Source organism: Mycobacterium riyadhense, from assembly GCF_963853645.1.
GTDB lineage: Bacteria > Actinomycetota > Actinomycetes > Mycobacteriales > Mycobacteriaceae > Mycobacterium > Mycobacterium riyadhense.
In genome coordinates, this window is sequence record NZ_OY970456.1 from 1,612,321 (window position 1) to 1,726,187 (window position 113,867).

109 protein-coding genes, 1 tRNA gene and 7 pseudogenes (2 of these 117 only partly in view) are annotated in these 113,867 nt (G+C 64.4%); 67 read left to right on the forward strand and 50 right to left on the reverse strand.

The annotated features are described in order from the left end of the window. A protein-coding gene (locus AADZ78_RS07300) for an SDR family oxidoreductase (RefSeq protein ID WP_204803814.1) crosses the window boundary here: on the reverse strand, positions 1–687 show its 5' portion. Its footprint begins 435 nt before the window's first position; only the first 687 of its 1,122 coding nucleotides appear in the window; the start codon lies at positions 685–687; its stop codon lies off the left edge, out of view. Between the two features lie 386 nt (positions 688–1,073). Here AADZ78_RS07300 and AADZ78_RS07305 point away from each other — a divergent pair, with 386 nt between their 5' ends. Next, a complete protein-coding gene (locus AADZ78_RS07305) occupies positions 1,074–2,414 on the forward strand; it encodes a PE domain-containing protein (protein WP_085249231.1) in 1,341 nt (446 codons plus the stop codon). A gap of 309 nt (positions 2,415–2,723) precedes the next feature. On the opposite strand, the gene pemK is transcribed toward AADZ78_RS07305, so the two are convergent. Then, positions 2,724–3,044, reverse strand: a complete 321-nt coding sequence (gene pemK / locus AADZ78_RS07310; RefSeq protein WP_083077301.1) for a type II toxin-antitoxin system toxin endoribonuclease PemK — start codon at positions 3,042–3,044, stop codon at positions 2,724–2,726. Between pemK and AADZ78_RS07315 the strand changes: the two are divergent. The 8 genes and pseudogenes from AADZ78_RS07315 to AADZ78_RS07350 all read left to right on the forward strand — a co-directional run. Beyond that, positions 2,988–3,368, forward strand: a pseudogene (locus tag AADZ78_RS07315) (hypothetical protein); the annotation flags it as partial. The gene pemK and the pseudogene AADZ78_RS07315 overlap by 57 nt on opposite strands. Positions 3,369–3,495: 127 nt before the next feature. Next, positions 3,496–3,804, forward strand: a complete 309-nt coding sequence (locus AADZ78_RS07320) for an RNA 2'-phosphotransferase (protein ID WP_239655231.1) — start codon at positions 3,496–3,498, stop codon at positions 3,802–3,804. 9 nt (positions 3,805–3,813) lie between these two features. Next, a complete protein-coding gene (locus AADZ78_RS07325) occupies positions 3,814–5,586 on the forward strand; it encodes a TNT domain-containing protein (RefSeq protein WP_239656776.1) in 1,773 nt (590 codons plus the stop codon). A 58-nt stretch (positions 5,587–5,644) separates the two neighbouring features. Then, a complete protein-coding gene (locus AADZ78_RS07330; RefSeq protein ID WP_139828540.1) occupies positions 5,645–5,980 on the forward strand; it encodes a hypothetical protein in 336 nt (111 codons plus the stop codon). A 157-nt stretch (positions 5,981–6,137) separates the two neighbouring features. Next, positions 6,138–6,257: pseudogene (locus AADZ78_RS07335) on the forward strand (PE domain-containing protein); the annotation flags it as partial. 75 nt (positions 6,258–6,332) lie between these two features. Beyond that, positions 6,333–6,590, forward strand: a pseudogene (locus tag AADZ78_RS07340) (glycohydrolase toxin TNT-related protein); the annotation flags it as partial. Between the two features lie 57 nt (positions 6,591–6,647). Then, positions 6,648–6,980 (forward strand): hypothetical protein, encoded by a 333-nt coding sequence (locus tag AADZ78_RS07345; protein ID WP_085249234.1) that lies wholly within the window; start codon positions 6,648–6,650, stop codon positions 6,978–6,980. A gap of 246 nt (positions 6,981–7,226) precedes the next feature. Then, positions 7,227–8,468, forward strand: coding sequence for a PE domain-containing protein (locus tag AADZ78_RS07350; RefSeq protein ID WP_085249235.1), 1,242 nt, complete (start codon positions 7,227–7,229; stop codon positions 8,466–8,468). Between the two features lie 2 nt (positions 8,469–8,470). Here the strand turns inward: AADZ78_RS07350 and AADZ78_RS07355 are convergent, their stop codons facing one another. Then, a complete protein-coding gene (locus AADZ78_RS07355) occupies positions 8,471–9,475 on the reverse strand; it encodes a glycoside hydrolase family 6 protein (RefSeq protein ID WP_085249236.1) in 1,005 nt (334 codons plus the stop codon). Between the two features lie 91 nt (positions 9,476–9,566). Continuing rightward, on the reverse strand, positions 9,567–11,321 hold the full coding sequence (locus tag AADZ78_RS07360) for a serine/threonine-protein kinase (protein ID WP_085249237.1): 1,755 nt from the start codon (positions 11,319–11,321) through the stop codon (positions 9,567–9,569). 191 nt (positions 11,322–11,512) lie between these two features. Between AADZ78_RS07360 and cmtR the strand changes: the two are divergent. From cmtR to AADZ78_RS07380, 4 genes and pseudogenes are all read left to right on the forward strand, one after another. Next, positions 11,513–11,871: pseudogene (gene cmtR, locus AADZ78_RS07365) on the forward strand (Cd(II)/Pb(II)-sensing metalloregulatory transcriptional regulator CmtR). A 43-nt stretch (positions 11,872–11,914) separates the two neighbouring features. Next, positions 11,915–12,196, forward strand: a complete 282-nt coding sequence (locus tag AADZ78_RS07370; protein ID WP_085249239.1) for a DUF1490 family protein — start codon at positions 11,915–11,917, stop codon at positions 12,194–12,196. 28 nt (positions 12,197–12,224) lie between these two features. Further along, a complete protein-coding gene (locus AADZ78_RS07375) occupies positions 12,225–14,567 on the forward strand; it encodes a heavy metal translocating P-type ATPase (RefSeq protein ID WP_085249268.1) in 2,343 nt (780 codons plus the stop codon). A gap of 280 nt (positions 14,568–14,847) precedes the next feature. Further along, on the forward strand, positions 14,848–16,218 hold the full coding sequence (locus tag AADZ78_RS07380) for a serine hydrolase domain-containing protein (RefSeq protein ID WP_139828541.1): 1,371 nt from the start codon (positions 14,848–14,850) through the stop codon (positions 16,216–16,218). Here AADZ78_RS07380 and AADZ78_RS07385 read toward each other — a convergent pair. Then, entirely contained in the window at positions 16,215–16,958 is a 744-nt protein-coding gene (locus AADZ78_RS07385) for a M15 family metallopeptidase (protein WP_085249240.1), read from the reverse strand. The genes AADZ78_RS07380 and AADZ78_RS07385 overlap by 4 nt on opposite strands. A 177-nt stretch (positions 16,959–17,135) precedes the next feature. On the opposite strand from AADZ78_RS07385, the gene AADZ78_RS07390 reads away from it, so the two are divergent. The 4 genes from AADZ78_RS07390 (at position 17,136) to AADZ78_RS07405 (ending at position 21,710) form a co-directional block, all read left to right on the forward strand. Then, complete coding sequence (locus AADZ78_RS07390) at positions 17,136–17,444, forward strand: RNA 2'-phosphotransferase (protein ID WP_239655231.1); 309 nt, start codon at positions 17,136–17,138, stop codon at positions 17,442–17,444. A gap of 9 nt (positions 17,445–17,453) precedes the next feature. After that, positions 17,454–19,298: a WXG100 family type VII secretion target gene (locus AADZ78_RS07395; protein WP_239656773.1), complete on the forward strand. Its 1,845-nt coding sequence runs from the start codon at positions 17,454–17,456 to the stop codon at positions 19,296–19,298. After that, positions 19,298–19,729, forward strand: coding sequence for a hypothetical protein (locus tag AADZ78_RS07400; RefSeq protein ID WP_139828537.1), 432 nt, complete (start codon positions 19,298–19,300; stop codon positions 19,727–19,729). The genes AADZ78_RS07395 and AADZ78_RS07400 overlap by 1 nt, the downstream gene beginning before the upstream one ends. Before the next feature lie 388 nt (positions 19,730–20,117). Further along, positions 20,118–21,710 (forward strand): PPE family protein, encoded by a 1,593-nt coding sequence (locus AADZ78_RS07405; protein WP_085249270.1) that lies wholly within the window; start codon positions 20,118–20,120, stop codon positions 21,708–21,710. 151 nt (positions 21,711–21,861) lie between these two features. Here AADZ78_RS07405 and AADZ78_RS07410 read toward each other — a convergent pair whose 3' ends face one another. Together AADZ78_RS07410 and AADZ78_RS07415 are read right to left on the reverse strand one after the other, a co-directional pair. Continuing rightward, entirely contained in the window at positions 21,862–22,215 is a 354-nt protein-coding gene (locus AADZ78_RS07410) for a hypothetical protein (protein WP_139828538.1), read from the reverse strand. Between the two features lie 30 nt (positions 22,216–22,245). Further along, positions 22,246–22,887: a TetR/AcrR family transcriptional regulator gene (locus tag AADZ78_RS07415; protein ID WP_239656772.1), complete on the reverse strand. Its 642-nt coding sequence runs from the start codon at positions 22,885–22,887 to the stop codon at positions 22,246–22,248. Positions 22,888–23,040: 153 nt separating this feature from the next. Between AADZ78_RS07415 and AADZ78_RS07420 the strand changes: the two genes are divergently transcribed. Together AADZ78_RS07420 and AADZ78_RS07425 are read left to right on the forward strand one after the other, a co-directional pair. Further along, on the forward strand, positions 23,041–23,826 hold the full coding sequence (locus AADZ78_RS07420; protein WP_085249245.1) for a spirocyclase AveC family protein: 786 nt from the start codon (positions 23,041–23,043) through the stop codon (positions 23,824–23,826). Positions 23,827–23,970: 144 nt separating this feature from the next. After that, positions 23,971–24,471, forward strand: coding sequence for an LppP/LprE family lipoprotein (locus tag AADZ78_RS07425; protein ID WP_239655225.1), 501 nt, complete (start codon positions 23,971–23,973; stop codon positions 24,469–24,471). A gap of 17 nt (positions 24,472–24,488) precedes the next feature. Here the strand turns inward: AADZ78_RS07425 and AADZ78_RS07430 are convergent, their stop codons facing one another. Together AADZ78_RS07430 and AADZ78_RS07435 are read right to left on the reverse strand one after the other, a co-directional pair. Next, complete coding sequence (locus tag AADZ78_RS07430) at positions 24,489–25,625, reverse strand: cellulase family glycosylhydrolase (RefSeq protein ID WP_085249246.1); 1,137 nt, start codon at positions 25,623–25,625, stop codon at positions 24,489–24,491. Positions 25,626–25,724: 99 nt separating this feature from the next. Next, on the reverse strand, positions 25,725–26,201 hold the full coding sequence (locus AADZ78_RS07435; protein WP_085249247.1) for a winged helix-turn-helix transcriptional regulator: 477 nt from the start codon (positions 26,199–26,201) through the stop codon (positions 25,725–25,727). 56 nt (positions 26,202–26,257) lie between these two features. Here AADZ78_RS07435 and AADZ78_RS07440 point away from each other — a divergent pair, with 56 nt between their 5' ends. The 3 genes and pseudogenes from AADZ78_RS07440 to AADZ78_RS07450 all read left to right on the forward strand — a co-directional run bounded on the left by AADZ78_RS07440 (position 26,258) and on the right by AADZ78_RS07450 (position 28,575). Beyond that, positions 26,258–27,388, forward strand: coding sequence for an acyl-CoA dehydrogenase family protein (locus tag AADZ78_RS07440; RefSeq protein WP_085249248.1), 1,131 nt, complete (start codon positions 26,258–26,260; stop codon positions 27,386–27,388). After that, positions 27,385–27,504 (forward strand): annotated as a pseudogene (locus AADZ78_RS07445) (LLM class F420-dependent oxidoreductase); the annotation flags it as partial. The gene AADZ78_RS07440 and the pseudogene AADZ78_RS07445, both read left to right, overlap by 4 nt. Before the next feature lie 54 nt (positions 27,505–27,558). Beyond that, positions 27,559–28,575: an NADP-dependent oxidoreductase gene (locus AADZ78_RS07450; protein WP_085249249.1), complete on the forward strand. Its 1,017-nt coding sequence runs from the start codon at positions 27,559–27,561 to the stop codon at positions 28,573–28,575. A gap of 11 nt (positions 28,576–28,586) precedes the next feature. On the opposite strand, the gene AADZ78_RS07455 is transcribed toward AADZ78_RS07450, so the two are convergent. Continuing rightward, positions 28,587–30,392 carry a serine/threonine protein kinase PknE gene (locus AADZ78_RS07455; protein ID WP_085249250.1) on the reverse strand — a complete coding sequence of 602 codons (1,806 nt, stop codon included), beginning with the start codon at positions 30,390–30,392 and terminating at the stop codon, positions 28,587–28,589. Between the two features lie 115 nt (positions 30,393–30,507). Here AADZ78_RS07455 and AADZ78_RS07460 point away from each other — a divergent pair, with 115 nt between their 5' ends. Then, on the forward strand, positions 30,508–31,449 hold the full coding sequence (locus tag AADZ78_RS07460; RefSeq protein WP_085249251.1) for a DUF808 domain-containing protein: 942 nt from the start codon (positions 30,508–30,510) through the stop codon (positions 31,447–31,449). Here AADZ78_RS07460 and AADZ78_RS07465 read toward each other — a convergent pair. The 5 genes from AADZ78_RS07465 to AADZ78_RS07485 form a co-directional block, all read right to left on the reverse strand. Beyond that, a complete protein-coding gene (locus tag AADZ78_RS07465) occupies positions 31,425–32,870 on the reverse strand; it encodes a protein adenylyltransferase SelO (RefSeq protein ID WP_420910076.1) in 1,446 nt (481 codons plus the stop codon). The genes AADZ78_RS07460 and AADZ78_RS07465 overlap by 25 nt on opposite strands. A gap of 61 nt (positions 32,871–32,931) precedes the next feature. Then, the gene (locus tag AADZ78_RS07470) at positions 32,932–33,507 is read right to left on the reverse strand and encodes a hemerythrin domain-containing protein (protein ID WP_085249252.1); all 576 of its coding nucleotides are present in this window, start codon (positions 33,505–33,507) and stop codon (positions 32,932–32,934) included. Positions 33,508–33,621: 114 nt separating this feature from the next. Beyond that, complete coding sequence (locus AADZ78_RS07475; protein WP_085249253.1) at positions 33,622–34,266, reverse strand: DUF732 domain-containing protein; 645 nt, start codon at positions 34,264–34,266, stop codon at positions 33,622–33,624. Between the two features lie 38 nt (positions 34,267–34,304). Beyond that, positions 34,305–36,005 carry a patatin-like phospholipase family protein gene (locus tag AADZ78_RS07480; RefSeq protein ID WP_085249273.1) on the reverse strand — a complete coding sequence of 567 codons (1,701 nt, stop codon included), beginning with the start codon at positions 36,003–36,005 and terminating at the stop codon, positions 34,305–34,307. A gap of 5 nt (positions 36,006–36,010) precedes the next feature. After that, positions 36,011–36,895 (reverse strand): SPFH domain-containing protein, encoded by an 885-nt coding sequence (locus AADZ78_RS07485; RefSeq protein ID WP_085249254.1) that lies wholly within the window; start codon positions 36,893–36,895, stop codon positions 36,011–36,013. 47 nt (positions 36,896–36,942) lie between these two features. On the opposite strand from AADZ78_RS07485, the gene AADZ78_RS07490 reads away from it, so the two are divergent. Next, a complete protein-coding gene (locus AADZ78_RS07490) occupies positions 36,943–37,350 on the forward strand; it encodes a DUF4267 domain-containing protein (RefSeq protein WP_085249255.1) in 408 nt (135 codons plus the stop codon). Positions 37,351–37,453: 103 nt separating this feature from the next. Here the strand turns inward: AADZ78_RS07490 and AADZ78_RS07495 are convergent, their stop codons facing one another. After that, positions 37,454–37,888 (reverse strand): DUF1772 domain-containing protein, encoded by a 435-nt coding sequence (locus AADZ78_RS07495; protein WP_085249256.1) that lies wholly within the window; start codon positions 37,886–37,888, stop codon positions 37,454–37,456. A gap of 112 nt (positions 37,889–38,000) precedes the next feature. Between AADZ78_RS07495 and AADZ78_RS07500 the strand changes: the two genes are divergently transcribed. Next, positions 38,001–39,548, forward strand: coding sequence for an adenylate/guanylate cyclase domain-containing protein (locus AADZ78_RS07500; protein WP_085249257.1), 1,548 nt, complete (start codon positions 38,001–38,003; stop codon positions 39,546–39,548). Positions 39,549–39,559: 11 nt separating this feature from the next. On the opposite strand, the gene AADZ78_RS07505 is transcribed toward AADZ78_RS07500, so the two are convergent. The 3 genes from AADZ78_RS07505 to AADZ78_RS07515 form a co-directional block, all read right to left on the reverse strand. Then, entirely contained in the window at positions 39,560–41,368 is a 1,809-nt protein-coding gene (locus AADZ78_RS07505) for a sulfatase-like hydrolase/transferase (protein ID WP_085249258.1), read from the reverse strand. After that, complete coding sequence (locus AADZ78_RS07510) at positions 41,361–41,828, reverse strand: SRPBCC family protein (RefSeq protein ID WP_085249259.1); 468 nt, start codon at positions 41,826–41,828, stop codon at positions 41,361–41,363. The genes AADZ78_RS07505 and AADZ78_RS07510 overlap by 8 nt, the downstream gene beginning before the upstream one ends. A 67-nt stretch (positions 41,829–41,895) precedes the next feature. Then, entirely contained in the window at positions 41,896–42,645 is a 750-nt protein-coding gene (locus tag AADZ78_RS07515) for a hypothetical protein (RefSeq protein ID WP_341343633.1), read from the reverse strand. An 84-nt stretch (positions 42,646–42,729) separates the two neighbouring features. On the opposite strand from AADZ78_RS07515, the gene AADZ78_RS07520 reads away from it, so the two are divergent. The 4 genes and pseudogenes from AADZ78_RS07520 to AADZ78_RS07535 all read left to right on the forward strand — a co-directional run. Then, positions 42,730–43,647, forward strand: a complete 918-nt coding sequence (locus tag AADZ78_RS07520; RefSeq protein ID WP_085249274.1) for an HpcH/HpaI aldolase/citrate lyase family protein — start codon at positions 42,730–42,732, stop codon at positions 43,645–43,647. Positions 43,648–43,717: 70 nt separating this feature from the next. After that, a complete protein-coding gene (locus AADZ78_RS07525) occupies positions 43,718–44,053 on the forward strand; it encodes a DUF732 domain-containing protein (RefSeq protein ID WP_169726239.1) in 336 nt (111 codons plus the stop codon). Further along, the gene (locus tag AADZ78_RS07530; protein ID WP_239655223.1) at positions 44,050–44,397 is read left to right on the forward strand and encodes a DUF488 domain-containing protein; all 348 of its coding nucleotides are present in this window, start codon (positions 44,050–44,052) and stop codon (positions 44,395–44,397) included. The genes AADZ78_RS07525 and AADZ78_RS07530 overlap by 4 nt, the downstream gene beginning before the upstream one ends. A gap of 3 nt (positions 44,398–44,400) precedes the next feature. After that, a pseudogene (locus tag AADZ78_RS07535) lies at positions 44,401–44,653 on the forward strand (LLM class F420-dependent oxidoreductase); the annotation flags it as partial. A 47-nt stretch (positions 44,654–44,700) separates the two neighbouring features. On the opposite strand, the gene AADZ78_RS07540 reads toward AADZ78_RS07535, so the two are convergent. Genes AADZ78_RS07540 through crcB (AADZ78_RS07550) form a run of 3 tightly spaced genes read right to left on the reverse strand, consistent with a single transcriptional unit; the run spans position 44,701 to position 46,570 of the window. Beyond that, on the reverse strand, positions 44,701–45,810 hold the full coding sequence (locus AADZ78_RS07540; RefSeq protein ID WP_085249261.1) for a DUF190 domain-containing protein: 1,110 nt from the start codon (positions 45,808–45,810) through the stop codon (positions 44,701–44,703). Next, complete coding sequence (gene crcB / locus AADZ78_RS07545) at positions 45,807–46,175, reverse strand: fluoride efflux transporter CrcB (RefSeq protein ID WP_085249262.1); 369 nt, start codon at positions 46,173–46,175, stop codon at positions 45,807–45,809. The genes AADZ78_RS07540 and crcB (AADZ78_RS07545) overlap by 4 nt, the downstream gene beginning before the upstream one ends. Next, positions 46,172–46,570 (reverse strand): fluoride efflux transporter CrcB, encoded by a 399-nt coding sequence (gene crcB / locus AADZ78_RS07550; RefSeq protein WP_085249263.1) that lies wholly within the window; start codon positions 46,568–46,570, stop codon positions 46,172–46,174. The genes crcB (AADZ78_RS07545) and crcB (AADZ78_RS07550) overlap by 4 nt, the downstream gene beginning before the upstream one ends. Positions 46,571–46,650: 80 nt before the next feature. Here crcB (AADZ78_RS07550) and pgm point away from each other — a divergent pair, with 80 nt between their 5' ends. The 4 genes from pgm (at position 46,651) to AADZ78_RS07570 (ending at position 51,766) form a co-directional block, all read left to right on the forward strand. Further along, a complete protein-coding gene (gene pgm / locus AADZ78_RS07555; RefSeq protein WP_085249264.1) occupies positions 46,651–48,291 on the forward strand; it encodes a phosphoglucomutase (alpha-D-glucose-1,6-bisphosphate-dependent) in 1,641 nt (546 codons plus the stop codon). A gap of 66 nt (positions 48,292–48,357) precedes the next feature. Further along, positions 48,358–48,430, forward strand: a tRNA-Ala gene (locus AADZ78_RS07560). Between the two features lie 280 nt (positions 48,431–48,710). After that, positions 48,711–50,150 carry an ISNCY family transposase gene (locus AADZ78_RS07565; protein ID WP_085251832.1) on the forward strand — a complete coding sequence of 480 codons (1,440 nt, stop codon included), beginning with the start codon at positions 48,711–48,713 and terminating at the stop codon, positions 50,148–50,150. A 344-nt stretch (positions 50,151–50,494) separates the two neighbouring features. Then, positions 50,495–51,766 (forward strand): ATP-binding protein, encoded by a 1,272-nt coding sequence (locus AADZ78_RS07570; protein WP_085251996.1) that lies wholly within the window; start codon positions 50,495–50,497, stop codon positions 51,764–51,766. 432 nt (positions 51,767–52,198) lie between these two features. Here the strand turns inward: AADZ78_RS07570 and AADZ78_RS07575 are convergent, their stop codons facing one another. The 5 genes from AADZ78_RS07575 to AADZ78_RS07595 all read right to left on the reverse strand — a co-directional run bounded on the left by AADZ78_RS07575 (position 52,199) and on the right by AADZ78_RS07595 (position 55,539). Further along, positions 52,199–52,861: a nucleotidyl transferase AbiEii/AbiGii toxin family protein gene (locus AADZ78_RS07575; protein WP_239656771.1), complete on the reverse strand. Its 663-nt coding sequence runs from the start codon at positions 52,859–52,861 to the stop codon at positions 52,199–52,201. Between the two features lie 91 nt (positions 52,862–52,952). Beyond that, positions 52,953–53,774, reverse strand: a complete 822-nt coding sequence (locus AADZ78_RS07580; protein WP_085251995.1) for a type IV toxin-antitoxin system AbiEi family antitoxin — start codon at positions 53,772–53,774, stop codon at positions 52,953–52,955. Positions 53,775–54,147: 373 nt separating this feature from the next. Next, positions 54,148–54,474 (reverse strand): type II toxin-antitoxin system PemK/MazF family toxin, encoded by a 327-nt coding sequence (locus AADZ78_RS07585; protein ID WP_085251994.1) that lies wholly within the window; start codon positions 54,472–54,474, stop codon positions 54,148–54,150. Then, the gene (locus AADZ78_RS07590; RefSeq protein WP_085251993.1) at positions 54,471–54,689 is read right to left on the reverse strand and encodes an antitoxin MazE family protein; all 219 of its coding nucleotides are present in this window, start codon (positions 54,687–54,689) and stop codon (positions 54,471–54,473) included. Before AADZ78_RS07590 ends, AADZ78_RS07585 begins: the two co-directional genes overlap by 4 nt. Positions 54,690–54,804: 115 nt before the next feature. Continuing rightward, on the reverse strand, positions 54,805–55,539 hold the full coding sequence (locus tag AADZ78_RS07595) for a DUF1906 domain-containing protein (RefSeq protein ID WP_372510538.1): 735 nt from the start codon (positions 55,537–55,539) through the stop codon (positions 54,805–54,807). A gap of 605 nt (positions 55,540–56,144) precedes the next feature. On the opposite strand from AADZ78_RS07595, the gene AADZ78_RS07600 reads away from it, so the two are divergent. Then, on the forward strand, positions 56,145–56,351 hold the full coding sequence (locus AADZ78_RS07600; RefSeq protein ID WP_085251991.1) for a CopG family transcriptional regulator: 207 nt from the start codon (positions 56,145–56,147) through the stop codon (positions 56,349–56,351). Further along, positions 56,348–56,731 carry a type II toxin-antitoxin system death-on-curing family toxin gene (locus AADZ78_RS07605; protein WP_085251990.1) on the forward strand — a complete coding sequence of 128 codons (384 nt, stop codon included), beginning with the start codon at positions 56,348–56,350 and terminating at the stop codon, positions 56,729–56,731. The genes AADZ78_RS07600 and AADZ78_RS07605 overlap by 4 nt, the downstream gene beginning before the upstream one ends. 39 nt (positions 56,732–56,770) lie before the next feature. Here AADZ78_RS07605 and AADZ78_RS07610 read toward each other — a convergent pair whose 3' ends face one another. The 3 genes from AADZ78_RS07610 to AADZ78_RS07620 all read right to left on the reverse strand — a co-directional run bounded on the left by AADZ78_RS07610 (position 56,771) and on the right by AADZ78_RS07620 (position 59,708). Next, positions 56,771–58,135: a PE family protein gene (locus AADZ78_RS07610; protein ID WP_139828903.1), complete on the reverse strand. Its 1,365-nt coding sequence runs from the start codon at positions 58,133–58,135 to the stop codon at positions 56,771–56,773. Positions 58,136–58,824: 689 nt separating this feature from the next. Further along, on the reverse strand, positions 58,825–59,388 hold the full coding sequence (locus tag AADZ78_RS07615; protein ID WP_085251988.1) for a TetR/AcrR family transcriptional regulator: 564 nt from the start codon (positions 59,386–59,388) through the stop codon (positions 58,825–58,827). Continuing rightward, positions 59,385–59,708: a DMT family transporter gene (locus AADZ78_RS07620; RefSeq protein WP_085252005.1), complete on the reverse strand. Its 324-nt coding sequence runs from the start codon at positions 59,706–59,708 to the stop codon at positions 59,385–59,387. Before AADZ78_RS07620 ends, AADZ78_RS07615 begins: the two co-directional genes overlap by 4 nt. A 144-nt stretch (positions 59,709–59,852) precedes the next feature. Here AADZ78_RS07620 and AADZ78_RS07625 point away from each other — a divergent pair, with 144 nt between their 5' ends. Together AADZ78_RS07625 and AADZ78_RS07630 are read left to right on the forward strand one after the other, a co-directional pair. After that, complete coding sequence (locus AADZ78_RS07625; RefSeq protein ID WP_085251987.1) at positions 59,853–61,130, forward strand: MFS transporter; 1,278 nt, start codon at positions 59,853–59,855, stop codon at positions 61,128–61,130. Between the two features lie 11 nt (positions 61,131–61,141). Continuing rightward, a complete protein-coding gene (locus AADZ78_RS07630) occupies positions 61,142–61,591 on the forward strand; it encodes a DoxX family protein (protein WP_085252004.1) in 450 nt (149 codons plus the stop codon). Positions 61,592–61,678: 87 nt separating this feature from the next. Here AADZ78_RS07630 and AADZ78_RS07635 read toward each other — a convergent pair whose 3' ends face one another. Next, entirely contained in the window at positions 61,679–61,945 is a 267-nt protein-coding gene (locus AADZ78_RS07635; RefSeq protein WP_085251986.1) for a hypothetical protein, read from the reverse strand. A gap of 249 nt (positions 61,946–62,194) precedes the next feature. Here AADZ78_RS07635 and AADZ78_RS07640 point away from each other — a divergent pair, with 249 nt between their 5' ends. Beyond that, positions 62,195–62,893: an MspA family porin gene (locus AADZ78_RS07640; protein WP_085251985.1), complete on the forward strand. Its 699-nt coding sequence runs from the start codon at positions 62,195–62,197 to the stop codon at positions 62,891–62,893. 19 nt (positions 62,894–62,912) lie between these two features. On the opposite strand, the gene AADZ78_RS07645 is transcribed toward AADZ78_RS07640, so the two are convergent. Next, complete coding sequence (locus AADZ78_RS07645) at positions 62,913–65,165, reverse strand: carbon starvation CstA family protein (RefSeq protein ID WP_085252003.1); 2,253 nt, start codon at positions 65,163–65,165, stop codon at positions 62,913–62,915. 27 nt (positions 65,166–65,192) lie between these two features. Next, the gene (locus AADZ78_RS07650) at positions 65,193–66,722 is read right to left on the reverse strand and encodes an ATP-dependent DNA ligase (protein ID WP_085251984.1); all 1,530 of its coding nucleotides are present in this window, start codon (positions 66,720–66,722) and stop codon (positions 65,193–65,195) included. 99 nt (positions 66,723–66,821) lie between these two features. On the opposite strand from AADZ78_RS07650, the gene AADZ78_RS07655 reads away from it, so the two are divergent. Together AADZ78_RS07655 and AADZ78_RS07660 are read left to right on the forward strand one after the other, a co-directional pair. Further along, positions 66,822–67,580 carry an SDR family NAD(P)-dependent oxidoreductase gene (locus AADZ78_RS07655; RefSeq protein ID WP_085251983.1) on the forward strand — a complete coding sequence of 253 codons (759 nt, stop codon included), beginning with the start codon at positions 66,822–66,824 and terminating at the stop codon, positions 67,578–67,580. A gap of 95 nt (positions 67,581–67,675) precedes the next feature. Beyond that, positions 67,676–69,853, forward strand: a complete 2,178-nt coding sequence (locus tag AADZ78_RS07660; protein WP_085251982.1) for an acyl-CoA dehydrogenase — start codon at positions 67,676–67,678, stop codon at positions 69,851–69,853. Positions 69,854–69,925: 72 nt separating this feature from the next. Here AADZ78_RS07660 and AADZ78_RS07665 read toward each other — a convergent pair whose 3' ends face one another. Then, a complete protein-coding gene (locus AADZ78_RS07665) occupies positions 69,926–70,270 on the reverse strand; it encodes a Zn-ribbon domain-containing OB-fold protein (protein WP_085251981.1) in 345 nt (114 codons plus the stop codon). Between the two features lie 58 nt (positions 70,271–70,328). Between AADZ78_RS07665 and AADZ78_RS07670 the strand changes: the two genes are divergently transcribed. From AADZ78_RS07670 to AADZ78_RS07680, 3 genes are all read left to right on the forward strand, one after another. Further along, the gene (locus AADZ78_RS07670) at positions 70,329–71,522 is read left to right on the forward strand and encodes a thiolase family protein (protein WP_085251980.1); all 1,194 of its coding nucleotides are present in this window, start codon (positions 70,329–70,331) and stop codon (positions 71,520–71,522) included. A gap of 7 nt (positions 71,523–71,529) precedes the next feature. Further along, on the forward strand, positions 71,530–72,984 hold the full coding sequence (locus tag AADZ78_RS07675) for a FadR/GntR family transcriptional regulator (RefSeq protein ID WP_085251979.1): 1,455 nt from the start codon (positions 71,530–71,532) through the stop codon (positions 72,982–72,984). Positions 72,985–73,104: 120 nt separating this feature from the next. Next, positions 73,105–74,076, forward strand: a complete 972-nt coding sequence (locus AADZ78_RS07680) for a sensor histidine kinase (RefSeq protein WP_085251978.1) — start codon at positions 73,105–73,107, stop codon at positions 74,074–74,076. A gap of 212 nt (positions 74,077–74,288) precedes the next feature. Here the strand turns inward: AADZ78_RS07680 and AADZ78_RS07685 are convergent, their stop codons facing one another. The 4 genes from AADZ78_RS07685 to AADZ78_RS07700 form a co-directional block, all read right to left on the reverse strand. Beyond that, complete coding sequence (locus AADZ78_RS07685; RefSeq protein ID WP_264033280.1) at positions 74,289–74,423, reverse strand: hypothetical protein; 135 nt, start codon at positions 74,421–74,423, stop codon at positions 74,289–74,291. Between the two features lie 384 nt (positions 74,424–74,807). Then, positions 74,808–74,930 carry a hypothetical protein gene (locus tag AADZ78_RS07690; RefSeq protein WP_264033279.1) on the reverse strand — a complete coding sequence of 41 codons (123 nt, stop codon included), beginning with the start codon at positions 74,928–74,930 and terminating at the stop codon, positions 74,808–74,810. 302 nt (positions 74,931–75,232) lie between these two features. Then, positions 75,233–75,382 carry a hypothetical protein gene (locus AADZ78_RS07695; RefSeq protein WP_169726366.1) on the reverse strand — a complete coding sequence of 50 codons (150 nt, stop codon included), beginning with the start codon at positions 75,380–75,382 and terminating at the stop codon, positions 75,233–75,235. A 207-nt stretch (positions 75,383–75,589) separates the two neighbouring features. Further along, entirely contained in the window at positions 75,590–77,068 is a 1,479-nt protein-coding gene (locus tag AADZ78_RS07700) for a cytochrome P450 (RefSeq protein WP_085251975.1), read from the reverse strand. An 87-nt stretch (positions 77,069–77,155) separates the two neighbouring features. Between AADZ78_RS07700 and AADZ78_RS07705 the strand changes: the two genes are divergently transcribed. Next, positions 77,156–77,827 (forward strand): TetR/AcrR family transcriptional regulator, encoded by a 672-nt coding sequence (locus AADZ78_RS07705; RefSeq protein ID WP_372510540.1) that lies wholly within the window; start codon positions 77,156–77,158, stop codon positions 77,825–77,827. Between the two features lie 120 nt (positions 77,828–77,947). Further along, positions 77,948–78,829 (forward strand): SDR family oxidoreductase, encoded by an 882-nt coding sequence (locus tag AADZ78_RS07710; protein WP_085252000.1) that lies wholly within the window; start codon positions 77,948–77,950, stop codon positions 78,827–78,829. A gap of 69 nt (positions 78,830–78,898) precedes the next feature. Here AADZ78_RS07710 and AADZ78_RS07715 read toward each other — a convergent pair whose 3' ends face one another. After that, a complete protein-coding gene (locus AADZ78_RS07715; protein WP_085251974.1) occupies positions 78,899–79,987 on the reverse strand; it encodes a DNA polymerase IV in 1,089 nt (362 codons plus the stop codon). Beyond that, positions 79,975–80,589 (reverse strand): TetR/AcrR family transcriptional regulator, encoded by a 615-nt coding sequence (locus AADZ78_RS07720; protein WP_085252001.1) that lies wholly within the window; start codon positions 80,587–80,589, stop codon positions 79,975–79,977. Before AADZ78_RS07720 ends, AADZ78_RS07715 begins: the two co-directional genes overlap by 13 nt. 91 nt (positions 80,590–80,680) lie before the next feature. On the opposite strand from AADZ78_RS07720, the gene AADZ78_RS07725 reads away from it, so the two are divergent. After that, a complete protein-coding gene (locus AADZ78_RS07725; RefSeq protein WP_139828902.1) occupies positions 80,681–81,238 on the forward strand; it encodes an NAD(P)H-dependent oxidoreductase in 558 nt (185 codons plus the stop codon). Here AADZ78_RS07725 and AADZ78_RS07730 read toward each other — a convergent pair. Further along, positions 81,231–81,800, reverse strand: coding sequence for a diacylglycerol-binding protein (locus AADZ78_RS07730; protein ID WP_085251972.1), 570 nt, complete (start codon positions 81,798–81,800; stop codon positions 81,231–81,233). The two genes, AADZ78_RS07725 and AADZ78_RS07730, sit on opposite strands and share 8 nt — an antisense overlap. 465 nt (positions 81,801–82,265) lie before the next feature. Here AADZ78_RS07730 and AADZ78_RS07735 point away from each other — a divergent pair, with 465 nt between their 5' ends. The 8 genes from AADZ78_RS07735 (at position 82,266) to AADZ78_RS07770 (ending at position 90,070) form a co-directional block, all read left to right on the forward strand. Next, positions 82,266–82,505 carry a redoxin NrdH gene (locus AADZ78_RS07735; protein WP_085251970.1) on the forward strand — a complete coding sequence of 80 codons (240 nt, stop codon included), beginning with the start codon at positions 82,266–82,268 and terminating at the stop codon, positions 82,503–82,505. 64 nt (positions 82,506–82,569) lie between these two features. Further along, positions 82,570–83,064 (forward strand): class Ib ribonucleoside-diphosphate reductase assembly flavoprotein NrdI, encoded by a 495-nt coding sequence (gene nrdI / locus AADZ78_RS07740; protein WP_085251969.1) that lies wholly within the window; start codon positions 82,570–82,572, stop codon positions 83,062–83,064. Beyond that, positions 83,031–85,199, forward strand: a complete 2,169-nt coding sequence (nrdE, locus tag AADZ78_RS07745; protein ID WP_085251968.1) for a class 1b ribonucleoside-diphosphate reductase subunit alpha — start codon at positions 83,031–83,033, stop codon at positions 85,197–85,199. Before nrdI ends, nrdE begins: the two co-directional genes overlap by 34 nt. A gap of 136 nt (positions 85,200–85,335) precedes the next feature. After that, positions 85,336–86,076, forward strand: a complete 741-nt coding sequence (locus AADZ78_RS07750) for a TetR/AcrR family transcriptional regulator (RefSeq protein WP_085251967.1) — start codon at positions 85,336–85,338, stop codon at positions 86,074–86,076. 152 nt (positions 86,077–86,228) lie between these two features. Further along, positions 86,229–87,803: a flavin-containing monooxygenase gene (locus AADZ78_RS07755; protein WP_085251966.1), complete on the forward strand. Its 1,575-nt coding sequence runs from the start codon at positions 86,229–86,231 to the stop codon at positions 87,801–87,803. Positions 87,804–87,831: 28 nt separating this feature from the next. Further along, complete coding sequence (locus tag AADZ78_RS07760) at positions 87,832–88,473, forward strand: TIGR03085 family metal-binding protein (RefSeq protein WP_085251965.1); 642 nt, start codon at positions 87,832–87,834, stop codon at positions 88,471–88,473. A 111-nt stretch (positions 88,474–88,584) separates the two neighbouring features. Further along, entirely contained in the window at positions 88,585–89,559 is a 975-nt protein-coding gene (nrdF, locus tag AADZ78_RS07765) for a class 1b ribonucleoside-diphosphate reductase subunit beta (protein WP_085251964.1), read from the forward strand. A gap of 112 nt (positions 89,560–89,671) precedes the next feature. After that, positions 89,672–90,070 carry a DUF3349 domain-containing protein gene (locus AADZ78_RS07770; RefSeq protein WP_372510539.1) on the forward strand — a complete coding sequence of 133 codons (399 nt, stop codon included), beginning with the start codon at positions 89,672–89,674 and terminating at the stop codon, positions 90,068–90,070. On the opposite strand, the gene AADZ78_RS07775 is transcribed toward AADZ78_RS07770, so the two are convergent. Together AADZ78_RS07775 and AADZ78_RS07780 are read right to left on the reverse strand one after the other, a co-directional pair. Further along, a complete protein-coding gene (locus tag AADZ78_RS07775; RefSeq protein ID WP_085251963.1) occupies positions 90,059–91,099 on the reverse strand; it encodes an NAD(P)-dependent alcohol dehydrogenase in 1,041 nt (346 codons plus the stop codon). The two genes, AADZ78_RS07770 and AADZ78_RS07775, sit on opposite strands and share 12 nt — an antisense overlap. A 26-nt stretch (positions 91,100–91,125) precedes the next feature. Further along, positions 91,126–92,202: an iron-siderophore ABC transporter substrate-binding protein gene (locus AADZ78_RS07780; protein ID WP_085251998.1), complete on the reverse strand. Its 1,077-nt coding sequence runs from the start codon at positions 92,200–92,202 to the stop codon at positions 91,126–91,128. Between the two features lie 309 nt (positions 92,203–92,511). Between AADZ78_RS07780 and ctaD the strand changes: the two genes are divergently transcribed. The 9 genes from ctaD to AADZ78_RS07825 all read left to right on the forward strand — a co-directional run bounded on the left by ctaD (position 92,512) and on the right by AADZ78_RS07825 (position 102,980). Then, the gene (gene ctaD / locus AADZ78_RS07785; RefSeq protein ID WP_085251997.1) at positions 92,512–94,239 is read left to right on the forward strand and encodes a cytochrome c oxidase subunit I; all 1,728 of its coding nucleotides are present in this window, start codon (positions 92,512–92,514) and stop codon (positions 94,237–94,239) included. 25 nt (positions 94,240–94,264) lie between these two features. Continuing rightward, positions 94,265–95,500 (forward strand): phosphoserine phosphatase SerB, encoded by a 1,236-nt coding sequence (serB, locus tag AADZ78_RS07790; protein WP_085251962.1) that lies wholly within the window; start codon positions 94,265–94,267, stop codon positions 95,498–95,500. A gap of 82 nt (positions 95,501–95,582) precedes the next feature. Beyond that, positions 95,583–96,443, forward strand: coding sequence for an ABC transporter ATP-binding protein (locus AADZ78_RS07795; RefSeq protein WP_139828904.1), 861 nt, complete (start codon positions 95,583–95,585; stop codon positions 96,441–96,443). Further along, positions 96,440–97,270, forward strand: coding sequence for an NUDIX hydrolase (locus AADZ78_RS07800; RefSeq protein WP_085251960.1), 831 nt, complete (start codon positions 96,440–96,442; stop codon positions 97,268–97,270). Before AADZ78_RS07795 ends, AADZ78_RS07800 begins: the two co-directional genes overlap by 4 nt. An 8-nt stretch (positions 97,271–97,278) precedes the next feature. Then, positions 97,279–98,031, forward strand: coding sequence for an enoyl-CoA hydratase (locus tag AADZ78_RS07805; protein WP_139828900.1), 753 nt, complete (start codon positions 97,279–97,281; stop codon positions 98,029–98,031). 498 nt (positions 98,032–98,529) lie between these two features. Continuing rightward, positions 98,530–99,921: a group II intron reverse transcriptase/maturase gene (gene ltrA / locus AADZ78_RS07810; RefSeq protein ID WP_239656769.1), complete on the forward strand. Its 1,392-nt coding sequence runs from the start codon at positions 98,530–98,532 to the stop codon at positions 99,919–99,921. Positions 99,922–100,027: 106 nt separating this feature from the next. After that, positions 100,028–101,011, forward strand: coding sequence for a class I SAM-dependent methyltransferase (locus tag AADZ78_RS07815; RefSeq protein ID WP_085249302.1), 984 nt, complete (start codon positions 100,028–100,030; stop codon positions 101,009–101,011). Continuing rightward, the gene (locus AADZ78_RS07820) at positions 100,945–102,252 is read left to right on the forward strand and encodes a THUMP-like domain-containing protein (protein ID WP_204805436.1); all 1,308 of its coding nucleotides are present in this window, start codon (positions 100,945–100,947) and stop codon (positions 102,250–102,252) included. The genes AADZ78_RS07815 and AADZ78_RS07820 overlap by 67 nt, the downstream gene beginning before the upstream one ends. 44 nt (positions 102,253–102,296) lie before the next feature. Further along, positions 102,297–102,980 carry an esterase gene (locus AADZ78_RS07825; protein WP_085249300.1) on the forward strand — a complete coding sequence of 228 codons (684 nt, stop codon included), beginning with the start codon at positions 102,297–102,299 and terminating at the stop codon, positions 102,978–102,980. A gap of 3 nt (positions 102,981–102,983) precedes the next feature. Here the strand turns inward: AADZ78_RS07825 and AADZ78_RS07830 are convergent, their stop codons facing one another. Beyond that, complete coding sequence (locus AADZ78_RS07830) at positions 102,984–104,285, reverse strand: PQQ-binding-like beta-propeller repeat protein (RefSeq protein ID WP_085249299.1); 1,302 nt, start codon at positions 104,283–104,285, stop codon at positions 102,984–102,986. A gap of 152 nt (positions 104,286–104,437) precedes the next feature. Between AADZ78_RS07830 and AADZ78_RS07835 the strand changes: the two genes are divergently transcribed. After that, positions 104,438–105,175, forward strand: coding sequence for an acyltransferase (locus tag AADZ78_RS07835; RefSeq protein ID WP_085249298.1), 738 nt, complete (start codon positions 104,438–104,440; stop codon positions 105,173–105,175). On the opposite strand, the gene AADZ78_RS07840 is transcribed toward AADZ78_RS07835, so the two are convergent. Next, positions 105,172–105,651 carry an SRPBCC family protein gene (locus tag AADZ78_RS07840; RefSeq protein ID WP_085249297.1) on the reverse strand — a complete coding sequence of 160 codons (480 nt, stop codon included), beginning with the start codon at positions 105,649–105,651 and terminating at the stop codon, positions 105,172–105,174. The two genes, AADZ78_RS07835 and AADZ78_RS07840, sit on opposite strands and share 4 nt — an antisense overlap. After that, a complete protein-coding gene (locus tag AADZ78_RS07845; RefSeq protein WP_085249296.1) occupies positions 105,648–106,346 on the reverse strand; it encodes a DUF899 domain-containing protein in 699 nt (232 codons plus the stop codon). Before AADZ78_RS07845 ends, AADZ78_RS07840 begins: the two co-directional genes overlap by 4 nt. Positions 106,347–106,480: 134 nt before the next feature. Here AADZ78_RS07845 and AADZ78_RS07850 point away from each other — a divergent pair, with 134 nt between their 5' ends. Both AADZ78_RS07850 and AADZ78_RS07855 read left to right on the forward strand, forming a co-directional pair. Then, the gene (locus AADZ78_RS07850; protein ID WP_085249295.1) at positions 106,481–107,269 is read left to right on the forward strand and encodes a TetR/AcrR family transcriptional regulator; all 789 of its coding nucleotides are present in this window, start codon (positions 106,481–106,483) and stop codon (positions 107,267–107,269) included. Between the two features lie 3 nt (positions 107,270–107,272). Then, positions 107,273–108,157, forward strand: a complete 885-nt coding sequence (locus tag AADZ78_RS07855) for an SDR family oxidoreductase (RefSeq protein WP_085249294.1) — start codon at positions 107,273–107,275, stop codon at positions 108,155–108,157. Here AADZ78_RS07855 and AADZ78_RS07860 read toward each other — a convergent pair. Together AADZ78_RS07860 and AADZ78_RS07865 are read right to left on the reverse strand one after the other, a co-directional pair. Then, positions 108,132–108,680, reverse strand: a complete 549-nt coding sequence (locus tag AADZ78_RS07860) for a DUF4333 domain-containing protein (RefSeq protein ID WP_085249293.1) — start codon at positions 108,678–108,680, stop codon at positions 108,132–108,134. The two genes, AADZ78_RS07855 and AADZ78_RS07860, sit on opposite strands and share 26 nt — an antisense overlap. Before the next feature lie 175 nt (positions 108,681–108,855). After that, positions 108,856–109,092, reverse strand: a pseudogene (locus tag AADZ78_RS07865) (hypothetical protein); the annotation flags it as partial. Between the two features lie 267 nt (positions 109,093–109,359). Here AADZ78_RS07865 and AADZ78_RS07870 point away from each other — a divergent pair. After that, a complete protein-coding gene (locus tag AADZ78_RS07870) occupies positions 109,360–111,270 on the forward strand; it encodes a serine/threonine-protein kinase PknD (protein ID WP_204903439.1) in 1,911 nt (636 codons plus the stop codon). A gap of 217 nt (positions 111,271–111,487) precedes the next feature. Here the strand turns inward: AADZ78_RS07870 and AADZ78_RS07875 are convergent, their stop codons facing one another. Together AADZ78_RS07875 and AADZ78_RS07880 are read right to left on the reverse strand one after the other, a co-directional pair. Next, positions 111,488–112,498 (reverse strand): alpha/beta fold hydrolase, encoded by a 1,011-nt coding sequence (locus AADZ78_RS07875; protein WP_204903438.1) that lies wholly within the window; start codon positions 112,496–112,498, stop codon positions 111,488–111,490. A gap of 41 nt (positions 112,499–112,539) precedes the next feature. Next, positions 112,540–113,867, reverse strand: partial view of a bifunctional 3-(3-hydroxy-phenyl)propionate/3-hydroxycinnamic acid hydroxylase gene (locus tag AADZ78_RS07880; protein WP_085249290.1) — the 3' portion only. It continues 229 nt past the right edge of the window; only the last 1,328 of its 1,557 coding nucleotides appear in the window; its start codon lies off the right edge, out of view; it ends in the stop codon at positions 112,540–112,542.

The window sequence follows — 113,867 nt, forward strand, 5'->3', positions numbered from 1 at the left end:
GGTGAGCAGGGTGCCGTCGGTGAACTGCTTCATTGTGCTCAGGCTCGCGGAGTCGCTGGCGGTGGTCAGGGCAGGCCCTAGGACCAGGCCGGGGTGAATGGTGACCATGTCCCAGCGCAGCTGCGCCTTAACGTAGCGCCACGCCTCCCGCTCGGCCACTGTCTTGGAATACGGATACGGTTGGTGGTCAACGCTGCTGGTGGTGTTCCAGTGTTCGTCGGTGAAGACGCCGCCGGGAACATCACGAGACTCACAGACATCGCCGTAGATCGCGACCACGCTGCTGGTCAGCACCACGCGCTTGACGGATTGCGTGCGGTTGACCGAGTCCAGCACGTTGCGGGTGCCTTCCAGCGCCGGGCGCACGAGCGCTTCCTGCGGATCCTTGAACCCAGAGAGCAGAAATGGCGATGCGGTGTGCATGACGAGTTCGCATCCGTCCATCGCCTCGTCAAAGCTGGCGCGTTCGAGCAGGTCTGCCTTGAACAGTCGGAGCCGACCGGGATGATCGTCTGAGAGCTTGTGCAGATGCGCCAAACCGGAAGTCTTCTGCGGGTTACGCACCGTGCCGTGGACAGTGCGTCCCGCTTCGAGGAGCAATCGGACGATCCAGCTGCCGATGTAGCCGCTGGCACCCGTGACGAGGACCGGCGCTTCCGGGTCGATCGCCGTCGGTGACGTGTTCATGCCGGTGATCCTCTCTGGTCAGCTGAGGGGGTCGACCACTTCGACGAGGGTGATCATTTCCACAGGGCCTTGTCCTTGCCGCCCCATAGCGTATTGCCTTGGGATCTCACCTACCTGACATGGAAACAGAACGCGAAACTCGCAGCACTGCTCAGGGACAGCATCGACACCGACTTCGGTCGCTCGGACCTTGACCGCCTTCTGCTATGACCGCGGCGGTCTGGGCGCAGCGCCGGTTGACAGCTCGGTGTCGTAAGCCTGACGTTCTTGTGTCCATCTTTTGGCAAACTGCTCCGTCGCTCCTCGGCGTAGGCATAAGCTGCGGCTACTCGGCGATCGGTATTCGCCGGGCAGCCAGGCAGCCCTGAGGTAGTGGGAGCGGCACGGTGTCGTATGTCACTGCGTTGCCCGCGATGATGTCCGCCGCGGCCGCGGACGTGGCATCGATTGGTTCGGTGGTCGCAACAGCAAGCCAGGGTGTGGCCGCTGCCACCACCGGGGTATTCGCCGCCGCCGCGGACGAGATATCAGCGGCGATCGCGGCTTTGTTTTCCGCCCACGGCCAGGGCTATCAAGCTTTTAGCGCACAGGCGGTGTCATTTCATGCGCAGTTTGTGCAGGCGTTGACCGGCGCGACTGGGGCATATGCCGCCGCCGAGGCGGCAAACGCGTCCCTTTTGGAGGCCTTTGAACTGGTTGAGCAGGAAATCCTGCAGGCACCCACGAACCTGGCCACCGGGTTCGCCCGAGTTGCCGGCACGGTGGTCACCGCAATCTTCGGTGCACCGGCTGGACCACCTTTCGCGGCAACGCAGGTAGCGACCTTCACCGACCTGCCGTCGCTGGCAAACAGACTTCAATCCGCTGCGCTGTGGCCGGTAAAACCCCTTCTGAGTTTGTCCGGACTCGAAACTCCACTTGCAGCGGCAGATAATCCGCTTTGGCGGCTGCTCGAAGTCCCGCCGTTAGCGTGGTACATCGGCAACGCCCCGTCACCGTATTTGACTTGGCTAATGGGCCAAACGGTCCAGTACGCCATGTATGACGGAATGAGCGTCGTGCAGATCACGCCGGCTCATCCAAGTGGCGAATACGTAGTTGCGATTCATGGTGGCGGGTTTATCCTTCCGCCCTCAATCTTCCACTGGATCAATTACTCAGTGACGGCCAACATGACCGGCGCGACCGTGCAAGTGCCGATTTACCCGTTGGTGTGGCAAGGAGGTACCGCCGGCGTGGTTGTGCCCAAAATGGCGGGCCTCATCTCCTCGCAAATCGCTCAACATGGGGCCTCCAACGTCAGCGTGATCGGCGACTCCGCGGGCGGCAACCTCGCGCTAGCGTCCGTCCAATACATGGTGGGCCAGGGTGACCCCGTACCGTCGCGCATGGTGTTGCTGTCCCCGTGGCTAGACGTAGGGTCTCCGTGGCGTGACGCGTTCACTCTGGGGATCGCCAACATGTGGGCAGGCAATCTGCCATTGAACAACTATCTGGTGAGTCCGCTGTATGGGTCACTTAGCGGACTTCCGCCGACGTATGTCTACTCGGGTTCATGGGATCCACTCGAAGCCCAGGCGTCTGTCCTCCAGGAAGCAGCCATCGCCCAAGGGGCCCCGTTCAGCTTCACACTGGCCGACTTCCAGATACACGACTGGGTGCTGTTCACCCCGGGCGGTTTGCTCTACTGGCCGCAGATCAACCAGCAACTCGGTATTGCGGCCTGATTGCCTGACGGTGACATTTGGTGGCGACTTCGCGGACCTGGCGCCAGTTACCGTTCCGTTCCCGATGGAGGTCGGTGGCATCATTCCCGAGCTGCGGGCCGATGGACCGTCAGTGGCCGTTGCGATCCGTGGTTGATGCCATCAACACCCTTCCCGCGTTCCCATGTCATTTCGCGTCGCTTTGTGTACTTTCGCGTCGTCAGATTCGACATTTCCGCAGTTCAGCGCGATTTTGCGACAGATTCGATTCCCGGCAACTCCACTTTCGACGGGTCAGGTCAGTGGCCCCTTTTCGGGCTGCGACGGCCGTCACAGACCGAGGTATCGCGCCACTGCGTGTTCCACTTTGGCCATTTCGTCACGGTCCAGATAGTCGACGGGATCGCCGTGCACATAGACGATGTCGATCGTCCGGATCTGGTCGACCAGGAACCGCGTCTTTGTTCCCATGATTTCCAGCTCTGGGCGGAAGACCGCAGGTTGGGCACTTGTCGACGTCGGTACTACAGTTACGACACTCCACGGCATCGAGCCGGGACTGATGACCACGGCGTAGCGCCGCCCGCGTTGCTCATGCCCTCGCTTTGCATCGCCGAAGTCAACCCTGTACACCGCTCCCCGGATCACCACGCGTCCGGTTCGGTGGAGACGTCCTCGTCTCGAAGTCGCTCAGCGTCGGTGCGAGCCTGTTTGATCCACACTTCCCGTTCGAGCAGCTGCAGTGCCCGCCGGATGACGTCGCTCTTGCGCTCGCCGCTGCGCATCGCGGCCCTGATGATCTGTTCATCCGTTTCGGTAGGTCGGAAGCCGATGGTCGCCGCCATGAGTACGACGATACGCCGGTGTTGCACAATCGTCGAGCAATTGTTCGACATGCGGTCGGGACCTCAATGGCTGTGTTCGCCGCCTCATTCCTTTGACGCCGTCTACGCCCTTCGCGTATTCGATTCTCGGTAGCTCTGAGTAATAGCAGGTCCGGCAGGGGTCTGAAGCAAAGAGGCAGGTTGGGGTGAGGGGTGTGGCGCGATCAGGCGGGCTAGGCTTCACCGCGCACTGCCACCGACCGATTAAGGGGGTTGTTGTGGCGGGGGAGTTGAATGTCGATCTTGTCGCGCTGCATGTTGGGAGCAACCAGGTGCTCGATGCGGTGGGTGAGGCCGCTGTGGATTTCGTTGGCCATGAGGATGGGTTGGCCGAGGCGGTGTCGGGTTGGGTTGGGTCCTCGCGACTGGCGTTGGGCGATCTGGCGGTGCGGTGGGAGGCCCGGCACGCTCAGCACAAGCTGCGGGTGGGCGGGTTGGGGTCGTGTGTGGCTGAGGCGTTGGTCAGTTACGCCGCGAATGAGGACGGTTCGGCCGGGGTGTTGGGGTCGGTGCGGGGGTCGGGGTAGCGGGTGGGGGTGTTGACTCCTGGTGATGTCAAGCGCTGGGATCTGGGTGCGATCCAGATGGTGTTTGAGACGGCCAGCGGGCGTGCTGCTACGTTGCAGCGCCTGGGGGATGGCTTGGATCAGGCGCACCGTGTTTTGGCTGAGTGGCAGGGGGAGGCGGGGGAGGCTTTTCGCGCCGATGTGGGCAGGATTCGCCGCGACATTGAGGCCGACGGTGTGGAGTCGCAGCGGGTGGCGGCGGCGGTGTCGCGTGCCGAGGCGGATGTGAGTGCGTGCAAGCGTGAGTTGGAGGATGTTGAGCGGGCCGCTGCTGTGAACGGCTGGACGATTACGTCGGATTGGCGCATCGAGGTGGGTGATGCCTGGATTGGGCGCGATCCGATCGGGTTGGCCGCCGAGCAGCAGGTGTTGCAGGACGAATTGACCGCGTGCAAGGTGCATGCGCACGCTGCCGATCACGAGTTGGCCACCGCGATTGGGGCGGCGGTCGGTGAAGTCTCTTTGGATGGTGTGGGCGTCCGGCCGGGCGGTGTCGTACCGCGGCAAGGCGTGCCCGATGTGTCTGGGGGTAGGCCGCGGACGTGGCAAGAGATGCTGTTGCCCGGCGGGCCCGCCGAGGCCGGGCCAGGTGGGGTCCCGGCTGAGGGCCCGCTGGTTTCCGCGGGTGGCGGGGGTGAGCCGCCGTCGCTGCGCGACCTGTTGCTGCCGACCGAGAGGACTCAGCCAACCGGCGCTGGTGGCCAGGAGCCGGCGCCGGGCAGTGTGCCGGATCTGTTGAGCCGGGTTCACCAACCCGTTGTCTCGGGGGTGCGGCCGCCTCGGCCGAGTGCTGCAGAGGTGGAGAGGTTCAAGGCGCTGGTGCGCCCCACCATGATCGCCGATGGTGTGGCGCCGGGTCAGGTCGAGGCGCGGCTGAACGAGATTGTGGCGCGCGCCCAGCGTTGGATCGACGAGGGTATGCCTAACTATGTTGTGCCCGAGCCGCCGCGGCCGCCGGCGCCGGGGTTCGGTGAGGGGTTTGGTGATCGTTGGCGTGCGACCGAGCAGGGGATCAAAAACCTTTTCGGGCAGGGCGGGCCTGGGGCGCCTGGGGTGCTCGAGTCGTGGCAGCGGATGCTCGAGGGCACCGTCGAGACGGTGCAAAACCCGATCGGGTCGGCGATCGGGGAAGTCAAGGACGCGTTGGACTCACCCAGCCCGGCCTACTTTCTGGGCGCCAAAGTCTCCGATGCCGCCACCACGCTGCCCGGGCTGTTCTTCGGCGGCGAGGGAGCCGCCATTCGAACAGGACTTCCCGCAGAAACCGTCACCGAAGGCGGTGCGCCCTTGGCCATTGTGCGGGGCTGGGAGCCCACAGGCGGAATGGCATGGGACGACTTTGCGTCCCAATTCGGCACCCCACAAGCGCGCAACTACCCTTTGGATGATGGTTTTCCGCCGGGCTTTGTTCCGCAGCCTGCACAGCTGCCCGAGGGTGCCATCATCGACCGGTTCGGATCCGAGTATGGGCGCTATCTGGCACCTGATGGCACCCCTTTCGCAGATCGCGCCTTGGCGCCGGAATCGGTTGGCGGGGCTTACAACCGATACATGGTGACTGGAAAGCCCCTGCCTCCGGGCTGGCAAATCGTAGAAGGACCCGTGCAACCGTATTATGGGCAGACGCCGTCGCCCCGCACCCTTCAATACATGATCGTGGGTCCAGATGGCGTGAAACCGACCGTATGGGAGCTAGTCAGGTTAGGCATATTGGATGAATACGGACCGCGTCTTGGAAGATAAATCTGCGGAGCTTCAAACTGAGATAAATCGGTTGTCGGAAAGGCTCGGGGTTCGTTCCATGCGTGTCGGGTTCCGAACAAAAGATGACCTTAATATTTACATCGCCGACGACGGCTTATATCATTTCACTTTCTGGGAGCGAGGGGAACTCGGTTTTGACCGGTCGGGGAGTCTCGATGATCTTCTCTTCTGGTACACCCAAGCGGTGGTGACAAGCCAAGCGGCCAAACGAGTGGGAGACCGATCAGAACGCTTTAAATACGAGTACGAGGTGTTAAGTAGTTTCAACGGTGATTGGGCTAAGCGAAATGTTCGGGAGACAGCGGCATTATTTCGCCGATGCGGCCAGCCAGAGGACATTGCGTTACTTCCCGACATCGGTGAAGCGCTATGACACCGGCTCACGCGGTTGTGCGGGCACGCTACGACGCTGGTCTGGAGGCTGAAAACCCTTGCGCCGAAGCGATTGTCGCAAACTCATCGGAGCTGCTCGGCGATCGGTATCGGCTGGGCAACTTCAGCGGTTGCCCTGAGGTGGCGGGAGTGGCCCGGTGTCGTATCTCGTTGCGTTGCCCGAGGTGATGTCCACCGCGGCCACGGACGTGGCGTCGATTGGTGCGGCGGTCGCGTCGGCAAATCAGGGCGCCGCAAGTGCCACCACGGCGGTGTTAACCCCGACTCCTCAGTTATGAGTTCGATTGCGGCTCAATCTCTTTGCTGCGCCCGTGTTGAGTCGTGCCATACGCGACGGCGCCCCTTTCGCGGATCGTGCCTTGGCGCCGGAATCGGTTGGCGCGGCTTACAACCGATACATGGTGACTGGAATGCCACTGCCTCCGGGCTGGCAAATCGTAAAAGGACCCGTACAACCGTATTATGGACAGACGCCGTCGCCCGGCACGGTTCAATACATGATAGTAGGTCCAGATGGCGTGAAAGTAAGCGTAAAAGAGCTGGTAGACAGGGGAATCCTGGATGAATACGGACCGCGTCTTGGAAGATAAATCTGCGCAACTTCAAACTGAGATAAATCGGTTGTCGGAAAAGCTCGGGGTTCTCCCATGTCCGTCGGCTTCCTAACAAGAGATGGCCTGAATATCTATGTCGGCGACGACGACTCATACCATTTCGCTTTCTACGGGCGAGGAAAACTCGGCTTCGACCGGGTGGGCAGCCTCGATGACCTGCTTTATTGGTACTGCGAAGGCGTTGTCACTCGTGAAGCAGCCAAACTGGTGGGCGATCGCGCAGAACGCTTCAAGTACGAATATCAGGTATTGAGTCAATTCGATATTGATTGGGCGAAGAGGCGGGTGCGTGAACTCGCCACCATTTTCCGTAATGGTCAGCCAGAGGACGTTGCCTTACTGCCCGACATTGGTGAAGCGCTATGACATTGGCTCCCGAGAGCGGTGGGCTTGGGGCCTTGGCTGGGATAACTGCGTATACGACCACACCAGTTTGGAAGCCACGATCGAAGACAGCGGCGATGGCGACGGCCTGAGCGCTACACCGGTCGACACGCAATCCTTGCAAACTGCCCACCCGACCCCTCGGCGTCGGCATAGGCTCCGGCTACCCGACGATCGATAGCAGCTGGGCAACTTCGGAGGTTGCCCTGAGGTGGTGGGAGTGGCCCGGTGTCGTATCTTGTTGCGTTGCCCGAGGTGGTGTCCGCCGCGGCCACGGATGTGGCTTCGATTGCATCGGCTGTCGCGACCGCAAACCAGGGCGCCGTAAATGCGACCACGGCGGTGTTAGCTGCCGCCGAGGACGAGGTGTCAGCGGCGATCGCGGCTTTGTTTTCCGCGCACGGCCAGGGCTATCAGGCTCTCAGCGCACAGGCGGCGGGGTTTCATGAGCGGTTTGTGCAGGCATTGACCGGCGCGGGCGGGGCGTATGCCGCCGCCGAGGCGGCCAACGCCGAGCCGTTGGCGGCCTTAGGGCAGGCGTTCCTAGGCGTTCAGCAGGAAATGCAGCAGGCCGCCACGGCACTGACCACCGGATTCACCGGGACGGCCAACACGATCGTAACTGCGGCGTGGCCGGTAAAATCCCTCCTGGATTTGTCCGCGCTCGAAACCCAATTTGCGCTGCCGAACAATCCGCTTTTGCGGCTGATCGCCAGCGACATCCCGCCGCTATCGTGGTTTATCGGCAACTCCCCGCCACCGTTGTTGAATTCGCTGCTGGGACAAACCGTCCAATACACCACGTATGAGGGGATGAGCGTCGTGCAGATCACGCCGGCCCATCCGACCGGCGAATACGTGGTTGCCATTCATGGTGGCGCGTTTATCTTTCCGCCGTCGTTCTTCCACTGGATCAATTACTCGGTGACGGCCTACCAGACCGGCGCGACGGTACAGGTGCCGATTTACCCGTTGGTACAGGAGGGAGGTACCGCCGGGACGGTGGTACCGACAATGGCTGGCCTCATCTCTTCGCAAATCGCTCAACACGGGGCTTCCAACGTGAGCGTGATCGGTGACTCCGCGGGCGGCAATCTCGCCTTAGCGGCCGTTCAACTCATGGTGAGCCAGGGTGACCCGGTACCGGCGTCCATGGTGTTGCTGTCTCCGTGGCTAGATGTGGGGACTGGGGGGATCGGCAAGGTCTGGGCAGGCAATCTTGCGGTAAACGACTATCGGGTGAGTCCGCTGTATGGGTCACTGAGCGGACTTCCGCCGACGTATGTCTACTCGGGCTCGCTGGATCCGCTCGCAGTCGACGCATTGGTCCTCGAGCAAGCAGCCGTAGCCCAAGGGGCCCCAATGAGCTTCGTACTGGCCAACTGGCAAATTCACGATTGGATTCTGCTTACCCCGGGCGGTTTGCTCTACTGGCCGCAGATCAACCAGCAGCTGGGTATCGCGGCCTGAACCTACTGGCCAGCCTTGCGGGCCAGATCGATGGCGTACTGACTCACGAAGGTGCCCGCCGGCGGATCACCTTTGTCGCATGTTCCGTCGGATTCACCGGGACGTTTGATCCACAAGTAGGCGTCGGCGTGCGCGCCTGCGGTAGCCGCGGTAGGCGGGGTGCCCAGTGCTCGGCCACTGGGGTTGCACCAGTTGAGCGCGGAGTCGGGCGCTGGTCCGACGCCGTTGCGCGACGTGTCGATCACGTAGTGCGAACCATTCGTGAGCGCCGAAATCGCCTCGCCGTAACCGATTTCGTCCTCGGTGGTGAAGAAGTTCGCGATGTTGAGGCTGAAACCCCGTGCGCGGGCGACACCGGCCTGATTGAGCCGGGCGGCCATGTCCTCGGCGCTGTGCCAGCGTAAGTGACCGCCGTCGACGTACACGGCCGCGGCCGGATCGTGGGTCAGCGTCTCGACGGCATAGCGAATCAAGTCGTACCGCTCCTGGCGCTGGTCAGCCGAGAGGCAGTCGGCCATCGCGAGTGCATCGGGTTCGACGATGACGGCCGCTGGCGAAGAGCCCAGGTCGGCGGCGATGCCGTCGATCCAGCTTCGGTATTCCGGGGCCGACCCGAAACCGCCCGCGGCGAAGCTGCCACAGTCGCGGTGCGGGATTCCGTAGAGCGTGAACACCGGCAAGGCGCCGGCAGCCGCCGCGTCGCCGGCGTACTTCGCGACCGTGGTTGCCGACGAGCCTGGGACTATCCAGTACGCCTGCGGCGTGTTGGCGATGGCGGTCAACTCCGGACTCGGCGGATCGGCGCGCTGCGCGGCCCGCATCGCCGCTGAGTTGGGATTGACGTAGAACGGCATACCGGCTAACGGGTTGGCGTCACTGGCCAAACGCACCGACGGGGCGGGACCGACCCGCGCCGGGTCGGCAAGACAACCCAGGCCGGCGACGGCCGCAACCGTGAGGAAAGGGGCGATCCATCGCGCGAAAGCACCAGCAGCTGAAAAAATCACCCCAGAAAATTAGCGTCCCGGGGCATTGAGCGCCAATCGACGACGGCAAGTCATGGCGCGATCGGCGATCCGGCGCCTAGCAGGAAGACGATTACGCAGCCGCCTGCAGGGTGATCTCGGATATTTCCGTCCGGCTCGCGCCATCGGTGGTGCCCAAGGTGGAGATCCACACCAGCACATTGGAGGTCTTGGTCCGGTTATGCACCGCGACGCGATTATGCCCCGGCTGCAGTGAAGTGGTTGGGGTCAGCTCGCTGGTGTCGGCCAATCTGGTGGGCGCGTCGGTGGGCGACGAGCGGATCTGCACCTGGGTTCCTGTGCTGGACACGTCGATCGTCACTGCGCTCAGCGCGGTCGGTTCGGACAGGTGCAGCAACAGGCCCATTCCTTGGATGAATTTCGGGAATGGGACGGCGTCCTTATAGGTAACGGTGGACCACGCCGTGTTCGGGTTGCCGTCGATCGCCAACTTGGCGTCCTGCGGATTGTCGGGGGCACCGTCGGGGGAGAACACCGTTGCGCTCACCGGCTTGACGATCGGTCCGGGGCGAGTCCAGTGACCGGATCCGTCGGTGAACCACAGCACCGCCGCCGCGGTCAACAGGATCACACCGACGGCGGCGACGACTGCAGCGATCCGGACCTTTCTGCCTTTCGGTGCCCTGTCTTGCGGCGATTTGGCCCTGACCTGGGACCGGTGGCGCTTGGGACGAGCGACGGCTGAAAGGTTGACGATTTTGTCGGCATCGAGGGTGTGGCCGTCCCAGACGCCGTTGACCTCGACCTCATCCCCGTCTGCGAGCTGACCCGCTACGAGATCAGTTTGTATCTCGACGGGAACGTAGGCACGCCGGTCGTCGAGCGGGTCATATGGGATCAGCTGGAAAGACAAGATCCCGACCTGATTTTGAGCACCGGCCGCGGTTTGCTGCACGCCGCGTGCTGTCCCATGAACGACGACACGCTCGAGACGCTGCGTGGATGGACGATCGCCTGAACCGCGGTCTTCGGGGCCCTGCTGCGTGAGCGCTCGGGCAAAGTCGATGCAATTCGGGTATCGCTGGCGCGGGTCTTTGGCCAGCGCCCTTATCAGCACGGCGTCCAGGTGCGCGAGATCGGGTCGGCGCTGCGATATCCGCGGTGGTGGTGTACCGAGATGGTGGCTGACGACGACAGCGCGATTCGGGTCTTGAAAAGGTGGTGCGCCAGTTAGTAGGTGGAAGGTCGTGGCTGCCAACGCATATTGATCCGCTCGACCGTCAAGCGGCTTGCCCAAAAGTTGCTCGGGGGCCACGTAACTGATCGTTCCTATGGCGACGTTGGCTTCGGTGAGGTTGCTGACGTCATCGATTCTGCGAGCGATGCCGAAGTCGGTTAACAACACCCTGCGGCGGTGGCCATCGGCCTCGGTCACCAGGATGTTCTCGGGCTTGACGTCACGATGGAGCAGACGACGATCGTGACCGAAGTCGAGCGCGTCAGCGACCGCTGTCACGATTTCTGCCACGTCTTCTTCCGGCATGCCGCACTGGTGTCGCTCCCGAACCAATCGACCTGCGTCAGCGCCGTCTACGTACTCCATCGAGATCCAGAGCCGGCCGTTGAACTCACCACGATCAAGAACGCCGACGATGTGCGGATGCCACAGCGTGGCTGCCAATTCTGCTTCGCGCTCGAATCTCGCCCGGAATTCCTCGTCGGCCGTTGCGGCCAACGACAAGATCTTCAGTGCGTCGTATCGGGGCAGACGAGGATGCTGGGCGAGGTAAACCTCACCCATACCACCGGTGCCGAGCAAGCGCTGAATTACGTAGCCAGCGAAGACCTCACCGTTGTTGAACGGCATGTCCGAAAGCCTACAAACCGGCACGGCCGGGGAGCGAATTCCGCCGACGGGTAGTCGAACCCCCGCGTCGAGCTTGTGAAGCCGTCGATTCGCGAACCGAAACCGCAGGTCAGAGGGGACGGCTGCGATTCCCGGTGCTTCAATAATTCAGCTATTGCTGTTAGATCAGTATTCGCTGTACTGTTGAGTGCATGCTGACATGTTCGTCTCGGGAATCGGCCCTTTCTCGATTGGGCAAGGCGCTGGCCGACCCGACGCGATGCCGGATTCTGGTGGCGCTGCTGGACGGAGTTTGCTACCCGGGACAGCTGGCTTCGCACCTCGGGTTGACGCGATCGAATGTGTCCAATCACCTGTCGTGTTTGCGGGGCTGCGGGCTGGTCATCGCAACCTATGAAGGCCGGCAGGTGCGGTATGCGCTGGCCGATAGTCACCTAGCCCGTGCGTTGAGCGAATTGGTTCAGGTCGTCCTCGCAGTGGACACCGACCAGCCGTGTGCGGGCGAGCAAACGGCATTCGACGTGGCGTCGAGCTGAGCGGCAGTCGATAAGCAACGAATTGTGTAGTGGCAGAACGAAACAGGAGGAGTAGCAGTGGTTGCACACGGGCTGGCGGCACGGGCGGTCGGGGCGGTATTCACCGGGCTGGTTGGGGTGAGCGCCTATGAGGTGCTGCGCAAGGCGGTAGGGAAGGCTCCGGTACACCGTGTCGCGGTGACGGCGACGGAGTGGGGCCTTCGTGGGACTCGGCGTGCGGAGGTCGCCGCCGAGGCGGCTCGGCTCAGGGTTGCCGATGTGGTTGCCGAAGCACGCGACCGGATCGGTGACGAGGCGCCTCAGCCGGTAGGTCCTAAAGCGGTCGACGACGACTGCTGAGCGCCGGGCACAACCAGGAAGGCTGATGATGCTCACCGTTCGGGATTCAACCGATGCTGGGGTGGAGCTGACCATCGTATCCGCAGCATCAGGACGAATGCGGGTGCGCGCCAGGGGGTTTCAGTTCGATATGGTCCGAGCGGTCGCGATCGAGGACACGGTGGGCAAGGTTGCCGGTGTGCAGGCCGTGCACGCCTATCCGCGCACGGCATCCGTGGTGATCTGGTATTCGCCTGAGCGCTGCGACACCACTGAAATCTTGTCGGCGATAGCCGAAGCTGAGCACATCCCGGCAGAATCCGTGCCGGCGCGCTCCCTGCACTCCACGGATGGCCGTAAAGCCGGCATCACGCAGCGAATCATTGACTGGAGCATGCGGGTGCGGTCGGGTCCCCGCGCTGGCGTGCCGGTGCGACCTTCGATGAATCAGCAGCGGCCGCAAGGGTTCAGCGATGGCTGCTGCGACCACGATGACGACGAGCCCGAGCCGGAGCGGCTCTGGCAAGTTGCCAAGCTGCGGCGAGCAGCGGTGTCCGGAGCGCTGCTCACTGCAGCAACGGTTACCGCGTGGCTCACTCCGTTCGGGCCGCTCGCGCTGGGACTCAAAGTCCTCGGGCTCGCCGTTGGGGCATCGACGTTCGTGCCCTCCACGCTGAAGCGGCTGGCGCAGGGTCGCATCGGCGTCGGCACCCTGATGACCATCGCCGCGGCCGGCGCTGTGGCACTCGGCCAGGTCGGCGAGGCAGCCACGCTGGCGTTCCTGTTCTCCATCAGCGAGGGACTAGAGGAATATGCGATGGCGCGTACCCGCCGCGGCCTGCGCGCCCTGCTCTCGCTGGTGCCCGAACAGGCCACAGTACTGCGAGCGGGGACCGAGACCGTGGTGGCCGCTGCCGAACTTCGCGTTGGGGATCAGATGATCGTCAAACCCGGGGAACGTCTGGCCACTGATGGCGTCATTCGTGCGGGGCGCACTGCGCTGGACGTCTCGGCGATCACCGGCGAATCGGTGCCGGTAGCAGCCGGACCTGGCGACGAAGTGTTCGCTGGGTCGATCAACGGGTCCGGAGTTTTGCAGCTCGAGGTCACCGCGACCGCTGCGGACAACTCGCTCGCGCGCATCGTCCACATCGTGGAAGCCGAACAGGCTCGCAAAGGTGCCAGCCAGCGGCTGGCCGACCGCATCGCGCGACCGCTGGTGCCCGGCATCATGGTCGCTGGGGTGCTGATCGCCGGGATCGGCAGCGTCTTCGGGAGCCCGGCGGTCTGGATCGAACGCGCACTCGTGGTTCTGGTCGCGGCGGCGCCTTGCGCGCTGGCCATTGCCGTGCCGGTGTCAGTCGTCGCGTCCATTGGCGCCGCCTCGAGACTCGGCGTACTCATCAAAGGTGGTGCCGCGCTGGAAGCCTTGGGCACCATCGGCGGGATTGCTCTGGACAAGACGGGAACGTTAACGGCTAACCGGCCGGCGGTCATCGACGTCGCTACCACGAACGGCGCAGCCCGTGAAGAGGTGCTGGCGGTGGCGGCCGCACTGGAAGCTCGCAGTGAACATCCCCTTGCGGCGGCCATCCTCGCAGCGGTCCAAGAGCCCGTCGCCGCCGCCACTGACGTGCAGGCCGTTCCCGGGGCCGGGCTGACCGGTGTCCTGGATGGGCATGTCGTGCGACTGGGGCGTCCAGGCTGGCTCGACCCGGGCGACGTGGCCGATGACGTGGCGCGTATGCAACAAGCCGGGGCGACAGCGGTTCTCGTCGAGCGCGACGAACAGTTGCTCGGCGCCATCGCGGTGCGTGACGAACTACGTCCTGAAGCCGCCGAGGTCATCGCCGGGTTGCGCGCCGGGCGCTACCAGGTGTCGATGCTCACCGGTGACAACCGCGCCACCGCGACCGCATTGGCAGCCCAAGCCGGAATCGAGCGCGTCTATGCCGAACTGCGCCCCGAAGACAAGGCCAACCTGATCGCTCAACTGCGTTCCCAGCGGGCCACGGCTATGGTCGGCGATGGCGTCAACGACGCTCCGGCGTTAGCCGCGGCCGACTTGGGAATTGCTATGGGCGCCATGGGAACTGACGTTGCCATCGAAACCGCCGACGTCGCGTTGATGGGCCAAGACCTGCGTCACCTGCCTCAGGCGCTAGACCACGCCCGCAGAACTCGACAGATCATGCTGCAAAACGTCGGACTGTCGCTGAGCATCATCACCGTGCTGGTGCCGCTGGCCGCGTTCGGGATCCTCGGCCTGGCCGCGGTCGTGTTGGTCCATGAACTCGCCGAAGTCGTCGTCATCGCCAACGGTGTGCGCGCCGGGCGCATCAAGCCAATTGCTGGGCCAGCGCCGCGGTGCGACAGCTTCGATGTGCCTTGACGAATACTTGACAAGCCGCTGGGCCGGATCCAGCATCATGGCGGGACGACCTTCCGTGAACTCGGCGGCGGGGAATTATGTGAAGACACTTGGCAGCTTTGCCCTGGGTAAGCCGGTGCTAAAGGCCTTACGAAAAGCCACAGCCGCTGGAGCTGTCTTGCTTGCATTCGTTGCGGCTTGCGGGCCTGGCAATCCGGCACACACAGCGGCAACCGACACCGGGCAGGCAACGCAGCTGTCACCCGCGGTCCCCACGCCTGACTTCACAACGGCGTCCAAGCTGCCCGATGCGGCCACCGGACCTGAATTCGCAACGGTTTCCAAGCTGATCAACGATGCGATTGCGGCAAATCGGCTGCCAGGCGCCGTGGTTGTGATCGGGCACGGTGGCAACGTCGTCTTCCATCAGGCGTATGGCTTGCGCAAGCTTGCCGGCGAGCCTGGGCTAGATGGATCGCCCGCACCCGCGGAGCCGATGACCGAGGACACCATCTTTGACTTGGCGTCGTTGACGAAGAGTCTCGCAACGGCGACCGCCGTCATGCAGCTTTACGAACAAGGCAAGGTTCAAATCGACGATCCCGTGCAGAACTATTTGCCGGACCTCAACACGACGAACGATCCAGGGCGCGCAAAGGTGACGGTTCGCATGTTGCTTACGCACACTTCAGGCGAACCCGGAGATGTAAACCTCGCAGATCCGTGGGGATTAACAGGAGCCGATAAAGCAGAAGGCATTCATCGTGCGCTCACTACGCCGCTGCAGTCGGGTCCTGGCGAGGTTTTCCGCTACTCCGATATCAACTTCATTCTGCTTGGCGCGCTGATCGAGCAGATTACCGGCGAGGCGGAAGACGTTTACGTTCAAGAACACGTGTTTGCGCCACTTGGTATGGAAGACACCCGCTATCTCCCTCCGGCCAAAGCATGCGGTCCGCACACGATGAGAGGCGCTGCGATTGCGTGGGCTCCCGGGCCAACAGAGCGCGCGCAGGCCGCTTGTCCTGCAGGTACCTGGAGCACCGGTCTGTTGTCACGCATCGCGCCGACAGCACGCGACGAAGAGAGCCGAGCCGATCCGAGCAAAAATCCGGATCTTGATCACCTACTTCGGGGCACCGTCCATGACACGACGACGCGGCGGATGGGTGGAGTGGCCGGGCATGCCGGGGTGTTCGCGACGGCCCACGACGTCAGCATCTATGCCCAGGCATTGCTTGACCGGCTCGCCGGCCGACCGAGCGAGTTTCCTTTGGCGCAACCAACTTTGGAGTCGATGACGGCTCCACAGCAGCCCGGACATACACCCCAACAACTCAATGCAGCCAACGATGCGGCCCGAGAAGCCGTCGCAAAGAGACCAAATAGAACAGATCCGCTGCTCGCTCCGCGTTATCCGGCGATCGCGGGACAAAACCTGCGTGGCTTTGGCTGGGATATCGATACGGCCCAGTCCACGACGCGCGGCATGGTCTTCCCCATCGGTAGCTTTGGCCACACCGGCTTCACCGGAACCTCGGTTTGGATGGACCCAGGCTCAGATACCTACATAGTTCTGCTGTCGAACTCGATCCATACGCGAGGCAGTCCTCCGATGTCGAATCTGCGAGGTGAGGTTGCTACGGCGACGGCACAGGCCCTGGGTCTTTAGGGCCGCTCGAAGTGTTGGTAGTCGGGAGTCGTCCAGTTGCCACCCCAGCGCCAGCCACGATCCGTGAAAGCGTGCTCGGCTGGGTCCCCGGTGTGTAGGAGTCCAGGGTCGGTGCGGCTGCGGTCCAGGTAGTCCGCCGCGTTGTGCGGTTCGAAGGCGCCGCTGGCGTAGAGGCATGGGTTGAGAAGCGGATTGAGGTCGATAGCCCGACCGTAGGCGTGTGGTGACCATTGGTTGCTTCCTGGGATGGTTCGGCAATTGAACGCCGAGGTGTTGTTGTCCTCCATCGATAACTCATCGTCGCCGGCCGGGTAGTGCTCGACCGTGCGGATCTTGTCGACGGGATAGCCCAATCGATAAAGCTGGTCGAAGATCTCGATGACTTCCGGCACCAGATCTTCGTGCACGATCAGCTGGCCGCGGTGGGTCTGGCCGTCGAAGCCGATGTGGTCGACGTCGACCCGTCGCAGCTGCCTCGGTTCGACGGGGCAATCGGGCCGCCAGGTTGCGCCGAGTTCGGCGGCGGTGACTGGCGCCACGGTTCCATCGGCAGCTGGCTGGGCGCTGGCCGACGACGATGCAGGGGCTGACGGTGACGGTGCAATCGACGTTGATGGTTTGGCCGAATGAGGGGGCGGAGCGGCGGCGCACCCCGCCAGCACGACAACCGCTGAGAGCAGTTCCGCCAGCAAGGCGTTCCGCCGCGTCAATTGGGATGAGTCCTCACCGCTTGCTTCCATCCCTGCAAGGCCGCCGCGATAAGCGGTTTCGCTGGACAAGTCCGGTGCCAACGCTACCGCGACACCGGTCGCCGTGTTCGTCGGCCAGCTGTATGACCGGTTGGGGTGAGGGGTGTGGCGCGATCAGGCGGGCTAGGCTTCACCGCGCACTGCCACCGACCGATTAAGGGGGTTGTTGTGGCGGGGGAGTTGAATGTCGATCTTGTCGCGCTGCATGTTGGGAGCAACCAGGTGCTCGATGCGGTGGGTGAGGCCGCTGTGGATTTCGTTGGCCATGAGGATGGGTTGGCCGAGGCGGTGTCGGGTTGGGTTGGGTCCTCGCGACTGGCGTTGGGCGATCTGGCGGTGCGGTGGGAGGCCCGGCACGCTCAGCACAAGCTGCGGGTGGGCGGGTTGGGGTCGTGTGTGGCTGAGGCGTTGGTCAGTTACGCCGCGAATGAGGACGGTTCGGCCGGGGTGTTGGGGTCGGTGCGGGGGTCGGGGTAGCGGGTGGGGGTGTTGACTCCTGGTGATGTCAAGCGCTGGGATCTGGGTGCGATCCAGATGGTGTTTGAGACGGCCAGCGGGCGTGCTGCTACGTTGCAGCGCCTGGGGGATGGCTTGGATCAGGCGCACCGTGTTTTGGCTGAGTGGCAGGGGGAGGCGGGGGAGGCTTTTCGCGCCGATGTGGGCAGGATTCGCCGCGACATTGAGGCCGACGGTGTGGAGTCGCAGCGGGTGGCGGCGGCGGTGTCGCGTGCCGAGGCGGATGTGAGTGCGTGCAAGCGTGAGTTGGAGGATGTTGAGCGGGCCGCTGCTGTGAACGGCTGGACGATTACGTCGGATTGGCGCATCGAGGTGGGTGATACCTGGATTGGGCGCGATCCGATCGGGTTGGCCGCCGAGCAGCAGGTGTTGCAGGACGAATTGACCGCGTGCAAGGTGCATGCGCACGCTGCCGATCACGAGTTGGCCACCGCGATTGGGGCGGCGGTCGGTGAAGTCTCTTTGGATGGTGTGGGCGTCTCGCCGGGCGGTGTCGTACCGCGGCAAGGCGTGCCCGATGTGTCTGGGGGTAGGCCGCGGACGTGGCAAGAGATGCTGTTGCCCGGCGGGCCCGCCGAGGCCGGGCCAGGTGGGGTCCCGGCTGAGGGCCCGCTGGTTTCCGCGGGTGGCGGGGGTGAGCCGCCGTCGCTGCGCGACCTGTTGCTGCCGACCGAGAGGACTCAGCCAACCGGCGCTGGTGGGCAGGAGCCGGCGCCGGGCAGTGTGCCGGATCTGTTGAGCCGGGTTCACCAACCCGTTGTCTCGGGGGTGCGGCCGCCTCGGCCGAGTGCTGCAGAGGTGGAGAGGTTCAAGGCGCTGGTGCGCCCCACCATGATCGCCGATGGTGTGGCGCCGGGTCAGGTCGAGGCGCGGCTGAACGAGATTGTGGCGCGCGCCCAGCGTTGGATCGACGAGGGTATGCCCAACTATGTTGCGCCCGAGCCGCCGCGGCCGCCGGCGCCGGGGTTCGGTGAGGGGTTTGGTGATCGCTGGCGTGCGACCGAGCAGGGGATCAAAAACCTTTTCGGGCAGGGCGGGCCTGGGGCGCCTGGGGTGCTCGAGTCGTGGCAGCGGATGCTCGAGGGCACCGTCGAGACGGTGCAAAACCCGATCGGGTCGGCGATCGGGGAAGTCAAGGACGCGTTGGACTCACCCAGCCCGGCCTACTTTCTGGGCGCCAAAGTCTCCGATGCCGCCACCACGCTGCCCGGGCTGTTCTTCGGCGGCGAGGGAGCCGCTATTCGAGCAGGACTTTCTGATATTGGGCCCGGTGTGCTCGATACCGGTCCAGTGGTGTCACCGCATGCACCGATCGGCTTCGATCACCCGCCCACCTACAATCCGTGGGCAGACCAGGCGGCGTTTGATCTCAACTACGCGCACACACACGGCGGACCCACTCCAGGCCTTAGCCGGCAACTCGCTGACATGTCGACCCACTACGTCGGTGACAACCCAGACCGCGTCGTCCTGGGTAGGTTCGACGGCCAGGACGGCGGCTACATCGGCGAAGCCAGAGGCCACGGCGGAATCTACTACGACACTGGGCGGGATGCGTGGGATGCCATCGGTCACGGGCTCGGCTCCGCGGATGCCGACGCACTAGGATGGCAAGTCAACGAACAGTTCCTCCGCGGCCAAATGGAGAACGGCGTTTCGCGCATTGAATATGTGTTGAATGACCAATATCCCTCGCTGGAGGCAGTCGTGCTAAAGTTTCCAGACTCATTTTCTGCGAAAGAGATCGAGTTTCTCGTCGAGAACGCGCCAAAATACGGATATCGGCGTGTCGGCAACGCATGGGTGAGGGATTGATGGTTGACGACTTCTTGCAACAAGTGCACACGATAGTTGAACCTTTCTTGTCGGATCTGGGTTTCGCCGTCGAGAAGGTCGATAGCGATGTTGACGAGGACGGGCCGAAGGGTTCGGTTGTCTACTACCGAGGCCAAGACTGCAAAATTCAGATCTACCACTCGTCGCGAGAAGGCGAAATCAATGCGATGATCGCCCCGCTGGATGCTCCGAACGAGTATGGCCTCTACGACCGATCTGGAAAGTGGTACTACTTCAACGATTTCACTGAGATGCCCGACCTGCCCCTCGAAGAGCTCGTCCGAAAGCTCCGCGAGGAACGGACCAATTTCGACACCACCCCGAAACGGCTCGAATGGCTAAAGAGAGAGCGCATAGCCCGGTATTTTGACTCCGCACATGCGGCGATAATTGCGGACGGTGAAAGCTGATTGCATGGCCCAAGAGATTTCAGTGGTTGCTCCTTAGTCAAATGGAGAACTAGAAATCAACTTCCTGAAAGATCAAGTATTATGACGCGGCGCACGATAGTATTCTCGAAATGTACGATGTGTGATTAGGCAATATCGGCGACGTGCTTTCGCGGTGCCGCGCTCGAATTCGATCCTCAGGAAAGAGTCAAATGCGACCGATCGCTTGTCGAACGCTGTCTGAGGGTTGAATCTCCGCCAGCTCCGGTGAGATTCTGCCGTGCGAGCCTCTAGGTTTCGACGCGAAAACGTTTGCACAGGAAACGCTTCCTCTACGGCCTCAAGGATGTACGTTGCTGAAATGGGGCTGCTCAAGGGCTGATCGAGGGGAGCGGTTGTGAGCTTTGCGGTGCTGCCGCCTGAGGTCAACTCGGTGCTGCTGCTTGATGGACCGGGTCCGGTGCCGATGTTGGAGGCGGCGGCCGCCTGGGACGGGATCGGCAGCGAGCTGAGCTCAGCGGTGACGTCGTTTAGGTCGGCAATCGCAGACCTGGCGGACCAGGCATGGCAAGGCGCGGCTTCGGTGTCCATGACGACCGCAGCCGCCCGATATGTGGACTGGCTGGGTGGGGCAGCCGCTCAAGCCGAACGGTCAGCTGCCCAAGCCCGGGCGGCGGCCATCGCATATGAGGCGGCGCTGGCAACGATCGTGGACCCCGGACTGATCGCCGCCAATCGCGGCCAGCTGATTTCGCTGGTGATCTCGAACTTGTTCGGCCAAAACGCCCCAGCGATCGCGGCCGCCGAGGCTGCGTATGAGCAGATGTGGGCTCAGGATGTCGCCGCGATGAGCGGGTATCACGCCAGCGCGTCGGCAACGGTCGCGCGGTTGACCCCGTGGGCGCAAGCGCTAGAAGATCTGCCAGGCGAATTCGCCAGAGTTATCCAGCAGACCCCTACGGCGTTGGCCACTGGATTCACCCAGGTGTCCAACACCATCCTGACCGAGATCTTCGGGGCGCCGGCCGCTCCTCCCTTCCCGGCAACGGAGGCAGGGACCTTCACCGGCACGCCGTCACTGCTAACGAGATTTGAAACCGCCGCGCTGTATCCGGTAAAACCCCTCCTGAATTTGTCCGGACTCGAAACTCAACTTGCCGTGCCAAGTAATCCACTTTTGCAGCTGATTGCCAGCGACGTCCCGCCGATATCGTGGTTTATCGGCAACTCCCCACCACCGTTGTTGAACTTGCTGCTGGGACAAACGGTCCAATACACCACATCTAACGGGATGAGCGTCGTGCAGATCACGCCGGCTCAACCAACCGGCGAATACGTGGTTGCCATTCACGGTGGCGGGTTTATTTTTCCGCCGTCATTTCTCCACTGGATCAACTACTCGGTGATGGCTTACCAGACCGGCGCGACCGTTCAAGTTCCCATCTACCCGTTGCTGCAGCAAGGGGGTACCGCCGGCGTCGTTGTCCCCGCAATGGCTGGCCTCATCTCCACTCAAGTCGCTCAACACGGGGCCTCGAACGTCAGCGTGATCGGCGACTCCGCGGGCGGCAACCTCGCACTAGCGGCCGTCCAATATATGGTGAACCAGGGTGACCCCGTACCCGCGTCAATGGTTCTGCTGTCCCCGTGGCTGGACGTAGGGATGACCAATCCAAATATTGCGTTTGTCCAGGATCCCCTGCTCCCGGTTGGGCCTGCGCAACAGATCGGCAGGGTGTGGGCAGGCAATCTTCCCGTGAATGACCCTCGGGTGAGTCCGCTGTATGGGTCACTTGCCGGGCTCCCGCCGACGTACGTCTACGCGGGCAACCTGGACATACTCGCTCCGGACGTGTTTGTTCTCCAACAAAATGCCGCGGCCCTGGGTGCCCCGATCAACTTCGTACTGGCCAATGGGCAAATTCACGACTGGATTCTGCTCACCCTGGACGGTCCCCAGTACTGGCCTCAGATCAACCGGGAACTCGGTATCGCGGCATGATCGATCTGCATCGCTGAACTCGCTGCCTTGCGTGATGTCGTGACCGACAGCAAATGCGCTGCCCCACATGGTCGGCCGGGTAACGACAATGGCGTCCTCCGGCTTGCGCCATCCTTTGTCACGGCAGAACTGAATTCGTTCAGGCACGAATTCACTCAGACTGTTGCCGCTTGGATTCACGAGCTACGTCGGCGGCTTGGTGTACTTGGCGGAACAGCCGGCCCCAGTCAGGCATCCGGCCCCGAGCAGCGAGCAACGGTGCCGGGGCGCCCTGCACCTCCGGCAGGTCAAGAACAAGCCACGCCCCAAACTGATACGGTTGCACCCGCAATTGAAGCGTTTCGAGTTCGTCTTCTAGGACCACCGGAACTTTCACGAACTCTCCGGGCTGTGCTCGATCAAGCCGACGCTGAATCTCGTCGAGATCGACATCAGCAGCAAGCCGCCATCGAAGTTCCTGGCCGGTTCGGTGCGTGGACGAATAGAGCACAAGGTATTTCGCCAAGAGTTTCTCCCTCCGGTGGTGCGCGGCTACTCAGGTGCGTCGATGCAGGAAGCCGTGCAGGATCGCCTGGACGAGTTCGTCGACAATCGCCTCTTTCGGGGGCGGCCTTTCTCCGAAGAAAGTGGAACGCAGCGCAACCATGCCGACGATCATCGCCACCGTTGAGTCAGCTGGCAGGTCCGGCTGTCTCGATCGCATCCCGCGTAAGCGCATTCCCTCGGCGCTGATCTGACCGAGCGCCGCAATGGCCCGCCGGATGTCGGCGATGCCCGCGCCGGCAATTTCCTCCTCGCTGAACGATTCTGACGCTGCGAGCGTCAGGAGCAGGCCGCGATGTTCCACAATCACGTCGTAGAGCCGCTCGACAAAATGCCGGGCCAGTTCCTCTTCGTCGGTCTCCTCGGGCACGACCGCCTGCCACGTCCGGCCGAATTCGTCGACGAAGCTCGTGAAAGGAACGACGAGGGCCTGCCGAAACAGTCCAGCCTTCGATCCGAAGTGCCGGAACAGCAGGTATTCGCTGACTCCGGCGGCCTCGGCGATTTCACGCGTCGTGGTGGTGCGGTAGTCCTGGCGGGCGAACAGCTCGCGGGCGGCATCGAGCAGGAGTCTGCGCGGCTCGCCGCGGGGCCGTCGGATCGCCGGACCCGACCTGTGTGCCACGGCGTTCACGATAGTCGGCCTTGACCGTCCTTATAGAATAGTGTCCACTATTAACGTGGGCGCAGTCATCATGCTTGGCACACTGTTTGGGCTGATCGCTCTCATCGTTGGCTTGGTCGTTTACTTCGACCCGGAAGCGCGTGGTGGCGCGCGTGACGAGCAATGAGCGCCGAGTTGACGCCCTTGCTGACGGCGGCGGTTGTCTTCGGCTGGGGCAGCGGCATCCTGTTCACCGCAATTGGTGTGTATCTGAGCATCCGCGGCCGTCGCATCCACCCACTGCTACTGCTCTGCATCTCGGCGATCTCGTTCTCGTGGATCGAGGCTCCGTACGACTGGGCGATGTACGCGCAGTTCCCTCCCGCTTTGCCTCGCATGCCGTCGTGGTGGCCGCTGAACATGACGTGGGGTGGGCTGCCTTCGTCCGTGCCCGTCGGCTATATCGGCTATTTCGTGATGCCCGCAGTTGTCGGCGCCCCGCTCGGGCGATGGTTGAGTGCGCGGTTCGGCTGGCGTAGGCCAATCACCCTGCTGACCGTCGGCCTCGCCGTTGGCTTCTGCTGGGCCTTCGTTTTCAACGCGTTAATTGGCGCCCGGCTCGGCGTATTCCATTACGGCTACGTGATTCCCGGGCTTGCAATCTTCGAGGGGACCAAGCACCAGTACCCGATCTATGACTCCCTGGCGTTGGGTGCGCAGATCATGGTGTTCACGTATCTGCTGGGCCGCACGGATTCCAAGGGGCGAAATGTCATCGAGATGTGGGCGCGCAAGAAATCGACGGGCCGTCTGCAGTCGTCAGTCCTATCCATCGCTGCGGTCATCGTCATCGGAAACCTGCTCTACGGGGCGGTCTTTGCGCCCCACCTGGCTACGAAGCTGGGCGGTTGGGTGACCTCGGGACCAGCCGAGCAGCTGTTCCCCGGCGTACCGAACCAACCCCGGTAGGGCCGATACCGGGCGCGGCCGCCCGTCAAGGCCAGGTAAAGACCAGTTATCGATTCCTCATCATCTTCAAAGTGTCGCAGCAGTTTCGAGCACTGGGATGCCACACTGCGACTGCGCGTTAATGAAACAGGAGGCAGTGTTTCGATGCGAATGGTGCGAATGCTTGGCTGGGCCGCGCTTGTCGCCGTTCTTTGCGTACCGAATCCACTGCTGGCAGCTCCCGCGCATGCCGCACCGACGTGCGGGGTCAACCTGAGTGCCCCAGAGATCCAAAGCGCGATCAGCTCGCTGCCGGCGCTGCCGCAAAGTTACCCATGGAACACCAACCCAAAAAGCTTCGATCCGAGCAGCAATTACAACCCGTGCACAACCCTCTCGGCGGTCATCATCACCGTCGAAGGAGCGACCGGCGGTTCGCCGGATCTGGCATTGCTCTTCCACAACGGCACTTTCGCCGGGGTAGGGACGCTCAAGGCATACCCTTTCACCACGATCAACGGGGCTCAGACAACTGACGACACCGTCGCCCTCAACTACAAAGACGACCGGAACGTCTGTACCGCATGCACCGGTCCGGTCACCACCGTGAGGTATCAGTGGCAACGCGACCATGTCGCGATGTTGGACCCCGCGCCCACGTGGTGAATCCCACGAAGCGACGTCTAATCCCGGCTTTGCAAGCTGGCAAGCTTCCGAATTGTTTGAATTTCACTGTCCTGAAAGGGCCGTCCATCGGGGAGTAGGAGGTCGCTGAACCATACTCTCGGCGGCTTGGGGTACGGGTGATCCCACGAATCCCACGGCAGGTAGGTTTGAGTCTTTCCGGCAACCAAACCCCAATTGAACGCACCAACGTTGTGCCGCTTCGCAATTGGCAGGATTCCCTCGACCGTGCTGCCCTTAGACCGAGCCAGATACTCGGTGCAAAGGATCGGCCGCCCCAGCGGAGAAAGTTCGGCGATCCGGTTCTCGAAGTCGGCTGGGGCGGCATAGCTGTGGAATGTGATCACGTCCGCGTTGTCGAGTTGAATGCCACTGATTGTGCTGCGGCGCCCCGGATCTCCCCAGCTTCCTTGCCAGACGCCACTCGTCAATGGCTGAGCAGGATCAACCGCGCGCGCCCACCGAAACACTTGCGGGAGCAATTCCGCGACAAGCTCGAGCTTGTCTTTCCTCTCCACCTTCCGGTACACGCGCGCGGGATTGTCGGGCTCATTCCACAGGTCCCAACCCAAAACGCGGTTGTCACTACGGAATTGGCTCAACACTCCCGTGACGTAGTCGTGTAGAACGCCGCTGTACCGGCGATCGCCGAGGTGTTCAGCACCCGGGCTCTGCACCCAACCGGAGTTGTGCACTCCAGGTCGTGGCGCACGCTGCGGACCCAGCCTGGGGAACGGGTCCCAACAGGAGTCAAACAAGACAAACAATGGTTTGATGCCGCGGTTGGCGGCGATGGCGACGAACTGCGCCAGACGGCCTTGGAAACCTTGGCGATCCTGGGCCCACAGCTGATCGTGGAGGAAGACCCGCACAGTGTTGAACCCGTGCGACCGCGCGACCCCCAGCTCGGCATCGATGCGCCGGGGGTCATAGGTGCCGGGCTGAAACATCTCGAGCTGATTGATGGCGTTGGAGGTGATGTAGTTCGCGCCGACGAGCCAGCCTTGCGCCTGATACCAGCTATGGGCACGCTCGGCGGGCCACCGGCCCGCTTCGGCCGAGGCACGCGGCGCTCGGGCAACTGCCGTGCCGAGTGCCAGCGCCAGCGGTAGCTTCAGGGCGGTTCGGCGCTGCACGAACAGACGATAAAGTCGCCGGCCACCGTCTCCGGCCTTGCTCGGCAACGTGTTTCGTCTTGCTTATCCATTCGCAATGATTTCGTTGTGCCACAGCGTCTATGGCGACGCCAGCCGATCGTGGAAACCCGGCCCGGCCTCCGGCGTCACATTGCGCGCGGTGATCTCTTCGCCGCAGCGGGCGCACACCAAGCGGGGATCGACGAACTCCCCGCAACTGTGGTGGCGCAGCACAATTGGTGGGCCGCCTGGGTGCGGCAAATGCTCGTCCCCCCACCGCATAAGGACGACGATTGCTCCGAATAGGTCGTGGCCTGCCTCGGTGAGCCGGTACTCATGACGCTCGGGATCCCGCGAGTACGGCACCCGGTCCAGCAGGCCCACATCAACGAGCATCCGCAGTCGCGACGACAGCGTGGGCCGCGGAATGTTGAGGTTGCGCACAAGCTGACCGAAACGCTGCACCCCGAAGAACGCCTCGCGCAGGATAAGCAGTGTCCAGCGCTCGCCGACCAGCTCGAGTGCGCGGCCGACCGACTCGCCTTCGAAGCGGTGCGACAGATCGGCGGCGGCCATAGTTCAGTAACTGTACCTGGTTCAATTGCTGAACCATCGGTGGTATCTTAGCTTCGATGAATCAGAGCGACACCGAGATCGAGGCCATCGCCGAGAAAATTGCGCTGTCGGCTTGGGAGATGTCCGCAGAGATCGACCGCGACCGCCGACTTCCCGACGGGCTGGTGGCGCATCTAGCTGAGGCCGGGTTACTGCGTGCCACCATGCCGCGTGAGGTGCGGGCGCTGGAGCTGTCGCCCGGGCCGGCGCTGCGGTGCGCCGAAGTTGTAGCGCGCGGCGACGCCTCGGCAGGATGGTGCGTGTCAATCGCGATTACCAGCGCCCTGCTGGTCGCCTATCTGCCGGCGTCGAGCCGTGACGAGATGTTCGGCGACGGGCGGGGTGTCGCTGCGGGGGTATGGGCGCCGCGCGGCACGGCGCGGTCGGTCGACGGCGGTGTCGTGGTGTCCGGGCGTTGGCCGTTCTGCAGTGGGATCAACCACGCCGACATGATGTTCGCCGGCTGCTTCGTCGATGAAAAACGCGTGCCATCGGTCGTGGCACTGCACAAAGACGACCTGCAGGTCCTGGACACCTGGCACACACTGGGCCTGCGCGGCACCGGCAGCCACGACAGCGTTGCCGACGAGGTCTTCGTGCCCGCCGATCGCGTGTTCTCGGTGTTTGACGGACCTACCATCGATCGGCCGCTGTACCGCTTTCCGGTGTTCGGCTTCTTCGCGCTGTCGATCGGCGCCGCCGCCTTGGGCAATGCGCGCGCCGCCATCGACGAGCTGGTCGAGCTGGCCGGCGGCAAGAAGGGACTCGGTGCGACGCGCACCTTGGCGCAGCGTCCGGCGACCCAAGCGGCGGTGGCCACGGCCGAGTCGGCCCTGGGCGCCGCCCGCGCGCTGTACTACGAGGCGATCGACGAAGCCTGGCGGGCCAGCCAGCAACCGGAACCGGTACCGGTGGCGATGCGCAACCGGCTCCGGCTGGCGGCCACGCACGCGGTACGGACCTCGGCCGACGTGGTGCGCACCATGTACGACATCGCCGGCGGCACCGCCATCTACGACGCAGCACCGCTGCAACGTCGGTTCCGAGACGCGTTCACGGCCACCGCCCATTTCCAGGTCAACGAGGCGTCGCGCGAGCTGCCCGGCCGCGTCCTGCTGGACCAGCCCGCCGACGTGTCGATGCTGTGAGCGGTATCGAAGTCGTCCTACCGTTCTGGCTCGACCGGCCCGACCTCGAGGCAATCGACGGCGCGCAGGCCGCGTCCGACGCCGGCTTCGACACGGTGTGGATTGGCGAAATGGCCAAAGACCCGGGAGGCCGGGCAACTCTCCACGCGTTAGTCCAGGAGATCTGAGTCGTGACCATTAGCAACACCGTGTGCCGTCTGGCCGCCCGTCCGATTGGCCTGCCCACACCCTCGAACTTCGAGGTCATCGATGAGCCCGCCGGGCATCCGGCCGAGGGCGAGTTCCTGGTGCGGGTGGAGTACCTGTCGGTCGATCCGGCGATGCGGACGTGGATGAATGCGGGTCGCTCGTACGTGCCGCCCGTCGAGATCGGCGAGGTAATGCGCGCCGGCGGAATTGGGCGCGTCATCGACTCGCGTCACCCGGATTTCGCGGCCGGCGACGAGGTATATGGCATGTTCGGGGTGCAGCGCTATGCGGTTTCCGACGGGAGTGGCGTGACTGCGGTGGACACCACCGTCGCACCCGCGCCGGTACATCTGGGCGCTCTCGGGATCAGTGGCCTGACGGCCTATTTCGGACTGCTCGATATTGGCCGGCCGCGGCCGGGTCAGACCGTCGTCGTCTCCGCGGCCGCCGGTTCGGTGGGCAGCATCGCCGGCCAGATTGCCCGGATCAACGGCTGCCGCGCGGTCGGCATCGCCGGCGGCGAGGACAAGTGTCGCTGGCTGGTCGACGAGCTCGGATTCGACGCCGCCATCGACTACCACGCGAGCAATCTGCGCGCACAGCTAAAGACGCATGCACCCAATGGAATTGACGTCTTCTTTGACAACGTCGGGGGAGCGGTCCTGGAGGCTGTGCTGTCGCGGCTGGCTCGTGGCGCGCGCGTCGTGATCTGCGGCGCCATCTCGCAATACAACGCCGCCGGCGAGTTACGGGGACCGGCCAACTACATGCAGCTGCTGGTCGCGCGGGCATCCATGACCGGCTTCGTCGTCTTCGACTACGCCGACCGATACGCCGAAGCCGTTGCGCAGCTGGCGAATTGGCTGCGCGGTGGTGAGTTGCGTTCGCGTGAGCAGGTGGTCCACGGCGACGTCGGCGACTTTCCCGACGTCCTGTTGGCGTTGTTTCGCGGTGATAACACCGGCAAACTGGTGCTCGCGCTCGACGGCCGCTCCTAGCGTGGCAAATATCAGCCAATGAGCTGCGTGAGCCAGCTTGGATCCTGCAGGTTCACCGACTTCTTGCCATCCCACACAAACGGCGTGCCCTGAGCATTCAGGCCCGCCAGCGTCGCGTCGGCGTTTGCGGTCTTCGTCTGGGCGGTGCCGAGGTCGTTTCCTGCCTTGATGCAGCTGATCACCGAGGCAGTGGCGCCGACGGTTTGAGCCAGATGGGCCAGTTCGGCATCGGTGCGATCGGCTGCGGCGCCCTCCTGAGGCTGAAAGTCGCTGGCGAATAGGCCTGAGTAGAAGTTGGCGTAGATCTTCGGGTCGTTTTGTCCTGCGACGCAGTATGTGGCCGCCACCGCGCGGGTCGAGTAGTTCTTGCTGTGCGACTGGTCGTCGAGGAAGTTGAGCAGGTGATAGCGCACCGCGAGTTTCTTGTTGTCCACGGCGGCGTCGATCTCGCTTGCGTACGACCTGATGAAGGCGCCGCAGGGTGGGCAGATCGGTTCGTTGAACACGTCGATCGTTGCGGATGCCACGGGGCTGCCGACCAACACACCGTCATCGAGAACGCGCAACGCAACCGCGTCTGCCGGCGGCGCCGGCGACGATGTCGTCCGACGCGGCGTGGATGCCTGCCACGGATGGGTAAGGGCGATGACCAGCCCACCGGTGACGGCCACTACAACGGCAACCGCCGCGCCTACCCAGATCCACGGCTTGCGATTGCTTGGCGCAGGCGCTGGCTGACCCCATAGCGGCGCCCCGCCGCTACCCGCGCTGCCGCCCCAAGCGGGGGGCCCGGCCCAGGACGTCGGCTGCGGCATTGGTCCCGACGCATACGGCGACCCCGGAGCCGACGGCGCGTGCCACGGACCCTGGGTAGGCGGCGCATGCGGGGCCGCGGCAAAACCACTCGGCGCAGGGGTGGCAAACCCGGGCGGCAACTGAGCTACCTGGCTGCGCTGCAATATGTCGGTCGCACGATCCTGATCTGGTGTGGCCAGCGCCGCATAGGCGGCCGCTGACAGGTCGCCACACGTGGCGTAGCGGTCCGCGGGATCTTTTGCCATGCCGCGGGCGATCACGCCGTCGAAGGCGACCGGAACGCCTGGCCGGACGGCGCTGGGCCGCGGGATGGCCTGGCTGAGATGCGCGCCCATCACACTGAGCTGGTCGCCACGGTACGGCGGGGACCCGGTCAAACATTCAAACAACACACAGGCCAGGGCGTAGATATCGGCCCGATACGTTACTTCGGACTCACCGAATCGCTCCGGGGCCATGTAGTAGAGCGTGCCCACCGTGCTGCCCAGCTGCGTGAGCTTCTCGTCGGACGTGGCGCTGGCAATCCCGAAATCCACCAGATAGGCGAAGTCGTCGGCGCTGACCAGAATGTTCTCCGGCTTTACGTCGCGATGCGTCACCCCGGCGGCGTGCGCGGCGTCGAGTGCCGAGCCGATCTGGCGGATAACTGCCACGGCACGCGGCGGGGTCAGCGGCCCGTAGCGTTTCAACATGGCGGCCAGGTCCTTGCCGTCGATCAGGCGCATATCCACGTAGAGCTGCCCGTCGATCTCGCCATAGTCGTGAATCGGCACCACGTGCGGTTCCTGCAGCCGGCCCGCGGTGCGAGCCTCGCGCTGCATGCGAGTGCGGAAAACGGGATCGCGAGAGAGCGTCTCCGACATCAGTTTCAGCGCCACCACTCGCTCACGGACCGTGTCCTCGGCCTCGTAAACGTCGCCCATGGCGCCGCGCCCCACCAGGCGCCGCAGCCGATACGGCCCGAACTGCGAGCCCTCCCGCGAACCCGCGGTGTCACCCATCGCCGACTCTCTCCTCACCCCGCGGTGGCGGGCCAGGCATAAGGCTAGGTCATCATCCTCGATCCGACGACAGCCAGGACACGCGAGTACCCTCCAGCGCCATGGGGAAGCCGCGATGAGTGCGGGTCTCTTCGGACTCCTGGACGACGTCGCGGCGCTGGCCCGGCTAACCGCCGCCTCCGTTAACGGCGTCGGCCCCGCGGCCGGCCGTGCCGCCGCAAAAGCCGCCGGAGTGGTGATTGACGACACCGCGGTGACGCCGCAGTACGTACACGGGATCAGCGCCGAGCGCGAGCTGCCGATGATCAAGCGCATCGCGATCGGATCGCTGCGCAACAAGCTTTTGTTCATCCTGCCCGGCGCATTGCTGCTCAGTCAGTTCCTGCCGTGGCTGCTGTTCCCGATCCTGATGCTCGGCGCCACCTACCTGTGTTACGAAGGCGCCGAGAAAGTTTGGGCCACCATCCGCGACACTGACGGCCACGCCCCGCAAGTGGAAACCGAGCGCCACATGGTGACCGCCGCGATCCGGACCGACTTCATCCTGTCCGCCGAAATCATGGTGATCGCCCTCAACGAGGTAGCCGACCTGCCGTTCCTGCCGCGGCTCGTCGCCCTGGTCGTCGTTGCCCTGATCATCACCGCCGCGGTGTATGGCGTGGTCGGCGTCATCGTCAAGATGGACGACGTCGGCCTGCGTCTCACCCAGACGGCATCCCGATTCGCGCAGCGGGTCGGGCGGGGCCTCGTTGTCGCGATGCCGAGACTGCTCGCAACGCTCTCCGCGGTCGGGACGGTGGCAATGCTCTGGGTGGGCGGCCACATCCTCCTGGTGGGCAGCGATCATCTCGGCTGGCACGCCCCGTACGGCGTGCTGCACCACGCCGCGGAGCAGCTACGTCATGCCGCCCATTCCGTCGGTGCCGTGCTGGCCTGGTTGGTTAATACCGGCGTGTCTGCGGTGCTTGGCTTGATCGTCGGAGCCGTGGTCGTTGCCCTCGTGCACTTGGTTCGGGCCGGCGGGCGACGGCTTTACGTGCCGCAGAAGGTGCGGTAGGCGCCGAAATCCTCCGGGGCCGGAGTCGCATAGCGCTCCAGGCCGGCGCACTCGTCATACGGGGCGGACACTGCGGCAAGGAGCCGTTCGAGCGGTTCGATATCGCCCGCCGTCGCCGCCGTCAGCGCTTCCTCGACCAAATGGTTGCGCGGAATGTAGATCGGGTTGACCCGGTCCATCAATACGGCATCCGGACCCAGGGCGCGCCAGCGCGACAACCAACCGTCGAACCGCGCGAGATCGGGGAACAGCCCGCGTGCCGGTTCGGTGTCGCCGCGGGCCGCGTGGCTGAGGTGACGGAAGAACGAGGTGTAATCGACGCGGCTGTCCCGCAGCTGGACAAGCAACTCGTCGATCAGCGGCGTCGCGACCTCGGCCGCGCCGTCCGCCGGTAAGCCAAGCTTGGCCCGCATGCCCGATGACCAGGTGTCGCGGTATTGATAGGTTTCGCCAAATGCGTTCTGCGCGAGTGCGATTGCTTCCTCGACATCGTCGGAAATCAAGGGCAGCAACGTCTCTGCGAACCGGGCAAGGTTCCACTCGGCGACAACCGGCTGATTGCCGTAGGCGTAGCGTCCCCAGAAGTCGATTGAACTGAAAACGGTTTCGGGGTCGTAGGCCTCCATGAACGCGCAGGGGCCATAATCGATGGTTTCGCCGGAGATCGTCACGTTGTCGGTGTTCATGACCCCGTGGACGAAACCGATCAGCATCCACTGGGCCACCAGGGACGCCTGCACCGCGACCACCGCTTCGAACAGCGCGAGATAGGGGCGCTTGGCCTGCGCAGCACTTGGATGGTGACGGGTGATCGCATGGTCGGCGAGGCGCCGCAACAGATCGACATCACGGCTGGCTGCGGCATATTGGAAGCTGCCCACCCGCAAGTGACTGCTCGCGACGCGGACGAGCAAGGCGCCCGGCAGTTGTCGCTCCTCACGCTCGACCAGTCGCCCCGTCCTTACGACGGCCAAGGATCGCGTCGTCGGGATACCCATCGCGTGCATCGCCTCGCTGACGATGTATTCGCGCAGCATCGGTCCCACCACCGCGAGGCCGTCACCACCGCGCGCGAATGGTGTGTGGCCGGAACCCTTGAGGTGGATGTCGCGAAGCCGCCCCTCGGTGTCGGTGAGCTCGCCCAAAAGCAGCGCGCGCCCGTCGCCCAACCGCGGGACGTAACCGCCGAATTGATGCCCCGAGTAGGCCTGGGCTACCGGAACCGCGCCCTCGGGTACCAGGTTGCCTGCCAAGAACCGCAGCCCCTCGGGACTGCGCAGCCAGGCGGCGTCGAGACCGAGCTGGGCCGCCAGCGGCTCGTTGAGCACGAGCAACTGCGGGTCGGGTGGCACCTCGGCTTGCCAGCGGATGGCCAGCTCCGGCAACTCACGGGCGAAGCGGTCCTGCAGCGGGACCGTCACGTCCGGTGCCGTATGAAGTTCGGGACTCACTCCGCCCACACTACGGAGACGACCCAAACCGCTACATATGTACGCCGATGGCTTGCTGGATCAAATCGCGGGCACGGTCGAGCATCGAGGCGAACGGTCCAACGGCGAAATTCAACTTCGCCGATTCCACACCGGCGTGCGGCCGGGTCGGCGCGATAGCCTCAGCGACCTTCACGACGGTTCCCATTCGCTTGAGGTCGTCGACGCCGACTTCCCGCTGCAACTGCGCGAACTCCCGGGTCTCCTCGTGCTCGGCGTGGGCCAGTATCGCTTTACGCAGCTTGGATAGTTCGCGAATGAATTCCGGCGAGGTGATGTCGAGGCTTTCGATCTTGGATAGCTGCTCCTTGGCGTCATGCTCTTCATGCAATAGGCCATCAACAATCGCGTCGCCATCGTCGACCTCGCGGCGCAGGCGCGGATGCACCACCATCTCCTCGGCCGTTTCGTGTACCGCAAGCAATTGGCGTAACTCAATGAACGGCTTTTCGCGTGCCTGTGGATCCGACGCATGCAGCACCTCGTCGAACATGTCCTCGATGAGGTCGTGCTGTGCTTTGAGAAACCCGATGACTTCTTCGGGCGTTTGAACCATCATTTCGGCCACGCCGAAACACCTCCTACGGAGGAGAGTTAAGGACCGCGGGCGGGGGGCTTCGCACCGCTGAGCGCCGCATACCCGGGCAGGCGTGCGCTAAAACGCCCAACCGTATTCGGTTGGTCAGAAGCCTGCAACGAGATTGTTGCTTTGGGGGCAATAGGTGCGAACGGAAATGGCTACGTAGTCATTGGCGACGTCGCTGAACGCCGGACTGTTCGTCCGAAACTCCGCGACGATCTGTTGCACCGTCATCCCCTGGCGGATGTTCAGGCAAACCATCTTGCCGTTGTAGACGGCGGCATCGGGGTTGGCGAACGAGATGCCCCGGTCGCCCAGGTCCTGGATGTACTTGTTGTCCTGATCCGGCGTGGATGTGATGGAGGCAGGGTCCGGCGCCGTAGTTGTCGCCGATGCGGTTGGTGCTGCCGGTGCCTGCGTGGGCTTGGCTGGGGTCGGCGACCTCGTTAAAGCCCAATGTCCCAATACGATTGCCCCGGCGAGGCCGACACCGACCATCAGCATCGCGGTGGCTCTGCCCCACGTTGAGCGCCAGGTCTCTCGGGCGGCCGGGGGTTCGCTCGGAATCTCGTCGTTCTCGACGTTCTCGTAGACGTCCGCAACGACATCTTCTCCGCGCGACCACGCGACTTCCACGGCGTCCGTGGGCGCGGGGTTGGGCACCGCAACGGTCTCGCCGCTGTCTACTGCGGCGGTTGCCGCATCTGTTTCGTTGCCAGCCGAACCCGGCTCGACCATGACGGCCATGGTAGCCACGTTTCGATGTCCCGGCACCGACCGCAGGTCTAGGTCAGGCGGCGGTTGCGCCACCGTCGGATCCGGCCCGTCGGCATTTGAATTGCGCCCATCACCGAACTCATCGACGAGGCCACGGACTTGGCGTGGGCCCTGGGTTCGCCGGCTGGGGGGCAACTGCCTTCCCACCAGGTCGGCTGTAACAAGGCCGTCGTCACCGGAATCGCGGTGTCAACGCTGTTGCGCCCCCACTCGCACGCTCGATCGATCGCGGCGACCGACGGCGCCAGGTTGATGGCGGACAATGTTGGTTCGAAGCGAACCAGGTGATCGACGTAGGGCAGGTTGCGCACCATCTGCAACTGGATCGCCTGGGTGATCGGGGCCAGCCACATGTGCCGGGAGTCCCATTGCGGATGGAAGCAGTCGAAGGCCAGATAACACGCGTTGCGACTGCCGAGCTTGCCGTCACGTACTCGCTTCCACGCCAGTTCGATCGGGACGTTACTGGCTGCGCCGCCGTCGACGATCGCCGCGATCTCGTGGTCTGCACACAGGTCGTCGAGGATTCCGACCATGCGCGGGTCGCCGGTTTCGTGGTGCAGCACGCCCGGGATGGCCGATGAGAACGATGCCGCGTCGACCACGTCGAAGTCGAAGTCCGGGTCGTCACCGGTAACGATGATCGGCTTCACCACCCGCAAGTCGATGAACGCCGCCACTTGCCACATGCGGGCCCCCACCACCGGGCCGATGCCGATCGGCCGGAACGGCAGCGATCGCAACTGCAGCGCCGCCAGTTCAGGGCGGCGGAACCGCGACGGCAATGCCGCATAGGGCTGCCGGCGCACGCCGGCGACGACGACGTCGAACGGTATCGCCAGGTCCGACATGCGCATCCGTTCGCCGTCGGCACGGCTGAGCATGGCGAGCGCGAACTGGTCGAAGCGCAGCGCGAAGAGGCCGGCCAGGCCATGACGGCGGCGCAGCCGCTCGGGTCCGAGGATGGCCCGATAGGACACCGTCTTCGCCCACTGCACGTACTCCTCGATCGGCACCGGCAGCTCGCGGGCCACCAGGCTGCCGATGATCGACCCGAACGACGCGCCGATCATGTAGTCGGGCAACTGGCCGACCTCCAGCAGCCGCTGTATGCCGCCGATGTAGACGAAACCCGCACCGCCACCGCCGCCGAGAATCGTGACGAGCTTCTTGTAGCCCACCTCGGCATCCAGTTCGTCGGGGGAGAAGTCGTTGCCGTGGCGCTCGATGAGGACTCGCCGCTGATCGTCCTGGTCGGCCGCGAGTCCGCCCAGCACGTCGCGGGCCGCCTTCAAGGCGGTGACCGGATCTGGCTCCTCGCGCAGCGGTCCGTACAGGGCGTCGGTCACCCTGGACCGCCACGGCGCGACCTCGGCGCCCACCGAGATGTCCCCGCGCCCGCGGGTTCCGCCCGGACCCGCGGCCCCCGGCTCGAAATCGGTGAGTCTGGCGAAGTTGAGGATGTAGCGCAGCTGGCGCACGTCCTCACCGCTCAGCACGTCGGGGTTGGCAAGGTGCTGCCGGACGAGCCGGTTCTCCATCTTTTGCAGCAGCAGATTCGGCTCGGTCGAAGGGAGGTCGACCGTATCGAGGGACGCATCGGTGTCACGGGTCTCGTCGTCGATCGCCTCGATTTCATGGACCAGGTCGAGCGCGTTGCCGCGACGACCCAAGCGGCTGCGCACCGCGTTGACCAACGGGAACTGCATGAGCATCAGCGTCCCGGCACGGGAATGGTGGGCAGAGCTGAGCTACCCGGCCAGCACCCCAACGGGCTGATCCCTTTGTTGATGGCAGCCGTAATACAGTTCTGCACAACAACATTGGGGTCGTTGCTGATCGAGCGGGACAGGATTTCGTTTGCCTTCGCCTGCGCCTCGGCGGTCCTTTGGGCCTCCACCGCGATCGAGGTCTGGGCACGCTGCTGGTTGAGCTGATTGATCTTGTCCTCGGTGCCCTGGTCGTACTGGATGGTGGGCACGTTGACGTCGAAGATGTCGACCTGGCCGCCGACGTCCTGGCGCATGATGTCGGCCGCGCGCTTGGCCAGCGAAGGCAGCGGGGAGACGTCGAGATTCTGCGGGTCCAGGGGATTGAACGCGGCGAACACCTCGTTGAGCGCGACCGACAGATTCCGTTCAATCAGGTTGACGCGCACGTTGTCGAAGGTCTTGTACTGTTGGAACAGTTCTGGGGCGGCGTGCTGCTTGAGCTGCCAGCGGATGCTGACGTCGGCCAGGGCGGTGGATTGATTGCCCAGCCGCACCATGATGCGCTCGTCGTGGTTACCGACTTTGACGTACTTGTCGATCTGAATCGCGCCGTCCATCTGGTGAGTCATCTGCCAGGGCCACTTGGCGTGGAAGCCGTTGTTCAGGCTTACCCCCGTCGGGCGGCCGAAGGTGGTGACGATCGCGATCTGCCGGGTCCCGACGATTGTGAAGCAGCCCCACAAGAAAAACAGCACCGCCGCTGCCAGTGCGCCTATCGTGACTGCTTTGGCGCGGGAGCTTTGTCCCGTCCGTTTGAGCAGCCAGAACAAGCCCGCAACGCCGGCGACGATCAAGCAACCGATCAACAGCACAATCTGCCACGTCATCCTTAGACTCCTTCTGCAGGTGGTAGAGGCAGCCTAGGCTGCAGGCCATGTCGATCGATCGTGCCGCAGTGATTGCGGGCAGCATCCGGCTAGCCTCGGGCATCTCGTTTCTCGTCGACCCCATTCGTGCAAACAAGCTTTGGGGCGATCCGGACGACCAGACGGCGACCGCGCGACTGCTGTTGCGGTCAATGGGATACCGCGACGCATTGATCGGTGGCCTGCTCGCGACGGCAGCGCTGCGCGGCAAAAGCACCCGCGGTTGGTTTCTTGCCTCCGGCGGCGCCGACGCGGCCGACTTGCTTGGCGGGCTGAGCGTTCATCGCGAGCTGAAGCCCACGCAGCGAATCATCGGTGTCGGCGGCGCCGTGATCGGCATTGGCGTTGGGCTTTGGGGTGCAGCGCGCCGACGCGGCGTGCATGGTCGGCGGGCGCTCGACACGAGCGATCAGTAGCGGCATAGCGCGCTACGTATCGATCGAAAATCATTGGGCTGCTGTGGATCTGGTGCACGACGGCCGTGTGCTTGGTTCGACGCCGCAGCTGCGCACCCCGTGGTTAGCGGGCCACCGCGAACGCCAGCAGCACGAACATCGCAATAAGAACCGCCACGCGCAGCCAGTGCAATCGATCCCACCGGCGCGCGAGGTCACGCGGAGCTTCATCGCCATCCGACCACCGGCCGATCCGATTGTTGATCGGCACCATCATCGTCACTGTCAGCAACACGACCAGGGCCATCAGGACCGCCGACGTCGTGATCAGCCAATTGCCTGACATGACAACCGCCGCGGCGATCAGCACGACAAGCGTCGCCATATACCAGAACGGCATCACTCGGCCCAGCACGCGGCTGCCGTCGCTGCGAGCCCGGCTGAAGGCGTCGTCGTCCAGCCGGTCGAAAATCGGGTTGGTGAAAGCGGCGACGGCGATCTCGACGCCGACCATGGGACCGGCGATCAATACTGCAAGAGTTTCTCCGATGGCTTGCATGTCATCGACCCTCCCTCGCGATGCTGGCAAGGAGCAAGTCGCGAAGGCGTTGCGCGCCTGACCATGCTGTCACGTTGGAACCATCGCACTCCGGGATCGGTACGCTCAGCCTGTGCCGGACACGTCATATGCACCCTGCGGCGATCTGAGTCTTGCCTACCAGGTGTTTGGCGAGGGACCGGTCGAGCTCGTCTTCGCCGGGTCGTTCGTCAGCCACGTCGAGTTGTTTTGGACCATGCCCGAATTCAGGGCCTTCATGGAGAAGCTGTCCACGTTCTGTCGGGTCGTGCTGTTCGACAAGGCCGGCGTCGGATTGTCGGATCCGGTCCCGCAAGTTCGCACGCTGGATGATCGGGCGGCCGAGATCGAGGCAGTCATGGATGCCGTCGGCTTTGAAAAGGCCGCCCTCCTCGGCGTCAGCGAGGGCGGACCGGCCTCCATCGTGTTCGCAGCAACGCGACCGGAACGAACCCGGGCCTTGATCCTCACCGGTACGTCGTCGTACGTGCCCGGCTTTCACGGATGGGACGACCTCGACAGCGACCCGGCCGAGCTGCGGGCGCGTGTCGTCCCTGAACTGGGTGAGGAATACGCGCCATCGACCGAGCAGATCGCTTACGCACAGGAATTCGGCCGTGCCATCCGTTTTGCCTGGGGCAGTGGTGCGGCGCTCAAGTGCATGCTGCCATCGGTTCAATCGGTGCGCCAGCTCGGCATGCTGGAGCGGATGAGTGCGAGCCCCGGGATGGCGCGCGCGACTCTTGAAGCGGCGTTTCGGATCGATGTCAGACCGATCCTGCCGACGATCACCGCGCCAACCCTTGTCGTCCATGCCGCCCATGACCCCGGCGTTCCGGTGCAGTCGGGCCGGTATCTCGCCGCCCACATTCGTGGTGCGCGAATGCTCGAGATCGACGGTACCGATCATGCGCCCTGGTTTACCGAGCCCGACAGGATCGTGGCCGAGATCGAAGAACTGCTTACCGGCAGCCACTCCGCGCCCGCGCAGTCACACCGCGCGCTGCGCACCGTGCTGTTCACCGACATCGTCGCGTCCACCGAACGTGCTGCGGCGACCGGCGACGAGCGGTGGCGCGCGGTGCTGCAGCGCCTTGGTGAGATGACCACGGAACTGGCCGAACGATCCGGCGGCACTGTAGTCAAGAGCACCGGCGACGGCCACCTCATGACGTTCGACGGCCCGACACAGGCCATCCGTTGCGCCGGAGCCCTGTGCGCTGAGGCCGAGACGCTGGGCATCCAGATCCGCGCTGGCGTTCACACCGGCGAGTGCGAGCTGCTGGGCGACGACATCGGGGGGATCGCCGTGCACATCGCGGCGCGCATACTCGGCCAGGCCGGTGCGGGTGAAATCGTGGTGTCCCGCACCGTCCGTGACCTCGTCGTCGGATCGGGCACCGGCTTCGCGGACCGCGGCACCGTCGAACTGCGGGGCGTGCCCGGCACCTGGCAGCTGCTGGCCGTCGATCGGCACGACGCGCAATCGCCCGAGGCAAGGCTGGCGTCCACGCCCACCCCCGGCCCTCGAACCGCGATGCGCCGCTCGGATCGCGCGGTGGCGGTAATGGCCAAGCGCACCCCCTGGATCTTGCGCGGGTTCGCGCGTCTCGCTCCGGCCACGGGGCGGCAATCGCGATGACGCTGGGAGGATCAGCGCAGGAATCGCCCCAACACGCGCCGCAGCACACCCGACCCGCCGGTGGGCGGTTGCCGGTGGGCATACGGCCACGGCCGGTTGCGCTCCGGCACTGACGATGCCCGTTGCTGTTTGAGCTGCATCCTCAGGTGCTGGCGCAGCTCGTGCAGCTCGGGGTCGGTCCACCGGTTGTTCGCCTCGATGGGGTCGGCGGTCAGATCGTAAAGTTCCCATTGATCGTCGAGCGGATCGGTGCGATACGCCTCGCCGCCAACGCCGTTGGTAGCCAGGTGACGCACTCCGGGCTCGGTCCAGGTAGCCGGGTCGTCGAAAGAGCGGACCAGCTTCCATAGATGCCCCGCGCCGCCGATCGCATCCGTGTCGTCCACGCGTACCACCAGGCCCTCGAAGTTGGCGGCCACATGCGCGGGCACCTTGATGCGTAGCGGCGCAGGCGGATTCACGGTCTGACCCAGTTGCCGTGCGAACGCCGACGCGCCCGTGTCGCCTTCGAGCACGTTGTCGCGCGTCATCAGGTAGACGGCCCGGCCCTCGTGTGCCGCCGCGCCGTCCACCACGGGCATCAGGTCCCGGCCGGGCAGCGGATGCACCTCGGAGAACGATTCCGCGAGCGCGTCGGCCGTCGCGTCCACGTCCACGCCGGCCGCGCCGAGCAGCGTCGGCACCAGGTCGACGTGTGACGTCGGCGCGGAGACGGTGCGCGCCCGCGTCGCGTTCTCGCCGATGCGCACGATCACGAACGGAACCCTGGTGGCCTCGTCGTACAGGTTGAACCACTTCTGGTGCAGTCCACCGTGCGCGCCGAGAAGCTCGCCGTGATCGGAAGTGCGCACCAATACGGCATTCTCGGATCCGCCTTCGGTGACCGCGCGGCGTACCCGGTCGATCGGCGCATCGACCTCGGCGTGCAGGCGGTAGTAGAGGTCGCGGTAGCGCTGCGCGTTGCGCTCGTAGGTGCGCCTGACCGCGGGTGCCACTCCGTACCCGGTGTAGTAGGCCTCGCGGAACGCGATCTGCGCGGCCGGTTTTGTGGACAGGTCTTCGCTGGCGGTGGGCGCCGGCGGCACGCGTGGCGGATCCAGCTGGGCAGGCGGTACCGGGCTGCGGCGCACCCACGCCGGGAACAGCACGATGTCGTGCGGGTTGACGAAGCTGGCTACCAGCAAGAACGGGCGCATCGCCGCGGCGTCACCGGCGCGTCGCCGTGCGTAGCGGTCCTTCAGCCACGCGACAACACGATCGGCGATCAGCGGGTCGCGGCGACAACCGCTGTTCGCCATTAATGCCCCATGGGGTTCGGGGCCCACCCATCCCGAGAAGCCGTAGGGGCCAAGTGGGTCGGCGTCGAGATAGCGCCGCACCGCGATCGGGTCGATGACGCCGTCGTCGTCGTTGGTGGCGAGCGATCCGCCGGTCGTTGGGTCGTGCAGGTCGGCGTGCGAGATGTGCCACTTCCCGTCGTAATGGGTGTCATAGCCGGCCGCGCGGAACCAGTTGCCCAATGTCGGTACCTCGCCGGCGCGCAGCCAGCGCAGCCGGGAGTCGTCGAATCGCTTACCGATGCCGTCGGTCTGGGTGACCCCGTGCAGGTCCGGGTACTGACCGGTGAAAATCGTTGGGCGGCTGGGCACACAGGCCAGCGAACCGGTGTAATGCCGTGTGAAACTCACCCCGTGTTCGTCGAACCAGCGGCGGCCTGCCAGAGTTCGTTGGCGCCAGGCGAGTACGTCGGCCGGCTCGTATGGGGGCACCGCACGCTCCTCGTCGGTCATCACGATGACGATGTCGGGGCGCTTAGACATGTGTGTTCTCCATTCGGTGTGCCAGCCCGGCGAGTAACGTGTCGGACTGTTTGGCCAGCACGCGAAGCGCCACCTGTTCGGCCAGGCGAGCGGGGGGACCGGACCCGACCTCGACCGTGCTGGTCAACGTCACCACCGTAAGGTTCCCCGCCGGACGCAGCGCCCAGCGGTTGGCGACCTTGCGCAATCGGTGAGGTAGACCCTCGATGTCGTAGCCCAGTGCCACCGGTGGATCGAACTCGGTGATGCGATCCACCAGCGCGTTGCGGCCCACCTGGATGCGCCGCGTGGTCCCCAACGTGGCACCGCCGGGGCCGTGGTTGAGCACGCACGAGTGGTCGATGTTGTCGGCCCACGAACTCAGTGCATCGAGGTCGGCCAGTACGTCCCAGATTGCCTGCGGGGGCGCCGTTATCGTCCGGCTGCGGCTGATGTCTGCCACCCCGCCATCAAACACCATGGCGGTGACAGGCCGCGAACGGCGCGATTCCAGCCCGATTCCAGCCCGATTCCAGCCCTGGTAGGTGTTAGTCCGGGTATCGGAACACCGGCCGGAAACTGGTCGCATCCTCGTTGACGATCGCCGGATCGGCGCCCGAATCCCAGTCACTCCACGACGCATTCTCGGCCAGTCGATACGGCGCACGCATCTGCTCGAGCGCTTCGGCGAGTTTCGCGGTGTCGGTGGCCTCATACACGGTGAGTTGCTTTTCGGGCGAACGTCCGACGCTCTCGTATCGGCGACACCCGGACCAGAGCGGAACGTCGGCGACATTACGGGGCAGGTAGGTTTCCTCGTACCAGCGGTCAAAGCGATCCTTGCGCTCCGGTCGAGTCTCGACGCTAACCATGAAAAAGGGTCCGCGGAAGACGCCGCCCGGCGGCTTGCGCAGATGCTCGTAGCGCTGGCGGTACAGCCGCGCGGGTTCGAGGCCGCGCAAGCGGCCCTGCGCCCACGACGCCCATTCGAGGCGTTCGGCGTCGCGCCCTCCCCGCGTCTTCAGGTCGGCCAGGCATCGTGTTCCATCAACGCCGTGTGCCAGCTCGTAGAACGTCAGCTGTTGCTTGGCGTAGTAGCGCAGCGTGCCGTCGACATTGTGCTCCACGTAGCGTCGCGCCGAGACAATCTCCGGGAAGCAGGCCAGCAGCTTCGGAATGTGGCGGTGGTGATAGAACTCGGTAAACTCCGCTTCGTCCTCGGGGGCGACCGTTAGCCCTACCACGATCATCTCGTTCGACATAGTCTTATGGTCCTTCGCGGTGGTTACACGGTCCAATTTCGGGGCATCGGAGAAATCCGGTGGTGAAGGTCGTTACGGTTGATGGAACACCGACAAATCGAAGAGACGATAGATCAGTCAATGTATGAACAGGTCAACAGCCACCTGGTGGATCCCGCCGACGTAGGCTCACGCATCGATCCGGTCCTGGCGCGTAGTTGGTTATTGGTCAATGGCGCGCACGCCGACCGGTTCCAGGCAGCGGCGCACTCTCGTGCCGACATTGTTGTCTTCGACATCGAGGATGCGGTCGCGCCTAAGGACAAGGGCGGCGCGCGCGACAACGTCGTGCGCTGGCTTACTAACGGCAACAACGACTGGGTTCGCATCAACGGATTTGGCACGCCCTGGTGGGCCGATGACTTAGCCACGCTTGCCGGCAGCTCGGTCGGCGGGGTGATGCTGGCGATGGTCGAATCGGTCGACCACATCACCGAGACTTCGAAGAGGTTACCCAACGTCCCGATCGTGGCGTTGGTCGAAACGGCACGGGGACTGGAGCGGATCACCGAGATCGCCGCGGCCAAGGGCACTTTCCGGCTCGCTTTCGGCATCGGCGACTTCCGGCGAGACACCGGTTTCGGGGAGGACCCCAGCACCTTGGCCTATGCGCGGTCACGCTTTACCATCGCGGCCAAGGCGGCCGGCCTGCCGAGCGCGATCGACGGGCCCACCATCGGTTCCAATCCGCTGAAGCTCATCGAGGCCACGGCGGTCTCTGTTGAGTTCGGAATGACTGGCAAGATCTGTCTATCACCGGATCAGTGCGCCGTGGTGAACGAGGGGCTATCTCCATCGCAGGATGAAATTGGTTGGGCGAAAGAGTTTTTCGCGGAGTTCGAGCGCGACGGCGGTGAGATCCGCAATGGGTCCGATCTGCCGCGTATCGCGCGGGCTACCAAAATCCTCGATCTGGCCCGCTCCTACGGCATCGAAGTATCCGACTTCGAGGACGAACCGGTGCACATGCCCGCTCCGACGGACACCTATCACTACTGAGGATTACCGGCGTAACGTCTTCTCCAACGCGTTGACAATGGGGTCATCGAAGAGGCGGATGATGAGGCGGATGGCAACGGTAGCGGCATCCTTGAGCGGGTTGGCTCTGCTGAGCTGCACAGTGGCACAAGCCGATCCGTTGAGCATGGAGGGCTCCCACTACACGAAGTGGCTCTCGGAGTCAGGCGTGAACTATCAGGGTAATGTCACGACGGAGTGGATAATCGCCCAAGCGCACACCACGTGCGCGATGCTCGATCAGACTCCCACCCCCACGACGTACCAGACTACGGTCAGCAGGCTCGTCGGCGAACCCGGAAACTTCACCCAGCAGGAAGCCAAGTCGACGGTGTATTCCGCCATCCAGAGCTACTGCCATGACCACATCAATCTGGCTTTCTCGTGAGTCGGATTCGGATAGCGCGCATCTACGACGACATCGATCCCGACGACGGCCAGCGGATGCTCATCGACCGCATCTGGCCGCGAGGCATCCGCAAGGACGACCCACGGGTAGGCATCTGGTGCAAAGACGTTGCGCCGTCTAACGAACTGCGCCAGTGGTATCGCCATCAACCTGAGCTCTTCGACGAATTCGCGGCGCGCTACCAGGCGGAACTGGTCGACAGCGCGGCGTTGGACGAGCTACGCAAGCTGGCCAAGGGTGGTGTTGTCACGTTAGTGACCGCAGTGCGCGATCTCGACGGCAGTCACGCGGCCGTCCTGGCAAAGCTCCTCAAGAGCCGCTGACCGATGCGGCTGGGATTGCATGCGCTGGGAATCGGGTCCGGCGCCCAGCGGAGCGGCTATACCCTATGGGCCGGCGAACACGTCGTGATGGTAGACCGACCGGCCTCGCGTTACCACTACTCCGACGACGGCGTCATTGCTGTTCCAGCACAAGCGGATTGGCTTGATCCGACGATCGCGCAGGGCTTGCGCCGCCGCATCATCTCGGATCGCCGTCGCCACCGGTGTGCTGCTGCTGCCCGAGCACAACCAGGTGAGTTCGACGCGCTTGAGGTGGATTTCGGCGTTGGCCGAGCAATGGATTCAGTAATCGTACTGTGCCAGCGGCGTTTCATCGGTGGGCTGGGGCCCATTGGGGGACCCGGTGAGTGACACCGCGGCCGGGACCATTTCGCTGGTGACCAGGCCGTGGCGAGTTGTCAGCTCGTCGACGATGTCGAAACTGCGCGCGATGGCGTCGGGGGTGTCGACGATGATGGTGGTCACCGGTACCCGGCGAACAATCTGAAATAGCCTGTCCCCGTGCGGTTTATGGTCGCCGTAAAAACCCCAGATGCCGCGCAGGGCTGTTGCGCCGCGCGCCGTCTCAGACTGCATCAGGCGGTGGACCAGGGCGCGGTGGATCGACTGGCCCTCGTGCCGGGTTGCTTCGGCGGTGTGCACCATCAGCTTCTGCCATAGGGTGCGTCCTTGGTCGTCGGTCGGTGGCAGCTGTTGGGGGTGGGCGAACAGCTCGCCGTCGCGCTTGCACAACCGAACCCGTTCGATGCTCAGCAATGAATTGGGAAGTAGCCTGGTGACTTCCGCCGCGGCGGCCGTAACCTGCGGGGCCGACCCGATGGCGATGATCATCAGCGGAACATTGACGTTGCGGCCGAAGAAGCGGGCCCGGTAGCGGTGTCCGTATGCAGTGCCGTCGACGCCGAGAAGCACTGTGGCACCAGCGAATCCATGTCGATGAAGAAGTTCGCACACGGCGTAGTAAGCCGCCGCACCGGCGACCTGCACCTGTCGGCCGACGTAGACGGTGAGCTTGGTGGCGTCTCCCGTTCGGCTGTCGATATCGCTCAGGGCGTCCGCGCCGCTGTGCCGGGTGACCAGCCGTGCGCGCTCCAGCGTCACCAACCCGAGGCCGGTCATCGCCGTCACATCGTCGACCAGCGTGCGGATCTTTGACTCAACATCGACGGCGGCGATGGTTACCGGCGGGTCCTCGGACAGACTCAACGTTTGGTCACAGCGCAGCTCATGCTTAGGGCCGAAGCCGGTTGTCCCGCGCATCATCACGCTGGTGGCGACACGACGGGCGCCGAATAGATCCAACATGGCATCGGCTAAGAACCGCCGTGGTTCCCCGACGACGCGTTGCCGTTCGCCGAAGTACGCGGTCAACTTCAACGATTGCTCGCTCATGGCAGCCCCGCGAACCATTGTCCCAATGCCGCGGCGGCCAGGCCGAGCACGACGCTTGCACCGATGTTGGTGAACGCTGCGCGCAGCTGGCGATCCTCGCTGAGCCGCTGGGTTTCCAACATCCAGGTGGAAAACGTGGTGTAGGAGCCGACAAGCGCGGTGTCGGCCAGCAGAGCCACGTCCTTGGGCAACGCCAGCCCCGCGAGGAATCCGAGCAGCGCCGCGCCAGTGATGTTCACGGTCAGCGTGCCGTACGGAAACGTCCGGGCCATCCGACGGGCTACCGCGCGATCCACGACAAAACGCGCCACCGACCCGGCACCGCCGATGAGCATTACTCCTAGCCAGAGTGCAATCGAGGTCATCCGTGCACCCGCACCCGGCGCACCGAGATCGTGGCGAGGTGCACGGCCAGCAAGCCGAGCACGATACTCACGAGCGTATAGCCGATGGCCAAGATCCAGTGGCCGCGCTCGATCATCCGGATCGTCTCTACCTGCATCGTCGAAAAAGTGGTGAGCCCGCCGCACAATCCGGTGCCCAGCAACGGCCGTCGGTAACTCGACAACGGCAGCCGTTCCAGCAGCCGCGTCGTGAAGTAACCCACCAGGAAGGCGCCGACGATGTTGACGGTAAACGTTGGCCAGGGCCACCGTGCCGGGTCGGGGACGGCGAGGGTGCCCAGCACCGCTCGGGCGAGCGCGCCCAAGGCTCCGCCGACGAAGATCGCGGCCAACTCCCGGTAATCGTGGCTTGCCACTGGATGTTTCCCTTCGGTGTGCCTAGTGTGCGCTTACGCAGCCTAAGCCGGGACGCGGGATTTGGGCAGAATGAGTAGCCATGGTCAACCCGCGAGCCGGACAGCCGGCACAACCCGCGGATCTTGTCGATCTGCCCCACCTAGTGACTGCGTATTACACCGTTGCGCCCGATCCCGACGACGTCGCGCAGCAGGTGTCGTTCGGCACCTCGGGTCACCGCGGCTCGGCCCTGGCAGGGGCGTTCAATGAGGTCCACATCCTGGCCATCACCCAGGCCATCGTCGAGTACCGCGCGAGCCAGGGCACCACCGGCCCGTTGTTCATCGGTCGCGACCCGCATGGTCTTTCGGAACCGGCGTGGGTGTCTGCGCTGGAGGTGCTGGCCGCTAATCAGGTGGTGGCCGTCGTCGACTCTCGCGACCGCTACACGCCGACGCCGGCGATCAGCCACGCCATCCTGACCTACAACCGCGGCCGCACCGAAGGGCTCGCTGACGGAATCGTCGTGACCCCGTCGCACAACCCGCCGGCCGACGGCGGCTTCAAGTACAACCCGCCCAGCGGCGGCCCGGCGGGTAGTGACGCCACCAACGCAATCGCCAAGCGCGCCAACGAGATTCTTCGTGCTGGGTCGGGGGTGCGGCGGGTGCCTTTCGCGCGCGCGTCGCGGTCCGCCCAGCGTCACGATTATCTGGGCAACTATGTTGATGACCTGCCCAACGTGGTCGACGTTGACGCGATCCGTTCGGCGGGGGTACGGATCGGCGCCGACCCGCTGGGTGGGGCCAGCGTGGACTACTGGGCAGCGATCGCCGACCGGTATCGTCTGGATCTGACCGTGGTCAATCCGCTGGTCGATGCGACGTGGCGGTTCATGACGCTGGACACCGACGGCAAGATCCGGATGGACTGCAGCTCGCCGGACGCGATGGCTGGGCTGATCCGAACGATGTTCGGCAACCGGAATCGCTACCAAATCGCCACCGGCAACGATGCCGACGCCGACCGCCACGGCATCGTCACCCCCGATGCGGGCCTGCTGAACCCGAACCACTACCTGGCCGTGGCGATCGACTATCTCTATACCCACCGGCCGTCGTGGCCGGCCGGCGTCGCCGTCGGCAAGACCGCGGTGAGCTCGTCGATCATCGATCGGGTGGTCGCCGGCATCGGGCGTCGCCTCATGGAGGTACCGGTCGGGTTCAAATGGTTCGTCGACGGTCTGATCGGCGGCAGCATTGGTTTCGGCGGTGAGGAGTCGGCGGGGGCGTCGTTTCTGCGGCGGGACGGGTCGGTGTGGACTACCGACAAAGACGGCATCATCCTGGCGTTGTTGGCCTCGGAGATTTTGGCAGTCACGGGCAAGACGCCGTCGCAGCGCTACGCCGAGCTGGCTTCCGCGTATGGCGCGCCGACGTATGCGCGGGTCGACGCGCCCGCCGACCGTGAGCAGAAGGCGCGGCTGTCTAGGCTCTCGGCCGATCAGGTCAGCGCAACCGAATTGGCGGGGGAGCCCATTACCGCGAAGCTGACCTCGGCGCCAGGCAACGGCGCTCCGCTGGGCGGGCTCAAGGTGACGACGGCAAATGCGTGGTTTGCCGCCCGGCCGTCGGGCACCGAGGACGTCTACAAGATCTACGCCGAGTCCTTCCGTGGGCCGGAGCATCTGGCCGAGGTGCAGAAAACGGCCCGCGAGGTGGTCAATCGCGTCGTCGGGTAGAGCCGTCTGACCTGGGACTTTGAACCCGTGTTGACAGTGGTGTAGCTTCGATGGGCACAACTTCTCGGGGCTATGGCGCAGCTGGTAGCGCACCACACTGGCAGTGTGGGGGTCAGGGGTTCGAGTCCCCTTAGCTCCACAAACAGAGTCGGACGGGTCGAATTTTGACGACAACCGTGGCCTCATTTGCGAAATCAGCTGATTCGGGGTGTACCCACATTCAGATTTTGGGACATGGTGCTGTACGGCCGGCCGGAAACGCGTGACACCCAGCGTTGTCTTCATGCTGGAGGCTGAAGACCAGATCGGTTCAGCTAACTACTTCGACCTGAAAAAGTCGGCGCGTTGATCCGCGGGTTGATGGTGCTGAACAGGAAAGATGGCCTCAAGCCCTTGTTGCGGAAGGGATTGAGGCCATCGTGTTTCGTACTGTAGGCGATCAGGTGTCGCTTTGGGAGGCAGTGCTTCCCGCGGAGTTGTTGAAGTTGCCCGATGAGTTGGCGCGGGTCGATGGGCTGCTCGATGATCCGGTGTTCTTCGCCCCGTTCGAGCCGTTCTTCGATACACGGATCGGGCGTCCGTCCACGCCGATGGAGACCTATCTGCGGTTGATGTTCTTGAAGTTCCGTTACCGGCTGGGCTATGAGTCGCTGTGCCGAGAAGTCGCGGATTCGATCACTTGGCGCCGGTTCTGCCGGATCGGACTGGATGGGTCGGTGCCGCATCCGACCACGTTGATGAAGCTGACCACCCGGTGTGGCAGTGCGGCGGTCGACGGGCTCAATGAGGTGCTGTTGGCCAAGGCGGCTGAGGCGAAGTTGTTGCGTACTAATCGGATTCGGGTGGATACCACGGTGGTGCCGGCTAATGTGGCCTATCCGACCGATTCGAGTCTGCTGGCCAAGGCGACGCGCCGGATCGCCGGGATCGGCAAGCGGATCCAGGCCGCTGGGGGCGCGGTGCGCACCCAGCTGCGGGACCGCTCCCGCGCGGCGGGCAAGCGCGCGCACGCGATCGCGTCGAAACTGCGCTCTCGCGCCGCGCTGGGCCGCGACGAGGCCAAGGCCGCGGTGCTGACCAGCACCGGGGAGCTGGCTGTGCTGGCCAAAACCGCGGCGCGCGAGGCCGAGCGGCTACTGGTCAACGCCAAGCGGGCGGTGCGCCGGGCCCAGGTCAAAGCTGCCGACCTGCGCGCCCGCGGCGAGCATGATGCAGCAGCCGGCCGGCGACGTGGCCGGCTGGTGCGTGCGGTCAACGACCTGGCCAAACTGCTGGAAGCGACGCGGCAGATCGTGGCGCAGACCCAGCAGCGCGTCGCCGGGCACATCCCGGACGGGGCGAGTCGGCGGGTCAGCCTTCACGACGGCGATGCCCGCCCGATCGCCAAGGGCAGGCTGGGCCGGCCGGTCGAGTTCGGGCACAAGGCCCAGATCGTCGACAACGACGACGGCATCGTCCTGGACCACCGTGTGGAGCAAGGCAATCCACCCGACGCGCCGCAACTAGCGCCCGCGGTCAAACGGGTCACCAAACGCGCCCGGCGTACCCCGGGCACCGTCACCGCCGACCGCGGCTACGGCGAGGAACGCGTCGAAAACGACCTGCACGACCTCGGTGTACGTACGGTCGTGATACCGCGAAAAGGCAAACCCGGCAAGGCTCGGCAAGCCGAGGAACACCGGCCAGCCTTCCGACGAACAATCAAGTGGCGCACCGGCAGCGAAGGCCGCATCAGCACTCTCAAACGAAACTACGGTTGGAGCCGCTCCTCCATCGATGGCACCGAAGGAACCCGAATCTGGACCGGACACGGCGTCCTCGCCCACAACCTAGTCAAGATCAGCGGCCTCGCAGCATGACCCGACGCCCCAAAGCACGGATCTCTGCCTCCACAGTCACGCGGTATTCGCGCACCAACAGCAGACTCAGGGGCCGTCACTTTTTCAGGTCGAAGTAACTAAACCGCTATATCGCCGCAGCCGGATCGCTGGGAGTGCTTCGCGGTATACGGGAGCGATCATGGTGCACTGCGAGGAGTTGAGCAGACTGGCGTGTGGCGAGACGGTCTCGTCGCGGTTGGGGGCGCTGGGTCGACCTGGTGGGCCAGCGGTTTCGGGTGCAGTTGAGCGGTGGAAATGCTGATTGACTGATTCAGCCAATGCTATTTGGCTGATTCAAACCCTGCTAATTGTATGATTACTCCATGCGGTACGTCAGACGTATTGTCGACGACGAACTGGACGAGCTGTTCGGACAGATACCGGCGATCGCCATCGACGGCCCGAAGGCAGTGGGGAAGACGACCACCGCCGAGCAGCGAGTCGTCGGCTTGCTGAGGCTCGATGCAAAGCCCAACCGTGAGGCGGTGTACGCCGATCCGGGTCTTCTGTTGACTCGGCCGCGGCCACTGCTCATCGACGAGTGGCAGAAGGTTCCCGAGGTGTGGGATGTCGTGCGGCGTGCTGTCGACGACGATCCGACTGGTGGCCAGTTTCTGCTCGCCGGGAGTGCTTCACCCCGCCACGGGGCGACGGTCCACTCCGGTGCGGGGCGTATTGGGCGGCTGCGGATGCGTCCTATGACCTTGTCGGAGCGGGGGATCGCGTCACCGACGGTCAGCCTTGGCGAATTGCTCGGTGGGAGAAGGCTCCCGCTCGACGGGGTGGCGGAGGTCCGGTTGGCCGATTACACACATGAGATCGTGGCATCTGGTTTTCCGGGTATGCGGTCTCTCGGTGCGCGGGCATTGAAGTTTCAGCTTGATTCGTACCTGCGTAATGCCGTTGATCGAGACGTGCCCGAGCAGGGGCTCGCCGTTCGTAAGCCTGATGCCATGTTGGGGTGGTTGCGTGCATACGCGGCAGCCACATCCACGACGGCGAGCTATACCGCAGTGCTCGACGCGGCCACAGCCGGTGTCAGTGACAAGCCGGCGCGTTCAACGACCATCGCGTACCGCGATGTGCTCTCTCAGCTATGGCTGCTTGACCCGGTGCCCGCTTGGGGTCCCGCGGCAAACCCGTTGGCGCGCTTGGCCCAATCGCCGAAGCATCACTTGGCCGATCCTGCGTTGGCGGCGCGTCTACTTGGCTTGTCCGTGGATACGCTCCTCGGCGGTAAAGGCAGGCCGATCGGGCCTCAGGCTGGTGGCATGCTCGGGCATCTCTTCGAATCGTTGGTCACACTTTGCGTACGGGTTGCTGCGCAGGCTGCCGAGGCCACTGTCGGTCACCTCCGAACACGCAACGGAGACCACGAAATAGATCTGGTGGTGGTGCGCGACGACGGCAAAGTGCTCGCCGTCGAGGTGAAACTCGCCGCAACAGTCGAAGATCGAGACACCGCGCACTTGCGCTGGCTGGCCGACCACCTCCGCGGGGACCTGCTCGACGCGATCATCATCAACACGGGGCCCAACGCCTACCGTCGCCCCGACGGCATCGGCGTGGTCCCGCTGGCGCTGCTGGGTCAGTAATGGGTCGAAACTCGAACGGCCGCCGTCGTTTGCGATGAGTTGATACGTAATGCATACGGACACACGCGATGGGTTTTTGCTGGTCTATCGCGGCAGTTGCGCTCCGACGGCAATTTTGACGACAACCGTGACAACCCAAGGGTGCTGGGCGGAAGGCGGCTCGATACTTCGCTCCAGTGCTAACTCATCCAAGGGGGTCATTCCGTCGGGGATCGGTTTCCCGCTTCGTGATTCGTGGTTCACGTGTGCGCCCGAAAAGACGCGAGTGCCGTTTCCACCTCGTGAAGGTCCCGTTCGCTGCATAGGGTCCAACGCTGCTCGTCGGCGTCGAGGTGAGCAAGGAAACTACAGCGGCTGCGAATGGTCGCGATCCAGTCCTTCAGACGCACAGGCCTGGTGAGGTAGCCGATATCCTCTCGACGGAACTCGCGTTCATGCCGCGGCCTGAGGACCTCCTGCGGATCGACCGGCTTGGTGCCGCGTCCGTCGACAACTACGTCGCGATAGACGTTGAGGCGAGCAGACGCAAAAGCCCCCATTTCGCGCGGCGAAATGGGGGCTTTTGCGTCTGCTCGCCAGCACCCAGGGCCGGCGGATGAGGGCTTCATCGAGCGCTCCGGAAGTTGCGAACCACTGCAGATCGTAGAGGTCTCGTGACAGGGACACTCGGCGGTAGCGCGCGAGCTTCTCTGCGACGGCCTCTTCGACGCGCACTACGGGAGTCGTCGGCAGGACGAAATCGTACCTGTCGTGGATCGGTAGTCGCACCGGATCGAGCATCTCGGGTACCAGGCTGAGCGCGTGTCGCGCCAGCTCTATCTTGGCGCCCAGCTGCGGTCGGCCAAACGGCGTGTCTACCAATAGATCATCGCGTCGACCGTCGTCGCCGAGATTTTCGATTGCGAAAGTGAAGCCGTCGACCTCGACGGCGTCGAGAGCCTGCAGAGCGGCGAGCGCCACCTCCTCATCGGGCGCGGTGAAGTCGAGGTCGGTCGAGAAACGGCCAGCGTTGCCCGCCCTGAACTTTCGCAACGCGGTGCCCCCCTTGAAAACCAGGCCGCGTGCGAAAAGCCCGGCGTTGTGAAGCAAGTGCAACGCGTGATCCTGGGCAATGTCGAGAAGAGCAGCATCGCGGCCACCCCTGACGCCTTGATGTGGCGCGCGAGATGTCCCTCGGTAATCCGGGTCACGATCCGGTGCCCACGGTGAGGTATCGGTGGAGCAGAGTGTCGTTGACCTTGGTCTCGGCATCGAAAACACCTGTTCCGGCGACACGCGGTCCGAGCCAGACAGTTTCTGTTGCTGGGTAGGCCGCGACGATTGCGGCTCGTGCATCGCGGTTGCCTACTGACCCGAGAACGTATGCGGCGCGCTGCGCCGCTGCGCGAGGCTTGGTCTCTAGCAAGTGGATGATGGTGTCGACGTCCACGCGTGTGACGGCATCCGGCAGCCACTGGCCCAGGCCAGCCACGTCCTTGTAGGCCGACGGCCGTACCGCAATACCGACGGTCAGTCCTTCGAGGTTCCATGATGGCAATCCGTTGACCGTCGTCAGCCCGGCCTCGGGCAACTCGATGCGGACGTAGCGCCAGTCACCGGAGAGCGCTTTAGGAAAAGCTTGCTCGGCAGGCAGGGCAACCAGCTCCTGCTCGGGTAGCCGCTGGGCCAGCCCGAGGAGGGATGCCGCCGTTTCCATTGCCAGCACGCCGCGCCAATCGGGGTCCACGGCGCGCTGCGCGCGGAACTCGATGAGGCGGTCCCCGGAGCCGTAGGTGCCGCCGCGGGCTGCGGGGAGGAATTCCCAGGCGTGTCGGGTCCGCAGTTGTCCCAGCCACCCGTCACGCTGGAGTTCGTACGCGAGGCGTCGTGTTGCCGCTTTATGGCCGTCAAGCCCGACTTGGCGCATGACGGTGGCCAGCCGATCTGACGTCACGACCAAGTCGCCGTCGAGTTCGAGCTGCTCGACGACGTCGGCGACGGAGCGCGGGATTACTCGCGCCACTGTCATTCACTACCTTTCTTAGGTCAGTGACAACAAACTAAGGATGTAAATGACAGTTCACAAACCGGGCCGCGTGCGGAGAACATGCCGTCCATGGGGGCGGTCCGGCGCGTTGACGACGTCAACACGCCGAACCGAAACTCGCAGGTGACGAACTGCACTGAAATCGATCGAAGTAGATCAAAATGACTGGTGGAGACGCTGACGGACACCGAATCCAGGGGTTCGAGTTCCTTCACTCCACCGGCCCAAATGCTGATTTCAGGGTCCAGACTTGCGAGCGATTAACCACAGCCGCGGCGACAACTGGCGGGCGGAATCGTCGCTGGACAGACTCGACCATGGCGGCGGGGCCGGGCTTCCCGCGTGGCTGTGCAAACTAGCGAGCCAGTCCGAGGAACACCATCAAAGACCGTTCGATGTCCGCCAAGAGTGCTGTCGGCGCCCGACCGATACGCGCGCCAAGGTTCGACCGGCGCACAGTCGTGATCTTGTCGATCATCGCGAAGCTGGGCTCGGTGATCTTCGTCGTCTCGTCGTTCGGCACGGCAACCCGGGATAACGGCGTGTCGGTGACCGTCGTGGTCAGCGGGATGACGACGACCGAATCTGTCTCCGCGAACAGGTCGTCTTGGATGATGATCGCTGGGCGCGGCTTGGCTGCGTAGACACCGCCGGAGACGGTCCACAGCTCGCCACGGTTCACGCGTCGTCGTCCAGCGAACCAAGAGCGGAGATCGCCTCAACGAACTCCATGTCGTCGCTGTGTCGATCAGCCTCTGCGAGGGCCAGCGCCTCACGGTGTGCTTCAGCGGCGAACGCAGCCGAGCGGACATCCGGCACCCACACCTGGACGGGGCGATACCCTCGCAGGCGCATGCGCTCGCGGTATTGGCGAGCTCTCCGCGTCGAGGTGTCCATGCTCTACATGTTTCATGAAACGACTGTTGCATGCAACACGAGGAGTGTGGGGGTCAGGGGTTCGAGTCCCCTTAGCTCCACTCGTATGACTGCATTTCACGGCATGAATCACGGCTCATGGATGCAGGCTCCACTGACCGTAATCCGGGGCAAGGACGTCGTTGACGTCGACTTCGTGTCCCCCGACGACTGGACCTGGGTTCGACGCCGTACTCACCACGCGTTGGTAGAGAACTGCGGCGGGGTCGATCTGACCGTGTGACCAGGCCTTGGTTTGCCAGGCCCACCGGTGGCCGGGGGTGCGCGAACTTCCGATAACGCCGTCGGCAGCCGCCCACTGGCACACATCGATACCACCGTAGACGCCGGTGCGCTGCACTCCTAACACCGAATTGATTCCGCGAAACCACTTCAGCGCCAGAGTGTTCCAGGTGTGGTGGTTTATGTCCTCGTCGATGGTAAAGAAGATTGGGGCACTTTGACCGCCACCAGCCGCGGTATGCAGCTTCCAGGCGGTGCGAGCGTCGGCGACGCCGCCGTTGAACCCGCGCTTGAAGTCCGATGATGCTGTCCCGCCGGGCTTGCCGTATTGGTAGTTGCTGACGATCATCAGCCCGGCTGCTTTCAGTTGGTCGGCGTAGCGCCGGGTGATCGGTTTGGCGCCAAAGGACGCGCCGGGCCGCGACAGCGAGACGTAGTTGATGACGCCGGAATAGCCAGCAGCTCGAATGTGCTCCGCTGGGATTTGGCTCTGGGCGAAGTCGATCAGTTTGGGAGTCGCAGCAGCCGCTACTGGGGCGGCAACAGACGCCATGGCCGATGCCGCAGACAACGCTGGCATTGCGGACATAGCGATGGTGTAGCGCAACACGTCACGCCGGCAAATTGGGCGTGGTCGCCGGAGGTTTAGACACACCGACATGTCCATCGCGTGATGTTAACAATGTGACTGCTGTGAAAAGATGGTGTGTTTGAGCTGATACCAAATCGGGTCCGTGTCGTTCACCGGACAGCGTCAGTGGGCTAACTTGCAGACCCGTTTGATGCAGTTCCGGAACACCTTCGACGGGCTGGTCTGCTTGCCGCGAATACAGGCGGCGGCCAGCAAACGACCTGGCATTGGAGACTGCCATTGACGCCGTCAAGATTCGAAAACAAACTGCAAGTAACGAGCGGTATCCAATCGGATTGAAATGGATCGAAACCGCAGGAAATCAGCATTTGCGCAGTTCAGGGGAGGGGTTCGAGTCCCTTACCTCCACCCATTAACTCCATAGGGTCGGGCACGGCCTCGTGGCGGGCTAATGTGAGCCGTCCGACGACAGTGTTGACCAATGGAACCCGGAACTGGCCATTTTGGCATTTCCGCTCATGATCGGGTGGCCAGTCCACAACGTCAATCCTGTGATGCCGTCACGCAGCTGCACTGTGGTATCAATCAGGTATCATCCCTGCATGGGAATGACCCTGCGCCCCAGCGAGCAGCAGGCACAAGCGTTGCGCCGGCAGGCTGCCGCCGAAGGCCGGTCGATGCAAGCCGTCGCGCTATCGGCCATCGACGAGTACATCGCGCGGCGGGCGCACCAGGCCAAGGTCGCCGCGGCGCTGCAACGCGTGGTCCGCGAGGAGGCGGGCGTGTTGGAGCGTCTTAAGGACGCATGACGGATTACCTGGACCTCGAAGATCTGCTGGAAATCGCCCGAGAGGCCGTTGGCAGCGATGTCGTGGTCAGGGACTACGGTTTGCTCGAATCAGCTGTGGCGCGGCCTCGCGCCTCGGTGTTTGGCCAGGATGCCTACCTAGATCTGCACCTTAAGGCGGCCGCCCTGCTGCATTCGCTGGCACGTAATCATGCGCTGGTGGACGGCAACAAGCGCCTCGCGTGGACAGCCTGCCGGACGTTTCTGGCCATCAACGATCAGTGGATTCGTGCGGCGGAGGACGAGCGCTTCGACTTTGTGATCGGGGTGGCCAGCGGTGCAATGGGCGACCTCGACAAGATCGCAGGACAACTGCGCAGTTGGAGTTACCAGGAGGGCTGAACAGCCGGACGCGGACTCGACCGGTGAACCGAGTCGCTTCTACCTGGTGATGTGCAGCGGGCCGATACCGATCAGGTTGTCGCCGGTGAGCCCGATGCCGATGTTGTAGTTGCCGGTGTTGAACAACCCTTGGTTGAAGTTGCCGTGGTTGCCCACGCCAAGAATGGTCAGGAAGCTCAGCGGCAATCCGCTGTTGCCGGTGCCGGTGTTGCCGATGCCTAGATTCAAAGTGCCAATGTTGTAGGCGCCTACGTTTTGCGTGCCGGTGTTGAAGGCGCCTACGTTTTCGATGCCGGTGTTGAACAGGCCAGCGCCGCCAAACCCGATCGTGGTGGGGTCGACATCGAAGGGGCTGACGTTGCCGATGCCGAGGTTTTCCACGCCGGAATTGAAGGCGCCGAAGCCGCCAAAGGTGGTGATGGGGTCATCAAAGCCGATGTCCCAGTGCGGGCTGAGGTTGGCGATGCCGACGTTGAGGCTGCCGGTGTTGTTGATGCCGGTGTTGAACAGGCCGTTGTTGTAGAAGCCGATGTTGCCGCCGCCGATATTGCCGTAACCAAAGTTGGCGATGTCCTGGACCGCCTGTGCGGGCGCGAACAAAGGTGCCGCCGCTGCCGGGGCGCCGCCGCTGCTGATGTGTAGCGGGCCGATACCGATTAGGTGGTCGCCGGTGAGGCCGATGCCGAGGTTGTAGTTGCCGGTGTTGAACAGGCCCTGGTTGAAGTTGCCGTGGTTGCCCACGCCGAGGGTTTGCAGGATGCTCAGTGGCAGGCCGCTGTTGCCGGTGCCGGTGTTGGCGATGCCGATGTTGAGGGTGCCGGTGTTGGCCAGGCCGACGTTTTGCTGGCCGATGTTGAAGGCGCCGACGTTGTCGATGCCGTTGTTGGACAGGCCGAAGCCGCCGAAGGTGGTGATGGGGTCGGTGGGGGTGAAGTTGGGGCTGACGTTGTTGATGCCGAAGTTGAGGGTGCCGGTGTTGAACAAGCCGATGTTGCCCTGGCCGACGTTGCCGTAGCCGAAGTTGGGTAGGGCGGCGGCTGCCGCGGAGGCGCCACTTACGCCGGCAACAGGTCCGTTGATCGCAGCGAGCGCGGCTTGCTCCAGGCTCTGCAATGGCGAAACGTTAGCGGCCTCGGCCGCGGCATAAGCATTGCCGGCGCCCGTCAACGCCTGCACGAACTGGGTGTGAAACTTGGCAGCCTGCGCGCTGAGCTCTTGATAAGCCTCCGCGTGCCCGGAAAACAGCGACGCCACCGCCGCCGATACCTCGTCGGCCCCGGCCGCCAGCAACAACGTCGTCGGCGCCGCCGCCGCCGTGTTGGCCGAGCTGATCGTCGAACCGATAGCCGTCAAGTCTGATGCCGCCGTTTGCACAGACTCTGGCACCGCGAATAGGAACGACATCACAACCTCCTGGCAATTGCATTCGTATCTACTGCCGGTCCGGCCTCGTTGCCGCTCGGCGATCCCCGACCTTAACGAGACCCCAACGATGGATGTATCCGTTTGGACGCAAATTGACTTAAGCATTTGCTAGGTGTTGCTGAGAGCCAGCTATGCAAATACATTTTGATAGTGCAATTTGCACGAAAGCGCTGGCCGGCGATTGTGTAAACTGTACGAACGGTCGGCAATTTGTGTGGTCGACGCTATTTTCGCTGACGACAATTTCGGCGACAACCCCGACGACAGTCGCTCTCTCAACCGCAACGGTCACGACTCCGAAACATCGTCATCGCGCCTGGTAGCCCGCGGTGTCCAGGCAAATTGTGCGCAGACATCGGCGGACATCCGCGCTGGATCGGGCATGTCGTAGCCCGATGGAGCACGGACATCGCGTGATTCGTCGAACGACTGTCGATTCGATCGAAGCAGAACAACGCGACCACCAGTCGCCGGCCTATCGATGTTGAGAAGCCGTTGGCCGACCCGCTCGCCATCGCAAGTTCGCATTTGCTGCATGGGCTCGGGTCGACGTTTATCGCCGCGCGCTGTCTGCGGAACTACGTCGGCCTCGACGTCCGCAACCGATCCCGCGCCACACTCACCACGCTCACCGATTCCTGGGGAATACCCTGCGAATCTTTAGAGGTTCAACCGGCGGATGCCCCAACCAGCCGGGCGATCCCATCCGCCAGCACATCGAGGCTCAGCGGCCTGCCGGTAATCAACGCATGCAGCGTGGCGCCGTCGAGAAACACGGCGACTGCCTCGGCGGCTCGTCGCCCGATCCGTGGTTCGAGCAACGCGACCAATCCGTCTGGCCACAGCCGGGCTAGGCGCTGCAATTCCGGTCGATGCGTTGCCGCGATGTACAACTCATTCAGCGTGCGGTGCCGGTCCCGGTCGGTCAGGTAGTCGGCGGTAAGCCGGGCCAGGGTGGCGGGAAGCTCGGCGTTGTCGTCGAGCTCGCGGCGCCACTGACCGAGCACCTCGGCCGACGTGGTCGCGGCGTGCGCGAGCGCGGCGTCCCGCATCGCGCCGAGATCCCTGAAGTAATACGTCGTCGACCCAACGGGCACATCCGCCTCCGCGGCGACCCGGCGATGGGTCAGCTCGCCGAGGCCCCGGCGCGCGATCACCCGTCCGGCCGCCTCGACAATCGCCTGCCGGCGGCCGGCGGGGTCGCGCGGACGGCGGTCGGAGGCAGTGGTCAATGGGCACCGGCCAGGTTCAGCGTGACCACGCCGACGATGATCAGCCCGACGCCGACGATCTTGGCCAGCGAAGCCGGCGACCCGAGAAACAGCACCGCGATCAGCACGATGGCGGCAGTGCCGATGGCCGACCAGAGTGCGTAGGCGACGTCCGTCTGCATCCCACGGGAAATCGACAGCGCCAGCAGCGCGAAGGCGACGGCGTAGCCGACAAGGCACCCCAGGGTGGGCCACAGTCGCGTGAAGCCTTCGGTGCCCTTGAGCAAGCTGGTCGCCACCACCTCTGCGAATATCGCGCACAACAGGAACAGATAACTCAACACGCCTCCTTGTGTACGAATGTACATGTACAAATGTACACGACTCCTGCGTCGACTTCGTGCCATGTGCACACTCAAATGGCCGCAGACAGCCGTCAATTACGCAACAATGACGAAAGTTGTGGCTAGTCGAGGAGCCGCCCTATGCGTCCTTGGATCATCTGGGGCGCCGGACTTCTGGCCTACATTGTCGCCGTGTTGGACCGCACGACGATGGGGGTCTCCGGCCTAGAGGCCGCGCAGCGCTTCGCCGTCACCCCCGGCGTGCTCTCGACTTTCGTCGTGATTCAGGTGGTCATCTATTCCGTTGCGCAGATTCCTGCAGGGGTGCTACTCGACCGGTTCGGCTCCAAGGCGCTCATCGGCGTCGGCGCGGTGGTGCTGGCCGCCGGTCAGATCATCCTGGCGTTTGCCGTGTCGATGCCCGCGGCCGTCGCCGCGCGCGCCGTCGTGGGGTTGGGCGACGCCGTAACGTTTATCTCCGTCGTCAAACTGGCCTCGTACTGGTTTCCGCCCAACCGCGTCCCTCTGATTACCCAGTTGACACTCGCCGGCGGTCAGCTGGGCCAGGTGCTCTCGGCCGTGCCGTTTCTGGCCGTGCTCACTGGCTCGGGCTGGACCACCGCCTATATATCTGCCGCCGCGCTGGGCGTCATCTGCGCCGCTATCGGCGTGGCGTTGATACGCGACACCCCTCACGGGCACCACGCCGGCATCGAAACTCCAACCCTTGGCGAACTTCTCGCGAGCATCAGGACGGTTTGGTCGAACCCTGGCACCCGGCTGGGATTTTTCACCCACATGAGCAGCACGTTCCCGATCATGATCTTCAACTACATGTGGGGTGTTCCGTATCTGACGGCGGCGCAAGGCGTCTCGACGGAGGTAGCTGGCTCCCTGCTCACCGTGTCGGTGGTGTCCGCGTCCGCTATTGGCGTCGCGGTGGGCATCTGGACAAGTCGGCATCCACGCCGGCGTCTGCTCATGGTGCTAGCCATTATTGCCAGCAATGCCCTGACCTGGACGGCGGTGCTAGCGCTGCCCCACCGCGCCCCATTGTGGCTGCTGGTCGCCCTGGTTGTCGCGCTGTCTGCCGGTGCGCCCGCCTCGATGGTCGGTTTGGACTTCGCTCGGACCTATAACCCAAGCAAAACGCTTGGCATCGCCAAGGGCATCGTCAACATGGGCGGCTTCCTTGCGGCGCTGACGGCCATGCAGGTCATGGGATTCATTCTGGAGGCAACCGACGACTACTCCTTTGGCTCGTTCCGCCTGGCCTGGACAGTGCAGTACCCGGTGTGGGTGCTGGGGGCCATCGCCATTCTCGTCACTGGGCGAAAGGCTCGGCGGCACACCGAGATCGAGCATCGGCAGAACTGGGCCGCGATCTCTGAGACCTCTCTGACCGCTGACGTCGACTAAACATGTTGGGTATGACAACGAATCTCAATCGCCGCCTCGCTGGGTATTCGCCGGCCGTGCTGAGCTTGTTCCGGTTGGTCTACGGTCTGATGTTTGCCGGGTACGGCTCGATGATCCTCTTCGGTTGGCCCATTCGTTTGGCGCAGCACGTCGAGTTCGGATCGTGGCCCGGCTGGTACGCCGGGCTGATCGAACTGGTTGCGGGGCTCTTGATTGCCGCCGGATTGTTTACCCGCGCCGCTGCGTTCGTTGCTTCGGGTGAAATGGCGGTCGCCTATTTTTGGATGCATCAACCCCGTTCGCTCTGGCCGATCGGTGATCCGCCTGATGGCAACGGTGGAATTCTGGCGATACTGTTCTGCTTTGGTTTCTTCCTGCTGGTCTTCACGGGCGCGGGCAGCTACTCGATTGACGTACTGCGTGCCGCGAGGCCCGGAAGCTCGTCAGGTTGGCTCGCGTGATCATCCGACGGCGCCAAAGTAGTGGGTCTCCATCAAGGTGCGGACGTCGGCGTCATCGCCCTCCTCGACGGCTGCGCAGACGCGACTTTAAAATCCCATCTTCTTGCATGTGACATTTCGGTTCTGGCAGTACATTCCGATACCACCCCAGTCGCGTTGTGGGCCGCCTTTGACGCCCGGATTTAGCGCGCGCGGATCCTGGGTCAGTCCCGGGATAATGATGAGCAAATCGTCGATTATCTCAGGAAATGCATCGTCGCTTGGGTCTGCGCGAGCGACGCCGCTGCCGCCCACGAGGGCCGCCACCCCGATCAGGACGGCCAACGCGGCGCGTGCGAACCATTGAAGGGTCATTGATCGCCCTTTCTGCCGTCTGCCACGAATCCCTGGCTAAGTCGAAAGCTTACTCGCCGAGCGAACATGTGAGTGGTCCGGCGAACAAAGAACGTGCAGGAATTGCGCACACCCTCGCTGGCGAGCGGCACCGGTCTTGCCAGCCTGCCTGGTCTGCATCGCAAACCTGCTACAAACGCGCAACAACTCCGATTTCGTCAACCAGCAAAGCTGTGAGCGAATCGGGCCGCGCCTAGCGTGTAGGCCGTGATGCCGATTTCCGCGGTGCTTCGCCGTGCTGCGGTTCTCGCCGTCTGGCTGGTCGTATCGATGACCGCGCCTTCTGCAGGTGCGCAACCCGACGCCGAACCCCCTCCCGGTGCGGTGCCACCAGCCGACGGGGCCGTACCCCCTGGCGCACCGGTGAGGTTGAACACACCTGACGGGTGGACCCTGGCCCTCGGCGCGAAGGACGAGAGACACGTTGCCGTGCCGCCGCTGACCACAGCGACGTCGTCTCGCGAATACCTCTCCAGCGGTATATTCGGCGCTTCGCTAACCGGCCCGGAATCGCCTCGCGGCTACCTCGAGGCGGGTTACGAGATCGGTTGCGGGATCGACATGAGCACGTCCAACGGCTTCGTCATGGCAAACGGTAGCGGTGTCGCTCCCTCTCTTGGCTCGGAGCTACCGCTAGGACCCGGTCAGCCACCGATTCTCATACCGCTGATCACTGGGTCGTACAACAACGTGATCAGCGTGGGGCTCAAGCCCGGGTTCGTCGTCATCGTGCCGGTGGTCAGGAAAGAGTTCCATAGTGCAAATCCCTGGATCATGATCCATGACTTCCACGTCAAGATCGACGGATGTGTCGGCCAGTCGTTTATCCGCTCTTATTCGACCCTGACTCGCATTACCGATGAATCCGACGTGGTGCTGTCCTACGTCGGCACTACCAAGGCCCTCTGATCTCGGTTGGCTCGCGATGCTACGGCCCGCGCTGCTCGGCGTGCCGAGTCCACTGTCTTTGCAACTGTCGCTCCGCGGCTGTGGGAATGAGGCTCGACGGCGCGAACTTCTTCGACGGCATCGGGTCGTCCTCGGTCAGCGGTCGGCCGTTGCCCCGAATTGCCTTGAGCGCCAAGATGACTCCGGCAACGAACACAATGACGACGACCATCGCGAAGACGATTGACAAGGTGCCCTGAATGAACGTGTTTCGGATGACGTTGTTGAGCTCATCAAGGTTCGTCGCCGACCCGAATGCAGTCTTGCCCGCTTGCTTGGCCGTCGCGTACTGGGAATGCTGAGTCCAGTAGCCGACGGCGGGATCGGCGGAGAAGATCTTCTGCCACGATGCGCTCAGCGTGACGGCCAGATCCCACAGCAGCGGAATCCCGGGTATCCAAGCCCATTTGAGGCGACCCAGCTTGACGACGATGACGGTGATGATCGTCAGCGCGATCGCCGCCAGCAGTTGGTTGGCGATGCCGAACAGCGGAAACAGCGTGTTGATACCGCCCAGCGGATCGGTGACACCGAGTAACAGGATGCTGCCCCACGCCGCGACCACCACCATGCTGCAGAGCCACACGCCGGGACGCCAGCTCGGGTTTCGTAGCTTGCGCATCGGGCCGCCCAGGTTGCCCAGCGCGTCAGAGATCATGAACCGCGCTGCCCTGGTGCCGGCGTCGACGGTGGTCAAGATGAACAGCGCCTCGAACATGATCGCGAAGTGGTACCAAAACGCCTTGAGTGCCGCACCGCCGAACACTTTGTGCAACATCTCCGACATGCCGAACGCCAGCGTCGGTGCGCCGCCGGTACGCGACACGATTGACTTTTCGCCCACACTGGCGGCGGCCCGGTTGAGCTGGTCAGCAGTCACCGGGTTACCCGGCAAGCCCAGCCCGTTGACATAGCGCGCTGCGCCGGCTGCGGTGTCATGGGTCTGGGCTGCGGGTGCGTTCAGGGTGAAATACAGGTGCTGGTCGAGGATCGACGCGGTTATCAGCGCCATGATCGCAACGAACGACTCGGTGATCATGCCGCCATAGCCGATCAGCCGCATCTGGCCCTCCTTCTCCAGCATTTTCGGCGTGGTCCCCGACGAGATCAGCGCATGGAAGCCCGAAAGGGCGCCGCACGCGACGGTGATGAACAGAAACGGAAACAGGGAGCCGGCGAACGCGGGCCCGTTGCCTTTGACTGCGAAGTGCGAGATCGCCGGCGCCGCGAGCGTCGGGTGGGCCAGACACACGCCCACGGCGAGCAGCGTGATGGTGCCGACCTTCATGAAGGTCGACAGGTAGTCGCGCGGCGCGAGCAGCAGCCACACCGGCAGCACCGACGCGGCGAAGCCGTAACCGATGAGCAGCCAGGACAGTGTGACCGGCGACAGGCCGAACCACGTTGCGCCCCAAGACGTATTGGCGACCCAGTTGCCCGAGACGACGGCGAGTAGCAGCAGCCCGACGCCGATCAGCGATACTTCGGTCACCCGCCCGGGCCGCAGGAACCGCAGGTAGTACCCCATGAATAGGGCGATCGGGATGGTCATGGCGATCGAGAACACGCCCCACGGGCTCTTTGCGAGTGCTCGCACCACCACCAGCGCCAGGACCGCGATCACGATGGTGATGATGACCGGGATTCCGATCAGTGCCGCCACCCCGGCGCTGCCGCCGAGTTCGTCGCGAACCATCTGGCCCAGCGACCGACCGCGCCGCCGGGTGGAGATCCACAACACGAGGTAGTCCTGCACGCACCCGCCGAGTACCGCGCCGATGACGATCCAAATGGCGCTGGGCAAATAGCCCATCTGGGTGGCCAGCACCGGACCGACCAGTGGCCCGGCTCCGGCGATGGCGGCGAAGTGGTGGCCGAACACCACGCGCCGATCGGTCGGCACGTAATCGGTGCCGTTATCAAAGACTTCGGCCGGCGTGGCGTGATCGTCGCGGGGGCGCACGATCTTCATTTCGATCAACCGCGCATAGAACCGAAACGCGACGATGTAGGTGCAGCTCGCGGCGACCACCAGCCAAACCGCATTCACCGGTTCGCCGCGCACGAACGCGATAACCGCCCAGGCGATGGCCCCGAGGCCGGCGATCGCGCCGAACACGATTCGGTGCCTGACGGTAATGGGGGAGCGGTCGACGATGGCGACGGGTGGCAGGTCGGCGTCGGTGCGGATGTAGGTGACGTGCCGCTGCTGCTCTTGGAAGCGCTCTGCCACGGCGAAAACCCTACGCGAGTAGGACACTCAGTACAGCGCGCGCACGGTGTCGATGGTGTCGGCTTCGGCCGGACCCTTGTCGTCTCGGTAGCGCACCACCCGGGCAAATCGCAGCGCCAGTCCGCCGGGGTAGCGCGAGGACCCTTGGACACCGTCGAACGCGATCTCGACGACCTGCTCGGGCCTTAGCTGCACGACGTACCCGTCGGTGGTGCCGACGGCCAGTTCGGTGAACCTTGCGGTCTGCCAGTCCAGCATGGCGTCGGTCATGCCCTTGAATGTCTTGCCCAGCATCACAAATCCGCCGGTGGCCGGGTCGCGCGCGCCCAGGTGAATATTGGAGAGCTTGCCGCGACGGCGTCCCGAACCCCACTCCACGGCGAGCACCACCAGGTCGAGGGTGTGCACCGGTTTGACCTTCAGCCAGCCCGCTCCGCGACGGCCCGCAAGGTAGGGCGCAGTCGGAGACTTGGCCATGACCCCTTCGTGGCCGGCGTCCAGTGTCGCTTGCAGAAAGTCGGCGGCCGCCGCCTGGTCCGAAGTAACCAGCCGGTCGACGCGATGCTGGGCGGGCACCAAAGCGTCCAGTTCGGCCAGCCGATCGGTGGTTGGCGCGTCGAGCAGGTCGACGCCGTCGCGATGCAGGATGTCAAAGAAAAAGACCGAAAGCGGCTGTGCGGCAAGGGCGGTCGCTACGTCGACGGACCGGCCGAACCGCGACGCGGTGACCTGGAACCGATGTGGCCGGTTGTCCGGGCGCAACGCGATCGCCTCACCGTCGACAATGAGGTCGCGCACCGGCAGCGCCCGCGTCGCCTCCACCACCTCGGGAAGCCGCGCGGTGACGTCGTCGAGGCTTCGGGTGTAGACCGTGACCTCGTCGCCGGCCCGATGGATCTGCACTCGGGCTCCGTCCAGCTTTGCTTCGAAAATTGTTGTGCCGCCGTGATGTTCGAGTGCATCGGCCACGCCGGTTGAAGTCTGGGCCAGCATGGGACCCACGGGCCGGCCCACACGCAGCGTGAAGGCGTCCAGGGCCGCGGCGCCACCGGATAGACCTGCCGCAGCCACCGCCGGCAGATCCCCGCCCAGCATCGCCGCACGCTGCACCGCGGTGGCCGGGATGCCGGCGGCCTTGGCGACCGCGTCGGCCATGATTCCGGCCAGCGCACCCTGGCGCAGCTCGCCGCCTAGCAGGCGGAGCAGAAAGGTCTGCTCGGATTCGGTTGCAGCGGAAAACAATTGCGCGATCAGCTCCGCCCGTCGTGCCTGTGACCCCTTGCCGGATACCGCGCCGATTTCGGAGAAGGTGGCGTCGACGGCCGCAACGGTCAGCACCGGATCCGCCGCCGGTGGGGGTAGCGACCGCAACGCCGCCCAGCCAACACCGATCTGGCGTTGCCGTAGCTCCCCGGAAAGCCACGATACGATGATCGCGACCACCTCGGCATTGGTTGCGGCGCGCCGCAGCAGCTCTGCGATGCGCGCAACCTTGGTCAGCCGCGACGAGGTGCCGCCGACGTTCAGCGATGTGCTTGCTACATCGACAAGGAGCACTTTGCAAGCTTGGCATGGCTCGCCGACAAACCCGCAGAGCGGACACGCTAGCGTTACAGATTGCATGGATTCTGACAAGCTGCAGAAGGAGAGGTCCGGATGGAGATCAACGGGAAGAAGGTCGTCGTCATCGGCGGCGCGTCGGGGATGGGACGTGCCAGCGCCGAGTTGCTGGCCCAGCGTGGCGCGCAGGTTGCCGTGCTCGATCGCGAGGGATCCGACGGCAAGGCCGTTGCCGAAGGGCTCGGTGGCAAGTTCTATCCGGTCGACGTCACCGACTTCACCGGCACCGAGACGACGCTGCACAACGCGGTCGACGACCTCGGCGGTCTGCACGTCACGGTGACCACCGCGGGCGGCGGCATAGCCAAGCGCACCATGACCAAGTCCGGCCCCCACGATCTCGAATCCTTCCGCGCCGTGGTGGATCTCAACCTCATCGCCACCTTCAACATCAGCCGGCTGGCCGCCGCGCACATGAGCAAGAACGAACCCGAAGACGAAGAGCGGGGCGTCATCATCAACACCGCGTCGATCGCGGCCTTTGAAGGCCAGATCGGGCAGGTCGCCTACACCGCCGCCAAGGCGGGCATTGCCGGTATGTGCCTCACGATGGCACGAGACTTGGGGTCATTGGGCATCCGCGTGCTGGCCATCGCGCCGAGCTTGTTCTTGACGGGTCTGACCGCGATGGTTCCGGAGGACATGGCGGCCGCCCTGGTTCGCGATGCGGCGTTTCCGAAGCGGATGGGCCGGCCCGAGGAGTACGCCAAGTTGGTGGCGGCCATCGTGGACAACCCGATGCTCAACGGTCAATGCCTGCGACTGGACGCGGGCCAGCGGTTCGCGCCCAAGTAGCCGTCGCGTAGGTGTGGCGCGCGGATTAAGTACACTCTTTAGGCGAACCGGCTCTTCAATGACGTGGGTCGGCTAGCCGCGCGAGGAGGGCCCTCATGGGTATCGCACTGACCGACGATCATCGCGAACTCGCCGAGGTAGCCCGCGCGTTCTTGACCTCGCAGAAGGCGCGCTGGGCGGCGCGCTCACTGCTGGATGCGACCGACGAGGCCCGACCGCCGTTTTGGCCGAACCTTGTCGAGCTTGGCTGGCTTGGTCTGCACATCGACGAGGAGCACGGCGGCTCAGGCTACGGACTTCCCGAACTCGTGGTAGTGATCGAAGAACTCGGCCGCGCGATAGCGCCCGGGCCGTTCGTGCCGACGGTGATCGCCTCGGCCGTGATCGCCAAAGAGGCGACGGCCGAGCAAAAAGCCCGGCTGCTGCCAGGACTGATCGACGGAACCGTCACCGCGGGCGTCGGCCTGGGCGGCGGGGTGCAGCTCAATGACGGAGTTGCCGACGGCGAGGCCGGGGTGGTGCTGGGTGCGGGGCTGGCCGAGCTGTTGCTGGTTGCCGCCGGTGACGATGTGCTGGTGCTGGAGCGCGGCCGCGACGGCGTCTCCGTTGAGGTGCCGCAGAACTTCGATCCGACCCGGCGTTCCGGACGTGTCCGGCTGCACAACGTGAGCGTGGCCGCCGATGACATCCTGCCGGGCGCGCGGGAGTCGGCTCTGGCCCGCGCGCGGACATTGCTCGCCGCCGAGGCGGTTGGGGGCGCGGCCGACTGCGTCGACGCCGCCGTTGCCTATGCCAAGGTGCGTCAGCAATTTGGCCGCACCATCGCCACTTTCCAAGCGGTGAAACATCATTGCGCGAATATGTTGGTGGCGGCCGAGTCGGCGATCGCGGCGGTGTGGGACGCCGCGCGAGCGGCAGCTGCGGACTCCTCGGAGGACGAAGCGCAGTTCCGCCTGATCGCGGCGGTGGCGGCGGCGCTGGCGTTCCCTGCCTACGCGCGTAATGCCGAACTCAACATTCAGGTGCACGGCGGCATCGGCTTCACCTGGGAGCACGATGCGCATCTGCACCTGCGACGCGCGTTGGTGATCGCTGCATTGTTCGGCGGAGACGCGCCCGCCGCAGATGTTTTCGACCGCACCGCGGCCGGAGTCACCCGCGCCAACAGCCTGGACCTGCCGCCCGAGGCCGAAGAACTGCGTACCCAGATCCGTGCCGATGCGGCCGAGATTGCGGCCCTGGACAAGCAGGCGCAGCTGGACAAGTTGATCGAGACGGGCTACGTGATGCCACACTGGCCCAAGCCGTGGGGGTTGGCGGCCGATGCCGTCAAGCAGTTGGTGATTGAGGAAGAGTTTCGCGCGGCGGGCATCAAGCGGCCGGACTACTCGATCACCGGATGGGTGATCCTGACCCTGATCCAGCACGGAACCCCTTGGCAAATCGAGCGATTCGTTGAGAAGGCGCTGCGCCAGGACGAGGTCTGGTGCCAACTGTTCTCCGAACCCGAAGCCGGATCGGATGCCGCCTCGGTCAAGACCCGCGCCACTCGGGTGGACGGCGGCTGGAAGATCAACGGGCAGAAGGTGTGGACCAGTGGGGCGCAGTACTGCGCACGTGGCTTGGCTACCGTGCGCACCGACCCCGATGCGCCTAAGCACGCCGGCATCACGACGGTAATCGTCGACATGAATGCGCCGGAAGTCGAGGTGCGACCGCTGCGGCAGATCACCGGCGGCTCGGAATTCAACGAAGTGTTCTTCAACGACCTTTTTGTTCCCGACGAGGACGTCGTCGGCGCACCCAACTCCGGGTGGACGGTCGCGCGGGCCACGCTGGGCAACGAGCGGGTCAGCATCGGCGGCAGTGGGGGCTACTACGAGGGTCTAGGGGCGAAACTGGTGAAGCGGGTGCAACAGCGGCCAGATGCCTTGGCGGGCGGGCGAATACGGGTCGGCTCGTTCCTCGCCGATGATCACGCGCTGCGGCTGTTGAACCTGCGCCGTGCCGCCCGCAGCGTCGAAGGTGCGGGCCCGGGGCCCGAAGGCAACGTCACCAAGCTCATGCTGGCCGAGCACATGATCGAGGGCGCGGCGATCTCGGCGGCGCTGCTGGGTCCCGACATCGCGCTGCTCGACGGGCCGGGTGCGCTGGGCGGCCGGATGGTCATGGGTGCCCGGGGCATCGCGATCGCCGGCGGCACATCGGAGGTCGCCCGCAACCAGATCGCCGAGCGGATCCTCGGCATGCCCCGCGACCCGCTGGTCAACTGATTTCGCTGGCGAGCAGACGCAAAAGCCCCCATTTCGCGCGGCGAAATGGGGCTTTTGCGTCTGCTCGCGCCACTAGGCCGGGGCGAACAACAGCGCGCCGCCGGGACCCTTCTCCGGCCGCATCTCGACGGGCATCCCGCATACCACCGAATCTGGTTCGCAGCCAACGATATTGGCGGCCACGCGAAGGCCGGGCTGTTCGCTGAGTTCCACGATGGCAATCACATAGGGCGTCGGGACATCCGGGTTATACCGGTGGTAGTTGACGGTGTAGGTGAAGACCGTGCCATGCCCGGACACCGGCCGCGCGACCAAAGGGCCGCCACAGTCCGGGCATTGGCCCGCGGCAGGATGCACCCAGCTGGCGCAACCGTCGCAGTGCTTGATGAGCAGCTGGGAAGTCGGCTCGGCTGGCACGACCAATACAGTACACTCTATTGGTCCGGTGTCCGCCGCACGCCTACGGACGGTGCAGATGAGCTACTTCGAGAAAGACGCGATCTTGTCCGGCATTGGCATTTCGCGAATCGGCCGTCGTACTGGCATCCCCGGGCTGGAGCTGACCATGGAGGCGGTGCGGGCCGCCATCGATGACGCCGGCCTGACCGCCGCCGATATCGACGGAATTGCGACGTTGGGTGACACTCCGGCTGGCGAGGTTAACGCCGAACTGCGGATCGAGGCCGCGGACTGCGGAACGGGATTCGGCACCGGCGGCCTGCTGAGTCCGGTCATGTCGGCGTGCCGCGCGGTCTCGGAACGCCGCGCGCGCCATGTGGTGGTGTACCGGACCATTCAAATGCTCGGCGGTAGCGTGCCGGTCAAGCCGCAAGAAGACGCGCCCCCGCCGCCGCTTGCGCGCATGTTCGATGTGCCCGAAGGCGCTCCGCGGCCGGCTGTGGGTCCGATGGACGACATCACCGATCTGGTTGCGGCCCACGCTTACTCCGCTGCGAACTGGCTGGCCCTGAACTGCCGACGCCATATGGAACTGTATGGAACCACCAAGGAGCAATTGGGCTGGCTGGCTCTCAACGGCCGGCGCAACGCGGCTCTGAATCCCCGTGCGGTGTATCGCGACCCGATGACGATGGCCGACTATCTGGGCGCCCGATTGGTGTCGACGCCGTTCGGGTTGCTGGATTGCGATGTGCCCGTTGACGGCTCCATCGCGGTGGTGGTGTCTGGGGCGGAGTACGCCCGCGACTGCCCACACCGAGTCGTTAGGGTCGAGGCGATCGGTGGGTCCGACGGTGCCGGCGGCTGGTTCCACCGCCGTGATTACCCCAAGATGGCCATGTCCGATGCCGCGGCGCAGATGTGGTCACGGACCGAATTGAGGCCCGCCGACCTTGACGTCGCCCAGTTATACGACGGTTTCACGTTTCTCGCCATCGCATGGTTGGAAGCCCTTGGCATTTGTGCCGACGGCGAGGCCGGCCCATTCGTCGAGGGCGGCGCGCGAATCGCCCGCGACGGCGGACTACCCCTTAACACCTATGGTGGCCAACTGTCGGCCGGGCGCATGCACGGTTACTGGGCGCTGCACGAAGGATGCTTGCAGCTGCGCGGCGAAGCGGGGGAACGGCAAGTCTCGCAACGACCGGAGGTCGGCGTGGTTTCGGTAGGCGGCGGACCCGTCGCCGGATGCATGTTGCTCACCTGTTGAGCCGTCGATGAGTTTCGACGCAGACATCGCGCGGCCGGACAACCGAGCCTCGAAGATTGCCCGCCGCATCGAGGCGGACATCGTGCGCCGTGGTTGGCCCGTCGGAGAATCGCTTGGTTCCGAACAAGCTCTGCAACAACGCTTTTGCGTGAGCCGATCGGTCCTGCGCGAAGCCGTTCGCCTCGTCGAGCACCATCAGGTTGCCCGGATGCGTCGCGGACCCAACGGTGGGCTGCTCGTTTGCGAGCCCGATGCCGGCCCGGCGACCCGCGCCGTCGTCATCTATCTCGAATATCTGGGCACCACGCTCGGCGACCTGCTCAACGCTCGGCTGGTGCTCGAGCCGTTGGCGGCCGCTCTTGCCGCAGAGCACATCGACGAGACCGGCATCGAGGCGTTGCGCGCAGTCCTACGCGCGGAGGAACAGTGGCGGCCGGGTATGCCCGCACCACGTGAGGAGTTCCACGTCGCACTCGCAGAACGCTCCAAAAACCCTGTCTTACAGCTATTTATCGATGTCCTGATGAGGCTGACCAAGCGATACGCACTTGAATCGCGGACCGCGTCGGAAAATGAGGCCCTCGAAGCGGTCGACCAGATGCACCATGCGCATGCCGGCATCGTCGCAGCGGTCACCGCGGGCGATTCAGCACGCGCCAGGACGCTCACCGAGCGACACGTGCAAGCGGTGACCGCCTGGTTGCGCGAGCACCAGAACGGGGCGGATGCCACGGCTCGGGTACGCGGGCCGCGCCGAGCAGGATTCGAAATCGATGCCCCCCGAGGCAAGCTCGCCGAGGTGTTGGCGGCCACGATTGGCGACGATATCGCCGCCAGCGGCTGGCGGGTCGGTTCGGTTTTCGGGACTGAGACCGCGCTGCTGGACCGCTATCGAGTGAGCCGGTCGGCGCTGCGCGAAGCCGTGCGACTACTCGAATATCACGCGATCGCGCGGATGCGCCGCGGACCGGGCGGCGGACTGATCGTCACACAACCCCAGGCGCAGGCGAGCATCGACACCATCGCGCTCTACCTGCAGTACCGCAAACCGGGCCGCGAAGACCTGCGCTGCGTCCGCGATGCCATCGAGATCGACAATGTGGCCAGAGTGCTCAGGCGACGCGCCGAACCTGAGGTCGCGGCCTTCCTCCACACGAATCGACCCGTCCTCGAAATGCCAACAGACGATGTGCGCAAGGCCGCCGTCGAGGAGTTTCGCTTCCACGTCGGGCTATCCCAACTGGCCGGAAATGCTTTGCTCGAATTATTCCTCCGGATAATCGTCGAATTGTTCCGCCGTCACTGGTCCAGCACCGGCCAAGCACTGCCGACTTGGAGCGACGTGGTCGCCGTGGAACACGCCCATGAGCGGATTCTCGAGGCGATCAGCATTGGCGACGACAGCCTGGCCCGCTACCGCATCCGTCGCCATTTGGACGCCGCCGCGTCCTGGTGGTTGTAGTCCGACCCGCCGGAGAATCCGGCGGTGCGCATGGCTAACGCATGTCTGGGGTATGTCGATAAACAGATTGATGGCCGGTCCAAGAGGGGGCCGGCATACTGACGCAAGCGGGAGCGCTAGATGGCTTCGATCCCCGAGACGAAGCAACGAGGCTTCGTCCATTCCGCGCTCTTCTACCACTCCCAAAGGGAATATCTGGATTTTGTGGTTCGCTTCGTCGCCAACGGGTTCGCGGTCGATGAGCCCGTCCTGGTCGCGGTGCCGGGTGACCTGCTGGCACTCTTGCGTCCGGAGTTGAACGCCGCCCGCGCGGGATCGACCGCCGAGTTGCGGATGGTCGATATCGCCGAGGTGGCCCGCAATCCGAGCCGATTTTTGGCGATCGAGAGTGCCTTCACCGCTAAGCACTTCAAGCAACGCGTGCGGATTGTCAGTCAACTTGTCTGGCCGGGTCGCACGGCCGATGAATGCCTCGCCTGTGCGCAGCACGAGGCCTTGAGCAACGGGGCATTGGCAAGCCTGAACGTGATGGGATTGTGCCTCTACGACGCAGAGCGGCTAGAGGAAGATGTTCTGGCTGACGCCCGCAGCACACACCCATTGTTCTGGAAATGCGGATCGGCCTATCGCAGCACCGAGTACGCGCCGGATGACGCCCTGGCGCGCTGTAACCAGCCGCTACCCTCCAATCCGGGTGCTGTCACCTACACCGTGCGGAAGGGCGCGGACCTGCGTCCCGCACGGTCGTTTGCGGTCGACTATGCCGGTTGGGTTGGCCTATCGCAGGACGGCATCAAGGATCTGCAAATGATCGCCACCGAGTTGGCCACCAACAGCTTGCAGTACGCCGGAGGAGCGTGCCAGCTGGCTTTCTGGCGACAGAATGAGCATCTCGTTTGCGAGGCGCGCGATGGGGGACGACTCGATGACCCGCTGGTGGGACGCCACCACCCCGGCACCGGCGGCACCGCCAGTCGCGGTCTATTCCTCGTCAACGCCGTGGCGGATCTGGTGCGTACCCACACCTCTGCAAATGGGACGACTATCCAGGCATACCTTCGGCTTAACCCGTCACGGGGATCGACGGGATAACCGGCCGCGGCGCGACGCTGGCGCCACCGGTCAGAGTCGGGGTTTGACTCGCCTCGGGGTGACTGATGGCGGTCACCCCGAGGCGAGTGGATGCTGTGCCAGCGGAACGGGCCAAATTGGCTGCAGCCGGACCGACCGACGGCTTGAGAAGGGAGGTAAGCCGTGGGTGATCGGGCGATTCCGTTGGCGCAGCGTTGTTTCCAGACGGCGGCTTACGCTGGCGCCACGACCGCGGGGTCGCCCTGCGCTAGGGGGTGGCCACCGCTGGCGCAACCGGCCAATAGCATCGCCGCCATCGCGGCGAGCACCGCGCCGAGCATCCGTATGCTGTTCTTCCTAGCGCTCATTTTTCTGCCTCTCGTTTGCCGGATCGGAACCGCGCTGTACAACCGCGGCATTCGGATGCTAACGGCGACATGGGGGGACAGTGAACAGCTTCTTTTCGTCGACGAGCGGCTGTTTGAGCGTTGGTTGTGGGCGAGCAAAGGCGCGGTGGAGCATTTGCTCCGAATGGTGGGAGGGGCAAGATGGTGACGCAGAACCAAAGCGCCCAGGTCAAAGCTACGTTGCCGTAGGTTTGGGTAGCTGAGGAAAAATCCGCACCCCGATCCGAGGCAACACGCGATTCGTCGGCAGATTATTTATCGTTCCGCGAATTCCGTGAAATCACGCATTTTTGGCGCTGCACCGACTAGAATCCGCCCCCCTAGGGCGAGATGCGGACCTAGCGCCTACGACGGCAGTTCGGGCACGGGAGGCGCGGTTACCTGCTCGGAGCAGCTCGCCGCGAACACCGCAAACGCAGCGAATAACACCGCCGCTACCACCCGGGAGACCTTGCTTTTGGAGCTCATGGTTGGCGCCTTTCTTTGTTCATGCATCAGCGTGGTTGGTTTGCTATGAACACCGTCTGCGATGCTATCCCCGGTCTGCGCGCCCTGCGTGTCGTTTCGCCGCATTGCCCAACGAATTTGGTTCTCGTTCGCGAACTTTCACCGATCGTGGGCATACCTCATGTCAAGGATGTGGAATACGTCGAGCCGCCGGGGACCAACCGATTACTCGGCCACCCGATGCGCTTGCCGCGGTATCGGCGGCAGTCGCAGTGGTCCCCGGCGGATCCCCCGACGTAGTGAGGGAAACGCCGGTGTGCCAGCTAGCCGACAGCCGCCGCGGGCACCGGGTTGCCGGGCACCTCGACGTTGGGTGTCCGTTGTGCCGCGCAGCCCGCCGCCAGCAGTGCGAATACCGTGCCCAGAACCGCGACCACCGTCCCAACCCTCTGCCTGGTGTTCTTTGCGCTCATCGACCGCGCCTTTCGTTGCTAGACCGCACCCGTCGGCGATTCCACCGCCATCAGATGCTATCGCCGTGAGCCTGGGCGCCGAGCCGTTTTTCGCATCTTGAACTCCGGCCCGGAACGCACCGTCCGCTAATCCGCCGAGCAGACGCAAAATCGCCCTGGAGCCAATGCTCCAGGGCGATTTTGCGTCTGCTCGCGAGGAGAACGCGGCTACAGCCGGCGCAGGACGATAGGCATCCCGTCCATCGGCACCGGCATGCCGCCGTAATCCCAATGCGCGTGATATTCGGGCCGGGGCAGCTCAAGGCGATAGCGGCGGAGCAGCCGGTGCAGAATCGTCTTGATCTCCAACTGGCCAAACACCATCCCGATGCACTTGTGCGCACCGCCGCCGAACGGCGTGAACGCATAACGATGCCGCTTGTGCTCATTGCGCGGCTCGGTGAATCGCTCCGGGTCGAACTTCATTGGGTCCGTCCACAATTCCGGCAGGCGATGATTCATCCCGGGATAGGCGACGACGTTTGTGCCCTTCGGTAGGTAGTAGCCGAGCAGGTCCGTGTCGCGCACCGCCTGGCGCATCGCCCATTGCACGGGCGTCACCAGGCGGATCGACTCGTTCATCACCAGATCAAGCGATTCCAGCTTCTCCAGCGATTCGATGTCGAGCGGTCCGTCGCCGAGGCGATCCGATTCGTCGCGGCAACGGTCCTGCCATTCCGGGTGCGCGGCCAGGTGGTAGACCATTGTGGTTGCCGTGGACGTCGACGTGTCGTGCGCGGCCATCATCAGGAAGATCATGTGGTTGACGATGTCCTCGTCGGAGAACCGATTGCCGTCCTCGTCCTCGGTTTGACACAGCACCGTCAGCAGGTCGTTGCCCTCTTTGCCGCGGCGCTCCTTGACTCGTTCTTCGAAGTAGTTCTCCAGCAGCTCACGCGCCTTGATGCCACGCCACCAGGTGAACGGCGGCACGCTGGTGCGGATGATCGCGTTCCCGGCGCGGGTCGTCGTGGTGAAGGCCTTGTTCACCTTCGTCACCAGCTCGCGGTCGGTTCCCGGTTCGTGGCCCATAAACACCATCGAGGCGATGTCGAGCGTGAGCTCCTTCATCGCCGGATAGAGAAGGAAGCGTGGATCGTTGGTCACCCAGTCGTCGACAATGACGTGCGAGACCACTTGGTCCATGTGCTCGACGTAGCCGGCTAGTCGCGACCGGACGAACGCTTCCTGCAGGATCCGTCGGTGAAACATGTGCTCGTCAAAGTCGAGCAGCATCAGTCCGCGGCGAAAGAACGGCCCGATTACCGGGACCCAGCCCTGCTGCGAGTAGTCCTTGTTGCGGTTGGAGTAGATGGTCTGCGCGGCGTCCGGACCGAGCGCCGCGACGGCAGGCAGGATCGGGGAATCCGCGAATATGACCGGGCCCTTGGTTTGGTACATGAACATCAGGTAGTCAGGTCCGCCGCGCAAGATCTCAATGAGATGCCCAATAATCGGCAACCCCGCGTCACCGAGGATCGGTTTGAGGTCGCTGCCCGGCGGCGGGGCGGCCAGTGTCTTCGCCGGGAATTGAGTGTTCCGCAGCGTGCGTTCGACAAGACCCATGCCGGGAAAGTTGTTTATCGACGGGGTCAACCGACGTTTGGCTTGGTCAACAAGGTATGTTGGGGTGCTAATTGTCGCCATTGACGCTCCTTACCGGTTGCGACAGCCGCCGTTACCAATTATGAGCCGGACGGCATCGACGCATGTCAAGTTCCATTTTTGCGCGACATAGTGCAAGGTCAGGGTGTGATTACCGGTGCCGAGTACGGAGAGCGGGGCTTTCCGGCGTTCCGACGGCGTGGCGACAAGCATCGCCAAGCGATCATGCAGGCGGTGCGCGAACTCCTCCAGGAGATGCCGTTTGCGGAGTTGTCGGTCAGCATGATCAGCAACCGAGCCGGTGTGGCCCGGTCGGGTTTCTACTTCTATTTCGAGTCCAAATATTCGGTGCTTGCCCAAATCCTGGCCGAGGTCGCGAGCGACCTCGACGAGCGCACCCAGAACTTCGGCGCTCGGCAACCGGGCGAGTCGCCGGAGCAGTTCGCCAAGCGCATGGTCGCGAGTGCGGTGGCGGTATATGCGCACGCCAAGCCGGTGATGACGGCATGCAATACCGCCCGCCACAGCGATGCCGAGATAAGCGAGATCCTCGAGCAGCAGTTTGAGGGTGTGCTGCGCGCACTTGTCGGCATTGTCAAAGCCGAGGTGAAGGCCGGGACGGCGTACCCGATCAGCGAGGATCTCCCCACGCTGATCCGCACCCTGGCGGCCACTACCGCACAAATGCTTACCGGTGACCCGTTTTTTGTGGGCCGCACCGATGACCTGGATCGTCGCGTCAAGGTGCTTGAGCAGATGTGGCTCAACGCGCTGTGGGGTGGTAAAGGCTGTAGCGGCTAAATCGCTGCAGCCGTCGCCGCTGGGCTCATCGATCGATCTGTACCAGCACTTGGTCGCTCGCGGTAGGAGCCGTGGCGGGGCATGGCGGGCCACGCCGTTACCGCCGGTATCGTCACGGCCATGACGCAGACGGCATCCGGGCGGTATTTCGCGGGCAAGCGGTGTTTTGTCACCGGTGCAGCCAGCGGCATCGGGCGCGCCACCGCGTTGCGGCTTGCCGCACAGGGCGCCGAGTTGTATTTGACCGACCGCGACTTCGACGGTTTGGCGCAAACCGTGTCCGACGCCCGCGCGCTGGGCGCCCAAGTGCCCGCCCATCGGGTGCTCGACATCTCCGACTACGACGAGGTGGCGACGTTCGCGGCCGACATCCACGCCAGTCATGCCAGCATGGACGTCCTGTTGAACATCGCCGGAGTGTCGGCCTGGGGGACCGTTGACCAGCTCACCCACGATCAGTGGAGCAGGATGGTCGCGATCAACCTGATGGGTCCGATCCACGTGATCGAGACATTTGTCCCGCCGATGGTCGCGGCCGGTCGGGGCGGGCATCTGGTCAATGTGTCCTCGGCGGCCGGTCTGGTTGCGCTGCCCTGGCATGCGGCCTATAGCGCCAGCAAGTTCGGCCTGCGCGGGCTATCTGAAGTGCTGCGCTTCGACCTGGCCCGGCACCGCATCGGGGTCTCTGTCGTAGTGCCGGGTGCGGTGAGGACCCCACTGGTCAACACTGTCGAGATCGCCGGCGTCGACCGCGATGATCCCAGGGTGGGTCGGTGGGTCGACCGCTTCAGCGGTCATGCCGTGTCACCGGAGAAAGCCGCCGAGAAGATCTTGGCTGGCGTGGCCAAGAACAGATACCTGATCTACACGTCGGGCGATATCCGGGCGTTGTATGCGTTCAAGCGGGTGGCTTGGTGGCCCTACAGCTTGGTGATGCGGCGGGTGAATGTGTTCTTCACCCGTGCGCTGCGGCCCGCCCCCTTGCGGCCCCATTCCGGCTAGGAAGAACCCGGCGATCCTGCCGCCGGCGTTCTGCCGCACCCTGCCAGGACCCGCCCGCCAGTCCGGACGTCACCAACCCGTCGGCATCTCAAGTTCCAGGCGCACCCCGAGTAATCGGACCGGCCGATCTAGTTCGAACAAGTCCAGAATGCGCAGCGCGGCGGCGGTGATGACGTCAGCATCGGTGGTGGGCGCCTGCAGCTTGCGGATCTTGGTGCGGGTGTAAAACGTCGCGGTGCGCACGGTGACGGCGACCCGGGTGACTATTCGCGCCGACGCCACGACGTCGTTCAGCGCCCGCTGCGCGAGTTCCGTTATCGCCGCGTCCATGTCGGCGCGGTCAGTGAGATCGCGGGGAAAGGTAACGACGTGGCTTCGCGAGCGCGGGACCCACGGCTCGGTGCTGACTTCGGTGTCGCCGCCACCCTTGGCGAGCAGCAGCAGCCAGAGTCCGGTTCGCGGGCCGAATGTGGATGCCAGCAGTTCGGCGTCGCCGTGCGCAAGCTGCCAGACTGTCGTTATCCCTAGGGCTGCAAGCTTTTTCATTGTCTTGGGACCCACGCCCCATAGTGCGTCGACCCTGCGCACGGCCATCAAATCCATCCAGTTCGCATCGGTGAGCGCAAATATCCCGCCTGGTTTTGCGAAGCCAGTGGCGACCTTGGCGCGTTGTTTGTTGTCGCTGATGCCGACCGAGCAGGACAGCCCGGTTTCTGCCATGACGACGGCGCGGATCTGTTCGGCGACTTCGGCGGGGTCGACGGGGTTATCGGCGTCCTGGGTGCTCACCTCGACATACGCCTCGTCCCAGCCCCACACCTCCACCGGGTGGCCCAGGTCGCGCAATAACCCCATCACCTCGTCGGACGCCGCGTCATAGGCGGCCGGATCCGACGGCAAGAAGGTGGCGTGGGGGCAAGCGCGGGCGGCTGTGCGCAGCGGCATCCCCGCCCGTACCCCGAACTTGCGGGCCTCATACGAGGCGCAGGTGACGACCTTGCGCGGTTCCGCCGGATCACCGTTGCCACCGACGATGACCGGCAGGCCGATGAGTTCGGGGCGGCGGCGCAGTTCGACCGCCGCCAGAAACTGGTCGAGGTCCACATGCAGGATCCACCGCTGTGTTCCTACCGCATCGTGATCGGTCACCGGCCGCATAGCTTGCGCGCCAGGCTTTCCCATGCGTCGCCCAACGATTGCAGTGTGTGGCCGCGGTCGTTGAGCTGATGCCCGACATAGTCGACGTCGAGCAGTGCTAGTAAGGCATCGGTCTGAGCATCCAGATCACCGGTGGTCCGAGCCAACCGCAGCAGCACCCGCACGTGCGTGCGGTTTACCGCCGCCGCCGGCCCGTAGCGGGTCTGCGGGTCGCGGTTGGCCTCCGACAGCAATTCGCGCTGGGTATGTACGAAGCAGATCCGCTCCCGGCCAAACGCGATGAGGCGATCGAGCGGTGGGGCATCCGGGCCCAGCGGCGGTGGGCCGAACAGAAAAGCCTGCTGACTGGCCCGCTCGTCCTCATCGAGAAGCACCATCATTAGACCGGCTCGGCTGCCAAACCGGCGGAACACGGTGCCCTTGCCGACGCCGGCGGCTGCGGCGACGTCGTCCATGGTGATCGCGTCGGCGCCGCGGTTGGCGACTAGGCGGCGCGCCGCCGCCACTATGAGGGCGCGATTGCGCGCCGCGTCACCCCGTTCGGGCGGATGCCGCTGCGGGGCGGAGACTGGCAATTCGCCGAATTGCTCCGCGTCGCTCACCCTTGCACTGTAGCGCGGGCCGGAATAAATCGGACCGTGGTCCGGTTTGGTCATGCGAAGATGTAGACCAAGAGCGGAAGGGACCGGAGAAATGTCGGATATCAAAGTTTTGGCGTTGGTAGGAAGCCTGCGCGCGGAGTCCATCAACCGCCGCATCGCCAAACTTGCGGGCGACGTCACCCCCGACGGGGTAGTCGTCACCGTGTTCGAAGGGCTGGGGGACTTGCCGTTCTACAACGAGGACGTTGACGACGCGGTCAACACCGCGGTTGATCATGCCCCGGACCCGGTGGTTGCGTTACGTGCCGCGGCCGCCGATGCCGATGCCGCGTTGGTGGTGACGCCGGAATACAACGGCAGCATTCCCGCCGTCATCAAGAACGCGATCGACTGGCTGTCCCGGCCGTTCGGCAACGGCGCGTTGAAGGACAAGCCGTTGGCCGTGATCGGTGGCTCCTTGGGCCGCTTCGGTGGCGTGTGGGCACACGACGAGGCGCGCAAGTCGTTCGGCATTGCCGGGGCACGCGTGATCGACGTCAAACTCTCGGTGCCGTTGCAAACCCTCGAGGGCAAGGCGCCCGCAGATCACGCCGAGCTTTCGGCGAATGTGCGTGACATTGTCGGCAAGCTCGTCGCCGAGGTCAGCTGACTTGTCGCTGTTTGGCGGCGATCTCGGCCACGAGTGACGTTGCAACACCGAATGCGAAGTACAGGGCTGGCAGCCACGGCGCGACCTTAAACAATGCGTTCGAGTCGGCGGCGTACCTGAATATGCCGAACTCGACGAGGACGGCTTCGAAGACTGGACCGCCTACAGCGGCAAGCAGACCGCACACCGCGCCGGGACTGTCACCTAGGGCGCACCAGGTGAGTATCGCGAGTGCATAGATGAGCACGTTCGTCGGGACCGCGGGCGCCGAGTGCACTAAGGCGGTGATGACGTAAATGCCGATCACGGCGGCCACGCCGGCGAGTCCCTGGCGTGCGCTGACCGTGGTACGCGGCGCCGGCAGGTGCAACCGCAGTTCGGCCAGCGTGACGGTCGCGGTTCCGACGAGCAGGGGGAACCAGACGGGGCTGCTCCACACATACGGAACCGCGTTGGTGAGGTACTCGGTGGTCCCGGTGACGACATGAGCGTGATCGCCGATCAGTGACGCCAGCATTCCCAGCACGAACAGGATCACGACTTCCGGCACGCGCAGTTTCATGATGCGCACGCTACATCAACCCAGCGGCCGCTGGTCGGTTTGCTGGCGGCCGGTAAACCGTGGATCCCGCGCCCGCGTTGTCGGTGGTCGGTGATAGACCAGGCGCACGGGCACTTCCGGCGGATGTTGTGATCTGCGACACGCCGAGGGGCCCCGAGGACAGGCCTTACGACCAGGGAATTTCAGAAATGTTATTCAGAACATCTTGTATCTCTTCTTCTTGTCACCCCCTAGGTGTAGTGTTTCGGGCACCGGCAGATCCCAAGTTAAGCGAGTCCCACCAAGGTCCCACCAGGTCCAAGGGTCGGGTGAACTTTCCCGGAATCGGTACCGCCAGATCGCGTGTCCTGGCAGCCGCAGGACGGGAATCTTGGAGCCTGATGGGCCGCTGAAAGTAGCGCAGATGTACCACACGAGTAGTTGCCAGTCTTGTTCCCCTCACTTCCGCAAAGGAGCGGTACGCCCATGAGCATCACCGTTTACAGCAAGCCCGCATGCGTGCAGTGCGTCGCGACCTACAAGGCGCTGGACAAGCAGGGCATCACCTACCAGAAAGTCGACATCAGCCTGGATTCCGAGGCGCGCGACTATGTGATGGCGCTGGGCTACCTGCAGGCGCCCGTCGTGGTGGCGGGAAACGACCACTGGTCGGGCTTCCGGCCCGATCGCATCAAGGCGCTGGCCGGGGCAGCGCTGACCGCCTAGCGCGGCGAGGACAGGGTAAGGAGGTTGCGGTGCCATGGATATCACGGGGCGCAACCTAGGTTGGATGAGTGGCGACCCGCGGCGCCCGGCTCGGGATATCGCTGCCGCGTCCGCGGCATCGCCACTGGTCTATTTCTCCTCGGTGTCGGAGAACACCCACCGCTTCGTGGAGAAGCTCGGCGTTCCCGCCACGCGGATACCGCTGCATGGGCGCATCGCGGTCGACGAACCGTACGTGCTGGTGCTGCCCACGTACGGCGGCGGCCGGGCCACACCGGACCTCAACGCCGGCGGCTATGTCCCCAAACAGGTCATCGCCTTTTTGAATAACGAGCACAACCGGTCGTTGATCCGCGGCGTCATCGCCGCGGGCAACAACAACTTTGGCGCCGAATTCGCTTATGCGGGTGACGTGGTCTCGCGCAAGTGCGGCGTTCCCTATCTCTACCGCTTCGAACTGATGGGTACCGAGGACGACGTCGTCGCCGTCCGCGCGGGACTTGCCGACTTCTGGAAGGAACAGACGTGCCACCAACCGCCACAGCTGCAGAGCCTGTAACCGCCGGCGCGCATGCGCTGCCGGGGGAAACGGACTATCACGCGCTGAACGCGATGCTGAATCTGTACGACGCCGACGGCAAGATTCAGTTCGACAAGGACCGTGAAGCCGCGCATCAGTACTTCCTGCAGCACGTCAACCAGAACACGGTCTTCTTCCACAATCAGGACGAGAAGCTCGACTACCTGATCCGTGAGAACTATTACGAGCGTGAGGTTCTCGACCAGTACTCGCGCAACTTCGTCAAGACGCTGCTGGATCGCGCCTACGCCAAGAAGTTCCGCTTCCCGACGTTCCTGGGCGCCTTCAAGTACTACACGTCCTACACGCTGAAGACCTTCGACGGGAAGCGCTACCTGGAGCGCTTCGAGGATCGCGTCGTCATGGTGGCGCTGACGCTGGCGGCCGGCGACACGGCGTTGGCCGAGAAACTGGTCGACGAGATCATCGACGGCCGGTTTCAGCCGGCCACCCCGACGTTTTTGAACTCCGGCAAGAAGCAGCGCGGCGAGCCAGTGAGTTGTTTTCTTTTGCGCATCGAGGACAACATGGAGTCGATCGGTCGATCGATCAATTCTGCGCTGCAGCTGTCCAAGCGTGGCGGGGGAGTTGCGTTGCTGCTGACCAACATTCGTGAGCACGGCGCACCGATCAAGAACATCGAGAACCAGTCCTCGGGTGTCATTCCGATCATGAAGCTGCTCGAGGACTCGTTCTCCTACGCCAACCAGCTGGGCGCGCGCCAGGGTGCGGGTGCGGTGTACCTGCATGCCCATCACCCCGACATCTATCGGTTCCTGGACACCAAGCGGGAGAACGCCGACGAGAAGATTCGGATCAAGACGCTGAGCCTGGGGGTGGTGATCCCCGACATCACCTTCGAGTTGGCCAAGCGCAACGACGACATGTACCTCTTCTCGCCGTATGACGTCGAACGGGTGTATGGTGTGGCGTTCGCCGACATTTCGGTGACCGAGAAGTACTACGAGATGGTCGACGACGCGCGGATCCGCAAGACCAAGATCAAGGCGCGGGAGTTCTTCCAGACGCTGGCCGAGCTGCAGTTCGAGTCCGGCTACCCGTACATCATGTTCGAAGACACGGTGAACCGAGCCAATCCCATTGAGGGCAAGATCACGCACTCGAACCTGTGCTCGGAGATCCTGCAGGTGTCCACGCCGTCGTTGTTCAACGAGGACTTGTCGTATGCCAAAGTGGGCAAGGACATTTCGTGCAACCTCGGATCGCTGAACATCGCCAAGACGATGGACTCCCCGGATTTCGCCCAGACCATCGACGTGGCGATTCGCGCGCTGACCGCGGTCAGCGACCAGACGCATATCAGGTCGGTGCCTTCAATTGAGCAGGGCAACAACGACTCCCACGCGATCGGGCTGGGGCAGATGAATCTGCACGGCTATCTGGCCCGCGAGCGCATCTTCTACGGCTCCGAAGAGGGCATCGACTTCACCAACATCTACTTCTACACCGTGCTCTACCACGCGCTACGGGCATCCAACCGCATCGCGATCGAACGCGGCACGCACTTCAAGGGTTTCGAGAGGTCCAAGTACGCGTCGGGGGAGTTCTTCGACAAGTACACCGAGCAGGTTTGGGAGCCGAAAACCGAGAAGGTGCGTCAGCTTTTCGCCGATGCCGGGATCCGGATCCCGACACAGGAGGATTGGCAGCGGCTGAAGGAGTCGGTGGCCACGCACGGCATCTACAACCAGAACCTGCAGGCGGTGCCGCCGACCGGATCAATCTCCTACATCAACCACTCGACGTCGTCGATCCACCCGATCGTGTCGAAGGTTGAGATCCGCAAGGAAGGCAAGATCGGGCGGGTCTATTACCCGGCGCCCTACATGACCAACGACAACCTGGAGTACTACCAGGACGCCTACGAGATCGGTTACGAGAAGATCATCGACACCTACGCGGCGGCCACTCAGCATGTGGATCAAGGGCTTTCGCTGACGTTGTTCTTCAAGGACACCGCCACCACTCGTGAGGTAAACCAGGCGCAGATCTACGCCTGGCGCAAGGGGATCAAGACGCTGTACTACATCCGGCTGCGCCAGATGGCGCTGGAAGGGACCGAGGTCGAGGGCTGCGTGTCCTGCATGTTGTGAGCCCCCCTCGCCGACTGTGAATATGCCGACGCCGCACCGGCGTGTCGCGTCGTGAGATGCACACTCGGCACGGCATGGGATAGCCAGTCTGCCCAGGTCAGCGGCGGCACGCGGTAAGGTGCTTGACGTGGTGAGAATGCCTCGACCCCCTCGACCCCATCCGAGCGTGAAGCCCGGCGTGAAGGTCGATGCCCGCAGCGAGCGTTGGCGCGAACACCGCAAGAAGGTGCGCAACGACATCGTCGATGCGGCTTTCCGGGCCATCGACCGCCTGGGGCCCGAGCTGAGCGTGCGCGAAATCGCCGAAGAAGCCGGCACCGCCAAGCCGAAGATCTACCGGCATTTCGCCGACAAGTCCGATCTGTTCCAGGCCATCGGCGAACGCTTGCGCGACATGTTGTGGGCGGCGATCTTCCCGTCCATCGACCTCAAGACCGACTCCGCGCGTGAGGTCATCCGGCGCAGCGTCGACGAGTACGTCACCCTGGTCGACATGCACCCCAACGTGCTGAGGGTCTTCATTCAGGGCCGCACCGGGGCCACCCCGCAGGCGACCGCCCGGATCCTCAACGAAGGCCGCGAGATCACCCTGGCCATGGCCGACATGTTCGACAACGAGCTGCGGGAGATGGAACTGGACCATACGGCCTTCGAACTCGCCGCACACGCCGCCTTCGGATCGGCGGCGTCGGCCACCGAGTGGTGGTTGGGCCCCGAACCCGACAGCCCGCGACGCATGTCACGTGAGCAGTTTGTCGCACACTTGACGACCATCATGCTGGGAGTGATCGTCGGCACCGCCGAGGCGTTGGGTATCGCGATGGACCCTGACCAGCCGATACATAACGTGGTCCCCAGCAATCCCGCGGTGAGTTAACACCCGGCGCCGTTGACATCGCCGCGGCTATCGATAACACTCACTCATATCCGATACCCTGGGTACTGGGTATTTACTGGGTATATGCCTAGCCGCCTACCTCCTCAGCGGCGCCGACTCATACAGACCTCAATAGGAAAGACCTATCTACCATGACAAATGTCGTGACCCCGGCTACCGAAGCAGCCGAGGAACCTCAAGCAAGCCAACCACCGGTGCATACCCGCGTCGTCATCATCGGGACCGGCTTCTCCGGTCTCGGCATGGCCATCTCGCTACAGCAGCAGGGCTTCTCCGGCCAAGACTTCGTGATCCTGGAGAAGGCCGACGACGTCGGCGGCACCTGGCGCGACAACAGCTACCCCGGCTGCGCCTGCGACATCCCGTCGCATCTGTACTCGTTCTCGTTCGAGCCCAAGCCCGACTGGAAGAATCCGTTCTCCTACCAACCCGAGATCTGGGACTACCTCAAAGGGGTCACCGAGAAATACGGGCTGCGCCGCTACATCGAGTTCAATTCCCTGGTCGATCGCGCCTACTGGGACGATGACGAATACCGCTGGCACGTATTCACCAGGGACGGGCGCGAATACGTCGCTCAGTTCCTGGTCTCGGGTGCTGGCGCGTTGCATATCCCGTCCTTCCCAGAAATCGAGGGTCGCGACGAATTCGCCGGTCCCGCTTTCCATTCCGCCGAATGGGACCACAGCGTCGACCTTACCGGCAAGCGCGTGGCGATCATCGGTACCGGCGCCAGCGCGATCCAGATTGTGCCCGAGATCGTCGGGAAGGTCGCCGAACTTCAGCTCTACCAACGCACCCCGCCGTGGGTGGTGCCGCGCGCCAATCCCGATTTCCCGCCGCTGTTGCGGCGGGCCATGGAGATCGTTCCCGGGCTACGTGCCCTGGTGCGCCTCGGCATTTACTGGGCCCACGAGGCATTGGCGTTTGGCATGACTAAGCGGCCGAACGCGTTGCGGTTCATCGAGGCCTACGCGAAGTACAACATTCGCCGATCGGTCAAGGATCGCGAGTTGCGTCGCAAACTGACCCCGAAGTACCGCATTGGTTGCAAGCGGATCCTGAACTCTTCCACCTACTACGGCGCCGTCGCCGATCCGAAGACCGAACTGATCACCGACGGCATCACCCGAATCACGCGCGACGGGATCGTCGCCGCCGACGGCACGCAGCGCCACGTCGACGTGATCGTGTACGCCACCGGTTTCCACGTCACCGACTCCTACACCTACGTCCAGATCAAGGGCCAGCACGGCGAGGACCTGGTGGACCGGTGGAACCGCGAGGGCATCGGTGCGCATCGCGGGATCACCGTGGCCAACATGCCCAACCTGTTCTTCCTGCTGGGGCCCAATACCGGGCTGGGCCACAACTCCGTGGTGTTCATGATCGAATCCCAGATTCGCTACGTCGCCGACGCGATCGCCAAGTGCGACAAGCTCGGCGCGCAGGCACTGGCGCCCACTCGCGCCGCGCAGGATCGCTTCAACGAGGAGCTGCAACACAAGCTGGCACGCTCGGTGTGGAACAGCGGCGGCTGCAGTAGCTGGTATCTCGACGAGCACGGCAAGAACACCGTGCTGTGGGGTGGCTACACCTGGCAATACTGGATGGGTACCCGCTCGGTCAAGCCGGAGGAGTATGAGTTCCTTGGCGTGGGTCGGGGCTCGTCGGCTAACCGCGTGGTGGTGAGTGCCCCCAACTGACCAGGCTTTGGGTGCGTAAGACCGCGGCATGGCTGAGGTTTCGCTGGACACACAAGAGCGCCGTGAGCTTTGCGACCTCTTCGACGAACTCGGCCCGTCAGCTCCTACCCTGATCGAGGGCTGGACCGCTCACGATCTGGCCGCCCACCTCGTGCTGCGCGAACGCGATCTCGTTGCCGGCCCGTGCATCGTCCTACCCGGCCCCTTCCGACGGTTCGCCGAGCGGCGCAGGGCCGCATTGGTGCAGAGCAAGGACTTTGCGTGGCTCGTCGCGCGGATCCGGTCCGGCCCACCGATCGGGTTGTTCCGCATCGGATGGGTGCGCGCGCTGGCGAATCTCAACGAGTTCTTTGTTCACCACGAGGACGTTCGCAGGGCCAACGGACGAGAACCCCGCAGCCTGACGCCCGCAATGGATGCCGCATTGTGGCGAAACGTTCGCCGCGGCAGCCACTTCCTGAGTAGGCGGCTGCACGCTGGGCTCGAGATCGAGTGGACCGGAACAGGTGAGCGGGTAACGGCTCAACCGGGCGAGCCGACGGCGCGACTCGGCGGCTCGCCGGGCGAGCTCCTGCTATACCTCTTCGGGCGCCAGGCGGCGGCGCGGGTCGACGTGAGCGGAGCACCGGAGGCCGTCGCGGCGGTGCGTCGGACGCACTTCGGCATGTAAGGTCACGACACGCTAAACACAACCTCTTGTGTTACGTAGGCGTGTCGGCCCCCAGGAGTAGTGTTTGAGGCCTAATACGGCAACTTATCGTCCTGGTGAAGTGGGGCCCTGGTGACTGGAAACGCGAAGCTGATCGACCGAGTCTCAGCGATCAACTGGAACCGGCTGCAAGACGAGAAAGACGCTGAAGTATGGGACCGGTTGACCGGAAATTTCTGGCTGCCGGAGAAGGTGCCGGTGTCCAACGACATTCCGTCCTGGGGCACGCTCACGGCCGGCGAGAAGCAGCTGACGATGCGGGTCTTCACCGGCCTGACCATGCTGGACACCATCCAGGGCACCGTCGGCGCGGTCAGCCTGATCCCCGATGCGCTGACCCCGCACGAGGAGGCGGTGTACACCAACATCGCGTTCATGGAGTCGGTGCACGCCAAGAGCTACAGCCAGATCTTCTCGACGCTGTGCTCGACCGCCGAGATCGACGACGCGTTCCGCTGGTCGGAGGAGAACCCCAACCTGCAGCGCAAGGCCGAGATCGTGCTCGAGTACTACCGGGGCGACGAACCGCTCAAGCGCAAGGTGGCATCCACATTGTTGGAGAGCTTCCTGTTCTACTCGGGCTTTTATCTGCCGATGTATTGGTCGAGCCGGGCCAAGCTGACCAACACCGCCGACATGATCCGGCTGATCATCCGCGACGAGGCGGTCCACGGCTACTACATCGGCTACAAGTTCCAGCGCGGTCTGGCGTTGGTCGACGAGGTCAAGCGCGCCGAGCTCAAGGACTACACCTACGAGCTGCTTTTTGAGCTGTACGACAACGAGGTCGAGTACACCCAGGACCTCTACGACGAGGTTGGGCTGACCGAGGACGTCAAGAAGTTCTTGCGGTACAACGCCAACAAGGCGCTAATGAATCTGGGCTACGAGGCGCTGTTCCCCCGGGACGAGACCGACGTGAACCCGGCGATCCTTTCGGCGCTGTCACCCAACGCCGACGAGAACCACGACTTCTTCTCCGGCTCGGGGTCGTCATATGTCATCGGCAAGGCCGTCGTCACCGAGGACGAGGACTGGGACTTCTAAGGGCCTGCCCCGCACGTGTTCGGGCCATGAACGGCTCGTGAATTGTCGGTTTTGCGTGCTGCCGCGCTGGCGCGGGTGACGCGACTGCACTGACACTGGTGGCGTGGCGAAACTGGCGAAACCGAAACCCACGTTCTCTCCGGCCGCATTTCTGCGTGCAGTGGTGCGCTGGCTGCAGATCGGCTACCCCGAAGGCGTTCCCGGGCCGGACCGGGTCGCGCTGCTGGCGCTGCTGCGCAGCACCCCGTTGACCGACGACCAGATCAGGGAGGTCGTGCAGAACATCACCGCGAACGGATCACCGGCCACCGCCGATGGTGTGATCGATCGAGACGAGATTGCCGAATTCATCTCCGAGGTGACGCATTACAACGCCGGGCCGGAGAACATCACGCGAGTGGCCAGCACCTTGGCGGCCGCCGGCTGGCCGCTGGCGGGTGTCGATGTCAGCGAGGTGGAACCCGGCGACGAGCACGGGGAAGCCGCCGAGGCCGCTGCCTCACAAGCTTGAGATGTCGATCACGAAGCGGTAGCGCACGTCGCTGGCCAGCACCCGCTCGTAGGCTTCGTTGATGTAATCCGCTGCGATGAGCTCGATTTCGGGCGTCACACCGTGTTCGGCGCAGAAATTCAGCATCTCCTGCGTCTCGGCGATCCCGCCGATGTTGGAGCCCGACAGGCTGCGGCGCATCAGCGCTAGCGCGAACGCCGGCACTTCCATGGGATGCTCCGGAATGCCCAGTTCGACCAGTGTGCCGTCGACATCGAGCAGGTTCAGGTATTGGCCCAGATCGAGATTCGCCGAGACGGTGTTGAGGATCAGGTCGAAGCTGCCGCGCAGCTTGCGGAAGGTCTCCGGGTCGGCGGTCGCGTAGTACTTGCTGGCCCCCAGGCGCAGGCCGTCTTCCATCTTCTTCAGCGACTGTGACAGCACCGTCACGTCGGCGCCCAGCGCCGCGCCGAGCTTGACGCCCATGTGCCCGAGTCCGCCCAAGCCGATGATGGCCAGGCGGGTGTTCTGCCCGGCGTTCCAGTGGCGCAGCGGCGAATACAGCGTGATGCCCGCGCACAACAGCGGCGCCGCGACGTCCAGCGGCAGCGACTCGGGGATGCGCAGCACGTAGTTCTCGTCAACCACGATCGCCTCGCTGTAGCCCCCCTGGGTTGGCTGACCGTCTTTGCCGATCGAGTTGTAGGTAAAGTTCGCGCCCGGTTTGCAGTACTGCTCGATGCCGCGCTCACAGCTGCTGCATTCGCGGCAGGAGTCCACGAAACAGCCGACGCCGACGTGGTCGCCGACCTTGTACTTGGTCACCTCGGAACCCACGGCGCTCACCACGCCGGCGATCTCATGCCCAGGCACCACAGGGTAAATCGGTTGGCCCCACTCGGCTTTCACGGTGTGGATGTCGGAGTGGCAGATCCCGGCGAACTTGATGTCGATCGCGACGTCGTGCGGTCCTGGGTCGCGACGGGTGACCGTGGTCTTGGTTAACGGTTCGGTCGCTGAGGTGGCGGCGTATGCGGAAACCGTGCTCATGGCAAGAGCCTAGCTCGCCGACCGAGTCAGTTGATGGGGGCGTTGATCCAGCGCAGGTCGTCGACGATGCCGCGGGCCGCGATCAAACCCTCGCCGGTCTGCCAGATTTCGTCGTTGACGACGAAGACCCGGTTGTCGCGGTTGGCGGACAACTTGCGCCAGGGGCCGCTATCGAGGACGGCGGCCGCGCGCTCGGCGGCCGCGGCCGACGCGCACGACACGTAGACGATGTCGGCGTCGGCCGCCGAGAAGTCGGCCGCGTTCGCGAGATCGGCGTCGGTGGTGCCGAACTCGATGTAGGGCTTGTCGGTGAATCGTTGCGACGCGGGCCGGTCTACTCCGACCGCCGAGACCACGCTGGCTGGAAAGTTGTTGGCGCCGTAGACCCGCAGGGTGTTGGCGGTTAACCGCACGATCGACGCCTGGAAGTGCGCCGCGTCATGCTTGGTCCCGACCTCGGTGGCCCGTTGCGCGAATCCCTTGAGCAACGCCTCCACCGCGCCGCCACGGGCTGTTGCGGCCCCGACACCACGCAGGTTGTCCTGCCACGCCGCACCCGGCGCCGCCGTGAACACCGTGGGGGCGATCGCCGCCAGCTGCGGGTACAGCTTCGGCGTCAACGCCACCGAGCCCAGGATCAGATCCGGGTGCGCCGCCGCGATGGCCTTCAGGTCGGGACTGCTGCGGGCGCCGACGCCGGGCACGTCGTGCAGGGTTTTGCCCAGGTAGGAGGGTTGGCTCGAGGAACCGTCCGGCATCGCGGCGGCGACAACCCGAGATTGCAGTCCAAGTGCGCACAACGCGTCGAGCTGATCACCGGAGAGCACCACGATGCGCTGCGGGTCGGCAGGCACTTGGGCGACATCCGGGCTGATTCCCGCGTTTCGCGCCGGACGGGTGGGCGGTCCGGGATCGGCGGCGGCCGGGCCTTGCGCACACGACTGATCCGGCTTGCGGTCGTTGCCCAGCACGCCTGCGCCCGCGATCTGGGTGGTGGGGGTGATCACCGAAAGCGACGCTTTGCCGGACCGGTGATCGGCGCCGCAACCGCTGCACATCGCGATCGTCGCCACTAGCGAGACGGCCGTAACGATGGGTCGCATCCCGCCGAGTTGCACGCGTCCGACGGTAGCATCCGGCCAGTTCACGCCCGGCGACGCGGGATCGGCCCCGCGCGGCGCATCGAGTGTGCTCAGACGGCTTTGAGTGTGCCGCCAGGGTGGCAATATCGCGCTTGGCCCGCCCTGGCAACACAGTCAACGCCCAGTGAGCACATCTCGACGCCATCAGGGCGTCAAGCCAATTACGACGGTTTGTAGGACCAGCCCTGCCGCCAACCCAATCGCGGGCTAAGATCCTCATCATTAATGGGCAGTGCCGCCCGGTCCGGGATGGATGTTTGGAGGAGTGCGTTGACAGCCGAAGCGCCCCCGTTGGGAGAACTCGAGGCCGTTCGTCCGTACCCGGCTCGGACCGGTCCCAAAGGCAACCTCGTCTACAAGCTGATCACGACCACCGATCACAAGCTGATCGGCATCATGTACTGCGTCGCCTGCTTCATTTTCTTCTTCATTGGCGGGCTGCTGGCGCTGCTGATGCGCACCGAGCTGGCCGCGCCTGGCCTGCAGTTCTTGTCCAATGAGCAGTTCAACCAGCTGTTCACCATGCACGGCACGATCATGCTGCTGTTCTACGCCACGCCGATCGTGTTCGGCTTCGCCAACCTGGTGCTGCCACTGCAGATCGGCGCTCCCGACGTGGCGTTCCCGCGACTGAACGCATTCTCGTTCTGGCTGTTCGTATTCGGCGCCACGATGGGGATTGCCGGTTTCATCACCCCGGGCGGGGCCGCCGACTTCGGCTGGACCGCCTACACCCCGTTGACCGACGCCATCCACTCCCCGGGCGCCGGCGGCGACCTGTGGATCATGGGCCTGATCGTCGCGGGTTTGGGGACCATCCTCGGCGCGGTCAACATGATCACCACCGTGGTCTGCATGCGCGCACCCGGGATGACGATGTTCCGGATGCCCATTTTCACCTGGAACATCCTGGTGACGTCCATTCTGGTGCTGATCGCGTTCCCGCTGCTGACCGCCGCGCTGTTCGGACTGGCCGCCGATCGCCACCTCGGTGCCCACATCTACGACTCCGCCAACGGCGGAGTGCTGTTGTGGCAGCACCTGTTCTGGTTCTTCGGACACCCCGAGGTCTACATCATCGCCCTGCCGTTCTTCGGGATCGTCTCGGAGATTTTCCCGGTGTTCTCCCGCAAGCCGATCTTCGGCTACACCACGCTGGTCTACGCGACGCTGTCGATCGCCGCGTTGTCGGTAGCGGTGTGGGCGCACCACATGTTCGCCACGGGTGCCGTGCTGCTGCCGTTCTTTTCGTTTATGACGTATCTGATCGCGGTGCCGACCGGGATCAAGTTCTTCAACTGGGTCGGCACTATGTGGAAGGGCCAGTTGACTTTTGAGACGCCGATGCTGTTCTCGGTCGGCTTCGCGGTCACCTTCCTGTTGGGCGGTCTGACCGGTGTGCTGCTGGCCAGCCCGCCGCTGGACTTCCACGTCACCGACAGCTACTTCGTCGTCGCCCATTTCCACTACGTGCTGTTCGGCACCATTGTGTTCTCCACCTTCGCGGGCATTTACTTCTGGTTCCCGAAGATGACCGGCCGGCTGCTCGACGAGCGGCTGGGCAAGCTGCACTTCTGGTTGACGTTCATCGGTTTTCACACCACGTTCTTGGTGCAGCACTGGTTGGGCGACGAAGGCATGCCGCGTCGCTACGCCGACTACCTGCCGACCGACGGCTTCCAGGCGCTCAACGTCGTATCCACGATCGGGGCGTTCATCCTGGGCGCGTCGATGTTCCCATTCGTGTGGAACGTCTTCAAGAGTTGGCGCTACGGCGAGGTGGTTACCGTCGACGACCCCTGGGGCTACGGCAATTCGCTCGAGTGGGCGACCAGCTGCCCACCGCCGCGGCACAACTTCACCGAGTTGCCGCGCATCCGCTCGGAGCGTCCGGCGTTCGAGCTGCACTATCCGCATATGGTCGAACGGCTTCGCGCCGAAGCCCATGTCGGGCGGGCCCACGCCCCGAAGGACGACGACGTCAGCGTTCACGCCTGATGGTTTTCACGGGCGGTAGTCCCGGGTGAACACGTCGCCCAAGGTATCGGTGCTCATCACGGTCACCGGCATAGACCAGCCAGGCGTCACGTCGGCGCTGTTTGAGGTGCTGTCACGGCACGGAGTCGAGCTTCTCAACGTCGAGCAGGTGGTGATCCGGGGCCGGCTCACACTCGGTGTGCTGGTGTCTTGCGCGCTGGAGGTCGCCGACAGCACCGCATTACGCGGCGACGTGGAGGCCGCGATCCACGGTAAGGGGCTCGACGTCACGATCGAGCGGAGCAGCGATCTGCCGATCATCCGGGACCCGTCAACGCACACCATTTTCGTGCTGGGGCGACCGATTACCGCCCGCGCCTTCGGGGCGGTGGCGCGGGAGGTCGCCGAGCTGGGCGTCAACATCGACTTCATCCGCGGGATCTCCGACTATCCGGTCACCGGTCTCGAGTTACGGGTCTCGGTGCCGCCCGGAGTCGACGGGTTATTGCAGACCGCTCTGACCAAGGTGGCCGTCGACGAGCACGTCGATGTTGCCGTCGAGGACTACAGCTTGGCCTGGCGCACCAAGCGGCTCATCGTGTTCGACGTCGATTCCACTCTGGTCCAGGGCGAGGTCATCGAGATGCTCGCGGCCCGGGCGGGTGCCCAGGGAGCAGTTGCGGCGATCACCGAGGCCGCGATGCGCGGTGAGCTGGATTTCGCGGAGTCGCTGGAGCGCCGTGTTGCCACCCTGGCGGGGCTGCCCGCGACGGTAATCGACGACGTCGCCGCCCAGCTCGAGCTGATGCCCGGCGCCCGGACCACGATACGCACGTTGCGGCGCTTGGGTTTTCGCTGCGGTGTGGTCTCCGGCGGCTTCCGGCGGATCATCGAACCGCTCGCGCGGGAGCTGATGCTGGACTTCGTCGCTTCCAACGAGCTCGAGATTGTTGATGGCATATTGACCGGCCGGGTCGTCGGAACGATCGTTGACCGGCCGGGCAAAGCCAAGGCGCTACGCGCTTTCGCCGACCAGTACGGGGTGCCGATGGAGCAGACCGTCGCCGTGGGCGACGGCGCCAACGACATCGACATGCTGACCGCCGCCGGACTGGGAATTGCGTTCAACGCCAAGCCGGCACTGCGTGAGGTCGCCGACGCGTCGTTGAGTCATCCGTACCTGGACACCGTGCTGTTCCTGTTGGGTGTGACGCGCGGGGAGATCGAGGCCGCCGACGCGGCCGACGGCACGCTGCGCCGGGTCGAAATCCCGGCCGACTAGTCGGCTGAGTAGGTTGCGCGAGCAGACGCAAAAGCCCCATTTTCGTGCCGAAAATGGGGGCTTTTGCGTCTGCTCGCGGGGCATACGGCACGATGGTCGGGTGCTCGAAACCGGCCCCACCGAAGCCGAACCCGACCTGTTGATCGACTTCAGAAACGTGTCGCTGCGCCGCAACGGGCAGGTTCTGGTAGGCCCGCTGGATTGGGCCGTCGAACTCGACGAACGGTGGGTCATCATCGGCCCCAACGGGGCCGGCAAGACCACGCTGCTGCGTATCGCGGCGGCGACCGAGCACCCGTCGTCGGGCGTCGCCTTCGTGCTCGGTGAACGGCTGGGCCGGGTGGACGTCTCCGAGCTGCGGGCCCGCATCGGGTTGAGTTCCTCAGCCTTGGCGCAACGCGTGCCCAGCGATGAAGTGGTCCGCGACCTCGTCGTCTCGGCCGGCTATGCGGTGCTGGGCCGATGGCGGGAGCGCTACGAGGACGTCGACTACCGCCGGGCGATCGACATGCTGGAAAGCCTTGGCGCCGAGCACCTGGCCGATCGCACCTACGGGACGTTGTCCGAAGGTGAGCGCAAACGGGTGCTGATCGCGCGTGCCTTGATGACCGATCCAGAGCTGCTGCTGCTCGACGAACCCGCCGCGGGCCTGGATCTGGGTGGACGAGAGGAATTGGTGGCGCGGCTGGGCGATCTTGCCGCCGATCCCGACGCACCCGCGCTGGTGCTGGTTACCCACCACGTCGAGGAGGTTCCGCCGGGCTTTAGCCACTGCATGCTGTTGTCGGAGGCGCGGGTGGTTGCGGCGGGTTTGCTGCCCGATGTGCTGACCGCCGAAAATCTGTCCGCCGCGTTCGGCCAGTCGATCGCGCTGGATGTCGTCGACGGGCGGTATTTCGCCCGGCGGGTGCGCACCCGCGCGGCCCATCGGAGGCAGGTATGAGTGCTCCCCGCGAGCCCCTGACGCCCCGGCCGGCCGCGACCGTCATGCTGGTCCGCGACACTCCGGATGGCCTGTCGGTTTTTTTGATGCGCCGACACTCGGCAATGGACTTCGCCGCTGGGGTGATGGTGTTTCCCGGTGGCGGTGTCGACGAGCGCGACCGCAATGCCGACTTAGCGCGGCTGGGGGCCTGGGCCGGCCCGTCGCCGCTGTGGTGGGCGCAGCGTTTCGGCATCGAACCCGACCTGGCCGAGGCGTTGGTCTGCGCCGCGGCCCGTGAGACCTTCGAGGAGTCGGGGGTGCTGTTTGCCGGCCCGGCGAACGATCCGAACAGTATTATCCGCGACGCCTCGGTATACGGCGACGCCCGCGCTGCGCTCGCGGACCGTTCACTGTCCTTCGCCGACTTCTTGCGACACGAAAGTCTGGTGCTGCGATCCGATCTGCTACGGCCGTGGGCCAACTGGGTTACCCCGGAAGCCGAGCTGACCCGCCGCTACGACACCTACTTCTTTGTGGGAGCGCTGCCGCAAGGTCAGCGGGCCGACGGCGAGAACACCGAATCCGACCGTGCCGACTGGATATTGCCGCAGCACGCCATCGACGACTTCGCGGCCGGGCGCAACTTCCTGCTGCCCCCAACCTGGACGCAGCTGGACGCGCTGGCCGGCCACACCGTCGCCGAGGTGCTGGCCGTGGAGCGCCAAATCGTCCCGGTCCAGCCACATCTGGCGCAAAAGGGCGAGAACTGGGAAATCGAGTTCTTCGACTCCGACCGCTACAACCAGGCTCGGATATCGGGCGGATCCACCGGTTGGCCGCTATGACGGGCTCGGTGAGCGAGTTTGTCAGCGTCGTGGTCAGCGACGGCACGCAGGACGCCGGCCTGGCGATGTTGCTGTTGTCGCGACCGCCCACCAACGCGATGACCCGTCAGGTCTACCGCGAAATCGTGGTCGCGGCCGCCGAATTGGGGCGTCGCGACGACGTCGCCGCGGTGATCTTGTTCGGCGGTCACGAGATCTTTTCCACCGGCGACGATATGCCCGAGCTGCGGATGCTGAATGCCGCGGAGGCAGAGATCGCGGCCCGGGTACGGCAGGAGGCCGTCGACGCAGTTGCGGCGATCCCGAAACCGACCGTGGCCGCCATCACCGGATACGCGCTGGGGGCCGGCCTCACCCTGGCGTTGGCGGCCGACTGGCGAATCAGCGGCGACAACGTGAAATTCGGCGCGACCGAGATCCTGGCCGGCCTCATCCCGGGTGGTGGGGGAATGGCCCGGCTGACCCGTGCGGCGGGAGCGAGCAAGGCCAAGGAACTGGTCTTCAGCGGGCGCTTTTTCGACGCCGAGGAGGCCTTGGCGCTGGGTCTGATCGACGAGATGGTGGCCCCCGACGACGTCTACGACGCCGCCGCGGAGTGGGCGCGGCGTTTTCTGGACGGCCCGTCGCACGCGCTGGCCGCCGCCAAGGCCGGGATCAACGAGGTGTCCGACCTCGCGCCGGACGAGCGGCTCGCGGCCGAGCGGCGCCGGTACGTCGAAGTGTTCCGAGCTGGCGACAGGACAGCTGCGAACGACGGTTAGGCTGCCCTGCATGGTGTGTCCTGGAAGCTGGATCAGGCTTGCGGGTGGAAGTCCCGTCCCGGTAGGTGCCGGAGCGCCGGGTAGCAGGCCCCGGTTCGTCGGAGAGATCTGGCGGGCTAAGCGGGGTGTCAAGAGCCTCTTTGGAGGGAGCAAGTGCGCGGGCCGTAGTGCCATCAGGTGCGAGTCCTGCAGCCTCGTCACAGTCACAACGGAGGAGCCGAGCCGCTCATGTCACGGCGAAGGCCATGTCCGTCCGAGTCGGTTCCGGGGTGCGCTCGGCGGGTCCTTCCGGGGTATGGGGAGCGGCACGTGCACACAGTCTGGTTCGGAACAGGAGAGACCCGTCTGGCACGCCTACGTCGGGCAAGAGACCAAGGGTATAAGCCGATGGTGAAAGCCCTTGGAGCGCAGCGGGAGTCCGACGGGGTCGTAGTACCGCTGATGGGCGTGAGAGACACGCCAGGAGGGAAGGGCCCCGACTTTGATCATGCGCGCGAAGTGGGTAAGTACGAGGGCATGACCGGGCCTGCTCGGTCCAATTCCCCCGGCAAGCCTCGGCTTGCCGTAGCCGATGACGAGCCGTTGTGCCCGTCGGGGGTGAAAGTACGACAACTGCAACACGCGCTATGGGCTGCAGCCAAGCAGTCTTCGGGTCGGCGTTTCCACGCCCTGTTCGACCGTGTCTACAGGGGTGACGTCCTGTGGGAGGCGTGGTTTCGCGTGTGCAAGAACAAGGGCGCGGCCGGGGTGGATCGGATCACCGTGGCCGAGGTGGAGGATTACGGCGTGGACCGCATGTTGCGTGAGTTGCGCCACGACCTCCGCACAGGTCGGTATCGTCCCGCGCCGGCGCGGCGTGTGGAGATTCCGAAACCACAGGGTGGTAAGCGGCCGTTGGGGATTCCCACGGTGCGAGACCGGGTAGTTCAGGCTGCGGTCAAGATCGTGCTGGAACCGATTTTCGAGGCGGACTTTGTGTCGTGCTCGTATGGGTTTCGGCCGAAGCGGTCGGCGGTGATGGCCAAAGAGCGGCTGCGCCGTGGGTTCATCGAGGGCTACCAGTTCGTGGTCGAGTTCGATATCGCGAACTTCTTCGGCGAGATCGACCACGAACGCCTATTGGAGCTGGTGGGTAGGCGGGTCTCGGATCGGCGGGTGCTCAAACTGCTGCGGCTGTGGCTGCAGGCAGGGGTGATGGTCGAAGGGGTGCATGAGCGGACGGTCGCGGGCACTCCGCAGGGCGGGGTGATCTCGCCGCTGTTGGCCAACATTTACCTGCACGTGCTCGACACCGAACTTGCCCGCAGGAATGTGGGTGAGTTGGTGCGCTACGCCGATGACGGTGTGGTGCTGTGCCGCTCCAAGGCGCAAGCCGAGCACGCTCTGGTGGCGGTGGGAGAAATCCTGGCGTCATTGGGGTTGCGGCTGCATCCGGACAAGACGAAGGTGGTCGACCTGCGGGAGGGTCGTGAGGGCCTGGATTTTCTGGGCTGTCACTTCCGAGCCCGCATGTCGGGGCGGTTGTGGGAACAGAAGCGCATCGTGCGCTACTACCTGCACCGCTGGCCGTCCCAGCGGGCCATGGCCCGGCTGCGGGACAAGGTGCGGCACCGCACCGGCCGCAACCGCGCCGGGACAGATATCGGCGTCCTCATCGAGGAATTGAATCCGATCCTGCGCGGCTGGGGCAACTACTTTCGCACCGGAAATGCCGCCAAGAAGTTCCGCCAGATCGACCGGCATGTCGCATGGCGTCTGAAACGGCTTCTGATCAAGAAGCGGGGACGCAACCTGCGCCCCGGCCAGGCCGATCAGTGGACGGAACAGTGGTTCAACGATCATGGCCTGCATCGCCTGCGTGGCACCATCCGCTACCCGAAGGCTGCGTAACCATGCCAAGACGATCATCGGAAAGCCGTGTGCGGGAAAACCGCACGCACGGATTGAAAGGGGGAAGGGGAAACAGGCTCACCGAGCACTGCGCCCCCGACTACCAATGACGAGGAGTACCGAAATCCCCGCTGACGCGGTTCCCAACCCGCATGCCACCGCGGAGCAGGTGGCAGCCGCGCGACACGACAGCAAACTCGCCCAGGTGCTCTACCACGACTGGGAAGCCGAGAGCTACGACGAGAAGTGGTCGATCTCGTATGACCAGCGCTGTGTCGACTATGCCCGCGGCCGTTTCGATGCGGTAGTGCCCGACGAGGTCATCCGGGAACTGCCCTACGACCGCGCCCTGGAACTGGGCTGCGGCACCGGCTTCTTCCTGCTCAACCTGATCCAGGCCGGGGTGGCGCGCCGTGGCTCGGTCACCGACCTCTCGCCCGGCATGGTCAGGGTGGCTACCCGGAACGGAACGTCGCTGGGGCTCGACATCGACGGCCGGGTGGCCGACGCCGAAGGCATCCCGTATGACGACGACACCTTCGACCTGGTGGTAGGGCATGCGGTGCTGCATCACATTCCCGACGTGGAGCTGTCGCTGCGGGAGGTGATCCGGGTGCTCAAGCCGGGCGGCCGGTTCGTGTTCGCGGGCGAGCCGACCAACGTCGGCGACGGATACGCCCGCACGTTGTCCACGCTGACCTGGCGGGTCGTCACCAACGTCACCAAACTGCCCGGCTTGGGCGGTTGGCGGCGCCCGCAGGCCGAGCTCGACGAGTCCTCGCGCGCCGCGGCGCTGGAGGCACTCGTCGACCTGCATACGTTCACACCTGAGGATCTGGAGCGGATGGCGACCAACGCGGGCGCGGCGCAGGTCGAGACCGTCACCGAGGAGTTCACCGCCGCCATGTTCGGCTGGCCGATGCGCACGTTTGAATGTGCGGTGCCGCCTGGACGACTGGGCTGGGGCTGGGCGCGGTTCGCCTTCACCGGCTGGAAGGCGCTGAGCTGGGTGGACGCCAACGTCTGGCGTCACTTAGCCCCGAAGGGCTGGTTCTACAACGTGATGGTCACCGGGGTCAAACCCTCCTGAGCGTCGGCCTCACCTTCAGCCTCGACGACGTCGATTATCTGCGGTCGGAATCGGGCGCCGCGGCGCTTCGGGAGGTCGCTGAGCTACCGCTGACCGACGCCACCCGGGTCGCCGATACGGCCGCGGTGCGCGCCCGATTCGGCGCGCGGGCGGCGGTCCTGGTGGAGACGACGCTGCTGCGGCGCCGCGCCGCAGACAAGCTGGCCGGTCTGGACGACATCTCGGATTGGCTGTTCACCGACGAGGCGCTGCAGCAAGCCACCGTGGCGTCGGTGGCCCTGCACCGGGCGAGGCGACTCGCCGGTCTTGTCGTCCATGACGTGACCTGTTCTATCGGCACCGAATTGGCGGCGCTGCGCTCGACGGCTTCTCGGGTTGTGGGCAGTGACATCGATCCCGTGCGGCTGCAGATGGCGCGGCACAACCTGGGCCTCCCCGATGGACGAGTCGACCTGTGCCGTGCCGACGCCCTGCATCCGGTCACCCGTGACGCCGCCGTTGTCGTCGATCCGGCGCGTCGCAGCAGTGGGCGGCGACGCTTCAATCCGGCCGACTACCAGCCCGGCCTGGGCCCGCTGCTGGACACCTACCGTCGCCGTGATCTGGTTGTAAAGTGTTCTCCCGGAATAGATTTCGATCAGGTAGGCCGTCTCGGCTTCGACGGCGAGATCGAGGTGACGTCATACCGCGGTGCGGTCCGGGAGGCGTGTTTATGGTCGGCGGGATTGGCCGGACCGGGTGTGCGCCGACGTGCCAGCGTTCTCGATCACAGGGGCCAGGTCACTCAGATCACCTCAGCGGAGCCCGACGACTGCCCGGTGCGGCCCGCCGGGCGATGGATCGTCGATCCCGACGGCGCCATCGTCCGGGCCGGCCTGGTACGCCACTACGGTGCCCGGCACGGGCTGTGGCAACTGGATCCCGATATCGCCTTTCTATCGGGTGACCGACTACCGCAGGGGGAGCGCGGCTTTGAAGTGCTCGAGCAGCTGGCGTTCGACGAGCGGCGGCTGCGGCAGGCCCTGATACGTCTGGACTGCGGTGCGCTGGAGATCCTGGTCCGCGGCGTCGGAGTTGATCCCGATGTATTGCGCCGGAGGCTGCGGTTGCGAGGTAGCCGACCGCTGTCGGTGGTCATTGCCCGCATCGGCTCAGGTGCAACCAGTCGGGCGACGGCATTCCTTTGCAGATCCCTCGCAGTAACGCCCAGGTACGCTGACGGCGATTACCAATGCAACTGACTCGGTGTCACCCGCCTTCTTGGTTTGCGAGGACAATTCGACATATGCGTTATTTCATAGCGGCCGCAGTGCTGGCTCCTGCGGTCCTGGTGGGTTGTCCGGCAGCCGCCGCGCCGCCGTCGTGCGCCAGCCTGGGCGGCACCATCGAGGCATCGCAAATGTGCTACCTGCACGCCTCCGGTGCCACGTACATGCTGAACATGAGATTTCCCGTCGACTACCCCGACCAACAGGCACTGACCGACTACATCACGCAAAACCGCGACGGGTTCGTCAACGTCGCGCAGGGGTCCGGGCGGCGCGACCAGCCCTATCAGATGGAAGCAACGACGGAACAACACAGCGCTGGGCAGCCACCGCACAACACCCGCAGCGTGGTGCTCAAGTTCTTCCAGGACCTCGGTGGGGCACATCCGTCCACCTGGTACAAGGCCTTCAATTACAACCTCGCCGCCAAGCAGCCGATCACCTTCGACAACCTGTTTGCGCCCGGCACCGCCCCGCTAGACAGCATCTTTCCGATCGTGCAGCGCGAGCTGGGACGTCAGACCGGGCTGGCGGCGGCGATTTCGCCTGGCGCCGGTCGAGACCCGTCCAATTACCAGAACTTTGCCATCACTAACGACCAGCTGATTTTCTATTTTGCTCAGGGTGAGTTGTTGCCGTCGTTTGTCGGAGCTACCCAGGCTCAGGTGCCGCGAAGCGCCATCCCGCCTCTTGCCATCTAGCTGTTAGGCCGGCGCGAAGCTGTAGACCTGGCCGTCGCTGGTGGCGGCCACCACGCGGCGGTCGGTGCCTACCGCCACGCCGACGGGATATCCGGTGGCCGCCGGTAGTGGATAGCTGTTCAGCGTATGGCCGTTGGTCGGATCGAAGACCAGCAGCGACAAGCCGGGCCCGCCCTCGTGGGGCGGTCCGCTGATCACCGTGTAGCCCACGTTATTGCCGGCCAGGCTCGACGTGGACAGGGAAGTGACGTCATCGCGTCGCCAGGCCGGTTCAGCGTGGTCACCGGCGTCGCGAAACGCCGTCAGTCTGGTGTCGGGTCCGCCGCCGGAGACGATCAGGCCCGCATGGGTGACCGTGGGTGGCGTCTGCGCCAGAAAGTCAAGTGGCACAGACCATTTCGCCTTCCCGTCGGCGGCATTGAGCGCCCACAGCCGTTGGTCGCGGCCATTGACGTAGACGGTCTTTCCGTCGGCGGACAGCACCGGGCTGGCAAGGACACCGCCGGTGACGGCATCGCTGGTCCACTCGCGGACCAGCAGCGGGCTCTGACCCGGGTGGTACTTCAACCCCACCAACCCGGCGGCGGCAGCGCCGGGCTGCCAGACCCCGATCACCGCCGTCTCGCTGGCCGCCGAAAAGGCGGGGGCCGCCGCGACCGGGCAGCCCGGTCGGGCCGGCGCGCAATCGGCCAAACCGCGCGTCGCATCTCTGGGATCGACGCCCTCCACCAGATCAAGCGCGGTGCCGACCGACATGCCGCGGTGTGCGTCGAAAACCAGCACCTGTCCCAGGTGGGTGGTTACCAGCAGTTGGCCGTGTCCCAGGAACCGCGGCGTGGTGGGCATCCCGATGACCGGCTGCCGCCAACGGGTCCACTGGGTGACCGGGAATGCGACGATCGCGCCCGGCTGTCCGATGTAGAGGTTGTCGAAGCCATCGAACAGCGGACCGGCGAAGCCCCCACCCTGAACCAGCCGGACACACCAGCGCTGCCGGCCGCTGTCGTTGTTCTCCCACTCCATCAGCGAGCATCCGGCCGGGGTCTGCGCGTTGAGTGCGAGATAACCGCGTGGAGTCAGAGCCGGCCCGGCCGCCAGGGTTCCCTTGACCGAGCGTGTCCATTGCAGCTTGAGCTTGGTGGCGCCGGTGGTCGTGGTGTAGCTGCTGTTGGCGGCATCACCGTATTGTGCGGGCCAGCCCGGAGCGGGTGCCGCGTCAACCCATGAGTCGGTGTTGCCGCAACCGCAGAGAGTCACCGCGAGCACAGCTGCGAAAACGGCCGCCAGCAGGCGTCGGGCAAGCACCTGATTCTTTCGCAGGGTTTTTAGATCCTTTGCAGTCGCGGGTTCGTCGATGAGCAGCGATCGAGTACAGGTGAGGGTAACGCGTGGCTCTTCGCCCAGGCTGTCCGCCCGCCGTCCCGGCGCGCATCGTCGCCAGGTTAGGCTTTCGGGCCATGACGTCCATGTGGGGTGCGCCGCTGCATCGCCGCTGGCGTGGATCGCGGCTACGGGACCCACGCCAGGCCAGGTTCCTCACGCTGGCGTCCCTGAAGTGGGTACTGGCCAATCGCGCCTACACGCCTTGGTATCTGGTGCGCTATTGGCGGCTGCTGAAGTTCAAGCTCGCCAATCCGCACATCATCACCCGCGGCATGGTGTTCCTCGGTAAGGGTGTCGAGATCCACTGCACACCCGAACTGGCGCAATTGGAGATCGGCCGTTGGGTGCACATCGGGGACAAGAACACGATCCGGGCGCACGAGGGCTCGCTGCGGTTCGGCGACAAGGTGGTCCTGGGGCGCGACAACGTCATCAACTGCTATCTCGACATTGAGCTCGGGGACTCGGCGCTGATGGCCGACTGGTGCTATGTCTGCGATTTCGACCACCGGATGGACGACATCACGCTGCCAATCAAGGATCAGGGGATCGTCAAGAGCCCGGTGCGGATCGGACCCGACACCTGGGTTGGCGTGAAGGTGACGGTGCTGCGCGGCACGTCGATCGGACGGGGCTGTGTCCTGGGCTCGCACGCCGTGGTCCGCGGCGTAATCCCGGATTATTCGATCGCGGTTGGCGCGCCGGCCAAGGTGATCAAGAATCGGCAGTTGTCCTGGGAAACCTCGGCCGCACAGCGCGCCGAACTGGCGGCTGCCCTGGCCGACATCGAACGAAAGAAGGCCTCCCGCTAAGCGCCGCTGACGGATCGTTCCAAGGTCACCAGCGACGCGGCGAGGTAGTCCGCACCGAACATGGGCATCCCGCCGACCCGGTCACGGAAATCCTGCGGCGTGGCGCTCCAGTCATAGGTGAGGGTGACGTCTGTGTGGTCCCCGCTCGGAGCCAGGTCGTAGCGCCACGACCAACCGCCCGGAGCGTGGTTGCCTGCGTCGTCGAGCACGCCCGGCATCCATCCGATGGCGCGGGGTTTGTCAAACACGTTGACGAGGTTGTACGTGACGTAGTCGCCACCGGCCTCGGTGAGATACATGTTCATGGCGAACATTTGCCCAGCGCCGGTGATCGGTGCGGTGTCAACAGCCTCGCGGACCCAGTCGCCCGGCTCGGTGTTTTGGTGGCGGGACGGGTCGGCCAGGACCGCGAAAATCTCGTCCGGGGTAGCCGCGATGGCGCGGGTGACGACGTAACGTTCGACGCTCGTCGTCATGCGTTGTCCCTGGGTCCGTAGGCGCGGGCGATATCGGGAGAGTCCAGCCAACCGGAGTAGGTCGGTCGTGAGGGCCAACCGGCCGGCGAATCGAGCCATTCCTCCTGGCGACCCCACGGCAATATGTCGATCAACCCGAAGATGTGGCTGAGCTGCTCGGTGCCTCGCCCGTTCGTGTGCCACGTCCGGTACACCGTGTCACCGTCGCGCAGGAACACGTTGACCGCGAAACCCCCGCCGGGCGGAGCGTCCATGTCGGCGCCGAACGAGCTGTCCGACGACGAGTACCACTCCATCCGGTTGCCGACTTTGCGCTTATAGGCGAGTGCCTCGTCGATCGGCCCGTTGGTGACGATGACGAAGCGGGCGTCGTAATTGTCGAGGAACTCCAGCCTGGTGAACTGCGACGTGAAGCCCGTGCACCCGCCGCATTGCCACTCCGCGCCGTCCGACCACATGTGGTGGTAGGTGATGAGTTGCGAGCGGCCGCCGAACACATCGACCAGGCGGACGGGCCCGTCGGCTCCGATCAGGGTGTAGTCGGGCAACTCGACCATCGGCAGCCGGCGGCGCTGGGCGGCGATCGCGTCCAGTTCGCGGGTTGCGGACTTTTCCCGCTTGCGCAGGTCTTCGAGCGCGGCGCGCCAGGTCTGGTTGTCGACGATTGGCGGCAGGGCCGTGCTTTTCACGGACATGGGCTCCACCCCTTTTCTAGAAGCCATCGAGTTTCCGATTTCAACGGTATGACCGGTTGCGCTGCCGGAATTCATCGTTAGATCGAGGATGATGACACTTGACGCAAGCAAACATAGTTCCTAGTGTCAGCAGTATGGACAGCGTGATCGTCCATGCAGCAATGGCCGAGGCCGAACAGACCGGGACACCGGTCGCCGAGCTTTCGCTGGATCGGATCGCTCGCCGCGCCGGCGTCTCGCGCTCGACGATCTATCGCCGTGTGCGCAGCCGTGACGCGCTGAACGATGCGGTGCGAGCCGCCGGTGGTGATCCGGGTAGTCGCGTCGGCGTCCGCGAGCGGGCAATCGCCGCCGCGACGGAGGTGATCGTCGCCGAAGGCGTTGGAGCCCTCACCGTCGAGGGCATCGCACGCCGGGTGGGCTGCGCGGTGACGTCGGTGTACGCCGCATTCGGCGGGCGCGAGGGATTGCTCGAAGCGGTGTTCCAGCGGCACGCGCCCCTGCCCGTCGTCGAGCGGCTGCTGTCGACTGAGCCGCAGCGGTTCGCCGACTTGGACACCGGAGTGCGCGCGATCTATGCCGCGATCTTCGACACCGTCGCCGACGACACCGCCGTCCTTGAGGCGCTGTTCTCCGAAATCCTGGCGAAGCCCAACGGCGTTGGCAGTCAGTTCTTCCGTGACCGCGTCTTGCCGCGGATCACCGCGGCAGTGGGCGGTTGGCTACAAGACCAGATCAAGGCCGGCCACTGTGTCGATCTGCCCCTGTCGCTGTTGGTGCCGCTGCTGATCGCGCCGATCAGCGTCCACCTGTTGGCGCGGCACCGGCTTGCCGCAGCGGGAGTTCCGGTGCCGGCGAGGCAGACGGTGATAGACGCGATGACCTTGGCGTTCTGCAATGCCACGCGCGTTTCGACGGAGTGAACAATGAAGGTAGTCGTCATTACCGGCGCGTCGACGGGAATCGGGCGTGCCAGCGCACTTGCGCTTGACCGCAACGGGTTTCGGGTCTTCGCCGGGATACGTAAGCAAGCCGACGGCGAAGCGCTGCGAGTCGCGGCGTCCGAGAGGTTGACACCGGTGTTCCTCGATGTGACAGCAGAGCGCTCGATCGGTGCGGCGGCGCGGCTGGTGGCCGACGCGGTTGGCAGGGCCGGCGAGGCCGGACTTGCTGGACTTGTCAACAACGCTGGAACCACGCTGCCCGGTCCGGTGGAGTACCTCGCGCTCGACGCGTTCCGCCATCAGCTCGAAGTGAATCTTGTTGGACCGCTGGCTGTTACGAAGGCATTCCTGCCGCTGTTGGTCCGTGGCGGGGGCAGGATAGTCAACGTCACATCTGGGGCAGGCAAGGCCGGGGTACCGCTGATGGCCCCGTATGTCGCGGCCAAGCATGGGCTGGAAGGCCTGAGCGATGTGCTGCGCCTCGAGCTCGGCCAGCTCGGCGTCGGGGTCTCGGTGATCGAACCCGGCTTCGTCGCGACCGATATGCGCGGCAAGCTCGAAAGGGACACCGACGACGTCATCCGCTCACTGCCCGAAGAGGGCCGATCCCGTTACGCTCGCCAGCTCGCCGCGACTGCCGAGGCGATCAGCACCCACGCGGCGCAAGGGTCCACGCCCGATGTGATCGCCGACGTTGTAGTGCACGCGCTCACGAGCAAGAAACCCCGCACCCGGTACCCGGCTGGGGCCGGTGCGAAGCGAATGCTGTTGCTGCGCCGCGTGTTATCGGATCGGCAATTCGACCGAATCATCCGCCGCATGAGCGGCCTGCCAAATGCCCCTACTCGGGGTGGTCATCGACCTTGAAATCGAAGTTGACATCGCCGGCGTCGACACTGGTGACGGTGACACTGATGCCGTACTTCTTGCGGCCGTCGGTGAGCTGGCACCGCAGCGTCGCACCCTCGACGCCTTTCAAGTTGTCGGGACAGGTCACCGAATCGGGCCGTTGACCCACCTGCTGGGTGAGCTTGTCACTGATGATGTTGGCGACCTGGTTCTTGTCGACGGTCTCGACCATGTCGAACTTCACGTCGTTGCCGTTGACGCTGGTCACCGTGACGTTGACGTTGTACGTCGAGTCTTTGACTTTCATCTCGCAGTTCAGCTGCGCCCCGACCTTGGCCGGCAGGTCGCCCGGACACGTCACCGAATCCGGCTTGTTGCCCGCGGCGTCGGTCATCTTGGCGGTGATCTGGCTGATGACCTTGCTCTTGCTCACCGAGTGTGACGACGAGGTTCCGATCGAACACGAGCAAGCTCCGGCGCTGGCCATCAGGCCGACGGCCGCACCTGCGACGAATAATGTCCGAACGATCGAGTGCGCCATATCGCCTCCCCGGCTGCCGACAGCTGTGAATCGGCTGATAATTACATGCCACACGGCTCTGGCGGAAGCGAACCCGCGAAACTCTGGCGGGTTGGCGGGTCGGAATCGCGTCGACAAGATTCGACCGGCATGCCGGAGCTAGGTCGCAGCTGGGTCGCACCCGTGAGCGGCGGCCATCGACCATCGACAGTCGAGGGCCTACCGCCGTCCACCATCGGAACGGGCCAGTGATATGTGCGTCGCGCACATGAGACAGTCGGGCCTCGGCGCGAAAGGGCCAATAACGGGCGACGAAACGGCCGTCGTCGGTCAGCGTCACGCCTTGGCTGCCTGGTCACCGAAACGGCAGCCAGGGTGGTGCCAGCCAAGGATCGCATCGATACGGGAAGTGGCGGCCATTGCTGTTCTGAATTTGGTCGGACTTCTCGCCTGCTTCGCCGGCTGGGCACCCGGAAGTACGGTCCAGCGTCAGTGCCACATCCCGCAGCAACTGTCACCCGCGCTGCCAGACGGCAGCCATCGGCCGCCGAGCCACGGCGAGACACACACCGCACGCGCCGGATCCTCCTACTATCGTCGCTGCTTGGCAGCTACTGGGCTTGCCGTCCTGTGGGCCGACCTAAGCTTCTAGGGTTCGAATTCCGGGCAATGTCCTCACTCGACCGAGCGGAGGGGCGAAATGGATAGTGACGGCGAGGGAACACCGTTCGGGCGTTACCGCCTGGTCGAATTGTTGGGCCGTGGCGGCATGGGCGAGGTCTGGCGGGCCTATGACACATTGATCGGACGGACCGTGGCGCTGAAGGTCCTGCCTGCCAACTATGCGGACGATCCAGAATACCGGGAGCGGTTCCGGCGTGAAGCGCACAAGGCTGCGAGCCTCAACCAACGCCACGTGGTGGCGATATTCGAGATTGGCGAAGTCGACGGGCGGTTGTTCGTGACCATGCCGGTGATCAAGGGACGGGACCTGCAGACTGTGCTGGGCGCCGGGCCGCTCCAGCCGCAGCGGGCGGTCGGGATCGTCGAGCAGGTCGCCGAAGCGCTGGCTGCCGCCCACGCGGAAGGATTGGTGCACCGCGACGTCAAACCATCCAACATCTTGCTCACTGAGGACGACTTCACCTACCTGATCGACTTCGGTATCGCGCGGGCTGCCGGGGAGACGGGTCTGACGTCCACCGGCGTCACCGTCGGCACCTGGGCCTACATGGCCCCCGAACGATTCCGCGATGGCCAAATCGAACCCAGCTCGGATATCTACGCGCTGACCTGCGTGCTGTATCAATGCCTCACCGGCCAGCCGCCTTTCCCCGGTGAAACTCTCGAACAGGTCGCTCTGGCCCACATGGTGGACGCACCCCCGAAACCTTCCACGCACGATCCGGCAGGTATGCCCGCTGCGATGGACGAGGTCATCGCCATGGGGATGGCAAAAGATCCCTCCATGCGCTACCACAGCACCATCGACCTCGCCGCCGCAGCGCGCGCCGCCCTCACCACCGTGCCGCCAGCGGCCCCATCACCGACACTGGCGGGGGCTACCGCTACGGCTCTTGAGCCGCAGCCCACGTTGACGCCTTCAGATGGCATCCCGGCCCGCTCCCGCAGCCTGGTGCCCGCCCGGAGTCAGCACCCGCCGGGCGGCGGGGCCGCCTGGGTGCGGTCTGCACACCGCCGGCACCGCACTGCCGTGGTCCTGACCGCTCTGGCCGTGACATTGTTTGTGGTGATCGCCATGGTCACCGTCGTCCTGAGCGCCCGCCGCCAGCAACCGTCAGCGTCCGGGCCGGTGTCGCAGCCATCGGCTTCCGTGTTGCAGACGGTGCTGCCATTTGTTGGCCTCAGCATTCCCGAGGGTGTCGCGGTCGACGGGACGGGTGCCGTCTATGTCGCGGACTCCGGCAATGATCGGGTGGTCATGCTGAGGCCCGGATCCACCCACCAGACGGTGTTGCCGTTCTCCGGCTTAAACGGTCCCGGGGATGTCGCGGTCGATGGTCAAGGTGCCGTCTATGTCTCCGACTACGCCACCATCGGCAGCATCGGCAAGTCTCGGATACTTAAGCTGGCTGCCGGCTCCGGTGAACAGACGGTGTTGCCGTTCTCCGGCCTGAACGCCCCTGGGGGTGTCGCGGTCGACGATCTGGGAGACGCCTACGTCGCCGACGTCCTGGAGAGGAAGTCTCGGGTGGTTAGGCTGGCTGCTGGATCCAGTGAGCAGACGGTGTTGCCGTTCACCGGTCTCAACACTCCTGAAGGTGTCGCGGTCGACAGCACGGGTGCCGTCTACGCCGCCGACACCGACAACAATCGGATCGTGAAGCTCGACGCCGGATCCACCCAGCAGACCGTGCTGCCGTTCACCGGTCTCAACACTCCTGAAGGTGTCGCGGTCGACAGCACGGGTGCCGTCTACGCCGCCGACACCGACAACAATCGGATCGTGAAGTTCGACATCAGGTCCAGCCAGCAGACCGTGTTGCCGTTCACCGGGCTCTACAACCCTACCGGTATCGCCGTCGACAACACGCATGCCGTCTACGTCGCCGACTTCCACAACAACCGGGTCGTCAAACTGCAACAGTGACCGGGGTCAACATCCGGGGGACCAGATCCGGCCGCAAACCGTACGCTAGGGTAGCCGATCGCGTGGCAGGCGGCTGCAGGCGCTACCAAATGTGCCGTTACGGGGCGACCATGGGTATCGGAGTATCGCGATGATCGACCAAAGCTGGTGATTAACCGGCTTTCGGGTGTTGTCCCGCTGGTCCTAGGGTGGTTGCGTTCAGCTCGCGGACGGCCGATCAGTACGCTGGCGCGCCGCTGTCTAGCCGCGACGATTTCGAGGTGACGTGGTCGCAGAAGTTGGCGAGGACGCCGACTGTCGCCTGCGGCGCCTCGAATGGCCAGAAGTGACCGGTGTCGAACAGATGCACGCCGCTGCCCGGTGGGAGCATCGCCAAAAGCCCAGTATCCTGGTAAAACTCGCGTGGCTGTAGGGGATCGTGGGCTCCCTGCAGCAGAAGCACCGGACCCTTCCAGGACCGAATGAGCCGGGTCCGACGGTCTATCCACTCCTGACGAAACGATGAGGAGTGAAAGTAGCGCGGCACCGCGGTGGCAATCCCCGGGTGGCTGAACTCTTCAATGGTGCGCAGCAGGTCGTGCCGGGCTACCGGCCGTTCGGTGAGCCACGCGTAGGCGGTCGCGACAAAGCGCCGCGTGTCGCCGAGCATGGCCGGCGCCTCGGCCGCCTGCATCAGCTGTTCCTGCGGGTGCAGGCGGGGGTGCAGATGCCAAAGATGTTGCTGTCCTCGGGCGTATCCGCATACCCGCTCACCCATCGCCGCGACCAGGTAGTCACCGACAGGGCTGCCTCGATCATGGGTAATCAGCGTGAATTCGCCAATCCCCAGTTCGTCGAGCAGGGCACCGAGCTGCTCTGCGACGCCGGCCTGACGGTAGTCGCCGCTGCGTTTGTCGGATTGACCGTAACCTTTGAGGTCGACGGCCACGCAGTGGTACCGCTGGCTCAGGCCCTCCAGCGCGTAGTGCCATTGCCACCATGAGTCCGGCACCCCATGCAGGAACACCAGCGTGTGGTCTGATGGGGTGCCGGATTCCACGAAATGCCATCTGACGGTTTCGCTGTCGCCCGGCGCGTGGACGAACCGATGGACGGCGGTTACGTCGCCAAGGTGCTCGATGTCACCGTCCTGATTGCGTCGGGCAGGTGTGGTGTCGCCAAGCTCGGCGAGCATCGTCTCGACGGACTTGACGGCGTGCGTCAGCGCGGTGCCGAGTTCTTCGGTCACCCGTTGTGGCGGTTCGGTGTAGGACAGATTTGTCGACGTTGTCATTGTGATTCCTTTCGCTCGCTAACTCCGTTGCTGCACAACATAAATCGGGGAACCGAGTCACACAGGTCGTCGAGCTGGCGGCCGGCTTGCATGACGGTGCGATCGGGCCGGATGACGGCCGTCGTGACGCCGCCGCGCCGTAGCCACCGAGCCAGTTCGCTTCCTGGCGGCGCGTCGACAATGACGGCCCCTCGATGACGAAGTTGGCCGAGCTGCGCCGCGGTGGGCGATTCGGTGGTGATGAGCGCGAAACCGTTCCCGAGCACCGTGTCCAGCCGGGTGCCGTCAGACAGTTCGGGATTCGGACACAACCTTCCCGCGAGGCGTCGGCCACGGAACGTCTTGTGCACCAGGGCACTTGACCGGAGTGCTGGGGTCCTGCTGCTCGTGATGAGTTGCCGCGCACCCGGGATGTGGTGCAGCCGCGGAATCAGGGCGCGGCGGACGGCGTTGCCGGTCCGCCCGCCGGCCGTCATCGACCAGCCCATGGTCAGCGCAAGCCCAATCATGGCCCGTGCGTGGGGTTTGCGCTCCCGTTGGTAGGTATCGAGAACACTGGGGGGAAGGATTTCACTCAGCACGCCGGCTAGCTTCCAGGTCAGGTTCGCTGCGTCGCGTATTCCAGCGCTCATGCCTTGGCCGATGAACGGCGGCGTGAGATGAGCGGCGTCGCCGAGAAGGAAGACATTGCCCTGGCGCCATGAGCTTGCTACGCCGGCACCAAACGTGTATTCCGCGACGCGGACCAGGGACAACCTGTCGGGCGAGATGTCAGTCACCCAAGCGGAAATCAACCGGTAGAGGGTCTGCGGTGAGGCGAAGTCGTCAACCGTTTCACCCTCCCGAAGCCGAAATTCCCAGCGGTAGCGGTTGTCGCCGACCCGCATGTAGGTGGCGGCCCGGTCTGGATTGCAGACTTGATATACGCCGTCCCACAGGTCGATTGCGGCGTCGGTGGTCACATCGACGACGAGCCAGCGTTGGGCGAAACGCAAATTGCCCATCACCGCACCGATCGAGGCACGGACGACGCTGTTGGCGCCGTCGCAACCCAAGACGTAGCTGGCGTCGACGACGTGTTCCTCGCCGCTGATCCGATCTGTGAACTCGACTCGCACCGGGGCAGGCTCGTGTTGGCTGACGTGGGTGACTTCAGCGTTTCCTTGGAAACGAACGCAGTTGTGCTCCTTTAGGTTTGCCCGCAGGATTCCTTCCAGCTCGGGTTGGTCGAACATGTTGGCCTGAGGGAAACCGTGGATGCTACGCGCCGGATCGCGGTCAAACTGGGCCAGCGTTCGCAATTCCTTGTCGACAAGGCGCAGAC

Excerpts from the sequence above, each read along its gene's own strand:
- AADZ78_RS07600 (WP_085251991.1), top strand. The coding sequence starts at position 56,145 with ATGGGAATGACCCTGCGCCCCAGCGAGCAGCAGGCACAAGCGTTGCGC.
- AADZ78_RS07605 (WP_085251990.1), top strand. The coding sequence starts at position 56,348 with ATGACGGATTACCTGGACCTCGAAGATCTGCTGGAAATCGCCCGAGAG.
- AADZ78_RS07400 (WP_139828537.1), top strand. The coding sequence starts at position 19,298 with ATGGTTGACGACTTCTTGCAACAAGTGCACACGATAGTTGAACCTTTC.
- AADZ78_RS07435 (WP_085249247.1), bottom strand. The coding sequence starts at position 26,201 with ATGGCCGCCGCCGATCTGTCGCACCGCTTCGAAGGCGAGTCGGTCGGC.
- AADZ78_RS07525 (WP_169726239.1), top strand. The coding sequence starts at position 43,718 with ATGGCAACGGTAGCGGCATCCTTGAGCGGGTTGGCTCTGCTGAGCTGC.
- crcB (WP_085249262.1), bottom strand. The coding sequence starts at position 46,175 with ATGACCTCGATTGCACTCTGGCTAGGAGTAATGCTCATCGGCGGTGCC.
- AADZ78_RS07690 (WP_264033279.1), bottom strand. The coding sequence starts at position 74,930 with ATGAGCTCCAAAAGCAAGGTCTCCCGGGTGGTAGCGGCGGTGTTATTC.
- AADZ78_RS07860 (WP_085249293.1), bottom strand. The coding sequence starts at position 108,680 with ATGGCGCACTCGATCGTTCGGACATTATTCGTCGCAGGTGCGGCCGTC.
- AADZ78_RS07595 (WP_372510538.1), bottom strand. The coding sequence starts at position 55,539 with ATGTCCGCAATGCCAGCGTTGTCTGCGGCATCGGCCATGGCGTCTGTT.
- AADZ78_RS07330 (WP_139828540.1), top strand. The coding sequence starts at position 5,645 with ATGCGTGTCGGGTTCCGAACAAAAGATGACCTTAATATTTACATCGCC.
- AADZ78_RS07640 (WP_085251985.1), top strand. The coding sequence starts at position 62,195 with ATGCCGATTTCCGCGGTGCTTCGCCGTGCTGCGGTTCTCGCCGTCTGG.
- AADZ78_RS07685 (WP_264033280.1), bottom strand. The coding sequence starts at position 74,423 with ATGAGCGCTAGGAAGAACAGCATACGGATGCTCGGCGCGGTGCTCGCC.
- AADZ78_RS07540 (WP_085249261.1), bottom strand. The coding sequence starts at position 45,810 with ATGAGCGAGCAATCGTTGAAGTTGACCGCGTACTTCGGCGAACGGCAA.
- AADZ78_RS07655 (WP_085251983.1), top strand. The coding sequence starts at position 66,822 with ATGGAGATCAACGGGAAGAAGGTCGTCGTCATCGGCGGCGCGTCGGGG.
- AADZ78_RS07480 (WP_085249273.1), bottom strand. The coding sequence starts at position 36,005 with ATGCAGTTCCCGTTGGTCAACGCGGTGCGCAGCCGCTTGGGTCGTCGC.
- AADZ78_RS07670 (WP_085251980.1), top strand. The coding sequence starts at position 70,329 with ATGAGCTACTTCGAGAAAGACGCGATCTTGTCCGGCATTGGCATTTCG.
- AADZ78_RS07630 (WP_085252004.1), top strand. The coding sequence starts at position 61,142 with ATGACAACGAATCTCAATCGCCGCCTCGCTGGGTATTCGCCGGCCGTG.
- AADZ78_RS07800 (WP_085251960.1), top strand. The coding sequence starts at position 96,440 with ATGAGTGCTCCCCGCGAGCCCCTGACGCCCCGGCCGGCCGCGACCGTC.
- AADZ78_RS07610 (WP_139828903.1), bottom strand. The coding sequence starts at position 58,135 with ATGTCGTTCCTATTCGCGGTGCCAGAGTCTGTGCAAACGGCGGCATCA.
- pgm (WP_085249264.1), top strand. The coding sequence starts at position 46,651 with ATGGTCAACCCGCGAGCCGGACAGCCGGCACAACCCGCGGATCTTGTC.
- AADZ78_RS07510 (WP_085249259.1), bottom strand. The coding sequence starts at position 41,828 with ATGGTGTTTGATGGCGGGGTGGCAGACATCAGCCGCAGCCGGACGATA.
- AADZ78_RS07755 (WP_085251966.1), top strand. The coding sequence starts at position 86,229 with ATGACAAATGTCGTGACCCCGGCTACCGAAGCAGCCGAGGAACCTCAA.
- AADZ78_RS07775 (WP_085251963.1), bottom strand. The coding sequence starts at position 91,099 with ATGAGCACGGTTTCCGCATACGCCGCCACCTCAGCGACCGAACCGTTA.
- AADZ78_RS07725 (WP_139828902.1), top strand. The coding sequence starts at position 80,681 with ATGTCGGATATCAAAGTTTTGGCGTTGGTAGGAAGCCTGCGCGCGGAG.
- AADZ78_RS07635 (WP_085251986.1), bottom strand. The coding sequence starts at position 61,945 with ATGACCCTTCAATGGTTCGCACGCGCCGCGTTGGCCGTCCTGATCGGG.
- nrdI (WP_085251969.1), top strand. The coding sequence starts at position 82,570 with ATGAGTGGCGACCCGCGGCGCCCGGCTCGGGATATCGCTGCCGCGTCC.
- AADZ78_RS07835 (WP_085249298.1), top strand. The coding sequence starts at position 104,438 with ATGACGTCCATGTGGGGTGCGCCGCTGCATCGCCGCTGGCGTGGATCG.
- AADZ78_RS07485 (WP_085249254.1), bottom strand. The coding sequence starts at position 36,895 with ATGACGTGGCAGATTGTGCTGTTGATCGGTTGCTTGATCGTCGCCGGC.
- AADZ78_RS07840 (WP_085249297.1), bottom strand. The coding sequence starts at position 105,651 with ATGACGACGAGCGTCGAACGTTACGTCGTCACCCGCGCCATCGCGGCT.
- AADZ78_RS07425 (WP_239655225.1), top strand. The coding sequence starts at position 23,971 with ATGCGAATGGTGCGAATGCTTGGCTGGGCCGCGCTTGTCGCCGTTCTT.
- AADZ78_RS07780 (WP_085251998.1), bottom strand. The coding sequence starts at position 92,202 with ATGCGACCCATCGTTACGGCCGTCTCGCTAGTGGCGACGATCGCGATG.
- AADZ78_RS07845 (WP_085249296.1), bottom strand. The coding sequence starts at position 106,346 with ATGTCCGTGAAAAGCACGGCCCTGCCGCCAATCGTCGACAACCAGACC.
- AADZ78_RS07490 (WP_085249255.1), top strand. The coding sequence starts at position 36,943 with ATGTCGATCGATCGTGCCGCAGTGATTGCGGGCAGCATCCGGCTAGCC.
- AADZ78_RS07730 (WP_085251972.1), bottom strand. The coding sequence starts at position 81,800 with ATGAAACTGCGCGTGCCGGAAGTCGTGATCCTGTTCGTGCTGGGAATG.
- AADZ78_RS07700 (WP_085251975.1), bottom strand. The coding sequence starts at position 77,068 with ATGGCGACAATTAGCACCCCAACATACCTTGTTGACCAAGCCAAACGT.
- AADZ78_RS07570 (WP_085251996.1), top strand. The coding sequence starts at position 50,495 with ATGCGGTACGTCAGACGTATTGTCGACGACGAACTGGACGAGCTGTTC.
- AADZ78_RS07750 (WP_085251967.1), top strand. The coding sequence starts at position 85,336 with ATGCCTCGACCCCCTCGACCCCATCCGAGCGTGAAGCCCGGCGTGAAG.
- AADZ78_RS07760 (WP_085251965.1), top strand. The coding sequence starts at position 87,832 with ATGGCTGAGGTTTCGCTGGACACACAAGAGCGCCGTGAGCTTTGCGAC.
- AADZ78_RS07625 (WP_085251987.1), top strand. The coding sequence starts at position 59,853 with ATGCGTCCTTGGATCATCTGGGGCGCCGGACTTCTGGCCTACATTGTC.
- AADZ78_RS07735 (WP_085251970.1), top strand. The coding sequence starts at position 82,266 with ATGAGCATCACCGTTTACAGCAAGCCCGCATGCGTGCAGTGCGTCGCG.
- AADZ78_RS07580 (WP_085251995.1), bottom strand. The coding sequence starts at position 53,774 with ATGACAGTGGCGCGAGTAATCCCGCGCTCCGTCGCCGACGTCGTCGAG.
- AADZ78_RS07505 (WP_085249258.1), bottom strand. The coding sequence starts at position 41,368 with ATGTCTAAGCGCCCCGACATCGTCATCGTGATGACCGACGAGGAGCGT.
- AADZ78_RS07375 (WP_085249268.1), top strand. The coding sequence starts at position 12,225 with ATGCTCACCGTTCGGGATTCAACCGATGCTGGGGTGGAGCTGACCATC.
- AADZ78_RS07360 (WP_085249237.1), bottom strand. The coding sequence starts at position 11,321 with ATGCCGTTCAACAACGGTGAGGTCTTCGCTGGCTACGTAATTCAGCGC.
- AADZ78_RS07850 (WP_085249295.1), top strand. The coding sequence starts at position 106,481 with ATGGACAGCGTGATCGTCCATGCAGCAATGGCCGAGGCCGAACAGACC.
- AADZ78_RS07710 (WP_085252000.1), top strand. The coding sequence starts at position 77,948 with ATGACGCAGACGGCATCCGGGCGGTATTTCGCGGGCAAGCGGTGTTTT.
- AADZ78_RS07420 (WP_085249245.1), top strand. The coding sequence starts at position 23,041 with ATGAGCGCCGAGTTGACGCCCTTGCTGACGGCGGCGGTTGTCTTCGGC.
- AADZ78_RS07520 (WP_085249274.1), top strand. The coding sequence starts at position 42,730 with ATGTATGAACAGGTCAACAGCCACCTGGTGGATCCCGCCGACGTAGGC.
- AADZ78_RS07460 (WP_085249251.1), top strand. The coding sequence starts at position 30,508 with ATGAGTGCGGGTCTCTTCGGACTCCTGGACGACGTCGCGGCGCTGGCC.
- AADZ78_RS07870 (WP_204903439.1), top strand. The coding sequence starts at position 109,360 with ATGGATAGTGACGGCGAGGGAACACCGTTCGGGCGTTACCGCCTGGTC.
- AADZ78_RS07345 (WP_085249234.1), top strand. The coding sequence starts at position 6,648 with ATGTCCGTCGGCTTCCTAACAAGAGATGGCCTGAATATCTATGTCGGC.
- AADZ78_RS07475 (WP_085249253.1), bottom strand. The coding sequence starts at position 34,266 with ATGGCCGTCATGGTCGAGCCGGGTTCGGCTGGCAACGAAACAGATGCG.
- AADZ78_RS07660 (WP_085251982.1), top strand. The coding sequence starts at position 67,676 with ATGGGTATCGCACTGACCGACGATCATCGCGAACTCGCCGAGGTAGCC.
- AADZ78_RS07455 (WP_085249250.1), bottom strand. The coding sequence starts at position 30,392 with ATGGGTGACACCGCGGGTTCGCGGGAGGGCTCGCAGTTCGGGCCGTAT.
- AADZ78_RS07440 (WP_085249248.1), top strand. The coding sequence starts at position 26,258 with ATGAATCAGAGCGACACCGAGATCGAGGCCATCGCCGAGAAAATTGCG.
- AADZ78_RS07715 (WP_085251974.1), bottom strand. The coding sequence starts at position 79,987 with ATGCGGCCGGTGACCGATCACGATGCGGTAGGAACACAGCGGTGGATC.
- AADZ78_RS07825 (WP_085249300.1), top strand. The coding sequence starts at position 102,297 with ATGCGTTATTTCATAGCGGCCGCAGTGCTGGCTCCTGCGGTCCTGGTG.
- AADZ78_RS07385 (WP_085249240.1), bottom strand. The coding sequence starts at position 16,958 with ATGGAAGCAAGCGGTGAGGACTCATCCCAATTGACGCGGCGGAACGCC.
- AADZ78_RS07855 (WP_085249294.1), top strand. The coding sequence starts at position 107,273 with ATGAAGGTAGTCGTCATTACCGGCGCGTCGACGGGAATCGGGCGTGCC.
- AADZ78_RS07695 (WP_169726366.1), bottom strand. The coding sequence starts at position 75,382 with ATGAGCGCAAAGAACACCAGGCAGAGGGTTGGGACGGTGGTCGCGGTT.
- AADZ78_RS07815 (WP_085249302.1), top strand. The coding sequence starts at position 100,028 with ATGACGAGGAGTACCGAAATCCCCGCTGACGCGGTTCCCAACCCGCAT.
- AADZ78_RS07495 (WP_085249256.1), bottom strand. The coding sequence starts at position 37,888 with ATGCAAGCCATCGGAGAAACTCTTGCAGTATTGATCGCCGGTCCCATG.
- AADZ78_RS07590 (WP_085251993.1), bottom strand. The coding sequence starts at position 54,689 with ATGGACACCTCGACGCGGAGAGCTCGCCAATACCGCGAGCGCATGCGC.
- AADZ78_RS07680 (WP_085251978.1), top strand. The coding sequence starts at position 73,105 with ATGGCTTCGATCCCCGAGACGAAGCAACGAGGCTTCGTCCATTCCGCG.
- AADZ78_RS07675 (WP_085251979.1), top strand. The coding sequence starts at position 71,530 with ATGAGTTTCGACGCAGACATCGCGCGGCCGGACAACCGAGCCTCGAAG.